Genomic DNA, 115,343 nt, shown 5'->3' on the forward strand with positions numbered 1-115,343 from the left:
TCCCAGACCATAAAGGGCGTAGGGATTATCCGGGGCGATCTCAAGGGCGCGGCGAAAATAAATTTCCCCCTTATCAAAATCGGCGACCCGCCAGCACAACTTACCGAGAATCGTAAGGATATGCAGTGAATTGCCGCCAAATCCCAGTATCTTTTCATAAAGCTGAATCGCTTCGTGGTCTTTACCAAGACGATGCTGTAAGTCTGCCAGACCCGACAGCGCGAAGCGATCGTCCGGCGCAAACTCGATAATACTGAGATACATTTGCTCAGCACGCTCAAATTGCAGTAACACCTTGGCACTATCGGCAATGCGTGACATCACATGCTTGTCGCGGGGACGCAGATGCAGATAGCGCTCCCACATGATGATGGCATCGCTATGCCGATTCAGTTTCTTATAAACATCGCCAAGACCGCGCAGGGCGAAGAGGTTTTTTTCATCGATGTGCAAAAGCTTTTGATAGCATTCTTCAGCAACCTCAAAGTTCTCCATTTCACGACTGGCATCACCCATCCCTGACAACAGATAAGGATTGTCCGGCTCAAGTTCGAGGCCTTCAGCAAACAACTGCCTGGCATCGTCATAACATCTTGCCCGCAATTTCTGTCGTGCTTTTTTAGACAGATCGATGATCGAAATCTGTGCCTGTGGATTTTCACTAGATTGATTTATAACCTGACTCACACTGACTCCTTACTTTGCATTTATCATAGAAATTCCAGAGAGACCGGAATTCAAAAAAACCGCTCACGCTTACTGTTGCCCATAGGTAGTGAACTTCTTCAAGACGGTTTTCATCTCTTCATGATTGACCAGAACCGGTTCACCAACCGATTTGGCTTGATAGTATATTCTGGCAACCAATTCAATTTCTTCTGCCACGTTAAAAGCCTGCTTGAGGTCAGTACCGACAGCGACCAGACCATGATTCGCCAACAGCACGGCATGATAATCAGCGATCCCGGTCACCACATTCTCAGCCAGTTCAGGACTGCCGAATGTAGCATAGTCGGCCAAGGGAACTTTCTGACCCGAGAAAGCCACAAGATAATGGACTGCTGGAATTTCCCAGTGCAGGCATGCCATCGTGGTTGCGTAAACAGAGTGAGTATGAACAACCGCGGCGACATCAGGTCTGGCCTTGTACAACGCCAGATGAAAGCCCAATTCGCTTGAAGGTTTCAGGCAGCCTTCAACTCGTTGACCGTCAAGATCAACGATAACAATATGCTTACTGCTGACGTCAGCGTAATCAATGCCACTCGGCCCGATTGCGACCAGGCCGGTCTCACGACAGAGGATACTGAGGTTGCCACCACTGCCTGTCGTTAATCCGGCTTGAACCATCTTCATGCCATAATCAACAATCTGTTGTCGTTGTTCTGCCAGCATCATAAATATTTTCCGCGTGCGGAGAGTCCAGTTTGCTGTGATAGTTAAAAGTCCTGATTGAAAAACATGTTTTTCCCAAGACTAGTTCAACTTTTATCTATAAATTTAATTTAAGGATTGTAACAGTTAACACTTTTCTCTGTCCAGCACAGGTTTTAGCTGCTAGCATTGTTACCAGAAAAAAACCAATCGACACAAAAGAAGACACCATAAAAAAAAGGAAAAAACAATGATCAACCAACAAAGAATTGCCGATGAATTCTTTCGCCTTGCCTCAATCGACAGTCCGTCCTACCAGGAGGCGGCCATAGCCGCCTATCTGCACCAGCGCTTTTCCCAACTTGGTGCTACTGTAGATTTTGACACTGCCGGGGCCACTATCGGTAGCAACAGTGGCAACATGATTGCCCGTTTTCCCGGTTCCCGTGAAGGGGAGCCTTTTGTTATCAGTGTCCATATGGATACCGTCAGCCCGGCGGAAAATGTCCAGCCGGTGTTGAAAGACGGGATTTTTACCAGTGCCGGCAATACCATTCTGGGTGCCGATGATAAAGCCGGAATCGCCGAACTGATCGAAGCCATCGAGGTCCTTAACGAACACAATATTCCCTACGGACCATTAGAGGTCGTTATCACCGTCTGTGAAGAACTGGGACTGTTGGGCGCAAAAGAGTTCGACTTTTCAACCCTCAAAGGCAAACGTGGAGTCGCCCTTGATACCACCGGCATTGACCGCATCATTACCCGTGCCCCCGCCGCCAACCGCATGAAAATTGACATTCACGGCCTCGAAGCTCACGCTGGTGTCTGCCCGGAACAAGGGCTATCTGCCATTACAATAGCCAGTAAAGCGATTGCGCGCATGACTCTGGGGCGCGTCGATGAACACACCACGGCCAACATCGGTACCATCAACGGCGGCATCGCTACCAATATTATCCCCGGTCAGGTCAGTTTGAGCGGCGAGGTGCGAAGCCACCAACCGGAGCGACTGCAACAGGTTACAGAGGCAATCATCCGTTGTTGCGAGGAAGAAGTTTACAACAGCTCCGTGGTGGTCGACGGCAAGACCCGGCTTGCATCCATGGCGATAGAAATCAGGGAAGATTTTCCCGCCATGCAGATAGCGGAAACTGCCTCCATCGTGCAACTGGTAGTGAATGCCGGCAAGACCTTGCAGCGCCCACAGCAGATTGCCGCCGCCGGCGGCGGGTCCGACGCTAATATCTTTAACAGTCACGGTATTGAAATGGTAATTCTTGGCACCGGCATGGCCAAGGTTCATACGCCACAGGAACAGGTGGCAGTTACTGATATGGAGAAGGTCAGCACCCTGCTGGTGGAAATTATCCAGAACGCCTGATTTTTTCACTCATACAGACAAAAGGAACCAACAATGGAGACAACCAGCGAGCAGGTTATCACCACAAGGTTTGACGCCGTTGCCCTGATAACCATCAACCGCCCCCAGGCCCTTAATGCGCTGGATCAGCTGACCCTGCAACAACTTGATGCTGCCGTCAGCGCGATTCAAGCCGACCCCCATATCAAGGTTGCCATTATCACGGGATCCGGCGCAAAGGCCTTTGTCGCCGGAGGAGATATCGGCGTCATGCAACCCCTTGATCCTTTAGGGGCCCGCCGAATTGCTGTCGATGTTCAGCAACTGTTTAATAAAATCGAACTTGGCAGCACGGTATTTATTGCTGCCATTAACGGTTATGCCTTAGGGGGCGGCTGTGAACTCGCCCTGGCTTGCGACATCCGGATTGCCTCCGACAATGCCCAGCTCGGGCAGCCGGAAATCAACCTTGGCATCATCCCCGGCTGGGGCGGCACCCAGCGCCTGCCGCGGCTGGTAGGCAGCAGTATGGCTAAACAGATGATGTTGACCGGTGAACGGATCAGCGCCGCTCAGGCAGCGCAGATCGGTCTGGTTAATGAAGTGGTCACGCCGACCGAGCTGATGACCAGGGCACAGGAATTAGCGGAAATCATCGCGGCGAAACCTAAAATGGCGCTGCAATTGATCAAGGAAGCGGTCAACAATGGTCTGGGAATGGATATGAATCGTGCCTTTGCTTACGAGGCTGACCTGTTCGGGTTGTGCTTTGCGACTGCTGACCAAAAAGAAGGGATGCGCGCATTTCTGGAAAAACGCCAACCGAAATGGCGCGATCAATGAAAGATCGTTATCTTTTCTGCTGTCGCTCTTGACACAGGAACATCGATCCGGGGCTGAGCAGGGCAGGAATTAATTACCAGCGCAGCGGTTCGCCACGCTGAATCAGGGCATCTTTAATCTGATCGACACAGTCGTAGGGGACCCTGATACCCCGCAGGCCATGACCGATCTGAATGGCTGAACCGGGCTCACCATGGAAATCTGAACCGCCGGTAACAACCAGGCCATGTTGTACCGCCAGACGGATCAGCCAGTCAGTGTCCTCCAGGCCGGAACCGTTATTGTAGGCTTCGATCCCATCAAGCCCCAGACTCACCAGCTCTGCTACCAGAGTTTCAAGCTGACGGCGATCACGGGTTACGTAGGGCGGGTGCGCCAGAACCACAATACCCCCGCAGGCGTGCACCAGATTAATCGCCTCATCTGCGGGAAAATAGTGTTTTGCCACATTGCAGGGGACCAGATAGCGGGTAAAAGCGTCCTCGTTACTGCTGGCATAATGATGTTGGCGTAGCACCTGAGCTATATGTGGCCGCCCGATACTGCCGCCCGCCAGCTTGCGCACTTCCTGGGCAGAGATTGGCGTCCGTCCTTCTTCAGCCAGTTTAAGATTTACGGCATCAATAATCTGTTCGTTGCGGCTGGCGCGAAATGACTGAAACTGCCCAAGTTCGGCAATCAGGCGCGGATCATGGTGATCGAAGCCATAACCAAGCAGGTGCATATCGGTATAGGTTTGCCACTGGCTTGACAACTCGACAGCCGGAATGACCTCAACACCCATGGAGGAAGCAGCCAAAGAGGCCTGATCAATACCGTCAATATTATCATGATCGGCCAGGGAAATAGCCACTAGGCCGGCCCGTGAGGCCTCCATGACGACATCTTCAGGGCGGAAAAACCCATCTGAACAGGTCGTATGGATATGCAGATCAACATAGTTACAATTCATGCTTCTATTATTCTTGTTTGTTTCATGTAACGCCAGTATTTTAATGAAAAAGACAGATAAACTATTCCGCCAGCGCCCTTGCCTCAGTATCCCGATCCGATGCTGGACAGCTTTAATCTTGTCTTGCTCAAATATTAGAACCCTCCAGGAGTGACGAACAGAGATCAACGGGAGCCCTTGACCAATTTACCACCAGCATGTACACATGGATTAGCCTGCTAAGGAGCAATGAGCCATATGCCCCCACGTTTGTCCATCGCCAATCTCAAAAGTTACTTCTTCACCCGCAATGGTCTGCTTAAGGCTGTTGACGGGGTTTCTTTTCATATTGAGCAAGGCGAAACCCTGGCGTTGGTTGGAGAATCCGGTTGTGGCAAATCCATGACCGCCCTCTCTATTTTACGCCTGCTCCCGGAACCAGGGCGTATCGTCGGTGGCGAAATCCATCTTGACGGGCGCGACCTGCTGCACTTGCCTGAAATAGAAATTCGCCGGATCCGTGGCAATGACATCTCGATGATTTTTCAGGAACCTATGACCTCCCTGAACCCGGTTCTGAAGATTGGTGATCAAATTGCTGAAGTGCTCCGCCTTCATCAAGGGCTCTCCCACCGCGAGGCTCTTGCTCAGGCAACTCATAGTCTTGTTCAAGTTGGTATTTCCGATCCACAACAGCGGTTACGTGACTACCCACACCAGCTTTCAGGGGGACAACGCCAACGGGTAATGATCGCCATGGCTCTGGCGTGTGATCCCAAGCTGCTGATTGCTGATGAGCCGACAACAGCTCTCGATGTCACAATTCAGGCTCAGATCATGGATCTGCTGCTGAAACTAAAACAAGAACGGCGCATGGCAACCCTGTTGATTACCCATGATCTGGGAATCGTCGCAAGCAACGCCGACCGGGTGGCGATCATGTATGCCGGCCAGATTATCGAAATGGGAAGCGTTGACAAGATATTTTCCAACCCGCTGCACCCCTACACCAGGGGATTATTGCAATGCGTACCGCGCATTGGAGAAAAAAGCAGCCTGGCCTCAATCACCGGTCAACTTCCTGATCTAACCAAAAACCATGAAGGGTGCCTGTTTGCCTCACGCTGTGACTGTCTGTGCGAGAGCGGACAGAAGCACCGCCCCACCCTTAAAGAAGTTGCAGAAAACCATCTGGTTCGCTGCTGGAGACATTCATAAGCATGGCACTCCTCGAGGTTAAAAACTTAAGAAAAAGCTTTAAGGTATCTGACCCAATTGGCCGCAATAGCGGAAAACTTGTCGCAGTCGATAATGTGTCTTTTACTATCCAGGCGGGCGAAACCCTGGGCCTGGTAGGCGAGTCCGGGTGTGGCAAATCTACCACAGGCAAATTGATTCTGCAGCTGCTCAAGCCCGATCAAGGGCAGATTTTTTATGCCGGCACTGAGTTGACCGGCCTCTCTGCGGCAGAAATGCGCCCCTGGCGGCGGCGCATGCAGATGATTTTTCAGGATCCCTTCTCGTCCCTCAATCCCCGTATGACGGTCGGCGCCATCTTAAGTGAGCCGCTGATTATCCACCGGCTGGTATCGACCCGCCAGATTCGCGACCGTGTCATCGACCTGCTGGAAAAAGTCGGATTGTCGGCATTACACGAGCAGCGCTACCCGCATGAATTTTCCGGTGGCCAGCGCCAGCGTATTGGAATCGCACGGGCCTTGGCAGTGGAACCGGAGCTGATCATCGCCGATGAACCGGTGTCCGCTCTTGATCTCTCGGTTCAGGCACAGATTCTCAACCTGCTGAAACAGCTTCGCGAAGAGCAACAACTAAGTTATTTATTTATTGCTCATGATCTGGCTGTGATCGAACACGTCAGTGACCGCATCGCTGTCATGTATCTGGGTAATATCGTTGAGCTTTGTGTAGCTGCGGAGCTTTATAAAAATCCCCGTCATCCCTACACCGAAGCACTGCTCAACGCCGTTCCAGTGCCCGATCCAAAACATTCCCGTCCCTTGGCCCTGCCCGGAGAAATTCCCTCACCGGTCAATCCCCCAAGCGGTTGTCATTTCCATCCACGTTGTCCCTATGCGGACAGCCGCTGCAGGCAACAGATGCCAGCGCTGGAGGCTCTTGCCGGTGACCATCATGTAGCCTGTTACCACAGTGATCAGGTCGGTCGTTATCTGGTCCGGTGATAAGCCTGCGCCCCGCCCCGCTACCCACAGATGTGAAATAACATTCGCAAATAAGCCGGAGTTAGGCTAAAATGCCTGCTAACCTGCCGATTAACCCAATCCCCTAGATACTCCATGGCTAGAATAAAAAAAAAATCAGATCTTAAACTCGGGTTACATACCCTGCAGGATATCAGTGCGCTGATTCTGCGATCCCACGATCTCCACGAAACCATCAACAATATTGTTCACCTGGTCGCCGACCGTGCCCATTCGGAAGTCTGCTCATTATACCTGCTGGACGAGGACCAGCACACGTTGGTACTGCGAGCGAGCCACGGTCTGACACCTGAGTCAATCGGCAAGGTAAAATTACAGATCGGTGAAGGGTTGACGGGCAAGGTTGCCGCAGAGCAACAGGTTCTGGCCATCATTAATCCCCAGAACCATCCCGATTATCGTTTCTTTCATGAAACCGGTGAGGAGCAATTCCACACCTTCGTCGGTATTCCGTTGCAGGATCGTAGTGCCTCCATCGGTGTTCTGGTTATCCAGACTCGTGATATTCATCACTTTTCTGATGATGAGCTGGCAACCTTAACCACCATCGCCTTTCAGGTCGCTTCAATTGTCGTAAATGCCAGACTGCTCGACACCCTGCATCGCTATGAAACCCCCGGGCCGCCACTACCCGCCTCCGCAGCAGCGCAAACTGGCAATACCGCACCGTCTCAAACCATTTCCCTTTATGGTAAAATGGCCTACCCGGGCATCATAACCGGCCCGGTGACGATCCTTGACCATGATTACGGCTTTGCTGATATTTTTGATGAATGCAACATCGATATTGATGCGGAATTGACACGACTGGATGATGCCTTACGTCAGACCCGTATTCAAACCCTTTATCTGGAGAAAAGGGTTGCCGCCCAACTTAGTCAGGAAGATGCCGCGATTTTTCACACCCATTTAATGATTCTTGAAGATCGCGGTCTCATTGAACGTCTGCATCACTTGATCGAAGAACGCCACAGTGCCCCTTATGCTTTAAAAAAAGTGATCAATGGCTATCTCGCGGCCTTTGCCCGGATGGAAGATCCCTATCTGCGTGAGCGTGCGGCGGACATGGAAGATGTCGGCAGACGCTTGCTCGCCAACCTGGTCGGCCGGGCACCAGAGGGACTGCAATTATCGCAACCCAGCATTCTGGTCGCCAAGCGTCTGCTCCCTTCGGATATGGCAATCCTTGACCATGAAAAAATCCAGGGAATCGTGCTGGAGTCCAACGAAGCAAATTCTCATTCAGTTATCATGGCCAAGGGACTCGGCATTCCAACAGTCATCGGGGTTGAAGGTGTTACCACCCACATCAGTCCCAATGACTTCCTGATCCTCGACGCCAATGCCGGCTGCCTCTACCCCAATCCATCGGCCAACATCATTTCTGAGTACCAGCGCCTGGAACAGGATCGGCTGCAGGAGAAAGAGCGTCTGCTGCTGTTACGTGATGTCACCGCTACCACCCGCGACGGCCAACAGGTATTCTTGCGCGCCAACATCGGGCTGATCAGCGACGTCGATGTCGCTATCAAGCACGGAGCCCAAGGGGTCGGTCTGTACCGTACCGAATTCCTCTACATGACCCACAGCGGCTTTCCTGACCGTCATCAGCAGTATCAGCTCTATAAAAAGGTTGTCGAAAAATTTGCCGGTATGCCGGTTACTATTCGTACTCTCGACATCGGTGGAGACAAAAGTCTCCCCTATTTTCGCCAGCCGCAGGAGAACAATCCCTTTATGGGGTGGCGCTCAATACGCATCAGCCTTGACTATCCTGATATCTTCCAGGTCCAGCTGGAAGCCATCCTCATGGCCGCAACCGCCGGCCCGTTACGACTGCTTTTCCCGATGATTTCCAACTTAAATGAGATTCGCAGCTGCAAAGAACTGGTGCGACTAGCGGCACAGCAGTTGGAAAAAGAAGGGATCCCCTGCCAACAACATATTCAGATCGGAGCGATGATCGAACTTCCAGCGGCAATCCATCTGGCGCCCCACCTGGCCAAGGAGGTCGATTTTTTTGCCCTCGGCACCAACGATCTGATTCAATACCTGCTGGCCGCTGATCGATCCAACCCACGCGTGCAGAACCACTATGATCCACTCCATCCGGCGGTGCTGCAGAGCATCGAGAGGTTGGTTGCCGTCACCCGTAGTGAGGGGACACAGCTGTGTGTGTGTGGCGAGATGGCAACCGACCCGGCTTGCCTGCTGGCCTTGATCGGTCTGGGTATCCGTGATTTTTCCTTGTCTGCACCCTATATTCCCCAGCTGAAAAACATCATCAACCAGCTCGACAGTAGCGCAGCTGAAGGCATCATCCACCAGGCACTGAAACTCGGTGACAGCTCTGACATTCGCCATCTGCTCGACTCGCATCTGGCATACTGAGCACCTTTTGTTTGTCTCTGATCAGCACAGGATTACCTGCCCTGCGGCTGCAATGACAGATTATTCGTTACGAATTTAAGCAAAAAAACAGCCGAACCCTCTCGTAAGATGGTCCGGCTGAAGCACACTAACTTTATTTAAAAAGCTCTATTCTATAACAGCGAGCAGATCTCCCTGCTCAATCGGATCTCCCTCATCAAAAACCAGCTGTTTAATGACTCCGGCGCGGCGCGTCTTCACATTGGTCTCCATTTTCATCGCCTCGGTAATCACCAGCACATCGCCTTCTTCAACCCTGTCCCCTTCCTTAACCATCAGCTTGAAAATTTTACCCGGCATCGGTGCACCGATCTCATGGCCATTGTCAGGATCAGCCTTGACGTTGCTCCGGGAATCGGTTTCTACCGAGTGATCAACAACGGTCGTCATCCGGGGTTCTCCATTGAGTTCAAAGTAGATATGACGGGTACCGTCCTCACGTACGCGCCCGATGGCACTGAGTTTCACGATCAAGGTCTTGCCGGGCTCAATCTCAATGGTGACCTCATCACCGATATCAAGACCGTAGAAAAATACCGGGGTCGGTAATACCGAAACATCACTGTGTTCCTGGCGAAAGCGATCATATTCCTCATAAACCCCGGGATAGAGAACGGCAGAGAGGACATCACGATCGGACACCTTATGCCCGAGCTTTTTCTCAAGTTCATCCTTTTTCAGGACAAAATCAGCAGGTTCAAGCAATTCCCCGGGACGGCAGGTCAACGGCTGTTCACCGCGCAGGATAATCTGTTGCAAGCGTTCAGGAAAACCACCATAGGGCTGGCCAATCATCCCCTTGAAGAAATCGACTACCCCCTTGGGAAAGGCCATCTCTTCACCACGCTCAAAAACATCTTCCGGAGTCAGATTGTTCTGCACCATGAACATGGCCATATCGCCGACAATTTTAGACGACGGCGTGACCTTGATCAGATCACCAAACATATCGTTGACAGTGCGATACATCCGTTTGCACTCTTCCCAGCGATGGCCCAGCCCTAAGCCTTCAACCTGCGGCTTGAAATTGGAATACTGACCGCCGGGAATTTCATGGTAGTAAACTTGTGCCGTTCCGCTGCGAAGTTCCGACTCGAAAGGGGCATAGTAGGTGCGGCAGGTTTCCCAGTAGTTGGCAAGTTCCTGCAATCCGTCATTGTCCATCTGCGGATCCCAGATGGTTCCCTCCAGAGCTGCCAGGAGAGCATTCATGTTAGGCTGCGCGGTCAAGCCGGAAACTGATGACAGAGCCACGTCAACAATATCACAACCGGCCTGAGTCGCCATCAACAGCATGGCCCCACCATTACTGGAGGTATCGTGGGTATGCAGATGAATCGGCAAACTGACCTCATTTTTAAGCGCTTTGACCAGTTTCTCTGCAGCAAAAGGCTTGATCAAGCCGGCCATGTCTTTGATGGCCAGAATATGGGCACCCATCTTCTCCAGTTCCTTGGCCATGGAAACATAATATTCCAGCGGATATTTATCGCGTTTGGGATCAAGAATATTGCCGGTATAGCAGATAGCTGCCTCACAAATGGTGCCGCTCTTGCGCACGGCATCCATCGCCACCTGCATCCCTTTGGTCCAGTTCAGTGAATCAAAGACACGGAACACATCGATGCCGCTCTGTGCTGCCTTGGCGACAAATTCCTGAACGACATTATCGGGATAATTAGTGTAACCCACTGCATTTGAACCGCGCAGCAGCATCTGAAAAAGAATATTCGGTACCTTGGCGCGCAAACGATCAAGGCGTTCCCACGGATCTTCGCGTAAAAAACGCATGGATACATCGTAGGTAGCGCCTCCCCACATCTCCAGGGAGAAGAGACCACCACCAAGGTGCGCAGTTGCTTCAGCAATCCGGTCAAGATCAAAAGTACGAAAGCGGGTGGCTACCAGAGACTGATGGGCATCACGCATGGTGGTATCGGTAATCAACAACTGTTTGTGATTGCGAGCCCACTGCGCCAAACCTTCCGGGCCTTTTTCGCGTAAAATATCCCGTGTGCCGCGGGGATGCTGCTGGCCGTAGGGAATTTCGGGGATATCCGGTTCACGTAAAGAAGAAAACTTAAGGGCTTTATGGGACGGAATACCGGGATATCCGTTGACGGTTATATCACCGATATAATTCAAAATTTTATTCGCGCGATCCTGCTTGACGCGTACTTCGAAAACTTCCGGATGTTTTTCAAGAAATGAGGTATCGCAATCGCCGGCTAAAAAAACCGGATGGGTAATTACTTTCTCCAAAAAGCCGATATTGGTTTTTACTCCCCGAATCCGGAATTCCTGTAGAGCACGGTGCATGGTGCGTGACGCATCAAGGAAGGTCAGCCCCCAGGTTGAAATTTTGACCAGCAGGGAATCGTAATCAGGGGTAATCACAGCGCCGGCATAACCGGCTGCAGCATCCAGTCGTACACCGAAACCGGCAGCGGTACGATAGGCTTTGATGGTGCCGAAATCGGGCGCGAAATTGTTGCCGGGATCTTCCGTAGTAATCCGTGACTGAATCGCAAAACCTCGCAGTTCAATATCCTTCTGGCTTTTGATACCGATTTCCGGATCACTGAGCTTATGTCCCTGGGCGACACGAATCTGCGCCTGCACCAGATTCCGCAGGGTTACCAGTTCGGTGACCGTATGTTCAACCTGAATCCGCGGATTAACTTCAATAAAGTAGAAGTTCTCCTCCTTGTCCATCAGAAATTCAACCGTACCGGCGTTGATGTAACCCACCGAGTTAGCTATTTTCAGGGCGTAAGAACAGAGTTCTTCACGTTTTTCTGGTGTCAGATAGAGAGATGGTGCTATTTCGATGACCTTTTGATGACGGCGCTGAATCGAGCAGTCCCGCTCATAAAAATGAACCAGGTTGCCATGCTTATCGCCCAGGATCTGAACCTCAACATGCTTGGGATTTTTTACATATTTCTCAAGAAAAATCGTCGCATCACCGAAAGAGGCTTTAGCTTCTGAAGCTGCGCTGCGCAACCCTTCAAGCAATTCTTTCTGATTTTGAGCGACGCGCATACCACGACCGCCACCGCCGGCACTGGCTTTGACAATAATCGGATAACCCGATGCTTTAGCGAAGATCAGAGCTTCTTCTTCAGTGCGGACCGGATCGGCTGTACCAGGGACAATGGGAACGCCGGCTTCAACAGCTACCTTGCGTCCAGAAACCTTGTCACCCAGACGGCGCTGAATGTCGGGGGTAGGCCCAATAAAAGCAATACCGGCACGTTCGCACGCTGCCGAAAATTCCGCATTCTCAGACAAAAAACCGTAACCTGGATGAATCGCATCAACATTTTTCTTGCGCGCCAGATCGATAATCTCATCGATTCCCAGGTAAGCATCAATAGCGCCCTTCCCTTTGCCGACCAGATAGGCTTCATCCGCCTTGTAGCGGTGTAGAGAAAGGCGATCCTGTTCGGAGTAAATGGCTACAGTAGAAATGCCCAGTTCGGTACAGGCGCGGAAAATCCGGATTGCAATTTCACCCCGGTTAGCTGCCATAATTTTTTTAAATTTCGTTATACTCATAACACTGGCCACTCCTTGAAAGAGATCGAATATCAAATCTGTGAATTTTTGAGATCACTAAATTTTTTTATTAAAAGTAAATTTATCACTATATTTCAGTAACTTGTGCAGGTTTCAAGATGCAAAGAGACAATAAAATACCGACTTTGTCAAGCTAGAATAGTGTTTTACTTTTATCAGAAAGGGTACCCAAATAAAGAACAGTGAACCGCCTTTATGGTCTTTCAAGTGAAAAATCAGCAGCATACAAACTAAATAATAATTACCCCATAAGGGATAATCGCTGCAAAAAACTGGATTTTAATTTTTATTATGTACAGATCTTATCACAGCGGAAGTTGCACAATGACGTGATGGGTGTGGAGCGGCAAGAGTACGGCCTCAGGTAAAACCAGCCCGAAGGTAAAAAGGGAAGAAGGTCAAGCAATCATCAGCTGTAAATTTCCAGTCGTGCCGGGCCGGAATCATGGACTCCCCTGGCATATGCCGACGCCCCCTGTTCAACAGATAACCCGGGCTGGGTGTTATTATCAGGATTCAGTTGTCTCTCTCTTTCTGCCGTCTGCTCCTGTGCTATTTCACTGCGTGCCTGGGCCGCCATTGCCTGAGCTTGTTGAGCAACTTTCATATCCTGAGCGCTGGGCTGCGCCGGCGCCAGAGCTGCTGCTCGTATCTGCCGGGCTTTTTGCTGTGTCGCTTGAGGATCACCCGGGATGGGTGAAATATCGATACTGACAGAGCCACCAACAGCGTAAGTGCGCCCGTCAGGTCCACGTTCATAATCGTAAGCAGGGGCACCAGCGTGAGCTCCCCCGGCTGCAGCATGGGCGGCCTCATGGGCGCGAACTTCGCGGTCGCGCATCTGCAACTCACGAATTTCCAATGCTTCACGGCTAAGGTCCAGTTCATCGGCAACAGAGGACGCCCGAATCTGTTCCTGTTCAGCTTTGGGGTTTTCTTCAGTTTTTTCAGACTTACGGTCTGCTTCAGCGGTATCGGCGACACCCTGGGGGGGACCGAAACGAGGGGTCATTGCGGCAAAACGAAAGGGGTTATGGACCCCGATGCTGATCAACGTGTCGAGCATCAATATCTCCATAAAAAGACCTACCCGGAGAATCTACCACAACACCACTATTAAATACAAATAATCTCCACCTCCAGCCCTTTAAGAAAAAAAGGCGACAGGGGACGCGTAGGAACATTGCAGGGCATCATCCGTGCGCCCCGGCAAATAAATCAGCACCGTATCTGTTCAGCACCGTCCTTGCCGCAGAACCTTCGACCCGGTGCTGAACAGATACTTCTTGTCAAACACAAAGAAGTCAGTAACCACTATTTTGCGGAATGTTTTTCCATACGCTTACGCTCGTTGGCATCCAGATAACGCTTGCGCAAACGGATCGATTTTGGAGTAATTTCAACCAGTTCATCATCATCGATATACTCAAGCGCCTGCTCCAGCGACATATTTTTGGGCGGCGTAATACGTACCGCATCATCACTCCCCGATGCCCGGACGTTGGTCAACTTCTTGCCTCTGCAGGCATTAACCACCAGATCATTTTCACGCGAGTGCTGACCAATGATCATCCCTTCGTAAACCTGCACCCCGGGACCAACAAACAGAATCCCCCGTTCCTGCAGGTTAAACAGTGAGTAAGCAACAGTTTCACCGGCTTCCATGGCAATCAGCACACCATTTTTTCGCCCCTCAATCGGGCCCTTGTAGGGAGCATAGCTGTGGAAACTGTGGTTCATCACGCCGGTACCGCGGGTATCCGTCATAAATTCGGTACGAAAACCGATTAATCCTCGTGCCGGGATCTGAAACTCAATCCGGTTGGTGCCTTCCATGGTCTGCATGGAAGTCATTTCTGCCTTGCGCCTGCCAAGCTTTTCGATCACCGTCCCCTGATACTCCTCAGGCACATCGATCGCCAGATATTCTATCGGTTCACACTTCTCGCCATCAACTTCACGGTAAATAACTTCCGGTTTGGAAACCGAAAGCTCAAACCCCTCACGACGCATGTTCTCAATCAGAATAGACAGATGCAGTTCCCCACGTCCAGACACCTTAAAGGTGTCGGTACTGGCAGTATCTTCAACCCGCAACGACACATTGGTCCGCAGTTCTTTCGTCAACCGCTCTCGAATGTTACGAGAAGTCACCCATTTGCCTTCACGACCGGCGAAGGGGGAGTTGTTAACGATAAAGTTCATCGACAACGTCGGCTCATCAATAGCGACATAGGGCAAGGCTTGCGGATTATCTTCATCCGCGAGGGTTTCACTGATCCCCATTTCCTCAAAACCGGCAACCGTGACTATATCCCCGGCACTGGCCTCACTGATTTCCACCTGCTGCAAACCCTGGTAACCAAGCAGTTTGGTAACGCGGCCATAGGTCACCTTGCCATCGCGGTCAATCCGCGCCACTGACTCACCGGCGTGAACGGTGCCGTTGGCGATTTTTCCGGTCGCGGTGCGGCCAATAAACTTATTATAATCGATGCTGCTGATCAGCATCTGGAAAGGGGCAGTCGGATCACCTGAAGGAGGATCCACGCGGTCACGAATCATGTCGAACAGAGGCTGCAGGTTCTTTGATTCCTCTTCCAGTACCGCCTTAGCAATCCCGAACTTAGCACTCGCATAAACAATGGGGAAATCAAGTTGCTGCTCGTTAGCGTTTAGTTCGCAGAACAGATCGAAGACCATATCGACCACCGCTTCCGGACGCGCTCCGGGGCGATCAATTTTGTTGATAACCACGATCGGCTTGATCCCCAGGTCCAGAGATTTCTTCAACACGAAGCGGGTTTGCGGCATCGGACCATCAAAAGCATCAACAAGCAACAATACCGAATCAACCATTTTCAGAATTCGCTCAACTTCACCGCCAAAATCGGCATGGCCCGGCGTATCAACAATGTTGATCTTCAGATCACCGCGCTGCACTGCCAGGTTTTTCGACAGAATAGTGATGCCGCGTTCTTTTTCCAGATCATTACTATCCATGACCCGCTCGGTAATGACCTGATGCTCACGGAACACCCCCGACTGTACCAGCATGGCATCCACCAGCGTGGTTTTTCCGTGGTCAACGTGAGCGATAATGGCAATGTTACGAATATTTTCAATCATTCTAAACCCCTTATAAATCATGATTTTCTGGCAAAAGGAGCGCGATTATGGCAGAAAAGGGTAAGCAATCCAAGATAAATCATTAACAAGTCTATCTAGCTGTTAATGCAGCTATTTTTATATAAACTTGACAGTCCCGGCGTGAATTCTTATGTTCTGAGTCAGCAAAAACCTTCAACCGAACCGGAAAAACCATGGCACCATCGAACATCATCCTTACCGGTTTTATGGGCACCGGCAAAAGCACTATCGGTCGGGCCCTGGCGGCGCGGCTTGACGCAACCTTTATCGATACCGACCTCGTGATAGAGCAGCGCACCAATTGCCGCATCACAGACATCTTTTCCCGTCAAGGAGAGGCGGCTTTCCGGCAGATGGAGGCTGAACTGGCACTGAATCTGGCTGATCGGCACGACCTGGTTATTGCCACTGGAGGGGGATTTTTTACCAATCCGGAAAACATCAGAGTATTACAGCAAAGCGGCCGAATCGTTTGTCTAACGGCTACACCGCTAGAAATTCTGGACCGCATCAAAAAACAGGGACAGATTCGTCCACTGTTACAACATTCCCACCCGTTGGAGCACATCAACCGGCTGTTACAAGAACGTGAACCAGTATATCGCCAGTTTTCACAAATCCCCACCAGCGGCCAGACTGTTCACCAGGTTGTTGATACAATCATCAACCTTCTGACTTCTGACTCCTGATTTTTATATTCTGCCTTTCTAACAACCACACCCGCAATTATGACAGACAACCTTGTCACTGCCTTGTGGCTCGATGGTTTCAGGGGCAAAACACACCCGGTTGACCCCGCGGCGGATGTCTTCAGCCAGATCAAGGTGTTGGCTGGCGCCAATCACATGGCCGAGACACATATTACCGACTCCATGGGCGGGGCAGCGTAATCGAACACTATTGAGCAAATCGCCGTAACCCTTGATATCCATGGTCATGCCTGCCTCATCAACCGCTTTGAAATCAAACCCCAGGGGCACCAACTCCGCGCTTAACTCGACCAAAAGAGCGTCAAGCTTTTCCTGGTTAATCATCTGCCGCCATTTGTCGGCACGATAGTGACGCTGATAAAAAACGACGCTTATTTCTTTAAAATTTGTCTGTGCCACGATCGTGATCCTGTCTCTTGGTAATTTTTCTCCGGACTAATCGAGGGGGAGATATTCAACCCGGATGATATCAAGCTCTTCGCGCCCGCCAGGTGTCTGAACTGTTACTTCATCTCCTTCGCGCGCACCCAAAAGCGCCTTGCCGACCGGAGAGAACCAGCTGATACGACCTCGGCTGGCATCCATTTCATCACCACCGACAAGACTCAAACAGCGCCGCTCACCATCGCCATTTTCTACGGTGACCGATGCTCCAAAAAGAACCCGATCGCCGGCATTTTTTGCCTGTTCCAACGGATCAACGATGATCGCGCTATCAAGCTGGCCAGTGATAAAACGGATGCGACGATCGATTTCCCGCAAACGTTTTTTGCCATAATGATAATCAGCGTTTTCCGAGCGATCACCATTGGATGCCGCCCACGCCACGGTTTCCACCATCTGTGGGCGCTCCTGATACAGCAGACACTTCAACTCACCACGGAGTCGTTCAGCACAACCGGGAGTCATATAGTTTTTACGTTGCTCGTTCATTTGCCTGGTTTCAATTCAATGCAGAGCCTAACACCACGCTGCCTGTGTCGATATATCATACTTGAGTAACAATTCAGTCCCTGCATTGATCAGGATCTCGGCTGTTATGCTACGCAGATATACATTTATCTCGGATCCAGGTCTTCCAGCATCGACTTGGCAAAATTCTTCGCCCTGCCACCAGGGGCCATCATACCATAGGCCATACTTTCCAGCAGCTCATCCTCACTGGCTCCATTCTCCTTCGCGACCGCGAAGTGCTTTTTGAGTCAGTCAGGGCATTGCACCGCAATAGCACAAGCTACTCGGATCAATTCACGGGTTTTGATGTCAAGAACTTCCGGATAGTCAAAATCAAAAAACTTCTTACGGATATCCATCCACGCCTCCTTTGATGCAAAAAAAACCAAGCTCCTCAATAATAGCAGAAGAGCTTGGGTTTCTATAGTGACACAAACCAGCGAAAATTGGGTTTGTTTACGCTAGGCTATTTGCTCTCTTCAACCATATACTCAACCGCAGCGCGGACATCATCATCACTTAAATTACGATTGCCACCACGTGCCGGCATACGACCTATCCCCTTGATGCTGTTTTCTACCAGTTCTTCTATATCTGCACTAAAGCGCGCATTTCCAATCTTGGGAGCCCCCATAATCCCGGAATCATGGCAACTGCGGCAGCTTTGTTGATAAATCGAACTGCCTTTATCAAAGGTTGCTGCAGCGGGTGTCAGTGCGGCTAAACGTTCGCTCCCCTGTTGAACCAATTTTTCAGCACCCGCTTCCAATTCTTGCGCCTTGGCGGCAACAGCATCCGATGCCTTGTCAACGTATTGTACCGCTTCATCTTTAATTTCCTGACCCTTCTCCATCACCTGATCGGCAGCCTTCTGAACAGTATCTGTTGCCCGCTCCATTGTACCCTCAGCAGGTTTGGATGCCGGTGAAGGTGACTGTGTTGTCTCGGTAGAATCATTGCTGCAGGCAACCATAAATAAAGCGACAAAAATCAGAACCAATACTTTTTTCATTTTATTTCTCCTTGTGATGAAAAACGCATAACAACCTCAGACGCCGGGTAACCATCCAGAACACATATGGAAAGTTACCAGTTACATACTACAGACCCAAGAACACTCTGTCCCTGGTACAGGGTTGAGGCTCCGGTGCTGAACACTTACCCACCAATATCCGTCTACCTCAATTTCCACCCAGACGGTCACCGAGGCCTTTCAGCAGATCACCGGCTTTTTCTTTGATCACTTTTTTATCTTCCTCAGGCACAGTGATCTGTAACCTTTCTTCGAGATCACCAGTTAAACTGTCAACCTGCTGGCGCGCCCGATCAATCACCCCTGTTTGCAGCGACTGCAAATCACTGAGTTCGCCTGAGAGCAGTCGTGCCAGAGCTGGTGATAACTGCCCCGAACTTTTTTGTGCGGTCGTCAGAATAACCTGAACCACCTTTTCTATCAGTTCCGGCATGGTCAACCCGCCCTGTTCATCACCAAGATTGCGCAGTTCAATCTTTGGCAAAACCAGATTCAGTGATGAATTCTGGCCAAAAGCTTCGAGATTGGCATTGACCTGAACATCCTCCAGAGAAAAGAGTGTAACAACAAACTTTTTGCCGCTCTCCTGGTTGGCTGATGCCGGGGCACCCGCCGCATTGCCACCTTCGGTGGCCAGACTGCGTGCTCTTTCCAGCAGCGGATTGACGTTGTTCCGGCCACCTTTTTGTTCAAGATTAACGCGTATACCACTGATCGCAACCCGTGGAATCGTCACCGTATCACTGAGCAGGGACTTCAGCGATACCGCTATATTGGCCTGACCAAGCTCAAGGAACTGTTGCGCTGAAAATCCCGGGGGATTGGCAATCGCCAGCTGACTCATGGTCGCTTCCCCCCCGGCCAGGGAGATATCAATATTACCGACCCGGGTTTGTACACCAAGGGCCGTCTCTCCCCCCTTCTCGATCCCTTTTTCCACCAGGGTATCGGCGTAAAATACAACCACCGCCCCGGCAGCCAGTGCCAACACCAGCACCAGTCCGATCAACTTAGCCAACATGTTCATAAATCACTCCCCAAAAAATCAACCGCCTGAAGCATACGAAGAACCTACCTGGACGTTCTAAAAGAAAGGAAAGCCTTAAACGCGCGAGAATGAACTTGGATTACAAAGATTTTTGGCATAACGAGCCACCGCATTGCAATTAAGGCAGGTATGACCTGGGTTTGCCATCAGAGCGTTGGCATCATCGTGGCGACCCTCACGGCGCAGTTGGCAAATATGCATCCAATGTGAACTGGGATCTTTACATTCGTGATCATCAACTCCCGTCATACAGGCTCCTTACAAAAATTAGTTCTGTTTTGATTATAGCACTAATCCGGATAAAACTGAGGAAAGGAAAAATTTTCAGGGATTATTTCTGAATTTATGACTAAAGTTTTCTTCTTCTTCGGGGCTGCCGATCAGAATCAGACCCATCCCCTCGGCCAATACGGTTTCCGGGGGCGGAGAGACAATCGGATCGGTTGATTCCGGCAACTCCAAAGCAACGATCGAACACCCGGTTTTCGGGCGAATCTGGGATTCGGTAATGCTCAAGCCTACCAGCGAGGAAGGCAGGGGCGCACGAAAGACATCAATCCCTTCCGTCAGGAAAATGGTCTCCTTGCCTTCAAGGACATTGTTAAGGATATTGGCACCGACCGATGCGTTGGAAATAACAAAATCGGCGCCGGCAGCATATAGCTGGTCAACATTTTCCTCCTGGTTAGAGCGGGCAACAATACGCATATGGGGACGCTGGCGGCGGCTGGCGAGGGTTAGAAAAATATTGGTGCTATCATCATTGGTCGTCACAATCAAACCTTTGGCATCTTCTATCCCCGATTCCAGTAACAGATGACGACTGGTCGCATCACCGATGACGGTAATATGATCCATGCATTCGAGGTTATTGGTACGATCGATGATCACAAAAGGGATGGAGCGCCGCTCCAGATACCTGGCGGCACTGCAGCCGATGCGTCCGTGACCGAGCACCATCACCAGATCAGTCTTGTCCTTTTCGTCGGTAATTTCTTCAAGGGCATGAAGTTGCTCACGGGTTCCGGCCAGCACCATCAGCGCCAGCGGGGAAAGAACACTGCCGGCTTGGGGAATGGTAAAGGTTCCCCGCTCCCATAAGCCGATGACCGCCAGTCCCGTCTGCTGGCGAATTTTTGCTTCGGCGAGGGTCTGGCCAACAAAGGGGGTCGATTTCACCGGCATTTCGGCTATCAGCAGCTTTCCAAAGGCATCAAGGATATGAGCCGTTGCCCCCAGGGTGGTAGCACGCGACGCGAGATAGCTCCCCAGTATTCGCTTGAGAGGAATTGCCCGGTTGGCGCCGGCCAGCCGCAACAACTCGGTGCGTTCCGGCTCATCAACCATGGTAGCAATTGGCGTATCACAAAGGGAACGAATCGTCAGACAGATGTTGGTATTTAGTGGATCGCTCAAGTTGGCAATCACATGGCGAGCCTTGTCAACCTGAATATTTTTTAAAAAAGTCACATTAGCCGGACGGCCAACCACCACATGCAGACCTTCTTCTTCGAGCTGGATTGCTTCATCCTGATTCGAGGTCACGATCACATAGGGGGTATGGTGAGAGATCAGTTTACGCGTCAAGGCGCGAGTAATACTGTCATAACCAAAAATGATCACATGATCCCTGTAATCAGCATGTAGGTGGGTTTTGGGGCGATACCGCAGACGCTGCTCTATCCAGGGCGCGAGAAACAGACTGACCATACCGAACGGCAGTAGAATCAGCATAAAAATCACCCCTGAAAGTGTCACCAGGGCAGAAAATATATGACCGGGATCGGTACTGAAAACATAGTCTCCATACCCCAGTGTGCTCATGGTAATAATGGTCCAATAGACCCCGGTAAAAAAGGAATAGTGGCGCCCCTCGAGATACTCCATCAACACCGTGAACAGCGCGGCGTAGATCATCACCATCAAAAACAGAAAAAAACAGTAAAGAACCAGTAGTTTAAGGTTTTTTCGCGCTTCACCACGCAGAAAAAAAGCGAACTCGTTAACAGGAAATTTCATAAAGATCCAATCCACGCAGGACTAAAGATTGTCACACATCATCTTCTACTTAAAAAAATGGACAAAGGAAACTTTTAGCGAAATTTCGCCGGGAAGGCAAGTTTCGGGAAATAACTTTGGAAATGCAAGAGGATCAAGCCAGGGCGCTGGACTCGATAGCTACAACTGATCACCAGCATCAAAAAAACAGAAGGCCTGGACTGCTTTATTGTCTTTCACTTTTTCAGTCAGCTGTGAAATTGTCAGGGGACGGCTGAAATAAAAACCCTGGGCCTCATCACATTGCTTAGAGATAAGAAACTCAAGTTCCTGCTTATTTTCTATTCCCTCGGCCAGGACCTTGATCCCCATGGTATGCGCCATCACGATAATCGCCTCAGTGATAGCTGAATCTTCCGGATGCGTACTTAAGCGCCGCACAAAGGTCTTATCAACCTTTAAGCGCTGAAGAGGGAAATGATGGAGATAGCTGAGAGAACTGTAGCCGGTACCAAAATCGTCGATCGCCAATGTCAACCCCATTTCCCGCAAGCTGCGGAGTGTTTTGGTGGCACTATCGATATTATCCATTAACGTACTTTCGGTTATCTCCAGCTCGAGCAGGTCAGAATCAAGACCGATGTCAGCAATCAGGTCACGAATGGAAGAAACCAGACCAACATCACGGAACTGTTTGGCCGACAGGTTAATCGCCAGACGCAATCGCACCCCACTGAGTAGCTGAAGCTCCCTGATTTGCCTGCAGGCGGTTAATAACACCCAGCGACCAATTGGCAAAATCAGTCCGGTCTCTTCTGCCAGAGGGATAAACTGTGCCGGAGACAGATTCCCCAAAACCGGATGATTCCAGCGCAGCAAGGCCTCAACACCAATGATCTGACCTCTATCCAGATCGATTTGCGGTTGATACGCCAGATAAAACTCCTCCTGATCAAGAGCTTTACGCAAATCATTAGCCAGGAGCAGCCGTTCCAATGCCTGGGCATTGGCATTCGAAGAGTAAAAACGGAAGTCATCGCGACCACTGTCCTTGGATTGATACATCGCGGCGTCGGCATTTTTAATCAGGGTATCTGCATCATCACCGTCGGCGGGATACATGGCAATCCCAATACTGGTGGTAACAAAAATCTCCTTGTTTCTCAGAACCAGGGGATCTTTTAACGCGGCATGAATTTTTTCAGCCAGTTTAACGGCATCATTCTGGCATGATATCATGTCGCTGAGCACAACGAACTCATCCCCCCCGAGTCGGCATACTGAATCACAATGGCGCAGGGCATTTTTCAATCGGTCGGCGACGATCTTCAACAGCTGATCGCCAACATCATGACCAAATGTATCATTCACCCGTTTAAAATGATCAAGGTCCAGAAAAAACAGGGCCAACTGTTTGTTGTTGCGTTGTGCTCGGGTCAACATCTGATTCAGTCGATCTTTAAGTAACAGCCGATTGGGCAGGTCAGTCAGGGCATCAAAATAAGCCATGTGAGCAATACGGGCCTCGTCTTTTTTACGTTGCGTGACATCCTCAAAAAGAGCAGAAAAATGGCCTGAGGAGGTCGGCGCAGCTGAAATCCTGATGGTCTTATTCAGCTCGCTGAATTCATATTCAAACTCGCTGGAAACCTGTTCACGAACGACTCGAACAAAAAATTCCAAACCAAGGGGTTCAGTATCAACCATGGGGAAGACGTCACCGCCAGAGCGACCGACGACCTGCTTTGCTGTCGCTGAAAAAATCTTTTCAAAGGCCGGATTAACATCGATAAATTCGTAATCACAGGGAACACGATCTGCTGAATAAATCATACGAAACTGCGCAACCCCTTCGCGCATTGTTGAATACAGGGTGCGATAACGCTCTTCGCTTTCCTTGCGGCGTTGTTGCTCACCTTTAAGAGCAGATATATCAACGAAACTTTCAAGCAGAAGAACCTGCCCTTCCAGTTCAATCTTTGTTACCGTCTTAATAATCGGCAGGGTCTTGCCATCCAGACAGACAAGGACTCGTTCCGACTTGTCGATGGTCTCACCAAGATCAGTGATCGGGCACTGACCCTCTTCGCGCGGACAGATAAATTTGTGGCAGATGTGCCCCTCTATATCGGAAAGTTTTCCTCCAACCATATCAGCCAGAGTCTGGTTGGCAAAAATGATCTGATGGGTTTCGGGGTCAATCAGGGTAATGGCAGCCGGGGTGCCGTTGAGGATGGCACGCAGGCGCAACTCTGCCTCCTTAAGAGCGGCCTCCTGACGTTTAAGCTCGGTAATATCCGTATAAATCAGAATGATGTAGGCAATCTGTCCGACATGATCATGAATCGGAGTAGCGACGACATGATAAAAGCGGTCATCAATAGCAAAATCACTTTCTTCAGCTACATCACCAATCTGCAGAACCCTGTCAAAAATACACTCTCCAGGCGACTGGCGACGATTGCAGACCAAATCCCTGAAATTCACACCAACAGGATCCTGAACAGAAGAAAAAAACAGTTCCCTTCCACGGTTGTTATATGCCCGCAGATGTAAAGCCGCATCGACAACCATGATACCGGCACCTGAGGCGTTAAAGATGGCTTGTATTTCCTCTTTAGCGAGGGACAGTTCGGCGTTGGTCTCCTTTAGATTACCAAGGACCTGATGGAAGGAATCGGTGACGATGCCAATCGGATCGATCGACAGCAGGGTATCATCATCAAGTTCTTCCGCCGCTAACGGCAAGGTACCGATAACTTCCAGCATGTTGTTGGTTTTAAGGCGGATATAACGGTAGAGATCCTGCTCACGTTGCAGCCATTGTTCTTTTTCGTTCGACAGTTCGGACAGTTGTTTTTTAACAACCTGAAATTGTTGCAGTAGATCAGAGAAAAGAAGATTTTCCTCACCTGATACAGCTGTTTCTGGCGAAATCTTCATAGATTGGCTTCTTTCAGGGCCCGGGTTCGGTAGACGGCAATACAATAGCTATTATCCGTATCGGTCACACGAAAATCGTACCCCATACTTTTTACCGCGTCACAAATGCGATTGGTTGAATCATGATTATCGACCATCAACTCGATTGTAAAATGATCTGTCCGCAAAGATTCACGATACTTGTTGAGCTCACGCAGGGCAACCAGCAGCGATGACGGGCAGACAAAACCGCGCACATCAACATGAACAGTTGAAGGGGTTTCGGAAGACATAGCTATCTCCTTTTTATTAGGCCCGAACTACAAACCGCGTCAACAAGTGAGTTCCAATCCATGCTCCCGGAAACAGGGCCCCAAAGAACAACAGACTCTGAAGCGACAGCAGGGGAACCCCACCAAGCAGATGCCAGACGTTACAAGCCGGACTCATACGCGACGCCATCCCCAGCAGGATGCCGCCAATCAGAGCAGAAGCCAGTTGAACTCCGGGCACCTTCCAGCGAACGGAAAACTTTTTTAACTGCATACTGGAGATAAATGCCCCCAGAATAATGCCACCAATCAATGGAAACTGAACTAGAGCCAGCCCATCCAGATAGGGACCGGGGCCGGCACTTAAAATGCTATCTGCCAGCGGTGAATAGTAATTAAACCCGCGGGTTTGCAAAAACTCCTGTGACGCGACCCAGACTGGAGCAAAGAATTGGGCAATAAAGGCCCCGGCCTTTGAATAACTGGTGGTAACCCCCAAAGGCATACCGACCACAGCAAAAGATACGACGGTAACAATGGCCAGCATCAAACCGGCAACCCAGGGTTGCAGATAGCCACGGACAAAAGAGGGGCGTACCAGCAGCCCCTGTCTGTACCAGCGAAAAATCGCTATAAACAACACCAGGGTCACGGTCACTAACATCAGAGTCTGATTCGCACCCAGCAGCTGTGGCAGGGTAGCGGCTTCGCTCAGCCGGGTTTTTTCAGACAGATATTTCCAGTAAGGATGCATCCCTACATAAACAACACTACCCAACATCATCCCCAGGATAGTAGCGAGGGCAGACAAGCTTCCGGCGCCAAATTTATAAAGTACGCCAACAACACAACCGCCGGCCAGCACCATCCCGACACCAAACAACATACCACCGATAATAGTCGTCAGTGCCGGCAAACCATAGAGGGAAGAGGGTAGTTGATAGAAAAGAGATCCGCTTAAGCGTGCAATCTCAATAAAAACCATATTTAACGTGATCAGCAGAACCAGACTGGGGAACAGGGGACTTTGACGAAATAAAAAAAAATCGCGAATGGCGCCGGCAAGGCAAAAATCAGCGCGATGCATAATGACACCACTAACTATACCCAAACTTAGAGAGACCAGAACGATGAGCGTCATGTTATCCAAGCAATACCCTCACAAGCATCGCTACAGTAGATTAACTTAATTAGTAAAATAAAATTATAACACACTTTACCGGACAATTCAGTGTTTGGCAAGCAAATTTGTCCTTACCAGACGAGCTATTGGAAGAAAAAAGTCACGGATTCTTTGATCCATATCAAGGTTTAAGCAATCAAATAAACCTAAAATTGAACTTAAATCAGACAAAAACTATCCATATCACCGTAAAAGGAGCATATCATGAACACTGTTGAACTCATCAAAAACATTGCCAAGAGCGAAGTCCTCACGACAACAGAACTGGTTGAATATTCTCAACAGAAAGTTGTCAGCCGCACCCTTGCACAAAATGACTACCTCACCCTCACCCTGTTTGCCTTTGCCGCCGGCGAAGGCATCAGCAGCCATGCTTCCATCGGGGATGCAATGATTCAGGTTCTTGACGGTGAAGCACAAATCACTATCGGCAGCGAAAAGTTTTATGTGAGGGACGGTCAGCTGATCATCATGCCGGCAAGTATTCCCCACGCCGTAGATGCCGTCAAACCTTTCAAGATGCTGCTTACAGTGGTTAAACCGCCGATCAGTGGACAATAGGGACAACATCCATCTCTGGACGATCAGCCATCTAAAAAGACACGGCGCATCGAATCCTGGTATAAAAAAAGGGAAACCAGCTATCCAGCGGGTTTCCCTTTTTATAAGTGGTGCCCGGGACGAGAATCGAACTCGTACAGGATTGCTCCCGAGGGATTTTAAGTCCCTTGCGTCTACCAGTTCCGCCACCCGGGCGCGTGACATATCTTAGTGATTACGCTGACACTGTCAACTGCAAAAGCATCATCCCCTACAGAAACAGGCTACGACTTCAAGAAATTCAGTGATGGCGCTTCGTTCAGCAGTCCATGCTTGAAGCAACGTTGAATGAATAACTCCAGTCCCCTGATATGTTCATTGTCAAGCACGTAACTGATAGTATTCCAATAACTAATAATCTGCTCAGGGTTCATCATTGTTTTTTGGGCAGCAGCCTCTGCGAACAACTGTGGTTGCTGAAGTACTGATTGACGTGACTTTATTAATTGTTCCCCCAGATGCGCCAAGGCTTCACCATGCCATTGAACCACTTCCTTGCGAACCATCCACAGGGCAAAAACAAAAGGTAGCCCCGTGTGCTGGTGCCACAGCTTGCCGAGATCGTAAACTCCTACCCCTTGCGGAACAGTCCCTACAAGCTGGAGCGCGCGATCGCCAATCAACAGGGCAGGCTTCCCCTTTCTGACCAGATCCTCTACCACACCAGTCGGAACTCTGGTCACAACGTCGCTCAATCCGTAATAATCGCGCAGCAGAATTTCCAGCAGATTGATGGAGGTGGCTGATTCTCCGGTCAGGGCGATTTCAACGCCGCTCAACTGGTCAGGAGAAAGTGGCGAAAACAACAGGACACTGGCAATGCTGCCGATTGAGGAGATGGAGTGTCCGGGAAGCAGCAGATAATCACGCCAGTTGCGGGCATATTCAAAAGAGGAAGAAGGGCTGGCGTCAATCTCTCCCTGCTGAAGCATGCGGTTCAGGGCGGAAGGAACCCCGGGCACCAGCTTGCCATTGAACCCCTGCTCTTTTAATCTTCCAAAAAAAGGAACACAGTTCAGGTAGCTGATATACCCAAGCGTCAGTGTTGAATCATTCCTCTCCATGATGGCATCCCCAAAAAAACAGGACAGGAGTTGTCTTCCTGCCCTGCTCTATTCTCTGTACTGAAGTTTCGGTTAAATCTTGGTACGTTCCAGAAAGTTCGTGTCAAAGTTGCCGTCAATAAAATCTTTATTGGCCATCATTTTTTTATGAAAGGGAATGGTGGTTTTAATCCCCTCAATAATATATTCGTCAAGGGCCATGGACATGCGCTTGATCGCCTCTTCACGATTCTCAGCATGAACAATCAGTTTACCGATCATCGAATCATAATGCGGCAGCACCGTGTATTGATCGTACATGGCGCTCTCAATCCTTACCCCCATTCCACCCGGGGTATGATAACCGGTAATTTTTCCGGGAAATGGAGTAAACTTTTCAGGGTCTTCAGCATTGATACGACATTCGATAGCGTGCCCGCGAATGACAATATCTTCTTGTTTATAACGTAAGGGAATGCCGGCCGCCGAGCGGATCTGCTCTTTGATAATATCAACGCCAGTGACCATTTCCGTCACCGGATGCTCAACCTGCACCCGGGTATTCATCTCCATAAAATAAAAACGTCCATCAGCATCGAGCAGGTACTCTACCGTACCGGCACTGGAATAACCGGCGGCCTTGGCGGCAGCCACCGCGCAGGATCCCATCTCATCACGCAATTCCGGGGTTAATACCGGGCAGGGAGCTTCCTCAATCAACTTTTGATGACGCCGCTGGATGGAACAATCGCGCTCGCCCAGATGAATGACGTTACCGTGCTTATCACCGAGCACCTGAATCTCGACATGGCGGGGATGCTCGCAGAATTTTTCGATATAGACATCAGCCTTACCGAAGCCGGCTTGTGCTTCGGATCGTGCAGTCGCCAGGGCATTCGCCAGAGATACCGGGGAATGGACGATTTTCATGCCGCGTCCACCGCCGCCGGCGGAAGCTTTGATAATCACCGGGTAGCCGATCTCTTCGGCAATCTGCTGTGCTTCTTTGGTGCTTTCAATGCTCTTATTGGTACCTGGCAAAATCGGCACCCCGGCTGCTGTTACGGTTTTGCGGGCACTGATTTTGTCCCCCATCAGGCGCATACTTTCAGCGGAAGGACCAATAAAGGTAATACCGCACTGTTCACAAATCTCGGCAAATTCAGCATTTTCCGACAAAAAACCGTAGCCCGGATGAATCGCATCGGCATCGGCAATCTCTGCCGCACTGATGATAGCTTTCATGTTGAGATAGCTCAACGCACTCGGTGTTGGTCCGATGCAGATACTTTCATCAGCCAGACTCACATGTAAGGCCTCGTGGTCAGCCACCGAATGAACCGCAACGGTTTTGATCCCCATTTCTTTACATGCGCGGATGATGCGCAGGGCAATTTCCCCGCGATTGGCAATCAATATTTTATGAAACATGTGTCATCACTCCTGCCTTCAGGTTGAGTCGCTGTCACTGTCTGAGAGCCCGGCAAAAAGATTAAAGGCGCTCGACCAGGAACAAAGTCTCTCCGTATTCCACAGGAGCCGCATCGTCCTTGACGATTTCAATGATCTTGCACTTGAACTCAACCTCAATTTCATTGAACATTTTCATTGCCTCAACCAGACACAACACCTGTCCGGCTTCAACAACATCGCCAACCTTACAGAACAATTCGGCTTCAGGTGAAGGCTTGCGATAAAAAGTGCCGACAATCGGTGAAGGGATTGCTTCATATTTACTGTTAACTTCCGCTTCAGAAACGGGTGGCGGTTCAGCGGCAACAGTTTGGATTGGAGCCGGGGCCGGTTGCGCAGCAGCGGGGGCAGCGGCGACGGGAGCCGAAGTGTAGACAATTTCTTTATCAGGACCGCGTTTGATATGAATCTTGCCGACATCGCTTTCCATATTGAATTCGGTAATATCGGTATCGGTGACCAGCTTGATAAGACTTTTCAGATCTTTCAGTTCCATTTTGTTCCTCCATCTTACGATAATAAATTCTTAGCCCGATATTTAGTATTTATCTAAGGTTGTTCAGTTAATACCTACTCCGGACAGTTGGTGAAACTGTTTGGGAATAGAGGTCAAGCACTCACACCCTGTTTGAGTAATAACAATTGTATCTTCAATGCGCACACCACCGACACCGGGAAGATAGATCCCCGGTTCAATGGTAACAACCATGCCGGCAGTCAAACTGGTCGTATTTTTAGTTGTCAGGGGTGGAAACTCATGCACATTCAGGCCTAAACCATGGCCTAAACCATGGCCGAAAAAGTCTCCATAGCCTTTACCGGTAATGAAATCCCGCGCCACAGCATCAAGATCACAAGCACGCATTCCCGGCTTCGCGGCGGCAATCGCGTAATCATGTGCTTCTAGCACAATATCAAAGATTTGTCGAAGGTTTCCATCGACCTCGCCCACGGCAACGGTCACGGTTTCATCAGAGTGATACCCCTGGCAACGGGTACCGAAATCGATGGTAACCAGTTCACCTGCGCTAATTTTTTTTTCACTGGCAACGCCGTGCGGCAATGCGCCACGAACGCCGGAAGCAACAATAAAATCAAAAGCGTTGATTTCTCCACCCAGTTTTTTTAACGCAAATTCAAGTTCCAGAGCAATATCCCGCTCTGTTACTCCGACGCGAATGAGGGGTAAAACCGTATCAAAGGCTTTTCGGTTCAAATCTGCAGCTTGTTTAAGGTAGGTCAACTCGGCTGAACTCTTGACGGCACGCAGGTTTTCCCAACGCTGAGTCAGGGGGATAAGGGATGTGGCAAGCGGGCACAAACGTTTTAATTCTTCAAACTGGGCAACGGTAACACTGCCGGCATCAAAACCAATCCGCCTGACCTGCGTTTCTGCGATCAGATCAGCAAGCCCCTGAAGTTTACTTTTATAGCAGCGGATATCATCAGCTTCAACCTGCTGACGCGCCTGTTCCTGATAGCGGGAGTCGGTCAAAAACAAGCTGGTATCAACTGAGCGGTACAATACCCCATCGCTACCGGAAAAACCACACAGATAGCGCAGATCAGCACGGCTGAATACCAGAACAGCATCAAGTTCTTCGGCGACCAACAATTGCCGGACAAAAGCATGTTTATCAGACACTGCAACTCCTGTGCTGCAGTTTGTTCAGCAAGGCTCGCAGCGCGAGGCTGTAACCAAAGGCCCCGAAACCACAGATCTGACCAACAGCGACAGCAGTGATAAAAGAGTGCTGCCGAAAGGACTCACGAGCATGAATATTGGATAAATGAACTTCCACGACCGGCAAACCGACAGCACTTAAAGCATCACGCAAAGCAATACTGGTGTGGGTATAACCACCAGGGTTAATCATGATGCCTGAACAACCCTGCAGTGCGGCAGCATGAACTTGATCAATAAGCACACCTTCGTGGTTTGATTGACAAACAACCAGCTCACACTGAAGTAATTTAGCTTCGGTGGTTAACTGGATCATGATCTCATCAAGGGTTTGTGTACCGTATATCTGGGGTTCGCGTTTACCCAGGAGATTCAGATTCGGACCATTAATGACAGCAATTTTCATGGATTATGACAATGCCTGCTTGAGCTCGAAGGATTCACGCAGCAATAAGTAGCGCCCTTTACCAAAATTGCCATTGCGTTCAATGACCAGAGCAACAAAATATTCCTCAGTGAGCGTCTGGATGATTACGTAGTATTGTTCAGTTTTTATAGAAACTTCACGCAGACTACCAACCTTGAGAATTTCGCTGGCATTGCGAATTTCCTTAACAACGTTTGAATACTCAATACCTACCAAGGTCAGATCAAGATCAGCATTCTCCACAACGTATTCTTCAATACCAATACCATCAAATCCCATAATCAAAGCCCCAAGGCTACCTGGGCATTGAGCTACTATGCGTTCGAGAATACCATCAAACATGTTCCCTCCTCAGGCGGATATTATTAAGCCATATGTTTAATTTATCGATGATTTCAGATGGGTCATCGGAGACGGAACTTTCTTCTAAAGCTGAATCACTAAGTAAATTTTGTACATGCTCTTTGTCTGCCTGAACATCGGACATTGTCTGATCAGCAGATAAACTGAACGTGTCTGTAGCTTCCAGGTTCTCCTCACCAATCAACTCTGGTTCGGTAAAAACCGCATCTGTCTCCAGTACTGATTCCTCGGCCAACGATTCTGTCACTGATTCACCTTCAGCTTCTGTCAGATCCTCTGAAGTTGTAAGTAGTGATGGTTCGTCCTCTTCGGTCGATGACGGAGACAGATCTTCGGTACGCCCTTCAATTTCTCGAATTTTTCGCCTGAGTTCAAGATTATCCGGATTGCGTGACAGCAACTGGTGATATAACCCCAGCGCCTTTTCCGTAAGCCCCTGCGCAAGATAAAGATCAGCCAGCGTGGTAGAAGCCAGAGCAGTCAAATTAATGGCTTTAGCAGACCCGCTTTCAACAACCGGAGGAACTGATGCGACCTCATCTTCGGTTTCTGGTTGTACGGTCAAACCAAGCAGCATTTTATTAATCACTGGATCGGCAGGGCTTAAACTGCGGGCATGTAATAACAACTCACGGGCGGAGGCATCATGATGAAGCAACAGCTTGACCCGAGCGTAACCAACCAGAGCAGCAAGACTATCGGGATCGAGGGCTAACGCCCGTTCGAAAGCTATGCAGGAAGCTTCGATATTCTCCAACTGACACTCGATCCGTGCCAACACGACATAAGCCGGTCCGAAATCAGGATGCACATCCAGGCCTTTAGTAACAATTTCCCGGGCATCATTAAACAGTCCCATCTTGCGATAGGTTTCAGCCAGAGACACAAAAATGGTAGAACGTGGGTCATTGAGCAATAACTCGGTATAGGCTGCAATTTTCCCTAAAAGCGCACTTTGCTGATGTTGTTCAGTCATGGTAATCCTTTAAGGTTTAAAATGGTTGACAACAATCCGGCAAGGTCAGCAACCGGCTCAAGAACAACGCTGCCGATCCCTTGATTAAGAACCATGGACAATGCCCCCTGCTTGACCTTTTTATCACGCAGCATCGCATCAACATAGGCTTCAAGAGAAAAGTCCGGAGGAACTACCGGTAAATTAACTGACCGCAACAAGTTCTCTAACCGCACCACATCATCTGTGCTGCACAGCCCTTTATTACACGCAATTTTAGCAGCGACAACCATTCCGACAGCGACCGCCTCACCATGTTTCCACTGACCGTAGCCGGCAAGGTTTTCAATGGCGTGGCCAAAGGTATGGCCGAAGTTCAAATGCGCACGAATTGAACTTTCGCGTTCGTCAATTTCTACAATATCAGCCTTTATTTGACAAGATTTCTTGATCGCGTAAATCAATGCGGCATGGTCACTCTGGCGCAACAACTCCTGATGATTTTCGAGCCAGGCAAAAAATTTCGTGTCTCGAATAACGCCATATTTAATCACTTCTGCCAGTCCTGCAGAAACTTCGCGCGGATCAAGGGTTTGCAAGGTTGTGACATCAATGACCACCAGTTGCGGCTGATAAAAAGCACCGATCAGGTTCTTGCCCTGGGGATGATTCACTGCCGTTTTACCACCTACTGAACTGTCAACCTGGGACAACAGGGTCGTCGGGACCTGAACCAAAGGAATGCCACGCAAAAAGGTTGCCGCCGCAAAACCGGCCATATCCCCAATAACGCCGCCACCTAGCGCCAACAGGCCACAACCGCGGTCAAAGCGTTGTGCAATCAACTGATCATAGATCAGTTGCAGGGTTGTCAGATTTTTATGATCTTCCCCATCCGGTACCAGTATGAGGTGTGGTTCAAAGCCTGCCTGTTGAAGTGATGACGTAACAGTCTCAGCATATAAACCAGCAACCACCGGATTTGAAACAATGGCAACCCGGTGAGGAAAGTGAATTTCCTGCAACCGAGCGCCCATACCGGACAAAAGTCCGCTACCGACATGGATAGGGTAACTGCGTGATCCGAGTGCAACCTGTAGAACATCCAAACGCATGCCGCCTTTTAACGCAAAAAAGGGCAGGTAGTGCCCGCCCTTTTTTACCTGAAATGTCTCAGCTGTTAATTATCACGAACGATGCGGGGGGTGATAAAAATCAGCAGTTCATCTTTAACCGTCTGGTCGCGTTTAGACTTGAAGAAATAACCAAGACCAGGTATGTGCATCAACCCGGGCACACCACTGTCGCTTGACTGAAAGCTTTCTACAAAAATCCCGCCAATAACAGTTGTTTCACCATCACGTATCAACACCTTGGTTTCAGCTTTTTTCGTATCGATACTTGGGGCGGTAGCACCAGCGGTCAATGAAGGGGAATCATTGGTAGCCAGAATTTCCAGGATGATAGAATTATCAGGGTTAATGACCGGCGTTACTTCAAGCTTTAACTCCGCGTTCACAAACTCTGTTCGCGGGCCATCAGCACCAGAAGTCTGATAAGGGATAGAGGTACCTTGGCTGATGGTTGCACTTTCGCCGTTGAGGGTTGTTACCCGAGGAGTTGAAATAACTTTACCCTTACCATCCGACTCTAAAGCAGAGAGTTGTAAGTCCAGAATACCCGAATCAATCAACTTACTTCCGAAACGAAAGGCCGTACCGATACCCGCAGTTGCGGACAAGCTACCAACATTGGCAACCGTGGCTGTCGGCACACGGAATTCTCCACCAATATTAGTCACCGTATTGAGGTAGTCACTGTCGGTCAATGAATATCCCCAATTAACACCAAGATCTCTTGAGTAGTTGGAGTTCACCTGAACAATCCGCGCTTCGATCATTACCTGGCGTTCCGGCGTGTCAAGGATCTCAATAAGTTCCTTGGCACGTACAATCCGCGCCGGCACATCACTGATAATGAGTAATTTGTTGCGGCTGTCAGCCGTCAGGGTCCCGCGATCACTTAATACATTATTGACCGGGCCTTCAACACTGCCTAAATCGGCATAACTCACGGTTACTACCTCGGTAACCAGGGGTTCGAGCTGCTCTTCAGAGCGTGCAGCTGTTAGCTCAGCTTCACGCATACTACGAATCCGCTCTTTCGGCATAACACGAACGACGTTGCCCTGTTGCAGCATCCCCAAGCCGGTCACATCGAGAATCAGATCAAGGGCTTGATCCCATGGAACATCAATCAGGCGCAAAGTCACGCTGCCACTCACTTCATCAGAAGCAATAATATTCAGGTCACTGATTTCGGCAATAAGTCGCAGGATATCTCGCACTTCAGCGTTATCAAATACCAGCGAGGTTTTCTCGCCGGTATAAACACCCGTCATCTGACGCTGTCCATCAACCGGCACAGTAAGTCCGGTAGTTGTTGACATCGCCGCGGACGATACTCCAGGCGTTGTTGACAATACTTCTCTATCATCTAATCGAGCATTAACGCCGACTGCGGTCTGACCAGAAACAACGTCTGAGGATTGGGCGTAAATACCATCGTTTACAATAAATTCGTAGCCACCTCTTACCTTTTGTAACTGATAGGTGACATCACCTTTAAGCAGAACAACAACACGCACTTCAGGGCGACCACCGGCGTTTACCAGATAGGGGGTCGCTGAATGAATAGCACTGGGGAAGGCAAAGGTATCAAATTCACGCCGCAGAGCACGGGGCAAGGTGGTGTCAGGCAAGGAAAACTGGACGCGATTACCATCGCGTACCGGATCGGTGGCTTGGGTCTGACCACTAACGGTCATCAGTAACCGCGAACGTCCATCAACACTGGTAAAATCAATGGCATCAACCTTGGCGCTACCCAGTGGAGCAGGTTCAGCCAACGCCGAGAAGGTTGTTGACTCAGCTGGTTGCCAGGTAACAACTGCACTCCGAGTGCCAGTGGCGACATTAAAGGTCGGAAACTGGTCGCCGGCAACGTCAAAAACAAAGCGTGTCCGATTTTCTAACAAACCGGTTCGTAAGGTGCTAAAACCATCGTTCAAGGAAATATCCGCTGCATGTACCCCGGGGGTAACACCGTAAAGGTCAACGACTAGCCGTTTAGGGGAATCCAGCGAAAAATACCGGATCTGCTCGACTTCCGCCGTCGCAGACAAGGTCACCTTCTGACCGGCAACACTGACTGTCGACAAGGATTCAGCTGCCACGGGCATGACCACAGCGAAGCTGAATAACAACATTAAGATACTGAGGAGCACATTGCTTCTTCTCATATTCATTCCCCTAAAAGTTCATCGGAGCAAAAACCAGCAGTCCGCCTGCAACGCACTACAATACGATATAGCGCTCTTCTTTAACGGTATTTCCGCTGACGCTATCAATACCGACTTCCTCAACTACAATACGATCAGGATGTTTTTCGACCCTCACACCTTGGTCATCTATACCAATAGCCCGGGTCTGGATTTCTTTGACTTTCCCCCCGTTGATACCAATGTAATCATCAATTTTTACGGTATAACTTTTACCATCGGGCGCAGCAACCATCGCTCGAGGATCTCCCCTGACAACCATGACCGCAATTAAACGCAACTGTCTAAGCTCATACCGCTCCAGAGGACCGCGCAATTCTTCGGGCCTTCTGGTCGTTTGAATAGCTGCCGGCGGTTCGTCTCGCCGAATCAGGGGGGTAAAAGGATCACGTCGCCCACCAGGATTGTAGGTAAACTCACCTGATGTTTCTGCTTCTGTAGTAACCTCAGCTGTCACTTGATCACCACTTGTTTGTGCCATAACCATGGATGACGGAATCATAACCAGGATTGTGACAACGATAAATATAAGTTTCATAACAGGGAACCTGTGAAAAATCATGTGAGCGTACCACCTTTCAACTAATTATTCGATCTCTCCCCAAGAAACCGGAAGGTTATGGCACTGCAATCAATATTCAGCGCGGTGCGCCCATCAACCTCTTTGGCTCCGCCCAATTTTAATCCTTTTATATTGACGATACGCTCCATTTTGCTCACTGCATCAAAAAACAATGCGGCCTGATGATATGATCCAGCCAGTCGCAATTCAACAGGGACATCAGCGTAAAAATCTCTTGACACTTCAGGCAGCGGACGAAAGCGAACAACATCAAGTCCTTTTTCCTGTGCAAGGGATGCAATCTTGGTCAACAGGGCTGGAATTTCTTTATCGAGAGGTAATTCTCCAAGGGCTTCTTCAAGTTGCACCAGAAGTTTATTGTAATCAGCACGATAAGCCTCAAGGTTGTTGGCTATCCGTTGATTACGCTGCAATATGGTCTGGGCTGATTCGCGTTGTTGTTCAAGTTGCAGCTGTTCCTCCCGCAAACCCTGATAAATCATAAAATAAAAGGCAGCAACAATAACGGCTGCCAGAACAAAAAGAATCAGAAACCGCTGATAGGCCGGAAGACCAAGAACTTTTTCAATTTTTGGATTCATCACACCCGTCCTGTCTTAATTGGTCGCTGGGGTCACAGCCCGACCCTTGAGGCTGAAACGCTGCATTCGTCGACTACCAACCGTGGTCTGTTCGGTAACCATCAATTCGACACCGCTGTAATGTCCTGAACTTTCCAGTTGTCGCATAAACAAAGCCACCGTCTGCTCAGTATCGGCAACGCCGGCCAGATCGATACTGCCATTTGTTTCAGTAAAACTGGTTAACCACAATTCTTCAGGCAGTGCATTACTTAAATCGTCAAGCAAACGTACCGGGCCGCTCTTGTCGCTTTTCAGCTGGGCAAGAACCTCAAGCTTTTGTTCGAGGTCGGCCTTTCTTTTTTCGTAATCACGTACTTCACCAATGCGCTTTTGTAACTCAGCATTGCGGCGATTGATATCAGCAATCTCTGTCTGCAGATTTTCATTGGTTTGCTGCTGTTGAATATAGACGGCACCACAAACCAAACTGACGAGCACAAGAGACAACACCAAAATGACAACTTGTGAGCGGAGCTTCTCCTTTTTTTGAGCAGCCCTTACCGGAAGAAGGTTGATCCTGATCATTTGTCACCCACCTTCCTCATTGCCAACCCGGTCGCCACCGAAAACATCGGACCAATGGCATTGAGATATTCTCGATCAAACTGTTTTTCATTGATGGCAATGTTACGGAAAGGATCGATACGTTCGACATCGATATCCAGACGCTGTGCCAGAACCTTCTGAACACGCTCGGAAGCAGCAACACCACCGGTCAGATATACCTTGCCGATGCGCTCTTCGCTGGAGGTTGCAGAAAAGAAATCAAGAGAACGCTGAACCTCCTGCACCAGATTTTCTGTCGCATCAACAAGGACTTGTTCAATGTCATCGGCGCTTAAATCACCAATATTCCGTTCACCGAGTTTGATCCGTTCTGCATCTTCACTGCTGACACCTAAACGCTTCTGTAATTCCTGGCTGAGCAGGTTGCCCCCCGTCTGAATGTCGCGGGTAAAAACGGAATTACTGCCGCGCATGATATTAACGCTTGTTGCACTGGCGCCGAGATCAATCAAAGCAACAACTTCCCCTTCAACAAACCCGTAATTATAATCAAACATGTTCTCTACAGCAAAACAATCAACATCCATCACCACCGGAGTCATGCCCGCCTCAGCAAACACGGCAGAGTGATCGTTGACAAAATCTTTTTTCGCCGCAACCAGAATAACACTCATTTGGGAGGGATCTTTCGAGTCGGGACCGATGATATGGAAATCGATATTAACTTCGGAGACATCAAAGGGAATATATTGCTCTGCTTCCCACTGGATCGATGCTTCGAGTTCGGATTCGGTCATCATGGGCAGATTAATCTTGCGGATGATAACTGAGTGACCGGAAACCGAGGTTGCCACTTGCCTGGTCTTGATTTTCATCGACCCAAGCATATTCTGGATCACGTCGACAATCGCCGGGGCATCCATAATGGCATTATCAATGATGGTTTCCGGCTCCAGCGGCATAATGCCGATGTTCTGGAGATGGTAGGTTCCACGCGCCTCACGCAGGCGCACCATCTTTACCGCACTTGTGCCGATATCAATACCGACAATATCTTTTTTCGATACGAACATGATTTATCCAGTCGAAAAGAGAATCCCCAAAAAACAGGCGCGCCACTTAAATAAACAAATTGACCTGATCAAATCTAGAGATCAGGAAATACTTTTGTTTTGTCAGAAAGTTTATAACCTAAAGCCAGAATAATTTTACGCATGGTTTCCATGCGGCAAGGACTGCCACGTTCAATCCGGGTAATCGTCAACGGAGACACATCCGCCTTGCGAGCCAGTTCGGCCTTGCTCATCAATAAGGATTCACGAACTTCCTTGACTCGATTCTGCTCCATGCTCTAACCCCATAACCCACTGAACTTTATTCATCACATCTACAAATTGAGCATAATTATAGGTCAGGGAAAGATATTGTCAAGAAGTTTTAGACTAAACCAATAAAAAAAATTAAAACTCAACCGCCGAGCAGTCCAAGGTACCAGCCAATCAGTCCTCGCCCCCAGAACAGATAAATGATAGCCGCCAATGCCAGAAACGGCCCGAAGGGGATCGCCAGCCTGGTATCACCTTTTTGTACCAGCATCAAGGGGACACCAACCAGAGTGCCGGCCAACGACGCCAGAAAAATAACCGGAAACACCGCCTGCCATCCAAGAAAAGCCCCAAACATGGCCAACAGCTTGATATCGCCGCCACCCATCCCTTCCCGTCCGGTCAGCTTTTCATAAATCCAGGCGACCGCCAGCAACGACCCGCCACCCAGCAGGATCCCGAAAACCGAATTGTACCAGGTCAGCCAGGGAATAAAAAACGAACCGGCAAAACCGACCGGGATACCTGGCAGGCTGATCACATCGGGGATGATCTGGTGATCCAGGTCAATAAAGGTAATCGCCACTAGAGCGGCAACAAATACCATATAGACAATGGTAGCGGCTGAAAAACCATAATAATAAAATGTCAGAACGAACAATAGCCCGGTCAAGGCTTCGACTGCCGGATAACGCGGGGAAATTCTCAGCCGGCATGCCGAACAGTGTCCCCGCAACAGCAGGTAGCTGACAATCGGAATATTCTCAAACCAGCGTATCGAATGGCCACAGGCCGGGCAGGAAGATGGCGGGGAGACGATCGACTGTCCTGCCGGTATCCGGTAGATACAGACATTGAGGAAAGAACCGACGATAGAACCAAAGGCAAAAGCAAAGAGCATCACAAGGCCAAACTCAGACATTACAACCACCAAAGCATCTCACACTAAAATATACAGAATAAGCACCGCTGTCCCTTACTCAATCACATCGGCAGGGTGTTATACCCCAAACCAGTTGCAAGTTTTAAGTGCGTCAGCCTTACCGCGCAAAGAGGTTTGAACATTAAGACGTACAAGTGCCGCAATTGATTCCAAGCTTAACAGTTGAAGATGTGACACTGGAATTTGCGGGAACAAATGATCCCGCAAAAAAATACTTTCCGGGATCTGCTTTTAAGAAGCAATTTTATTAATGTTCAGTATATTAAACCACAACCATGTCACCTAATCTCAATCCAGGACCTGAAGCCACTTCTGACATCAGTTACAGTGCTCGCTTCTGTTCTGATAATAGAGCCTGTTGACAATTGAGTAAAAACACTTACTTTTTTCGCGCCCGCCTTCGAACCAGAATGCAACGATGGGGTTGTAGCGAACCCAACTCCAAGATCAATATAAGATTTAGCGTATTCATTTCCGCTCCCATCTATATCGACACCCAGCACATTGACTCGTGGGGTCGCTGTCCCCGTTTTATAATTCAATGCATATAAGCGGCTAAAACCCTCACCAGTACAAAGATCGAGTCCAGGCTGATATGCGGTTGCAAATAAAACCCCACCCGCAAGAGCGGAAGAGTTAAGAACCCTTGTCGCCGGGGCGGTCCCCGCAACGCCTTCAATTGGTGGCAAATCCAGGTACCAGCCTTCGTAATTGGCAGCGATATCGCTCACCAGAGAGTTAAATGTTGTATTGGTTGCCACAGCGGTAGTCAGATCACCATCAGTTTCAACCTGAGCGGCACTGACATTTATCAAATCGGTACCTTTCGTGACTTCTACATCTTTTTCTTTTATGCCGTAAATAGATTGTGTCGCTGTAGTTGTCTGATCTCCACTGACAAAAAACCGTCCCGTTCCAAAGAATATCCACTTCTGTCCAGTATTGTCTATGGCCGGGGTCACTCCCGAAACAACCGGCTGAGAAACATTTATAAGTGTCTCTGGAGCTGCCCAATTGGTTGAATCATCATCTTCATCAATGTCAAGTCGCATCACACGGCCACTAGTTGCCGTCTGGCTGCCAATTACACCAAAATAAGCGGCATTTGCCTTATAATTTAGCTGCCAGTCAACAGCTACGGGATCACCAATAAAACTATTAGCTATTCCCGTGTCATCCGTGCGCACAATGCTCATACTAGCCAGATCGATTGTATAAAGTTTCGCTGTCTGGTTACTCTCTGCCGTAGCCAGGTTGGTGGGACCGGAACCGAAAATTAAATACCATTTATTGTTGGTGTCAATAGTGAGCGCGGCCGGATAGGAAGTACTAAAACTTCCATCTGGAACCTGTATTTCAGCCAGCAATTTAGGCGCTACTTCTGGGTTGGTAATGTCCATGAAGACATAAGCAGAGCGCAGCTCTCTGTTGTCCGCAGGCGTTAGGTCACCCGCCAGACCATCTGCTGCCGTATCGACCGTTATCTTGCCCCCACCAAAGCGCATGCCGACGACGAGAACTGTGCCCCAGCCGCCAGGATGATCATCATCGTCAGCAAAAATATTAGCATCAAAAACTTTGGGTTTACCGTCCACATAATAGACATGAGTGTAGTTTTTATCCTTGAGCCACTTCAGATGTGGTAGCAGGTTCATCGGCACGTAAGCCCATAGTTCGGAGCCTAATGGGTGCTCAACGACAGCCGTCCCATCGTAATTTTCCCCTGAAGTGAGAAAAGACCTGGTGGCGGAATCATAAAACCCACCATTAAAGGCATGCAACATTCCACCATTGCTGCCGACATACAATACCTGACGGCGTTTTGCATACTGCTTTCTGAAAACTCCGTAGGAGGCGTCTTTATACAGCAGATCAAAAGCTTCCTGAGGTGCACCAACCACCGTTGGGGTTGCATTGACAACATCAGCCAGACGCATAACTTCGGTTGCTCCATTCCCATTGTAATCAATCGTCCGATTACGAGAACTCGCATCTTCCTTGCCGCGGATATAATCGACTACAGCATCTGCATCTGCTTCGGTTGCCACGTTCAGAAAACCAAAATTGGCAGAAGAGATAGCGGTACTGTCAAAGTTAACAAATTCACCAACATCTAACTGATTATTATTATTGGAATCAATCCAAGTCTTGATAAATCGACCGCCAGTAGCTGTATCGTCAGCAGGACTTGCAAAAGCTCTTTGTGTCTCAGCAACTGCCGTGCTAAAAGACAGCTGTTTACGTGCGTTCCACAAGGTCCCCACATTTTCCAGCGAAGTTTCACTTGTCACATAATGAGCCGCCATTATTTCATCGCCAACGGCAAATGTCGTTGTTAACGGCGCTACATCAAATGTTACCCCTGTCGTATTGATGGCAAAAATCACGTTTGAGGTTGAACTGCGACCAACCCCGCCATTTGACAAATTATAAACCGTCCAGCCACTAAAAGCCCCTGACCCTACTGCACCACCAATTCCGTTGACGGTGAATTCTACTCCTCCGGTACCGGCATCGTAGGCTGTAACTGTTCCCTGCATGAAATAAGGAACGAACTCATCGTCTTGCGTGCTTTCATAGCGCCGAACTTTTGTCTTGTTTTCTACTTCATCGTAAAATTGCTGTATCACCTGGTCGGTAAAATAGCCCTCAAGAACGGCATCACCATCGTCCTCCCTGAGATAGCCGTAATCGTCCAGCCAGAGAGCCTGGACCGTGCCGATCCAGGAAACACTGTTATTTAAGCTGTCCTGTCGCAAAGGCTCATAATAGGCCTGATAAAGAGCACCCACTCCGCTGACGTTATTTGAAACAACCGCTGCCGCCGTACCGGAAGATGATCGTTGCAGAATAGCAAGGAAGATACGATTCAAAGAATTTTCTAGCTGTAGCGGGTTGGTAGCAAAAAAGTAATTGTCCGGAATCCCGTCAGAGCCATCTGCGCCAGTTGCATTATTAATAGAATCCCATTCAGAAACGAGATCCGGCAAATTATTTCCATTGCTGTCGACAAAGCCGCCCCATTTAGCGGCATATTTGAGAGGATCCTCCAAAACACCGGCCGACGAGCCGGTAACAGTATAAGTCACTGAAGTTTTTGCATCACCGACCTGACAATTACTGCAGCCTAGAACTCCTTGTGGATCAATATAGTCAAATCCTTCAATACCCGAATGGAAATGAGCGCCATCTTGACTTGTACCACTGATAATATAGCCAAAACCTTGCGGGTTCACAGTACTTTCAGCAATGGCATCCGTCGAAATAATTATCTGGCTACCAACAACTGAATACTCAATAATACCCCACATATCCTGATCATAATCCCCCCCCATCTCACTATCTTCCCAGTTGACGTAAAATTTACCGTAGGTTGGCGTTTGCGTGACAATTTTGAAATCAACCAGAGTTCCGCCACCGGAATTCCCGGAAACATTCAAACGATAAGCAGGAAGGATGGTCACAGTACTAGAACCAACTGACACTTCAATTTTCGGCACGTTGGTCGCCAAGGCTATACCATAAGTACTGACCATCAGGTCTCTGGAGTTTTCTCTAGCCGTCGGCACAGTCAAATCCGCCCGAATGCGGTTGGTATTAGCGTAATGGGCAGTGCCGGACATCAGATAGGTTCCCTGCTGCGTTGGAGCCTCAGGGCACAAGCCGGAAAAAGAACCAAATCCCGAGCCGATCGGCTTGGAGGTACAAAGCTCATTGGATGTTGTGCCATTACTGCCGACAAACCATGTCGCAGATACCGCGTCTATTCCCTCACCGATACCAACACGATCGGTTAAATCCTGCGCCGAATCGGTTGCACCTAAATTGCTTACCCCACCCATCTGGTTGCCATCATAACTGGAAACACTGGCATTGAAATTCAAGACATTTAAAGGAGCACAATAATTGACGCTGTTCAGCGGATCCGTCCAGCTTGCTATCGTCAAACCCAAGGTTGAATCGTTGGTTGTTCCTGAATAAGTAAAATCTGAGTCAGCCGCTGCCCCAGCCAGATACCGAAGCGATTCTAGGTAGATTTCGGACATCGGGTTTCCCCAACTGCTGCAATTCCCTTCGTTCGCCGGAGAACCCTGGGCTTCTGCCCCTCCCGAGTGGACTAATCCCGTTTGCTGAAAAGTACAATCATCACGATCTTGGTAAGTACCATTGTTGTAATCATAACCGTAGATTCGTAAGCGATCAAAATTGTGGACAATCCCGGTTGTCGCTGTATTAAATCTACCATCGGAGCTGATGACTTCATTGGCAAAGGAACTGATGTTTTTTCTTAACACCCCTCCAGATATGTTGTTGGTGTAAGTGCCTGTCATCAAACCAAAATCAATTTGCCCGCTATCACCATAGACCTGCAACAAACCAATAGGCTTATAAGTCGTGCCGTATTGTTTAATTTTTTCACTACCTGGCCATGAAGAGTCGGCAACTTTAATGCGGGCGATATATTCACCTTGTGCCAACCCCGTGCCAAGGCCGTGTGTAGTTTGAGAAGGATTACGATCATTCGCATTGATCCCCGAGATATAGGCCAGGTTACCATTCGTAGGGGCAGATTTTTCACCTGACCAGTAACCTTGCCAACGTTCATTGGCCATCCATAAAGCATAATTTCCCCGGGCAACACGAATTAACGGGGGGTTCGTGTTGGTGTCGGAATAGCGATTTGCTCCAGTTGTTGATCCTGTTGTCAAATTGGCAATGGTAATGCCAGTCCGGCTTAGATTTTCCAATTGCCAATCATTGTGAGAGCCTGAGCCGTTATAGCTCCCATCTGGAACATTAATTCGAATTGGTGAACCTGTAGCAGTCACAGTCCCGATCATCCATTGAGTATTATCACTGGTAGAATAGACTCTGACTTGATCTCCGTTGCTCACCGATAATAACGTTGTAAAGTCCTTATTACCGGAGCCGATAGTAACGGATGTCCCGCTTATCGCGATTGGTGGTGTTGTAACGATACCCGTAAACGGGGTCAACTGATCGATATCACTACCATTATAATATTTAGCAAAGGCATGGGCATCAGTTGGCAGATAATGGCGTTCCAACACCGTCAGGGTACTGGTATCGGTGGAACGCTTACCACCATAGAGGAGCTTACGGACAACATCCATGCGGGTCATCGTCGCCCAGTTCATGAAGTTTCCACTCCATTGACCTGAGCAGTAATGGTTGTTGGCTCCTGTGGCCATAGCTACGGGAACAAAACGATCATCTGCAGTCTCGTATGTGTAACACTTGGCACTATCGAAATAGCCGTAATATTCTATGCTATCGACATAAGTTTTTTCTGCTGTACCGTCACTATTGAGATCGGAATAGTCGTTATACGCCTTGTACGACAGTTGATGATCACGTGACGCATTAATCATCACCAGTGGAGTAACATCGTTGCCAGTCAGGTTGATTGGCACACTGGTGTAAGCGGCATTGGTATCAGCTGAAACCTCCGCAAACAATACTTCTGGCAACCCGATAATGAATACCAATCCCAGAAGTACTGTTCCGGCAAGTGAATTTTTTTTGTTCATTTTCATGATGACTCCCTGAAATACCCGAATCCAACTGTCAATAACGGCCTTCGAGCTCAAGACCAACAACATGTTGCCATTGTGCCGAAACGATAGACTCACTTTGCGACCGACCTAGGTGCTGTGAATAAATTGTGTAGAGAATCTGAGCTCCCCCCCCTGCAGCTCCCTTTCCCTTCCCTTCATAACCTGCCACCATCTGCAGACCAGAACCTTCTGTCGTACTAGTTACACCATCTACAATGATATTGGTGTGGGGGGCCGTATTAGTTGCATCATAACCTTCAGGGAAATAAGCAATGTCTCTTGCCGCATCAGACACATTTGTTTCATCACGACCGGCAGCATTATCCGATAAGGTGGTGTCTACAACCAAAATGGTGTTATTCGGATTGACTGGATCCTGTAAAAGACTATTCGCGTCTAGGGCTGTAAATCCCCCAGGGCTGCCCAGACTTTCCTCCACCAGACGAGCTGCAAGCTGTACACCACCATCTGACTGGTAGAAGGTTTCTTTATAAGCCCTGTCATTACCGGTTATCTGCAATTCAATAGTTGTCGTATTGGTCGCGGAAATACCAATGATCATCAGCACGACCAGCATTAACAAAGAGGTAATCAATACGAAGCCTTGCTCATTATTTAGCGTACTTTTTCTTTTTTTCATAATAGCCCTTGAATCTTGAATGGAGTCCTTTATTAAATTGGTTCCATCAATAAAATGTCCATTGACAAATTAGGTCCATTACCGGGAGGGGTAACGATAACCCTGATGGTTTTATTCCCTAGAATTGGATAGTCATCTGCAACATTCCAGAACACATCATTGACACCATTACCATCTCTATCCTCAGCACCATCAGCGAGGGCAAGATCGTCAAGGCCGGCAATTCCATCATTGGTGCCGGCACCATCTGTCAACACCACGTCATTGTATTCAAGAGACAGAAACCCTTCGAAATAATCCGCTGCAGTGTTGCTGGCCTCACTAACCTGTCGCCCCTTACTGTTTCCTTGAATAGATGAAAGTTGCATTGTTGCTGCACCAAGAATTCCTACGGCAAAAATAAAGAGTGCAATGAGAACTTCCAGCAGGGTGAATCCTGAATTACTATTTGTGCGTAGTGGACCGTTCATCTACATCCCCATATTTCGAAGGTTGACCATCGTGGTTTGAAAACGTCGACGAAAGCTGTCATTAAATGGGCCCCAAACTGCTCCCGATGGGGTCTGGTACGTATTGGAGTCGATATAATTTCTGTCCGGCTGCCTGGCACGGGCAAGGATTGAGATTTGTATTGAGCGAATAGCTGAAGGGTCAGCAGGGATAGTGGTTTGAGAGCCATCTTCAAGCTCATAGAAAAATTCAAGACCATCAATCTCTGGAACAAAAGGCTGATGACCGGCCGCTTCAAAATGACCAGAACCGGTTGGAGTTTCTGCCAATGTCACAACCACAGCAGAAGACACCCTACCCAAAGTCCAGCCTCCCATTGCCGCGGAATCATAGCGATCGTAGGCTATGTTTTCTCCATTATCTGCAGTGTCTCCATCATCATTAAAATCGACAGAAAACGAAATCGCATCGACTTGTGCGTTGAGGATATCAGCGTTACTACCGCCAACACCTCTAAAACCTGCCATTCTTAAATCCCGAATAAGAGTATCAAAGCCCGCACGAAGATTCTGCTGCACTTCAGCAACTTGCTCTTGGACCAGATAGCTATTTTGTTGAGTCTGGAATGCGGTATAAACTCCCGTCATTAGAACACCTGATACGGCGAGAGTGACAATCAGCTCCACAAGAGTGAAACCCTTACAGGAGAATAAACAGTGATATTTCATTGCCAGCTACCTCCACGCCACATCAAAATTCTGATGGCACCACTGGTCAAGCTGCCAACAGCATAGGTACTGGTATTAGATTGATGATCGAGATAAACGTAACCATTTGGAGGGGGGTGCATTCCTCGCGAGTCGAAAACAACGCGGTCATTGGTATAGCTCACATTATCAGCAGGGAAAACACCACCTGGAACAGCAGTAGTTGCGTTGCCATGTCCAAATTTAATGACATTCCCTAAACTGCTGAGGTCAATAGTGTCTAAAGTTCCAACACAAGCACCGACAGACCAATCATCACATAAACTATAACTGTTATTAGCCACATCAAAGATAACTGCTGTCTCTCTATTGAATTTGACTGCCATTGATCTGGCTTTTTGCATACTTGAGTAGACATCCCTCGCTGCAGCTTTGAGGCGATAGTTCGGAGCCCAGGTATTAATAGCCGGCAACGCAATCACGCTCATAATGCCGATAATACCCACTACAACGATCACTTCCAGCAAGGTAAAGCCTTTTGCATGTTTAAACGGAATTGCTTCGGGCATACTCGTACTTTGATTCATAAAAGTCCTCGACAATAGAAGAATCTGAGATAATCTCTATGCAAACACCAGTCCAACTCATTTCAAGATTAGACATCTCTATCATTTCAGGGTTTTTTGTTCAACTGATTAATTATTAGAGTGCTGATCGTGCAAGCTTTGCACAGCAAACATATGCAGAAAATACTTATTTTTACAAAACTCAACAGAGTTGGCAAAGAAGATCAGCATTCAAAACATCAACCACAGAGCATGCAGGGGGGGGCAGGCCCCCTGCGGTGCCAGTTCTCAGCATCCATTTATCCCCTCCCCGGTAGACATTAATCACCCTCGTGATTCGGGTCAGAAATATAAACCAATCTTGTTTCTTTCTCTCCAACCCTCAAACTCTTTTAAACATGTGTGACTGCGTTCATTGCCCTTTTCAATCATCACCGATGCCAAGTTTATCAAGGCGATAACGGATCTGGCGGAAACTGATGCCGAGCAGTTCAGCAGCTCTGGTACGCACGCCATCGGCCTGCTGCAGGGCGGCAAGAAGAATATGTCGTTCCTGCTCCTCAAGCCACTGCTCCATTTTGAAGCCTGCTGGTATGTCGTGCTGTTCGGCGGAGAAGGTTACCCTTTTTTTTTGCAGTTGCGGTGGCAGACAGTCGACAGTGAGCCGCTTCTGATCACCTAATACCAGACAACGCTCGACCAGATTTTCAAGCTCGCGCACGTTGCCGGGCCAGTCGTAGTTGAGCAACAGCTCCAGGGCCGGCTTATCGATCTGGAAGCTGTCGTCACTGGCGGTTTTCTGATGGTAAAAATTCTGGATGAGCAAGGGAATATCGCTGCGCCGCTCACGCAATGGCGGCAACTCAATGGTCACGACGTTGAGGCGATAATAGAGGTCTTCACGAAAGGTTCCTTGCGTGATATTGGCTGATAAATCCTGATTGGTCGCAGCGATCAGACGGATGTCGAGGGGAATATTGCTGGTACCTCCGACCCGCCGGAATTCGCGCTCCTGCAAAACCCGCAGCAGCTTGACCTGCATCCCCATGGGCAGTTCGCCAATTTCATCAAGAAACAAGGTGCCTAAATGAGCACTTTCGAACAACCCCTGTTTTTTCTTGTCGGCACCGGTAAAAGATCCGCGCTCATGGCCAAAGAGCTCACTTTCCAGCAGATTTTCGGGAATAGCTCCGCAATTAATAGCCACAAAGGGGTGATTTTTACGTTCGCTGCCCAGGTGCAATGCCTGGGCGACAAGTTCCTTACCGGTACCACTCTCTCCGGTAATCAACACATTGGCCCGACTCGGGGCAACGCGCTCAAGCAGAGTGATCAGCCGGTTCATCTCATCACTCTCACCAATCAGATTTTTAAAAGAAAAGCGCTCTTTGAGCTGACGTTTAAGCTGGCGATTTTCGTGTTGTAACTGCCGGCGCTCCAGGGCATTTTTGACCACCAGCCGGATTTCATCATTTTTGAAGGGCTTGGTGATGTAGTCGTAGGCACCGAGTTTCATTGCCTCTACCGCTTCTTCAGTGGAAGAGAAAGCCGTCATCATGATGATGGTCGTATCATTCTCCTGCTCACGTAAACGACGCAGCAGATCGATACCGGTCAAGCGCGGCATCTTGATGTCAGTGATGATCAGATCGATATTATTCTCAGAAATTTTAGCGAGGGCATCTTCACCATTTTCCGCCTGATCAATCTGATACCCCTCGCGGTGAAGTAATACGGTCAACATTTCACGCAAACTCTGTTCGTCATCAACAATCAGGATACGCGGACTATGATTGCTCATCTTCTTCCCCCGTTGATTGTGGAAAACTCATCATGAAACGCTCACCTCCTAACGTTGAACCTTCAGCGCGAATGGTACCACCGTGGGCTTCAATAATCGAGTAAACGGTCGACAGACCTAAGCCGGTACCCTTGTCTTTGGTCGAAAAAAACGGCTCAAATATCCGCTCCCTGATCTCCGGGGCAATGCCGGGGCCACTATCCTCTATTGTTAAGGTCCAGGGGGTCCCTTGACTAAAAGAAATCAGCAACGTCCCCCTCCCCTTCATTGCTTCTGCCGCATTAATTGACAGATCCCACAGCACCTGCCAGATCTGGTTACGATCAATAGGGACGAAACAGGGATGCTCCCCATTAATCTGCACATCGATCTCCTGAAAACGCTGATCACGCAAGAGCATCTTACGCAATTCAGTAACCATGGCAGCAACATCGATACTGGTTTTTTGCGGTTGATGGGGGCGGGCAAATGCAAGAAAATCGGTGAGTAAGTGGTTAAGTCGGTCCGCTTCCTTGACCATGATGGTCAGCAAGTGTTTATCTTCTGCACTTAAATGACAATTTTCACCAAGCAATTGTGCAGAGCCACTGATGGAAGCAAGAGGGTTACGAATTTCATGAGCCAGTCCGGCTGAAAGGCGTCCAATCGCTGCCAACCGATCAGAACGCTTGAGTTGCTCTTCGATCTGTTTGAACTGAGTCAGATCCTGAAATGTCACCAGAGTACCCAGAGCTTCTCCATGACTGCCACGAGCAAGGGCGGTGGTAAAACCAAAAGACAAACGTTCGCCGGATGGGTGGAGAAAAAAGCCTTCAGCGCGCGCCACCGGGAGTTGTTCGGGGATAAAATAATGGCTAAGTTCGGTGAAAAAATCAATTACCGGCGAATCATAGACCTGATTCAGGCTGAGCCCGGTAATCTCTTCCGCTGCGCGATTGAAGGAACGAATACGCCCCTGCGGGTTAATCAGCATGACACCACTGCTGATATGGGAGAGTACGGTCCGGTTCATGCGCTCGAGTTCAGCGTAATCGATACTTTTGCGTTGATACAGGGCCTCACTTCGGCGCCAGCGCTCAGACAAGGTACCACTTAAAAAAGCGGTCAGAAAAAAAGCAACAAGATGAACAAAGAGGGTATTTAAAAAAACAGCATCCGCGGTGGCGGTGGGAACCTGGAAAGGACCGAGCAACTGATAAAACTGCAGCAGTAAAATGCCGCCAAACAAAATGGAAGAACTGGCGGCGGCCAGGATCGTCATGCGCCGGGACAGAAGAAAACTGGCTGATATGATAACCAGCAGATAAAAGAAAGAAAAAATACTCTCAACCGCACCGGTGGTGAGAATCAGCGCTGACACCAGGAGCAGATCCCAGACAATCTGCGCCTGATTTAAAATCCAGATACTCTCCAGCCGTGGCAGGATCAGGGCGACAATAATGGCCTGGACATAGGATAAGCCAACGAGAAAAAACAGCGGTGTTACTGAGTAAGAAAGGTTACCATACAGGTAAAAGAAAGCCGCGCCACCCAACACCAGAGTAATCACCGCAGTTCGGCAGATCAGATACCAGACCAGACTGCGGTGTTCCGGTGGGGTCAGGCGCTGTTTGACAGACTCATTGCTGGGCATTAACCGTTAAATATTCCCGGCCATCTGGAAGATCGGCAGATACATGGCGATAACCAGACCACCAACAGTGGTTCCGAGGAACAGCATCAGCATCGGTTCCATCATCGCGGTCAGATTGTTGACGGCATCATCCACCTCATCATCATAGAAATCAGCGATTTTACCGAGCATGGTATCGAGGGCTCCGGCCTGCTCCCCTACTTCGATCATCTGACAGACCATGGGCGGAAAGACGCCTGATTCCTTGAGGGGTTCGGCAATGGTTTTCCCTTCACTGATACTGCTTCTCACCATTTTAATGGCATCTTCAACAGTGCGGTTTCCGGCGGTCTTGGCAACAATATCAAGGCCATCGAGGATCGGTACGCCACTGGAGATCATGGTCGACATGGTGCGGGCAAACTTGGCCACGGCGACCTTGCGAATCAGCATCCCGAACACCGGCAGCTTCAATGCCCAACGATCAAAAGCCCGGCGGCCCTTGTCGGTGGCGTAGATTTTTTTGATGACAAAGATTGCCAAAAAGAACAGCGCAATAATAATGACAATATAATTCTGGATCAGGTTACTTATGTTGATAACAATCTGGGTCGGTACCGGCAGCGCGCCACCAAAATCGGCAAAGATTTTTTCGAAGGCCGGAATAACAAAAATCAGGATAACAGCAATAACAACCACAGCGATACCGACAATAGTGGTTGGATAGGTCATGGCACTTTTGACCTTTTTCTTGAGCTTGAGTGCCTTCTCAATATAGACCGCAAGACGATTGAGGATCGTATCAAGGATGCCACCGACCTCGCCGGCAGCGACCAGATTGACGTAAAGGTCATTGAAGGCTTTCGGATGCTTGCCTAAGGCATCGGCAAAGGTTGAACCCGATTCAACATCCGACTTAACTTTCAGCAGCACATCCTTGAAGGTTTTATTGGGCTGCTGATTCGAAAGGATATCGAGACACTGAACCAGCGGCAAGCCGGCATCGATCATGGTGGCAAACTGGCGGGTAAAGACGACGATATCCTTGGTCGTTATTTTCGGCTGCAGAAAATTGATGTTGATATCGGCATTAATGCCGCCGGCTGCCTTGACCTTGGTGGTCTGGATTCCCTGACGCCGCAGACTGGCCGTTACTGCCCCTTCGTTGACAGCTTCCATGGTTCCTTTATGAGTTTTTCCGTCTTTCGACCGGCCTGTCCAGGTGAACTTCGGCATGGTCCTCCCCTTTCACATTTGGCTTTTGCGGGCTTTATCAGCGATCTGTTACTTCATCCGATCGGGACTGATGGTTCGCTTACGGCTTAACACCGCCTGCGGATTGGCAAATATCTGGCGCAGCTCATCCTGATCATGAGAACGCGTCAAAGCATCATCCTCGCTGATCTGGCGACTATGGGCCAACAGAAACAGTGACTGGTTCATGGTCTGCATGGCAAACTTGTCCTGACCGATCTGCATCTGGGAATAAATCTGATGAATCTTGTCCTCGCGAATCAGGTTACGAATCGCCGCATTGGGGACCATGACCTCCAGTGCCATGCAACGTCCCTTACCGTCTGCTTTGGGTAACAAGGCCTGGGACAAGACTCCTTCAAGCACAAATGAAAGCTGGGTACGCACCTGCGACTGCTGATTCGTGGGAAAGACATCAATAATCCGGTTCATGGTCTGCACACAGGAGTTGGTATGCAGGGTGGCAAAGCACAAGTGGCCGGTTTCAGCAATCGTTAGTGCCGCCTCAATGGTTTCGATATCGCGTAATTCCCCGAGCAGTACCACATCCGGATCCTGTCGCAGAATATATTTAAGGGCTTTTTTGAATGTGCTGGTGTCGGCACCAACTTCGCGCTGATTCACCAGGCATTTTTTATGCGAATGGATATACTCAATCGGATCCTCAATGGTGATGATATGTTCACTGCGTTCAGAGTTGATCGCATCAATGATAGCCGCCAGGGTCGTGGTTTTACCACTGCCGGTCGGTCCGGTCACCAGGATCAGCCCACGTGGTTTTTTCGACAGACTCTTGACTACCGGCGGCAGTCCGAGATCATCAAAACTCTTGATCTCGAAGGGAATAGCGCGAAAGGCACCTGCCACCGCCCCACGCTGCACAAAAATATTGCCACGGAAGCGCGATAGCCCCTTGACACCGAAGGACAGGTCAAGCTCGTTTTCATCTTCAAAGCGGCGTTTCTGGGCATCGGTCAAGACACTGTAACAGAGCTGCTTAGTGTCAGCTGCCGTCATTTTGGGTCCATCGAGGGTCTGCATTTTACCGTCGATGCGGATCTGAGGTGCGGTCCCGGTCGAGATATGCAGGTCAGATGCCCCCTGCTCAATCATGTTTTTAAGTAACTGGTGCATGTTCGCCATACAGGTAACCCTCGTGAGTAAACTACCCCGCCACAAGCAGCAGGGCATTGGAAGTCAAAATTCAATATTCTGAATTCTATATTCTGTCTTCCAGATTCGGCCCTTAATCATCCGCAATCGTCGTCCTTAACACCTCTTCCAACGTGGTCACCCCTTCCGCCATCTTGGTCAGTGCTGCCTGGCGCATGGTTTTAACCCCGAGACGCATCGATTCTTCTTTAATTTCAGCAGTATTGGCACCGGCCAGAATTGCTTCACGAAGCGGTTCAAACATCGGCATAACCTGATAAAAACCAACCCGCCCGCGATATCCGGTATCATTACACTCAGCACAACCACGCCCTTTGTAAACGGTGATCTTGCTTGCTTCATCCGCGGGCACACCTGCGGTGGTAAGGGCTTCGATGGGATGTTTGACCGGCTCTTTACAGGTTGCACAAACTCTGCGGCCTAGACGCTGCGCAGATATCAGATTGACTGCCGAAGCCACCAGGAATGGTTCAATCCCCATGTTCAGGAGTCGATTGACAGTACTAGGAGCATCGTTGGTGTGCAGGGTTGACAGCACCAGGTGACCGGTAAGGGCAGCCTTGACACCAATCTCAGCGGTTTCAAAGTCACGAATCTCACCGATCATGATGATATCCGGATCCTGTCGCAGAAAAGCCCGCAGGGCAGCGGCAAAGTTAAGACCGATTTCCTCGTGCATCTGGACCTGATTGATGCCGGCAAAGTTGAACTCAACCGGATCCTCTGCGGTCGAAATATTTTCACTGACCTTGTTCAGCTCTGACAGAGCTGAATAGAGGGAAACCGTCTTACCGCTACCGGTGGGACCGGTAACCAGCACCATGCCAAAAGGCTTGTGAATTTCATGTTTGAACCATTTCAGGGCCTGTTCTTCATAGCCGAGCTTGGTCATATCCAGCTGCAGATTACTTTTATCGAGCAGACGCAGAACGACTTTTTCACCAAACAGGGTCGGCAGGCAATTGACCCGGTAATCCATTTCCTGATTACGGGCCAGCTTGATTTTGATACGACCATCCTGGGGAAGGCGACGCTCGGCGATATCGAGGTTAGCCATGATTTTCAAGCGGGAAGTGATGGCGTTTTTCAGTTTGCGCGGCGGCTTCATCACCTCGTAAAGTACACCGTCGATCCGGTAGCGCACCCTGAACATATGCTCATATGGCTCAATATGGATATCAGAGGCCTTCTTTTTAATTGCATCAGTAAGAATCAGATTGACAAGCTTGACAACCGGTGCATCTTCACTGGCTTTTTCCAGCTCATTAATATTCTCGATTTCGTCATCACCGACCAGTTCCAGATCAATATCGTCAAATTCGCTTAAAGCATCGGCCATGGATGCTGATTGATCATAGTAGGTGTCGATTGCCTCTTTGACAGCAGCTTCGGCAGCAACAACAACCTCGACATTATAGCCGGTCATGAATTTGATATCGTCGATGGCAAAAATATTCGAAGGATCGGACATGGCGACAATCAGGGTCGCGCCGGCACGGTTGATCGGCAGCAATTGATATTTCTGAGCGACTGCTGCAGGGACCAGCTTTATAACCGCAGGATCAACGTCAAACTCTCTTAGATCGATGGAAGGAACACCGTAGTGTTTGGAAAGGAAGGTAGCAAGATCGTGTTCTTGAACATAGCCCAGCTTAATCAGTGCCGCACCAAGTCGTATCCCCTCGCTTTTCTGTGCAGAAATTGCTTTTGCCAGTTGATCATCAGAAATCATCTGGTTTCTGATCAGCAACTCACCCAGCCGGCTGACACTCATATGCCGTTATTCCTTTCCCATTTAATACAAATATTCAGACAATTGTTGACGCATAAAACCGTGAGGCAAGCGCTCCCCAGTCCAGATCAAAAAGGCATCTTCGCCCTGTGCGGCGAGCAGGCTCAAACCATCAACGCAGGTTAAGTCCCGACGGTGAGCTGTCCGAACCAAATCCGTACCGGTTTTGGAATATACCATATCAAATATTAATGCGCTACCTTTAATATTCTCCAATGGGAGAAAATCGAGAGATTCCCCATGCAGGCCGACAGAGGTTGTATTCACCAGTAAATCTGCCTCTGATACAGCCTGTAAAAATTCAGTCGAACAGTAAGTTACAGCCGCCAGATGGTGTTTCGAAGCATTTGTTCTAAAGTCCGTAATCAGGTCGACCGCACGTTGAAGAGTCCGATTTGCAATGGTTATCTGTAACACCTCTGCCGCCAGGAGTGCCTGCACAGCTGCCCGACAGGCGCCCCCGGCACCCAACAGCAGCACCTTTTTGCCCTGGGGAGAAAAACCAAGATCCTGACTCACGGATCGGATAAAACCACTACTGTCGGTATTGTAGCCGAGCAACCGACCGCCATCATTCACCACCGTATTAACCGCGCCAATTTGCCTCGCTATCGGATCAACATGATCCAAGAATGGGATAATCGCTTCTTTGTGCGGGACGGTGACATTGATCCCTCTAATATTGAGAGTTCTCAATGAGGCGGCGGCGGCGGCCAGGACATCTGTCGTTACGTGAAACGGAACATAGATGGCGTCTAAAGCACAATGAGCAAAAGCCGCATTATGCATCAGCGGTGACAGTGAATGGCCAACCGGATCACCAAAAATGCCGTAGACAGCTGAATTCCCGGTAACTTTCTGCATTATTCCGGAGCTCCATCGGGTCCCGCACTGGATGCCAGGTATTCGTAAAACTGAACAACCTGCACCCGCTGCAGGATTTGTCGTGCCTTTAATACGTCTGCCGCTATCGCCACTTTCAACTCACTCACATTGCCGAATGAGGCTTCATCCCGCAACCGCTCGATGAAATAGACTCTTAATTTTTCACCATAAATTTCGCCGCTATAGTCAAGCAGATGAACTTCGATGGTCAGGTCATGAGAACCAAAGGTCGGGCAGTAGCCGATATTGACGACCCCACCATATTCAAGATCGCCATGGCGCACCTTGACTACATACACACCGGGGGCAGGAATCAGTTCTTTCTCCGTACTTAAATTAGCCGTCGGAAAACCCAATTCGCGACCACGTTGAAAGCCACTGACCACCTCACCGAACAGATTATAATGGCGACCAAGTAAAGGCAGAGCTTCAGCGACCCGGCCGGCGCTGATCAATTGACGAATAAGGGTAGAGCTGTATGGAGCCCCAGCAACATTGACCGGTTGTAATATGTCGACAGCAACACCCTTTCCGGCACAATACTCCCTGAGGAATTCTGGTGTTCCACGACGTCCTTTGCCGAAGGCGTAATCATAACCGACAACAAGTTTCTGCGCCGCTAATCGGTTGAGCAACACGTTATCAACAAACTCTTCCGGAGATTGCCGGGCAAAGGATCGATCAAAGGGGATTTCAATCAGCCAATCAACATGAGAAGCCGCAATCAATCGGCGCCGCTCTTCTCTGGTATTAAGCAGTAACGGGGCTTTATCGGGAGCAAGGACCTTGAGAGGATGTGGGTAAAAAGTGCAGACAACCGACTGCAACCCCTCTGTTCGTGCAATTGTAACCAAATGTCGAAACAGGGCACGATGGCCTAGATGAACGCCATCAAAGTTACCCAGGGTAACCACACTCGGGGTAAAATCGTCAGGGATGTTGGTTAAGGAATCAATGGTAATCACAATACTTGCCACCTTTTAAAATCCAACAATAACAGTGTCTTGGATAGTACCGATTGTATGCTGCCAGAGACAAGGGCTAAATGGGATCAACGCAAAAAAAAGGGCGAACCGTCGCCGGTTCGCCCTTAAAAAACCTGAGATATTGAGATATTTACTCAGTTGAACTGGGAATCAACGACTTCAGGTACTCCCGATTGAGCTTAGCGATAAACTTGACACTGATTCCTTTTGGACAGGCCGCCTCACACTCATAGTGGTTGGTACAGTTGCCGAAACCCTCTGACAAAATGGTTTCAGTCATTGCCTTGACCCGGCGTTTCGCTTCCGGCTTACCCTGAGGGAGAACAGCAAGCTGGGCAACCTTGGCGCTGGCAAAGAGCATCGCCGAGCTGTTGGGGCAGGCGGCGACACAGGCGCCACAACCGATGCACTCAGCAGCATCCATCGCATAATCAGCCACTGGTTTACTGACCAGCAGCGCATTGCCATCAGCAACTCCCCCGGTATGACAGGAGGTGTAACCACCGGCCTGCATGATCACATCAAGAGAGGTACGGTCAACAATCAGATCCTTGTGGATCGGGAAAGCTCTGGCCCGCCAGGGCTCGATGAAGATTTCATCACCATCGTTGAACTCGCGCATATGCAACTGGCAAACCGTTGTCAGCTCCTGCTGCCCATGGGGACGGCCATTGATCACCTGTGAACACATGCCGCAGATACCTTCACGGCAGTCGTGGTCGAAAGCGATGGGATCTTTTCCTGTCTTGATCAGGTCATCATTAACCTCATCAAGCATTTCCAGAAAAGACTGATCAGGACTGATATTGTCAGCTTTGTAGGTCTCCAGTTTTCCGCTTTCTTCTGGCCCCTTCTGGCGCCATACATGCAATGTAAGTTTCATTATTTATAGCTCCTTACGGCAAGTTTGACGTTTTCGAATTTCAGGGGCTCCTTGTGCAGCTCGGGAGCCTTGCCGGTACCTTTAAATTCCCAGGCAGCCGAATAGCAGAAGTCTTCATCATTACGCATCGCTTCGCCATCATCGGTCTGATGCTCAACCCGGAAGTGCCCACCACAGGACTCTTCGCGGTGCAGCGCATCGGTAGCCATCATTTCAGAGAACTCAAGGAAGTCAGCCAAACGCCAGGCATTCTCGAGTTGCTGGTTAAGTTCCATGGCACCACCGGTGACATTGACGTTGTTCCAGAACTCTTCACGAATTTCCGGAATACGCTTGAGGGCATGTTTGAGGCTGGCATCGCTGCGCGCCATCCCAACATCCTCCCACATAACGTTGCCAAGCTCGCGGTGCAGCTCTCCAACTGTCTTTTTACCCTTGATCGACAGCATCTTGGAAATTTCCTGTTTAATGCTCTGCTGCGACTCTTTGAAGGCGTCATGATCGGTCTTGAACTGACCGGGGGTAATCGAGGCCAGATAAGGAGCGATAGTGTAAGGAATGACGAAGTAACCATCGGCCAGACCCTGCATCAGAGCAGAAGCTCCGAGGCGATTGGCACCATGCACCGAGAAGTTGGCCTCACCAAGAACGAAGAGCCCTGGAATATTGCTCATGCACTGGTAATCAACCCACAAACCGCCCATGGAGTAGTGCGGGGCAGGATAAATACGCATGGGGCGCTCATAACCATCTTCGGCGGTAATTTTATAGTACATATCGAACAGGTTGCCGTAACGCTCGGCGATGGTCGATTGACCCAGACGGTCGATGGAGGCCTGGAAATCAAGAAAGACACCACGCTTGCTCTCGCCAACGCCGCGGCCATCATCACAAGCTTCCTTAGCAGCACGGGAAGCGATATCTCGTGGGGCCAGGTTACCGTAGGAAGGATACTTGCGTTCGAGAAAGTAATCACGATCCGGTTCGGAAATTTCAGAGGGGTGCTTGCCACAATCTTCAGCTTTTTTGGGGACCCAGACGCGGCCGTCATTACGCAGGGATTCAGACATCAGGGTCAGCTTCGACTGTTTGTCGCCGTGTTGTGGAATACAGGTCGGGTGAATCTGGGTATAGCAGGGGTTAGCCATGTAGGCACCCTTTTTGGTCGCTCTCCACTTGGCGGTAACGCTACAACCCATGGCATTGGTCGACAGGTAAAAGACATTGACGTAGCCACCGGTCGCCAGGACAACGGCATCGCCCCAGTAGGATTCGATTTCACCGGTCACGAGATTGCGGCAGGTGATCCCTTTGGCAGCACCATCAACAACCACCAGGTCAAGCATTTCGCGGCGCGCAAACATTTTTACCGAACCATTTTTAATCTGCCGAGACAGGGCTGAATAAGCGCCGAGCAGCAACTGCTGTCCAGTCTGACCACGCGCATAAAAGGTCCGGGAAACCTGAGCACCACCGAAGGAGCGGTTGTCAAGGTATCCGGCATAATCACGCGCAAAGGGCACGCCCTGGGCGACACACTGATCAATAATATTGTTGGATACCTGCGCCAGACGCCAGACATCGGCTTCACGGGCGCGGAAGTCGCCACCCTTAACAGTATCGTAGAACAGACGATAAATGCTGTCACCGTCGTTCGGATAGTTTTTAGCCGCGTTGATCCCGCCCTGAGCGGCGATACTGTGAGCGCGGCGGGGGCTGTCCTGATAGCAGAAGGCTTCAACGTTGTAGCCAAGCTCACCTAAAGAAGCAGCTGCGGCGCCGCCGGCAAGACCGGTACCCACAACGAGAATCTTGAACTTGCGCTTGTTTGCGGGATTGACCAGCTTCATATCGAAGCGATGTTTGTCCCATGTAGTTTCAATCGGACCTGTAGGTGCTTTTCCGTCTAATATCACAATAAGCCCCCTTATTTCACAATGCGAGCGAGAATAAACAAAGGAATGGCGATATACGCCAGACCATACACGATAGCCAGTACTTTACCGATCGAGATCACCTTGTCCTGACTCGGACCGGTGTTCCAACCCAGAGTCTGGACCCAGCTTGAAATACCATGAGCCAGATGCAACAGCAGGGCGACCATCGCAACGATGTAAATCAGCGCAATGAAGACCTTCTGGAAGCTGAGCACGATCATGCTGTACACGTCGGGTCGGGAGGCGGCATCAAGGGGAAGATTAACCGCCGAAATCGACGGATTAGTGACCTGAAGGGTAAAATGAAGCAGGTGGTAGAGCAAAAATGCCAGGATAATCAGACCGGTGAAAATCATGGTCTTGGCAGAGAAACTCGTGACCAGGGTTTTTTCAATGGCATAAGGATCGGGGGTAGCAGCCTTATTCTCCATGTACAGTTGAATACCGAAGGTAATGTGGATAGCAAACAGAGCCACCATTCCCAAACGGAACAACCAGACCAGAGGACCGAGATCGTGCAGCGCCTTGGCGTAGGCATTAATGCTGTCGGGGCCTGCAAAAACCGACAGATTGCCGATCAGATGGACTGTAATGAACGCGATCAGCATCAGACCGGTCACAGCCATCAGAATCTTTCTTCCCACAGTGTTCGTTAACAGATTCATAGTTCATTTCCCTCGAGAGTGTGAATGATTGCCAATGAAGGGTACTTTCCCGAATTCAATCAGCGTTGTTCAGCTCCTGTGCCTACCGGTCAGGCCCGGCCCTTCTCTCCTCCTGAAAACAAGCCTTGTACCACTGCCCCGGCGATGCGCGCCAGGAATCAATCCTCCTGTCCATGTGACATCCTTTCGGTGTCGTTCATTCCATTGCAAAGCCCTTGAGCTGCATTACGGGCGATAGGTGCAAACAGTATACTGTATACTAAACATTGTTATAAATTTAAACAAAAAAAACCGTGGTTTGGTAAATTCTAATGGCAACTAATTTCCGGATCAACGACAAACCACGCCGGCAAAAAAGAATCCGGACACGAAAGCTGATGTTCAGTTCTTTTTCTGCAGCACAAGAATTTTTTCGAGCCCCTGGGTCAGGATCTCACACTTCTGCTGTGCTGCCGCCAGTTTCGCCCGATCCTTTTCAAGCACTTCCTCCGGAGCGTTCTCGATAAATTTTTTATTGCCCAACTTACGGGTAAAAAAATCAACATCCTTCTGAATCTTCTCGATTTCCTTTTTCAGGCGCGCGGATTCCTCTTCAAGGTCAATCAAGCCGCTGAGAGGAATGAGGACCTCGACATTACCAGCCACCTGGGTCGCTACATCCTCGGGGCGCTCGATAGCTACGCCGACAACTAATTCCTCCACCCGCGCCAGACTGCCGATGGCAGCCTCTCCAGCGCGAATCTGCTCCACGGTGGACGCATCTTTGCAATCGAGCAACACCCTGATCTTTTGTCCCGGCGGCAAATCCAATTCACCGCGCACATTACGAATGGCTGAAACAATCGCCATGATCATTTCCATCTGGGTAACCGCCTGGGCATCAATGGCGATACCGCTACCACGGGGGAAAGCTGTCATCATGATTGACTTATCAGGACGTTGCCCCGGCAGAGCCTGCCAGATTTCCTCGGTGACAAAGGGCAGAATCGGGTGCGCCAGCCGCAACAGACTTTCGAGAACGGTAAAAAGAACCATCTGGGTTCGATGACGTTCCGCAGGATCAGTACCGTTGAGAGGTTGCTTGCTCAGTTCGACGTACCAGTCACAAAACTCGTGCCAGGTAAAGGTATAGAGAATAGAAGCAGCTTCGTTAAATCTATAATCTGCCAGGGCCTGATTCATCTGCGTGGCGGTCTGATCAAAACGGTGCAGAATCCACTGCTCTGCCGGGGCTAGCTCCCCTGAAGAGAAATCGATGGTCGTCGGATCAAAGTCCTCCAGATTGAGCAACGCAAAACGGCTGGCATTCCATAATTTATTGACAAAATGCCGGTAACCGCTGATCCGATCGGTAGACAGACGGATATCACGCCCCATGGCAGCAAAGGCACACAAGGTAAAACGAAAGGCATCGGCCCCATATTCATCAATCACGATCAGGGGATCGATAACATTTCCCTTGCTCTTGCTCATTTTCTGTCCCTGGGCATCACGTACCAGGGCATGGATATACACTTCTTTGAAGGGAACCTCGTCCATGAAACGCAGCCCCATCATCATCATCCGCGCAACCCAGAAAAACAGGATATCAAAACCGGTAACCAGACAGCTGGTTGGGTAAAATTTGTTCAGGGCCGGGGTTTTGTCCGGCCAACCCATGGTTGAAAAGGGCCACAATGCAGATGAAAACCAGGTGTCAAGGACATCGGTTTCCTGCTCAATAGCGGTGCTGCCGCAATGCTCGCAGGAACTGAGATCCTCACGGGACACACTGATCTGGTCGCAGTGGGAGCAGAACCAGGCAGGGATACGGTGGCCCCACCAGATCTGACGACTGATACACCAGTCCTGGATGTTGTACATCCACTCAAAATAGGTTTTTTCCCACTGCCGGGGGATAATCGCTGTTTGCCCGCTTTCGACTGCGGCAATGGCCTGTTCGGCCAAGGGTTTGACGGCGACATACCACTGCTTGCTCATGTAGGGCTCGATCACGGCATGGCAGCGATAACATTCCCCCACCGCATGGGTATAATCCTCAACCTTGGCGAGCAAACCCAGTGCGTCAAGATCAGCAACAACCTGCTTGCGCGCCTGGGCGGACGTCATTCCCTGATAAATGCCTCCATTTTCATTGATGCACCCCGACTCATCGAGCACATTAATAAATTCCAGGTCGTGGCGCTTGCCCACGGCAAAATCGTTGAAATCATGGGCCGGGGTCATCTTGACAGCCCCACTGCCAAACTCCTTATCAACATACTCGTCAGCGATGATGGGAATTTCACGATTGACCAACGGCAGCATCACGGTTTTGCCGATCAGGTCACGATAACGCTCATCATCGGCGGCAACGGCAACTGCTGAATCGCCCAGCATGGTTTCCGGACGCGTGGTTGCTACGACCAGATGGCAATCGCTGCCGACAACCGGATAGCGCAAGTGCCAAAGGTGCCCCTTTTTGTCATCATGTTCTACTTCCAGATCAGACAGGGCAGTATGACAGCGTGGGCACCAGTTGATCAGGCGGTTATCCCGGTAAATCAGGCCATCCTGGTAAAGACGCACAAAAACTTCACGTACCGCCCTAGATAAACCCTCGTCCATGGTGAAACGTTCACGCTGCCAATCGCAGGACGCGCCAAGGCGCTTGAGCTGGTTGATAATCTGGCCACCGGAAGTCTGTCGCCATTGCCACACCCGCTCGATAAAGGCTTCACGGCCGAGTTCGTGACGATCCAGCCCTTCGGCATGCAATTGCTTCTCCACCACGTTCTGAGTCGCAATACCGGCATGATCGGTACCGGGCATCCACAGCACTTCATAGCCACACATCCGCTTCCAGCGGCACAGAATATCCTGCAGGCTGTTATTCAGGGCGTGCCCCATATGCAGGACACCGGTGACATTGGGTGGTGGAATAACAATGGAATAACCCGGTCGCGTTGAATCATCGTGGGCGCAGAAATCGCCGCGCTGCTCCCAGATATCAAACCATTTTTGTTCTATCTGTGCCGGATCGTAAGCCTTGGGCAATGATATGCTCATTGTATCTAGGTCCTTTTTACTGCAATCAAGGTAATATGATTTATATGGAGGAGGGGTGCTTCCGACGGGGACAATAAAGCGGGGAGGCAAAAGATGTCAAGATCTCCTTTGCCTCCCCGCCGGTGTTTTACTGGTTTTCCTGTTTGCCTGAATAAAGATCCTTATCTCAGGATTCTCCACGCTTGATTTTTTCAATTTCGGCACTGATCATCGTTTCTGCCAGATCTGGAACAACCTCCCAGACGGTCTTTTCCAGCATTTCGCGCGCAAGTCGCTCGATCAGCGGGCCGGCTACTTTTTCGACAATCCGGGCGACCTCTTCTTCGGACAACTGTTGAAGCTGCCCTTCGACCATCTCGGCAGATGACAGCGTATCAGTGCCAGCCGGTGGAGGCTCAAAGGTTTCCGACTCAAACTGTCCAGTCTCCGCTGCGATTTCCTCGGATTCTGGATTCTCTTCAGATTCTACCTCAACCAAATCTGACTCTTCAAACTCGGCCTCGTAATCGACGGTTGAGTCGGCAACTGGTTCAACATCGTCCTCAGTGACCGCCATACTCTCGTCCACATCAGCGAAAGGATTCTCATCATTCGTGTCAACTGATAGACCTGTCACTTCTTCTTCATCAGCGACCTGGTTCTGTGGCGCAACGGAAAGATTGTCATACCCCTGGATTGAAGCTTCATATACTGACGTTTCAAGGGGTGCGGCAACCACGGCATCATCTTCCTCAAGCACGTCACCTTCGGTCAGATCAAGGATCTCATCATCGTTTGTGTCATCATCTGAAGCAAAAGCAAAAGCCTCTTCGTCAGCAGAAACTTCATCAGCCACTTCTTCCTCGGCCGCCGTCAGGTCAATAAAGTTTGCGGAATCCTCGATCAGTTCTTCCTCCTGATCAAGCTCCTCCTCCATCAATTCCAGCTCGTCGTCTTCAGTCGTTGCGCTATCAATACTATTGTCAGCTTCCAGAGTATTTTCAGACTCAAATGCGAAGCCCTCGGCGAGCTCATCCTTTTCAACACCTTCGCCGAAGGCTGATTCTTCCACTTCGGCATCTTCTTCGTTGGCAGGTTGATCGGTGACAAATTCGAATTCTTCTTTCGATTCATCATTTAGCGGCTCAAAATCAGGCATACCAGAATCTTCTGATGGTGTAGCTGATGATGGCGTTGAGACATAGGGGGCAAGCTGCTCGGGAGTCAACCCCTGGGCCGGCTCATATAAATCACTCTCGTCAGAGGAATGGTCTGCCGATTCTTCTTCATCCTCATCACTTGCAGCAAGCAGCTCCTGCGGCTTGAGATCTTCCTCCTCAAACGACACTTCGTCCCACAATTCACCATCAGTATCTTCTCTCGTGTCAGCGGTCTCGGCAACCTCATCAGCAAGATCAGCGCCGGGTTCTTCCAGGTCGACGGAGACGTCCTCTTCAGTTGCGAAGGAGGTATCAGCGTCCGCAACAACTGCCGGTGCTGCAGAGTCCTCTAGCTCCGAAGATTCATCTGCAACGTCACTATCCGTGGCATCAGCAAGACGTAAGGGGGGCATCTCAAAAAGAGCCGTTACTTTGTCAATCAGCGCCTGGGATTCAAATGGTTTGGTCAGCCAACCGTCAGCACAGACCTCTACCGCTCTGGCTTCATCAAACTCTTCGAAAGCACCGGGAAGCAGCAACACGGATGTGGTCCCCAGGTCGGGATGACTTTTGATCTCCCGACAAAGGTCAAAGCCGTTTTTTCCAGGCATCGCGATATCGGCAATCACCAGGTCGGGCTTGTGGACCAATGCCATTTCAAAGGCCTTGTCACCATCGCTGACAGTTAGCAGTTCATAATCTTCGGTCGCGAAAATAATTCCGACAACTTTTTGTATGGTAATACTGTCATCGGCCAGCAGCAGCTTCTTCTTCATTGAGCCTCCTTGCACCTGACAGCGTCAGGCAAATCGAACCGTTCCCCCGGGTTATTTCCATGGCCAACACGTCCACATCCAGAATGTTAAAAGTTCGCTCTTGATAATAGAAAGTACCAACCAGACAGGGCGCTTCCCTTTCGCGCGGAACCACCAGGGTTCCTTTATGGGCCGCAATAATACGACTGTTGGGTTGGGTTACAAAGGCTAAAGATCCGTATTCAGAATCAACCAGTACGAAACACTCAGTTTCGGATGAGCCAACGCTCCTGTCGCCCGTTTGACCAAAAAACACGATGGGAACCAAGGTCGACTCATGAACCAGCACATGATCCACTACCGCCGGCAATAACGGCAACGGATAAATTGGATTGCCCTGAATAATTCTGCGAATCTGAGCCAAAGGCACAGCATAATCATGTTTACCGGTTTGGAAAAGACCAAATGCTGTCATACGCGTGCTCGGCTTATGCCATAAAAACGTTCCGGCTCAAATACCATAAGCGGCGCGTCTTCTAACAGCAGAACCTGGATATCAGCATAGCCTGGAACAGTCCGCAGCAACGCCGGAACATGTGCCCTGCTGAGCAGAGCATTCGGTACCAGCCCTTCCACCTGATCAACCAGAATCGCCCAGTTTCCTTCCGAGCCCCGCAGCACCAGAGCACCACGTTGTGAAAGGCCGATATCTGACACCAACCCGAGCGAGAGGGTCGGATCAATCACCGGAATGGCTGTGTGCCGAAACTCCAGTGCGGCGACAATGCCCTGGCGCAGATCACTGCGCTGCACATCTAGACTCCCCGGCAACTGCTCCAGCACTTCAACAACATGATCCAGATCAAGCACAAAGCGAACACCTGCCAGAACAAATATCAGCATCTTTCCATCAGCTTTTGTCATGACCCCTCAAAGATGGCGTCGCAAAAGCACACCAACCGCTGCGTTGCTGGAATCGACTCACGGCTCTAACGTACGCAAGTACGCCTCAATGTTCGACAATCGCGCGCCTTGATTTTGGCGTTTATCAATTCGCCAATCTCAAAATAGCTTTTTTGCGAAAGCCTTCTCAACAGGTCCAAACTTGCTGATTTTCCATATAAACTGCAGCGACGCTAGCATAAAGATTAGAAAGTGTCAAGCTACTAACCGATGGCTCGTCACATAACCCGCCAAGGCTGTGGTAAAAACAGTTGTCGATGCAATGACAGGGCAAAACGATCAGTCATCCCCGCAACAAAATCAGCAACCGAAACGGCAAGACTGTCGCCCGGGCACTGATGACCACCACAAGCGAGAAAAACATCCCGGTTATCCATAAAATGCCCAAAGAGTTGGCGCAACAGGGCTGCGGCCTTGTCGAATTCGGCCTGCACACAAGGAGCCTGATAGACATGTTCAAACAACCAGCTGCGCAGGGCACAGATAGCCTGATCCATGTCCGGTGACAATTGAATGAGGCGATCAGACGGAACAGACTGTTGAATCAGATCGGTCACCATGTGGTTAATTCGCAGCGAATGTCGCTCACCAACAACAGCAACGATATCTCTCGGAACGTCCTCGTTACTGATAATCCCGCCCCGGATAGCATCATCCAGATCGTGACTGACATAGGCAATAATATCCGCAAGACGCACAATCTGACCTTCCAGGGTTTGAGCCCGCTGCGTTACTGCTGCCATGAGGGAACCGCCCTGCCCTTTCGAATGGTGAAGGATTCCGTCCCGCACTTCAAAAGTCAGATTCAATCCGGCACCCTCGTTTTCGAGGACGTCAACAACCCGCAGGCTTTGTTTGACATGATGAAAGCCCCCCGGCACCAGTTCATGAAGCACCCGCTCGCCGGCATGGCCAAAAGGCGTATGGCCAAGATCGTGAGCCAGGGCGATTGCCTCAGTAAGATCCTCGTTCAACTCCAGAGCACGCGCCACTGTCCGCGCTACTTGTGCCACTTCCAGAGTATGGGTCATGCGCGTACGATAATGGTCCCCTTGCGGAGACAGAAAAACCTGGGTTTTGTACTTTAATCGACGAAAGGCCTTACTGTGAAGGATACGATCACGATCATGCTGAAAAGCCGTGCGTATAGAACATACTTTGCCTTTGCGCAAACGACCTTTACTATTGACACTTAAACAGGCACCGTGAGCTAAATGTTCCATCTCGTTTTTTTCTTGTTTTTCTCGTATGTTCATGTGCACCTTGATCTGATTATTTTCCAAAGTCACTGGCATAATTACGGTGACTTCAGTTTCAGTTAGTTATAAAAAAAATAATGAACTAAAAATTGACAGATGATAGATTATTTGAATAGAAATAACTATTTCCTCTTGATTTTTTAGTGCAGGATGTTCTAGTTAACAACAACGGCTATTTTAATTCCATAAAATCAAAAAAAGAATAGCTCTTTACACCTAAAAACTAAAAAGGAGGCCAGAAAAAGAATGTCCACTATCATGAAAATGGCGGCTGATATTATTGCGGCGCACGCATCAACAACACCAATGACCAAGGAAGAGCTCATCGCCGAGCTAAGTGATGTCCATGCCGCCCTGGTGGCGCTGGAAAAAGGGGAAAATGTTACGCCGGAACCTGGCGATGACTCAGCCCCGATAGTCAGTCGCAAGAAAGCCTTTGGTAAAGAGGCTATTTACTGCATGATCTGTGGCAAGGGATTTAAAACTCTTTCACGCCACCTGAAAACGGCTCATGGTATGACTGCTGGAGAATATCGAAAAGCCTATGACATCCCTCGTACGCAATCACTGGCAGCTAAGAATTATTCCGAAAGCCGGCGACAAATGGCGGTTGAACGAGGTCTTGCCGACAATCTGGCCAAGGCACGAGCCAGTCGCAGCAAAAAGTAATCTAGTAACGCATAACAACCCAGGGGGATAGGTCATCAGCTATCTCCCCGGGTTGGCCTCTGTCATCACCCTACTCAAGACGAAACATCACATTGGCAAGGGCAGATCCTTGCTCATCCTCAATGACCACAGACCACTGGCCGATCCACTGCGGTAGAAACCGCTTTGAAGAAAAGGTGCGCCAGTCTGCTGACTGTACCGGCAGGGTAACTCGAGCCATTTCCTGATCTTCATAAAACCACACGTGGGTGATCTGCCTCTCGCTGGCGGCTCCGACAATCCGGGTGAAACAGTACAGCTTTCCGTAATCAGCAGGATAAACCTCCAGGCTGTCCACAGGCATGCGGTTTTCGATGGCGCTGGTAATGGAAACATCGACAACCTGAAGGTCCGATGCCTGAACAGAAAACGCCACAGTGCAGCAAATCACAAATAAAAATAGTTTATTAAACATAATTTAAGTCCCTCAGATGTCAATAATGGTCAATTGGATACCAGGTCAATTCCTGATACTGGCCAGAAAACTTTTGCCTGCCCGACATTCTAGTCCAAAATTCTCAGCAAGGGTAGCGCCGAGATCTGCAAAACTTTCACGTACTCCCAGATTGGTCGTTTCACTCAAATCCGGTGCATATACCAGCAAGGGGACATATTCACGCGTATGGTCAGTTCCGGGTGTTGTCGGGTCGCAGCCATGATCAGCGGTGATGATCAGCAGATCATCTCTTTTAAGACGTGGCAACAGTTGCGCCAACCAGCGATCAGCCTCTACCAGGGCGGCTGCAAAACCTTCGACATCGAGTCGATGTCCGTAAACCATATCAAAATCGACGAGGTTTGCCATGATCAGGCCAGCAGAAATTTGATCCAAGGCAGCAAGAATTTCCGCCATTCCCATCCTGTTGTCGGTTGTTGGAACACTCTGTTTCAAACCCCTTCCGGCAAAAAGATCACCGATTTTACCGATACCGCAAGTTGGGATCCCTTTTTTGTGCAACAGATCCAGCAAGGTGTCGGCCGGGGGCAAGCAGGAAAAATCGTGACGGCCACTGGTCCGATAAAAGGTATCTGAACTCTCACCGCGAAATGGACGGGCGATCACCCGACAGATACCATAGGGGCGCAGGGCTTCAAAGGTGGCGCGGCACAGTTCATAAAGACGGGTCGGGGGAAGAATATCTTCGTGGGCGGCAATCTGAAAAACCGAATCAGTACTGGTATAAATAATGGGACGCTTGCTGCGCAGATGTTCTTCACCAAGATCACGCAGAATATCGGTACCACTGGCCGCCGTATTGCCAAGGGGCTTGACCCCGGCGATATTGGCAAAAAGATCGACGATCTCAATTGGAAAACCAGCAGGATAAGTTGCAAATGGATGCTGCTGTATAACCCCGGTCAGTTCCCAATGGCCCGTAACCGAATCCTTGCCGGCGCTTTGCTCCGCCATCTTCCCCCAGCTTGCCAGCGGCCGCCGGGTCGGGGTTACTCCGGCAAGTGGTACAATACGGCCAAGCCCAAGGCGTTCTAACTGCGGCAAGTGAATACCGCCGACCGCGGCGGCAACATGCTGCAGGGTGGCTGCGTTTTCATCACCATAAGCGGCAGCATCCGGAAGCGCGCCAACGCCAACTCCATCAAAAACAATCAGCAGGACCCGCTTGTACATAATCCTCCCGATGAATCGTCAACTGCGGTCATCTCTTTTATAATCTTCACCCCTGAACTGGTGCCGATGCGCGTTGCTCCTGCCGCCATCATCTCATAGCAGCTTTTCAGGGAGCGAATGCCTCCGGCGGCCTTGACACCTATCCGCGCCTGCGCCGTTCGCGCCAGCAGCCGGACGTCTTCAGCGAGAGCACCGGATGAACCGAAACCGGTCGAGGTTTTGACAAAAGCTGCCCCAGCCTTAATGATACTCAACGTGGCCGCAATTTTCTGAGCGCTGTCAAGATAACAGCATTCAATGATCACTTTGACGCTCGCCGCCTGGGCCGCCATCACCACCTGGGCAACCTCTTCTTCAAGGCGATCAAAACGTTTTTCCAGCAGATGATTCAGGGCAATCACCATGTCAATTTCTTCAGCACCAGCCGCTACCAAATCGGCAGTTTCCTGTACTTTCTGACGTAGACCGCTGTACCCACAGGGAAAACCGACAACACTGCCGACCTTCACTGTCGAGCCGTAAAGGCGCTGCACCGCCAGAGAAACGTGCAAGGGAGGAACACAAACGGAGGCAAAACCACACTCTACAGCTTCTTCACACAGGTTGATAATCTGCCTTGAGGTAGCTGTAGGAGCGAGCAGCGTATGATCAATCATAGCAGCCAGGTTGGCCGCTGAAGGGCGGTCAGGTACGGTAAGCGGCATTGATTTTAACGTAGTCATAATTGAGATCAGAGGTGTAGTAGCTGGCTTCCCCTGCTCCCATATTCAGATCGATAGTGACAACGAAAGTTTCTTTTTTGAGCACAATACTGGCTTGAGCCTCACTGTCAGGGTCGATTGCGACCCCGGAAGCTACAATTGGAATGTTATCAAAACTGATATTAATACGACCCTGATCAAGCTCAATCCCGGAGTAGCCCACCGCTGCGATAATCCGCCCCCAGTTGGCATCTTCACCGAAAAAGGCAGTTTTTACCAGGGAGGAGGTGGCCACCGAACGGGCGGCCGTGCGTGCATCATCGGCATTTTTAGCCCCGACGACCCTGATCTGAACCATTTTTGTTGCCCCCTCACCATCACTGACAATCATTTTTGCCAGGTCCAGCAGTACCCTGTTCAGATGACCGGCAAAAATTGTCGCAGCTTCAGTTCCGGGACGAATCAGCTCACCGCCGGCGGCGCCATTGGCAAGTACCAGCACCGTATCGTTGGTCGAGGTGTCACCATCAACGGTAATTGAATTAAAACTCTCAGCTACCGCACAATGCAGCAATTCCTGCAGAAAGTCACTGTCGATACGGGCATCCGTTAACACAAAGCACAGCATGGTCGCCATATCTGGATGGATCATCCCGGCGCCTTTGGCAATGCCAAGAATGCCATAGGGATTGTCATCCTGCTCTTTGGCGCTGGCAATTTTTGTAAAGGCATCGGTCGTCATCATTGCCCGGGCAACCGCTTCGGCCTGACCCGGGTGTAAATCAGCAACGAGCATGGGGATAGAGCGTTCGAACGGGGCCACTGGTAACGGCACACCGATAACGCCGGTGGAAGAGACAGCAACCAGATCTTTTTCAATGCCCAGGGCTGCGGCCGTTATCGTTACCGTTTGCTCGGCACGCTGGATTCCCTCTGAACCGGTGCAGGCATTTGCGTTGCCACTGTTCACCAGAATCGCCTGGCAACGTCCGGCAGCAATGCGCGGGCGCGTCACCTCTAACGGGGCGGCAATGACCTGATTGCGGGTAAAAACGCCAGCGCAGTTGGCGGCGCAATCAGAAACGATCAGTGCCATGTCCAGCTTGTTGGATTTTTTGATGCCGCTGCCGACAGCAGAAAAACGATAACCATTCGGCATCACATGTTCCGTCATGAATCCCCCTTGAGAATATTGTAGGTCTGTTCCGTTGGCAGCAGCATACCGAAACTGGTGCCTTCGTCGCTGACTTCTTCAAGAAACACATCGCCGAGCATCCGGTCAATAACAACTTTGGTCAACGCCAACCCGATGCCGACACCATGGGGTTTTTCCGTGTCTATGTTGCCCAGTTGAGTGTAGGAACTGAAGATGCTGTCAAGTGCTGTAATCGGTACTTTGCGACCGTCGTTGTAAATCTGCACGTAGACATATTCAAGGCCTTCGTGCTGACACGGGCAAGCCCGCACCCGCAGAAGTCCGCCGGGACGATTAAACTTAACGGCATTATCAATCATGGCATGAAAAGCCATACCGAACTTCTCCTGATCGGCATAGATATCAGGCATCTCCTCATCAATATCGATTTCAATCTCCAGTCCCAGAGCGGTCATGCGGCTACTGAAATACTGAAAGGCATCGGCAATGGGCCAGGGAACCCCGAAAGCTTTCCAACGCCAGATTTCCCGCTCCGATTCAATGGAAAACAGCCGCAACATCCCGGTGACCAGACGATCGAGGCGCTGTCCTTCTTCGCGCACCTGCTTGAGATTTTCCTGTAGTTCAGCGTCACTGAGTTTCTCATAAAAAGACAGAGAAAGGTCGACATAACCCATAATGGAGGTGAGCGGGGTTTTCAATTCGTGGGAAAGGTTACAGACCAAACGGGTACGGGCACGATTTAATCTGACCAGATCTTCATTGATACGTTCAAGATCCGCAGTTTGTCGACGGAGATGGTGTACCAGGTCAAAGTTTTCCATAGCCAGAGCAACTTGACTGGCAATCGTCACGAGCAGACTCTGATCATCCAGATCGAAAGGCGCACCGGAGACCTTATTGTTGACGTTGATAACCCCAACGAGGGCATCACGAATAAAGATCGGCACGGAAAGCAGCGACTGATTTTTGTATTTATGACCGGCATCCAGGCTGGTAAAGCGGCGATCCTTTTCAATGTTGGTAATCAGCACCGGTTCTTTGGTTGCCACAACATGTCCCGAGATCCCTTCGCCCGAGGCAACCCGCACCCGATTAGCGACATCAGCATCGAGCCCGCGGGCCGAGGCGATATGAAGCATTCCATCTTCTTCAAGGAGCATCAAAGAAGCCAGTTCAACGCCGGCAGACTGAACGATTGAGTCAAGAATCTGGTCGAACAGCTGCTGCAGATCGCCACCGCTGCTTGCGGTTTCGCCAACTTTCTTCAGCAGGACCAGATCGGCCATCCGCCGCTGGGCTTCGCGCCGGGCCTCATCCTGATGGAGGTGATGATAGTAGGAGCTGATCCCCTGTCTGGCACTCGCCAGAACTTCATCGGGGGAAAAAGGCTGGGTCAGGTAATCAAGGGCGCGTTCTCGAAGTACCTCGCGCAAGGTCTTGAAGTCCTGTGCTGCAGAAAACATCACCACCTGGATCGCCGAACTATGCTGACGGGTGATGCGCAACACGTCCATCCCGCTGATATCCGGCAGGGTCAGATCGCAGAAGACCATGCTGACATGATGTTGATCAAGAAAACCGGCTATCCCTGTACCGCGGTCAAGACACAGCAACGGGCAGCCGATTTCTGCCAGGATTTGCTGAAGGTACTGAACCGTTTGGGACGCGGCACTGACGAGTAGAATGGCCGGTAGTTCAGTCGTATTTTTTCGCCCCTTATCTGCCATTTTTCACCAAAGCATCCCTCAGGAAAAGAACTCACTTACCACAACATTTTTTGTATTTTTGGCCACTTCCACAGGGACAGGGATCATTACGTCCGACTTTTTCTTCATCCCGGGTGATCGGTGTTTTCCCCTGCTCTTCAGTGTCCGAACGGTTCATGATGATTTTACGACGGCGCTGTTGTGCCTCAAGTTGTTCGACATCCTGCGGGCGTGCCAGCTGAATACGGTAAATTTTCTGGATAACCTCCTGACGTATCCGCCCCATCATATCCATAAACAGGGCATAAGCTTCACGCTTGTACTCCTGCTTGGGATTTTTCTGGCCATAACCACGCAGCCCAATCCCCTGTTTAAGATGATCGATCGACAGCAGGTGATCCTTCCACTGGGAATCAAGAGCTTGCAACAACAGTACCCTCATCAACTGCTGCATGACCTCAGGGGTGAATTCTTCGGTCTTTTCGTCAAGACGCCGATGCGCCAGATCTTTCAGCTGTTTTTCCAGGGCATCACGCGTTGCCTTGGTACGATCAACTGCTTCAAGCGCCGGCATGAAATAGAACTGGTTGAAGAAATCCTCGATCAGGCGATCCCAATCCCACTCAGCGGCAGGAGTTTTGTCGGGACAAAAAGAAGCAATCATATCCTCGATGGTTTCATCGACAATACTCACATAGGTGTCCTTGAGCTGCTCACCGGCCAACACCTCGCGCCGCTGGGTATAAACCACCTCACGCTGCTTGTTCATGACATCGTCATATTCAATCAGGTGCTTGCGGATGTCGAAGTTGTGAGCTTCGACCTTGCGTTGAGCATTCTCAATCGCTTTACTGATCATGCCATGTTCGATCGGCTCACCTTCAGGAATCTTGAGCTTGTCCATGACAAAGGCAACGCGCTGAGAACCGAAAATCCGCAGCAGATCATCTTCAAGACTCAGATAAAAACGGCTTTGACCGGGGTCACCCTGACGGCCTGAACGCCCACGCAGCTGATTATCGATACGCCGTGATTCGTGCCGTTCGGTACCAAGGATATACAAGCCGCCGGCAGCGAGGACCTCCTCGCGTTCGGCGCGGCAGCGCTGAACATAACCCGGCAGCAACTCTTCAAAGCGCGCCTGCGGATCTTCAGCCGTGGCAGCTTCACTGCGCGCCAGCATCTCCGGATTTCCGCCAAGAACGATATCGGTTCCACGACCGGCCATATTGGTAGCAATGGTTACCGCACCCTTACGACCGGCCTGGGCAACGATAAAGGCTTCACGCTCGTGCTTCTTGGCATTGAGGACATGGTGGGGCACACCACGTTTTTTGAGATGCTCGGAAAGCAGTTCCGACTTCTCGATGGAAATGGTACCCACCAGCACCGGCTGACCCCGCTGGTGACAATCGGCAATATCTTCCACCGTCGCCAGGAATTTCTCTTTGACGGTTTTATAGATCACATCGGATTTGTCGATCCGTTGCATCGGCCGATTGGTCGGGATCACTACCACTTCCAGCCTGTAGATTTCCTGAAATTCAGAGGCCTCAGTATCAGCGGTACCTGTCATCCCCGCCAGTTTGTTGTACATACGGAAATAGTTCTGGAAGGTGATCGTCGCCAGGGTCTGATTTTCATTGGCAATCTTTACCCCTTCTTTAGCCTCAACGGCTTGGTGCAGACCATCACTCCAACGTCGACCCGGCATCAAACGCCCGGTAAATTCATCGACGATATGGACCTCGCCTTCGTTGACAACATAATCAACATCACGCTCAAACAAAGCATGGGCCTTGAGGGCCTGATTGACGTGATGGACCAGTTCAATATTGCCGGGCTCGTAGAGATTTTCGACATTCAGCAGCTGTTCAACCTTGGCAACACCCTGCTCGGTCAGAGATGCGGATTTAGCCTTTTCATCGACGGTAAAATCACCGGTATGACGCTTGACCGTCTGACCGATTTTGCCGTCGCGCTCCTCAATGACCTCTCCTTTTTCAAGACGTGGAATAATCCGGTTGACGTTGTAGTACAGCTCACTGGAGTCTTCACTTGGACCGGAGATAATTAAAGGGGTTCTGGCTTCATCAATGAGGATCGAATCGACCTCGTCGACTATGGCATAGTGCAATTCCCGCTGAACATAATCCTCAAGCTCAAACTTCATATTGTCGCGCAGATAGTCAAAGCCAAATTCGTTATTGGTGCCATAGGTGATATCAGCGCCATATGCGGCCTTGCGCTGGGCATCAGTAAGACCATGCACAATACAATCGACACTCAAACCCAGAAAACGATAGATGGTCCCCATCCACTGCGCATCACGGCGCGCCAGATAGTCGTTGACGGTAACAACATGTACCCCTTTGGCCGGCAGGGCATTCAGATAGATCGGCAGGGTGGCCATCAGGGTCTTCCCCTCACCGGTTTTCATCTCAGCAATCTTGCCATCATTGAGAACCATGCCACCGATCAACTGGACATCAAAATGACGCAGACCAAGAACCCGTTTGCTGGCCTCCCGTACCACTGCGAAGGCCTCAGGCAACAACTGGGCCAACTCCTCACCTTTGGTCAGGCGCTGGCGAAATTCAGCTGTTTTATTCTGAAGTTGTGCATCGCTGAGTTGTTCGAATTCAGGTTCCAGAGCATTAATTTTTTCGACCTGTGGCCGCAGTTTTTTCAGATTACGTTCATTTTTGCTGCCAAACATTTTAACGAGAAGATGACGAATCATGTGAGGTAGGTACTCCAATAAACATCAACAAAAAATGATGCGAAAAAAATGTGAATCATAAAAGGGAATATAAAGGCACGCCACCGTAGCTGAACGGCGGCATAGTAACACATGGCGAGAAAGGCTCACAAGCACTAATGAGCATAATGAAGGAGGCGATAGTTACTACAAAAACGATAAAATAATTAGAGATCTACAGAAAAGTCCGGGGGTTGATGGGAACACCGTTGAGATGCACCTCATAATGCAGGTGGGGGCCGGTTGAGACACCGGTGTTGCCAACCTGGGCAATGCGTTCCCCACGTTTAACCCGCTGGCCTACTTTGACCAGGTTCCTTGAGTTGTGGGCATAGAGGGTCTGATAGCCATAACCGTGGTCGATAACCACCGTGTTGCCGTAAGTCGATGAATATTCAACCCGCGCAACAATACCGTCTGCCGGAGCAACTACGGGGGTACCGGTATTGGCAGCGATATCAAGCCCTTCATGCATCACTGTGCGTCCGGTGAAGGGGGACTTACGCTTACCGAAATAGGAAGAGAGCCAACCGCGGGTCGGCCACCCCTTGGGTGTCGAACGACTGATGGATATCTGATCGTTAAGCAGGTTGCGGACATCCTGTTGTGCCTGGCGGCGCAACTCGATGTCTATCTGAAGAGCATTGATCTGTTGTTGAATTTCACTCAGCGAAGTATTTCCCTCATCCGGCTGTCCACCCATCGCCACGGGGAGCAAACGACCATTATCTCCGAGGTTGGCCAACTGCCTAATCCGTGCTTCAGACATTGCCAGGGAGGCGAGATCCTGCTGCAAACGTTCGACATCAAGGACCAGGCGCTGCAAATTCTGGCGCTGATCACTGGCTTCAATGCGTAACCGCTGTAACTCTTGAAACTCAATCCGGTGGGACCCATAGTTCCAGGCAAAAAACGAAAAAAGCACTCCACCCAGAAGCAGAGAACAAAGCGTCAACCCCAGAAAGGCTTTTCTGATTCGTAAAGACCTCACCCTGCTCCCCGAGGCGGAAACAAGGATCAACTTTAAATATCTGGATTTCGACATCCTCTTCCCTGCTATCTGTGGTTGTAGTGCCTGTTCGATCTCGAACGAATATTACAATTAACTAATATCATAAAAGCATCAGGCATTCAAGATATTTATTGCAAAGGCAAATTCATCGCAATCTGGGAACTTAACACAGTTAATGCAATCTCCCCAGACTTTTTGTGGCAATTGAGATTTATCGATCTCGGCAAACCCCAGTTTTTGAAAAAATTCAGGCTGATAAGTCAATGCAAAAACCCTCTTTATGCCAAGATCTCTGGCTTCTTGAAGGCACCTCTCAACAATTTTTCTACCGATCCCCTTGCCATGTTGTCCCGGAACCACCGCCAGCGAACGAACCTCGGCCAGATCTTCCCAACAGATGGCCAGGGCACCGACACCAAGGATCTTTCCATCCTCCTCGTAAATATAGAAATCACGAATGCTATCGTAGATTGCTGCCAGTGAGCGCCCAAGCAGTTGTCCTTCTTTAGCGTAGGTCAGCAATAACTGATGGATAATGCGCGCATCAGGAATACGAGCAGGACGGATCATCTTCAACTCCTTAGAAAAATCAGCTGGCGAGAGGACACCGTGACAGGCTGATCAGCTCGCGGGCATGAATTTGCGCCTGCTCACCGATATGGGAACCGCCAAGCATGCGGGCAATTTCCCGCTCACGTTCGGTATCATTAAGGCTTTCGACCAGAGCTGTCGTGCGGTCACCCGACGTGGTTTTACTGACCCGGTAGTGGTGATCGGCAAAAGCGGCGACCTGGGGCAGATGAGTTACGCACAAAACCTGTAAATCTCGGCCGGTACGCCGGATTTTTTCCCCAACAGCAGTGGCGGCCGCGCCACCAATACCAGCGTCGACCTCGTCGAAAATCAGGCTGATCAGGTCAGCACCCACCGGAGCACAGCGCCGCAACGCCAGCATAATCCGTGACAGTTCACCACCGGAGGCAATTTTCGATAACGGCTGAGCTTGCTCACCGGGATTGGCCGCCAGATAGAATTCTCCGCGCTCACCACCATCAGCTCCCGGTTGCGACAGCGCGCTCAAACGCAATTCGAAGCGCGCGAGGGGCATCGCCAGATCTGCTAGCTGGGCTTCAACCGCTGCGGCCAGTTTGTTTGCGGCCTGCTGACGCTGATGACTCAGGGCATTGGCAGCGACATCAAGTGCCCGTTTTTTCTCCTCACACTGGCGCTGCAGATCCTCGCGCCGTGATTCCCCGGCACTTAAGTCATTTAATTCCTGCTCGGTGCGCTGCTTAAAAGCGATCAATTCCGCCAGCGATGGAGCGTACTTACGCTTGAGCCGCGCAAGCAGGGCCAGGCGTTCTTCTACCTGTTCCTGGCGATGCGGTTCAAATTCCAGTTTTTCTCCATAGTCGCGCAGCTGCAGGGCTACATCCTCGAGGTTATAGAGACTTTCGCGCAAGCGTTCAGACAATCCCCCCAGTGACGGGTCAATTGCGCGTAGATCGTCAAGCTGATCAGCCACCGCGCCCACCTGTTCACAGGCGGACCGCTCGTTACCGTAAAGCGAGGCGTAGCCGCCGCTACTGGCCAGGGTCAACTTCTCGGCATGCTGCAACAACCGTCGTTCCTGTTCCAGCTCATCATCCTCTCCCTCTTGCAATCCGCTATCGACAAGTTCCTGCTGGACAAAAGACAGGTAGTCAATTCGCTGCCGGCGCTCGCGCAGGGCGGACTCAAAACGGGCCAGATCGCCTTCGAGACTGCTATAGTCTTTATAGATCAAACGATAGGCCGACAGCTCAGCCGCCAACCCGGCGAACTCATCGAGCAGTGCCAGGTGCATCTCGGGTCGTTGCAGGGTTTGATGTTCATGCTGACCGTAGATGTTCACCAGATCCCCTATCAGTTCGCGCAGTTGCCCTACCGGTACCAGTGCGCCATTGACAAAGGCACGATTCTTCCCTGACCGTGAGAGAATGCGGCGCACCACCAGTTCATCGTCCATCGGCAGTTCAGCGGCACTCAAACGGCGGCGCAGCGGCGCCTGCGGCGGCAGAGCGAACACTGCTTCTACCGAAGCACTCTCGGCATCGGTGCGGATGACCTCACCGCGCGCACGACCACCCAGCAACAGGTTCACCGCATCAATAATGATTGACTTGCCGGCCCCGGTTTCACCGGTCAGCACGGTAAAGCCCTGCTCAAAGGTGACATGCAGGTGATCAATAATAGCAAAATTTTTGATGATCAGATCTGTCATCATCTTTGCAAACGGTCTCCGCAGTGAAGGTTCTGCTAGCGCTCGCCCCAGCTAAGCTTGGTGCGCAGGATCTGGAAGTACTCCCGATAGGGACTGATCACCAGGCGCGCCCGGGTCTCAGAACGGCGCACCTCAACCCGATCTCCAGGCAGCAACTTATGCCCAACCTGGCCATCTGCGGTAAAAAATACCACATCATCCTGAAACTTGACTTCAATTTCGACAATCGAACGGCTCCAGATAATGATCGGGCGATTGGTCAACATGTGCGGACAGATGGGCGTGATCAACAAGCTGTTGATCTCCGGATATATAATTGGCCCGCCGGCCGCCAGGCTGTATCCGGTTGAACCGGTGGGCGTTGAAATAATCAGCCCGTCCGCCTTATAGGTACTTAAATGACGACCATCAACATAAGTCTCCATATCGATGATGCGCGCCAGGGCACCTTTATTGATGACCGCGTCATTGAGCACGGTATATTTACCGACGACCCTGCCGTCGCGATGAATCAGCGCATCGATCATCATCCGCTCGGATATTTTGTAGTCACCGGCAATTAACTTATCGAGCATATCAGGTAATTCTTCCCGGGTGATTTCCGTCAGAAAACCAAGCTGCCCGAGATTCACACCAACAATCGGAATTTGACGGTCACCAACCTGTCTGGCAACCGATATCAGGGTACCATCGCCACCCAGCACCAGAATTAAGTCAACCAGAGAGGGAATCTCATCACCGGCGCAACCTGTCAGCTGTCCAATCTGCTCTGCCAGGCCATCTTCAATCAAAACATCGATTCCAGCACAAGCAAAACGCTGGGCAGCAAACATCGCAATCTGCTCGACTTCGGGGTGGCTTTTCTTGGCATAAATACCAACTTTTTTCAGCTTCACAACATCGACTCCCGAACCTTTGGAGTTACTGTAACCTTCTGAGTTTCCAGTCATTCTTAAAGCCTCAACAAGCCTGCACAACTACCATGAATTCCGGCATCAAGTCTATCCCCTTTCCATGACCCTGCAAAGCCGTGGCGGTTGTTGTGAACAAGCGTACAGCATGCTAGAGTGAGGGCCGAAACCATACCGACAATCACGAAAGACACTATGGATCTGTTTGAGCACAGCACCGCAAAGGATCGTCTCGCTCCCCTGGCGGAACGGATGCGGCCCCAAAATCTCGAAGACTTTGTTGGTCAGGAGCACTTGCTCGGCCCAGGCAAGCTGCTGCGTCAGCTGATTGAATCTGATCAACTGACTTCGGCCATTTTCTGGGGACCACCGGGCACCGGCAAAACCACCCTCGGCCACCTGATTGCCAGGCGCACCGCCAGCCGTTTTGTTTTTTTCTCGGCAGTGATGGGAAATTTGAAAGAAGTCAGAGAGATCCTTACCGAGGCGCGCCGGCAACGCGCGTATCAAAGCCGCAAAACCCTGCTCTTTGTCGACGAGATCCACCGCTTCAACAAGGCACAGCAGGATGCTTTCTTGCCCGCGGTAGAAACCGGGGACATTATCCTCATCGGGGCGACAACCGAAAACCCCAGTTTTGAAATCAACTCAGCCCTGCTCTCCCGCTCGCGCGTCTTTGTTCTCGAGGCGCTGCCTCCTGCCGCGATTAAAGTCCTGGTTTCCAGAGCCTTGACCAGCCCCGACGGATTATCCGACTACCATCTCGATATTACCGCGCAGGCCCTCGATCTTTTAGCCGAAAAGGCCGGTGGCGATGCGCGCATCGCCCTTGGAGCGATCGAAAATGCGGCCTTGTCTGGTGTAACCAAGGTGATTGACCTGACATGTATTGTCGAAGCGCTGCAAACCCGTGCTCTGGCTTATGACAAAAGTGGGGAAGAACATTACAATGTCATCTCCGCTTTTATCAAAAGTCTGCGCGGCTCTGACCCGGATGGCGCCATCTACTGGCTGGCACGCATGCTTGACGCCGGCGAAGATCCGCTGTTTATCATCAGACGGATGGTAGTTTTCGCCTCGGAAGATATCGGCAACGCTGACCCGCGCGCCTTACAGCTGGCCATGGCGACCCAGCAGGCAGTCCACTTTATCGGTATGCCTGAGGCACGCATCTGCCTGGCCCAGGCGGTCACCTATCTGGCCGGGGCTCCCAAAAGCAACGCCAGTTACATCGCGATCGGCAAAGCCCTGGCGGAGGTACGCAAGTCAGGTGCCCTGCCGGTACCGAAACACTTGCGTAATGCACCAACCTCATTAATGAAGTCCCTCGACTATGGCAAAGACTACCAGTATGCCCATGATCATGCCGGTGCCGTGAACAATCAACAACACCTTCCCGACGACCTGGCAGACCAGCAGTACTATCAGCCAACCGACCGCGGCTATGAAAAGTTGATCGGCGAACGCCTGGAGTATCTGAGGCAACTGCGGAATACTAAAACCTGATGCTTTCGCAAACAGCATCTTAATTGGATGGCTATGCAAAAAGCGCCAAATGCAAGGCGCGCCATTGTTGAACAATGAGGCGTACTTATGTACGTCGAAGCAGTGAAACGATGGCGGCAACGCAGCAGTTGGTGAGATTTTGCGACGCCATCAAAACATAAAACGCCGCATACTCACATTCATCAACAACCCCACCCCGATCATCATGGTAACCATACTGGTGCCACCATAGGAAAACAGCGGCAGGGGCACCCCAACCACCGGCAGCAGGCCGATCACCATGGCAAGGTTCACCACAATATGCCAGAAGAACATGGCGGTAACGCCGATGGCCAAAAACAACCCAAACTGATCACTGGCGCGCCGAGCGATATAAAGGCCCCAGGCGATCAGAAAAAGGTATAGAAGCAACAACAACAGGCACCCCATAAATCCCCACTCTTCTGCAAACACCGAAAAAGCAAAATCAGTGTGGCGTTCAGGCAGAAAAGATAACTGTGACTGGGACCCCTCGAGAAACCCCTTGCCAAAAAAACCGCCACTGCCAACGGCAATTTTGGACTGGATAATGTGATAGCCGCTACCTAGAGGATCGGCCTCCGGATTGAGAAAAGTCCTGACCCGGGCACGCTGGTATTCATGCAGCCCGAACCACCCCAGGATCCCGGTTGCCAGGGCTAGAATTGCCAGCCAGAAAGCTGTTGTGCGCTGCAACCCGGCAAAAACGAGCATGGTTAACGCGATCAGGACAACCATCACGGTTGTGCCAAGATCGGGCTGTTTAAGAATCAGCAAGGTTGGTACCAGCAACCAAAAAGCCGGGCGCCACAAATCTTTGACAGCAAAACCCTGAGGCACAGCCAGCTTTGACAACAGGCGGGCAAACAGCAGAATGATCGCCACCTTGATCACTTCACTCGGCTGAACATTAATAAAACCAAGGTTAATCCAGCGGGTAGCCCCCATGGTTGCGCGACCGTGAAAGGCGACGACAACCAGCAACCCGATTCCGACAATATAGGCATGAACTGCAAGGTACTGCAGATGACGATAGTCGAACAGGCAGACCAGCACGGCGATAAACAGGCCACTACCCAGCCATATTGCCTGTTTCAGATAAATGGGGGTTCCACCAGGCGTCCAGCTGGTTGTAGCGCTGTAAAGATTCACAATCCCGACGCCGGCAAGCAGCAGCACTGTCAACAGCAAAACCCAGTCAAAATGATAGATAAGACGGCGATCGAACATGATAATAGTCCCTATTCACCCTTGTTTTGAAAATAGCGGCTGATGATCTCACGCGCGATGGGGGCGGCAACGCCGCCTCCCGACTGACCATGTTCAACCACGACCGCTACAGCAATCTCAGGATTTTCAGCAGGAGCATAGGCGACAAACAACCCATGGGAGCGTCGGCGATATGGAATATGTTCGTCACCGGTGAGCAGTTCTTCTTCTTCGTCGCTTAGGCGCCGCACCACCTGCGATGTACCGGTCTTGCCGGCGACCATGACCTCCTCAAGCTGGGCAGGGCGGCCGGTACCGCGCGGTTCGTTGACAACAGCAATCATCCCCTCCTTTACCGTTTGTAAATGGGCAGGAGAATAATCGAGTTGACGAATCAGTTCCGGCTCAAAAAGATGGGTACTGTGATTGTTCCAGTTATCGATCCGCTTCACAATTTGTGGTTTGAGAACTTTTCCACCATTTGCCAGCGCCGCCGTCATGACCGCGAGTTGCAAGGGGGTTGTCAGCACATAACCTTGGCCAATGGCAGCAATAACCGTTTCTCCAGCATACCATGATTCGTTAATCTGCAGGCGTTTCCATTCCCGTGATGGGATGGTACCGGCGCGCTCTCCAGGCAACGAAAATCCCAGGATTGAGCCAAGGCCAAACTCTTTGGCTGCTACTGCCAATTTATCAATACCAAGCTCGAGCCCAACCTGGTAAAACCAGACGTCGCAACTTTCTCTTAACGCCTTTTTCAGATCGGTTACACCATGCCCTGCACGCTTCCAGCAGCGAAAACGTGAATCCCCGACAACCAGATCACCATCGCACTGAATAACCCGGTCCGATCTGGCGATACCCTCACGCAACGCGGCCAGAGCAACAATCATTTTGAAGGTCGATGCCGGCGGGTAAAGGCCGGTGATCGCCTTGTTCTGTAGAGGGTTACGACGATTGGCCAGCAAATCACGCCACTCATCAGGGTTGATGCCCCGGGCAAACATGGCCGGGTTGTAGGTTGGCAAACTGACCATGGCCAGCACTTCACCATCATGAACATCAAGAACAACCGCCGCACCGGCACGCTCGCCAAAAGCCGCCACTGCCGCTTTCTGTAATTCCAGGTCTACCGTCAGATGGATCTTTTCCCCGGGTCGGGAGGCCTCAGCCTGCAGCATCCGCAATAATCGTCCCTGCACATCAACCTCAATCAGCTGCTGACCCTTGTTGCCCCGCAGGTTGTCATCATAGGCACGTTCCAGGCCTACTTTACCGACCAGATCTCCGCCCCGGGATTCTCCTGTACGCGTGGCCCTGAGTTCCTCCTCGGTGATTTCGCCCAGGTAGCCAATCACATGGGCAACAGCATCAGGCTCAGGATAGTCCCGCACTGGTCGCACTTCAATCAGCACACCCGGCAGATCGACGCTGTTTTCCTGCACCCGTTCGATCAGTTCACGATCGACATCCACCATCAAGGGTACCGGACGATACGCCGGCAGGCGCCGTCCTTCCTGCCAGCGCATTTCCAGTTGCCCGACACTGACATCGAGCAGACGAGACAGACGGTCAAACAACTCATCACGCTGAACAATATCCTGCCGCATCACGGAAATTTGAAAAGCCGGACGGTTATCAACCAGCAGCACGCCATGACGATCATAGACCGGGCCGCGCGGTGCTTCAGTGATCAGCATTCGGGTACGGTTGCGAACTGAGCGATCAAACAAATCTTCGTAACTGATGACCTGCAGATACCAGAGACGTAGCAGCAACAACAAAAACACCAGCACAACGGCCAGCGTGTAGAGATAAAAACGCCGTCTGACAATGGGAAGATCAATCCATTTCACCTTGAGATTCACGACAAATCTCCGCGGAAAATCCTCGTATGTTCTGAACTGCCTGAACCTTCCAGAAACTGGCGCGGAAAAATAATGATCAATATGAAAAACACAAAAAGGGTGCTTAAAGCCTGATGTGGCAAGGTGGTAATCAGCAGATAAAAAATGGTGGCGAGATCGCTGTAGGTTGTCATAATAAAAGCAACCAGCAGACCATGAACAAAGATGCCCCCTATCAGTATCAGCACCAGCAAAGCCGGACTTTCGACATTAAGTTTTTCAGCCACCAGGCGAATCAGGATAAACACCACCAGACAGGCAGCGATATGTAGTCCGATGGTCGTCCCGCTCAAACTGTCGAGGAACGCACCCAACAACATGACAGTCAGCACGGCCGGCACCGGCCTTTCGCGGACCGCAAGCAGCAGAACCAGAATCAGAATCAGATTGGGGCGCCAGCGCGCGTCAAGAAACAAAGGGAAAAAGGTGCTCTGCAGCAACAAAAAAACGCAGGCTGCCACCAGATAGAGCAGGCAGCGCTTCATCGATCATCTCCTAAAATGACGAGCACCTCTTCCAGGCGGCTGAAATCTGCCGCGGGAAAGGCCTCAATCCGCTGAAACAAGTCAAAATGATCCACCGACACGGAGATCACGCGAGCCAGGGGCAACCCCTTGGGAAAAACACCGCCCATGCCGGAGGTTACCAGCAGGTCACCAGCTTGAACCGTGGCGTCATGCTCCATATACTCAACACTCAGCCGTTCGCCATGACCACGCAAAATCCCGCGTGAGCGGGTATCCTGTATCAATGCCGCAACAGCTGATGAGGGATCGGTAATCAGCAAAACCCGCGAACTGTGGGAAGAGGTTTTTATCACCCGGCCAACGACTCCGTCGGCAGCCACTACCGCAAAGCCCTGACGCAATCCCGACCGGGTCCCTTTGTCAATCACGATGGTACGTGCCCACGGAGTGACATCCTCACCGATTACCTGGGCAGGAAGGGCTGCGCGATCAAGGTCGTCAACAAAGGCCAACAGTTTGCGCAGGCGCTGGTTCTGCAGGGTGACTTCATCGATCTGGTTGAGGCGGGCGCGCAATGCCTGATTTTCCGCTGTCAATTCCAGATTACGCTGTCGCGTGTCGATCAGCCACAGATAGTTGCGCCAGAGGCCGGCAACGCCACCCACTGCTCCGTCAATTCCCAACTGAAAAGGTGCAGCAACGGACAACACGGCCCGCTCAAAAAAGGTTGTAACTGATTTCTGGCGAATATTGTACGAATAGAGAATAAGTGTTGCGAGCAATAAGATTATCGCCAACAGATAAAAACGGTAGCGATTAAACAGATCACGCATCAGATGCCCGTCGAGGAGAAAGCTGTAACAGACGTCAAACAAACAGGGAGGATCAAAGGATCCTCCCTGCCACGGCAAAGGTTACACACTGTGCAACACAGCTTCAGGAAGAAACTGAAACCTGTCGCAGCAGATCGAGCTGGTCAAGAACGGCGCCGGAGCCAAGCACAACACATGAAAGGGGATCTTCGGCGATCAGCACCGGAAGTCCGGTTTCTTCGCGCAACAACAGATCAAGATTTTTCAGATAAGCGCCGCCACCGGCCAGAACGATCCCCTTATCGACGATATCCGCTGCCAGTTCCGGTGGGGTCCGTTCGAGGGAAATCCGCACCGCTTCAATGATCGTGCTGACCGGTTCCGACATGGCTTCACGGATCTCATCCGAATTGACTTCGAGGGTCTTGGGAATACCGCTGACCAGATCCCGGCCCTTGACTTCCATGGTCTGGGTATCATCACCGGTGGAATAAACGTTACCAATACCGATTTTGACCTGCTCCGCCGTGCGTTCGCCAATCAGCAGATTGTACTTACGCTTGATGTACTGAACAATCGCCTCGTCGAGCTTATCGCCGCCGACACGAACACTTTGCGCATGAACAATACCGGCCAGGGAGATTACCGCGACCTCTGTGGTGCCGCCACCAATATCAACGATCAGATTACCTGATGCCTCGGTGATCGGCAGACCGGCGCCTATCGCAGCAGCCATCGGCTCTTCGATAAGATACACCTCACGGGCTCCCGCAGACTCTGCCGATTCACGTACGGCACGCTTTTCTACCTGAGTAATGCCGGAAGGAACGCAGATAACAATGCGCGGACGCACCAGGTTCTTGCGATTGTGAACCTTGCGGATAAAATAGCGCAGCATCTCTTCAGCATAGTCAAAATCAGCAATAACCCCATCCTTCATCGGCCGGATGGCAACAATGCTGCCGGGCGTGCGCCCGAGCATTTCTTTAGCATCTGTACCGACGGCCAGCACTCGCCGCTGCCCGGCAGCGCCGGTCTGAACCGCAACAACAGAGGGCTCACTGACAACAATCCCCTTGCCTCGCATGAAAACCAGCGTATTGGCTGTACCCAGGTCAATAGCCAGATCGTTCGAAAACAAACCTAAAAATGAGTCAAATATGTTAATCATTTATTGTCCTGTAAGCGCCGTCGGCGTAGGAGGGATTAGCTACTGAAACTCTTTGAAAAACCTCATCACTCTAGCAAAAGAGATTTTATTAGGCAAGGGTTATGAGAGCAAAAATTTCATTGCATTCAGGTAATTTTCTGTTCTATTGTTCGGGTTTATTTTTTAGATAAACCTCAGAAATTTCACTGAAGGAGCTACATAAATAATGCTTGATATTGTCCGGTCCAAACAGAAATCCTTTCTGATCAAGATTGCCTTTGTCGTTATTATTTTGAGTTTTGTTATCGGCTACACCATGCTGACAGCGCCTACCGATCAGCGCTCTGATCGCAATCGTGACATAGCCGCCAGGGTGAATGGCGACACCATCAGCTTTGCCGCCTACCAAAGCGTCTACAGCAACCTTTACACTCTCTACCAGAGTATTTATCAGGGGGCCTTTGATGCCAATCTGGAACGTGAGTTGAATCTGCCACGCCAGGCGATGCAGCAGCTGATCGAAGAACAGCTGCTGGTGCAGATGGCCGGAGACCTCAATCTGCACGTCACCAATCAGGAGCTGGTCAACAGTATCGCAACCTACGATGCATTTCAGGTCAATGGCCAGTTCAACCGCGATCGCTATGTGGAAGTTCTCAGCTACCAGCGTATTTCGCCAGAACAATTCGAGGCGTCGCAACGCCGCGAGCTGCTGACCCAAAAGGTACGCAACCATCTTCAGCAGCAGGTTACCATCACTCAGGATGAGGTTATTGATTTCTTTCACCGTGAGAATGACACAATCAATCTGGACTATGTGTGGTTAACAGCAGCCCTGGTGGCATCGAAGGTCGAGATAAGCGACACGGCTCTTGAGGAATTTTTCAATGCCAACAAAGAAACCTTTCGCATCCCTGAACGCGTTTCCCTGCGCTATCTGCTGTTTGATCCGGCTCGCTACGAATCCGAACTGGGCACCTTCAGCGAGGATGACATGGACCGTTATTACCGCCGCAACCTTGAACTCTTTGAGGTGGAGGAACAGGTTGAAGCTGCACATATTTTGTTGCAACTTGCTCAGGACAGTGATTCCGATACGATCAACAAGCGCCGTGAACTGGCCCAAAATATCCGTCAGCAGCTGCGTGAAGGCGCTGACTTTGCGCAACTTGCGAAACTTCACTCCGACGACACGGCCAGCGCTGCTGACGGCGGAGATCTTGGCTATTTCGGTCGCGGTATGATGGTCAGCGAGTTTGAAACTGCGGCCTTTGCCCTGCGCCCAGGGCAGATCAGCGATGTGATCCAGACCCCTTTCGGTTTCCACATTATTAAAGTAACCGACTATATTGCCCCCGGCTTTAAATCTCTGGTTGATGTAACCGATACGATCAAGACGGGACTGGTTATCGAGGAGTCACGTCAGATTGCCTACGAAAAAGCCATGGATGCCTTTAACAAGAACCGGCGTACCGGCGACCTGGAAACAGCAGCCAAAGAGAATAATCTGGGTATCAAGGAAACCGGATTTTTTGCCGGCGATGATCCCATTAACGGGCTCGGCCGGGTCGAAGAGATTTCTGCTGCGGCATTTGCACTGCAGCCCGGTGAACTGGCGCGGCCCATCATGACCACCAATGGGGTTGTCCTTGTCACCTTGAAAGATCAGCAACCCAGTCGCCTGCCGGAATTGGCCGAAGTGAAGAGCGCTGTTGAAAATGCCTACCGTGAAGAGCAGGCCCAGGCCCTGGCTTTTGAGTTGGCCGAGAAGCTCCTTGATCTTGCGGGCAAACAACAGGACCTTGCCGCAGCAGCTGATCAGCTCGACTTACGGATCGACAACACCGGTGATTTCAGCCGCAGCTCCGGCTATTTTATTCCCCAGATCGGTTCTTCTCAGGAACTCGCTGATGCCGCTTCTGCACTGACTGAGACTAATCCGGTTCTCGACAAAATCTTCACCTTCAACGACCGCTATCTGGTGGCAGCCCTCAAAACTGCCAAGCGCGCTGATGTTGCTGCCCTTAACGATGTCGACATCGCTCAGCTGCGCGAACGCTTATTGCTTGAGAAAAAAGAACAAGCCGTCTCTGACACACTGGATGAACTGTATCAACAGGCCCAGATAGAGATCATAGCTCCCGAACTTATAACGGCCTTCCAGAACTAAGAGGTTTTCACCATGACTAAAGTCATCACCGCAACCAACTGTCCGAAATTAAAACTGATCAACCGCGGCAAGGTGCGCGACATTTATGATCTTGGCGAACACCTGTTGATCGTTGCTACTGATCGCATTTCAGCCTTTGATGTCATCATGGATGAAGGAATTCCACAAAAAGGCTATGTCCTCACTGCAATTTCGCGGTTCTGGTTTGATCAGATGACCGACCTGATCCCCAACCACCTGATTTCTACCAATATCGACGAATTTCCCGCGATTACCCACCAGTACCGTGATCAACTTGAAGGTCGCAGCATGCTTGCCTGCAAGGCCCAGCCCCTTCCAATCGAATGTATTGTTCGCGGTTATCTTTCAGGCAGCGGCTGGAAAGAATACAAAAAGTCCGGATCGGTTTGCAGCATCCCCCTGCCGGCCGGCCTGAAAGAAAGCGACAAGTTACCGCAAACCCTGTTTACCCCTTCAACCAAGGCTGAACTTGGTGAGCATGATGAGAACATCTCCTTTGACCAGGCCGCTGAACTGTGCGGTCGCGAGATGGCAGAAAAGGTCCGCGATATCAGTATTGCCATTTACGAACGGGCACGCACTGTGGCCGACAAAAAAGGCATCATTATTGCCGACACAAAATTTGAGTTTGGAGTACACCAAGGTGAACTGATCTGGATCGATGAGGCCTTGACCCCGGATTCCTCGCGCTTCTGGCCCAAAGACCTGTATACTCCGGGTAGCGCCCAGCCAAGCTTTGACAAGCAGTTCCTGCGCGATTATCTCGAAACTCTCGACTGGGGCAAACAGGCGCCGCCGCCCAAGCTGCCCCAGGAGATCGTCGCTAAAACCGGCGAAAAGTATCTGGAAGCCTTAAAGCGCCTGACCGGTTAAATATAACATTGTTTTTTTAACCCGGCCGCAGCCCATGTTAACCGGGCTGCGGCCGGGTTTTTTTATCCCCGACCTGAAATTTTACACTAACAACGTTTGCCATCTGTGATCATTTGTCTTATATTTCACGACAAATAGTATGGTATAAACTGACCAGCACACGAAAACCTTTTTTCCTGGGGGTTTATTTCCAGTTTCTTTTAAACCAGCAAGGTTTTGCACTCAACAGCGTCTACATCACCTCGAACCACATCAACCACTCTTGATCTGGGCGTGCTTAGCTATCTATGAAACCAAGTTTTAAATATTGGATTTTTCTGGTTGCCATCTACTTTGCTGTGATCAGTATCATGGCCGCCAGCCTGATTGGTTCCTGGGCCAGCATCAATGAATCACAACAACTGGCTCTGCAGGAAATGCTGCCCAAACTGATCCCCTTCCCGTTGCTCGGCACCATTACCATCCTTTTCATTATCGGAGCACTGATCAACCTGCTGTTTAATGATTACATCATGCCCATTCTGAAAATGGCAGAGAGTTCACGCATCATCACGACAGTCAATCCCGAGCACCGTATTGAGCTCAAAGCAGCCTCCAAAGAAATTGAATATCTTGCTAAAATCATCAACCAGTCAGCAGATGCCTATACTTCCCTGCAAAAAAATGTTGGTGCCCGGATCGCCTCAGCCCAGGCAGCTATTAACGAAGAGCGTACACGCCTTGCCGCGCTCATGTCGGAACTGCCCCATGGCGTTATCGTCTGCAACAGTGACGGACAGGTTCTGCTTTACAACCAGCAGGCGCAGGAGTTGATCAATAACAACGACTCCGGCAACAACCAGAACGCGCAGGGGCTCCTCGGTTTAGGACGATCCATCTTCGGAATTCTTGAACGTGATCAGATTGCCCACGGCCTTGAGATGCTCAATCGCTGCCATGCGACCGGACACTCCAAGCTGATCAACAATTCGATGATGACCCTGCGCAACGGTGCCTGTCTGCGCGTCAATATGGCGCCGTTTTTTCTTGAGCAGGAAGAAAAACACCTTATCTCCGGTTTTGTTCTGACCCTCGAGGACATGACCCGCCAGATAGAAGCCGACAGTCGTCGCGACGTGCTGATTCAATCGCTGATTGATGAGCAGCAAAAAGACCTTGAAGAAATTCGCAACTCGATCACCGCCATCCTCGCCAAACCTCAGCACGACCCCGAGCAACTGCGAGAATACCGAAGAATCATTGACCGGTCCTCAAGCGCACTTCAGGAAAAGGTGATCGAAGCGCGTGCCAACTATGCCCTGCACCTCCATGCATTGAGTAAAACCGAGAATGTGCTGGCTGAAAACCTGCTTGAGGTCATCAGTCACAATATTTCCGAACGCTTCGACCTGCAGATCATCAACCTCGCTCCCCAGGGCATATGGCTTGAAATTGACAGTTATTCCATGGTCCAGGCTTTCTCCCATTTAGCCGGCCAGCTCAGCAAACATTCGAGCGTAAAGGATGTTCTTCTGACCTTGACGATCAATGAAAAACAGCAGATCGAGATCGTCATCAGCTGGCCGGGGCAACATGCTGACCCGAGCCTCTTGACGAACTGGCAGCAGACACCCCTGATAGCCGATACAAACGGAAAATTACTGAGTTTTACCGATACCATTGAAAAAGCCTCGGGCACCATCGAAACCCTGCTTGACGATGAGGAACAAGCCTGTGGCATCCTGATTACCCTGCCACCGGTCGACCAGGAATGTCGCCTGGCAGTACAGAGTGAAATCGAGCATCGACCAATTTCCTATGAGTTTGACCTGTTTAATCGTGGCGAGGAATGGGAGGAACTGGGGCAGACCCCTTTGCGGAAACTAACCTATGTGGTTTTCGATACGGAAACCACCGGGCTCAATCCGACCCAGGGCGACGAAATCATTCAACTTGGTGCTATCCGTATTGTTAATGGCAATATTCTCTACCGTGAAATCATCGATCAGCTGATCGATCCACAGCGCATGGTGCCGGTGGAATCAGTCGCCATTCACGGCATCCAGCCCCACCTGCTCAAAGGGCAGCCAACCATCGACAAAGTGTTGCCACATTTTCAGAAGTTTACTGAAAACTCTGTCCTGGTTGCCCACAACGCTGCATTCGACATGCGCTTTTTGCAGATTCAGGAAGAACGCAGCGGTATCACCTTGACCAATCCGGTGCTGGACACCCTGCTCCTCTCGTCCATCGTCCACCCCAACCAGGACAACCATTCCCTGGATGATCTGGCCAAACGCTTCAACGTCACCATCGTCGGCCGTCACACCGCCCTGGGAGATTCCATCGTTACTGCTGAGGTGTTGCTCAAACTGATCCCGCTGTTAGAAGCCCACGAAATCTATACCCTGGCTGACGCCATCGCCGCATCGGCACAATCACAATATGCCAAGGTAGCGTATTAAGGCTGATCCTGAGATGTAGCGGGAATAAAGGTCTAGAAAAACCGGAAAGGATTACGCAACAACCCGCGCAACCGCTGAACCAGGCCGTGGATACGTCCCAGCTGCAGTGCCACCTGCGGTACTCGCCCAAGACCGAACAGCGCCACAAAGATGCCCCCCAACAGTACCAGCTCCCACATCCCCAAACCCAGGATCATCAGGCCTCCAGTTGCAGCGAACCGGCTCGTTGGTCGATCACTTCACCAATGTGCCAGGCCATGACTCCACGCTGCCTCAGGCGTTCAAGACACCCATCCAGCTTCGCCGGGGCGAGGGCCAAGAGCAACCCTCCGGAGGTCTGGGGATCACACAACAGATCGATCAACAACGGATCAACCGGGCGCGGCTGGTTGCAGCGCGGCAGATAAAATTTCTGATTGCGGTGCGAACCCACAGGTACCAGCCCGATTTCCGCCATCTCAAGGGCATGAGGGTAGTGCGGCAGACGCGAGGTGAAGAGCCGAAAGCCGACTCGGCTGGCTTCGGCCATTTCTGCGGCATGACCGACGAGGCCGAAACCGGTGATATCTGTCGAGGCGGAGACACCAATTTCCATCATCACTTCAGAAGCATCTTTATTGAGTGCCACCATGCCATCAATCGCGGCACCGAGGTCGACCTCATTCAGCACCTCTCCTTTTAAGGCCGTTGTCAACAAACCCGTGCCTAAGGGTTTGGTTAGCAGCAGCTGGTCCCCGACTCCGGCTCCGCAGGTGGTCACCATGCGCGCCGGATCAACCGTACCGGTGACACTTAAACCGTATTTGGGCTCATCATCTTCAATGGAATGACCACCGGCCACCACCGCCCCGGCCGTATGAACGCGCTCGGCCCCACCACACAGGATCTGAACGAGAATGCTCTGATCCAGACATCCAATCGGAAAGCAGACGACATTCATTGCCGTTAAAGGTCTGGCTCCCATGGCGTAAAGATCGGAAAGGGAGTTGGCGGCGGCAATCTGGCCGTAACGGTAGGGATCATCGACTACCGGGGTAAAAAAATCGACCGACTGCACCAGTGCCAGCGACTCACTGAGTCGATAGATTGCCGCGTCGGCAAACGGAATTTCCTGCGACAGCAATGCAGGATCTTCACTCTGGGGGAGCTGACTCAGTACCTGGGTCAGGGTCTCAGGACCTATTTTGGCCGCTCAGCCGGAACTGCGCGACAAGGAGGTCAGTCGAATACTCATCTGTCTGCTCTATTCCTTTTAAATGAACTACCCCGCTGCTAGCGACGGGGTATCAGAATACATGAATACAGGATACAGAAGAAAGCTCGCTGATTCTAAAGATTTCCTTCTATATTCTATATTCTGGCTCCTGGATAATTATAATTGCCAGGCCACCCGGTGATCATCAACCCGACGGGTTAACTTCAGACTATCAAACAACTCCAGCAAGGCCTGGGTCAGTTTACGCCCACTGCCGAGCTGGTCACGAAACTCTGCCAGCGTCAGGGTTGACTGCTGTTTGAAGTGATTTATCATTAATTTTTCCGCCTGGCGATAATATTCCGTGTGCAGGGAACTCTCCTGATTCAGGCGTACCAGCATTCCCTCCAGATACAGATAGGAAAAATAAACATCTGCATCGATATCCTCAAAACCTAACTGCAACAGGACTTCCTGATTGTTTTTAACGTCAAAGCCCGCTGAACGAAAATGAGCTTCAATGCGCGCGATAATCTGTTGCTGCTCAGGTTGCAACCGCGGCTGCCAGCCGGGAGTGGCAATCAGCTCACGGCACGGCTCCAGCAAGCCCTCATCGAACGCCCATTGCAGCAGCACCTCAAAGCCCTTGGGTGCCAGCTTGTCGGAAATCCGGGACTGCAGGGTTGCACGTGGCATACCGTGGCGCAAAGGATGTTGTGCCTGATAATGGCTGACGATTTCCGGCAGTTGCTGCTTCCAGCTGCGCAGGCGTTCACTGCTCACCCACTGTTCAGCAAGCAGGTCAACCCGCCCCTGATCGCGCAATTTCTCCAACCCGGCCAGCAGTTGATCGCGACCGGTGCCGGTCTGTTTTTCCAGTTCCTTCAGACGTGCCAGGTGCAGTTCATCGAGTTTCTGTAGCCAGAAACCCAGATCACCGGATAACAGTTCCTGTAGACGTTGGGTGACCCCTGGCCGAAAACGTTTGTGTTTCTGCGGCTCAGCGTCAATAACGACACCTCCGCCAATGGTGTGCATGGGTGAATAGGAGCGAACAATAAAGCGGTCACCACGATGCGCCAGAACCGGCTGATCGAGGGTCAGCTGCACCAGAGCCTGTTCGTCACCCTCCATCTTCTCGCGATCCAGCAGCACCACCCGGGCAACACTACGACCGGTACCCAGATGAAAGTGCACCTGATCACGAAATTTCAATGGCCACGGGACATTGGGCAACAGCTGTAGCTGGACATCGATGCGCTGAGTCGCACGAAACAATCCAGGAGTCCCCAGCACTGACCCGCGTGGCACCTGTTCGCGATTGATGCCTGCCAGGTTCAGGGCAACTCGCTGACCGGCAAACACCTTGGAAACCTGCTGATCATGCACCTGTGCTTCGCGTACCCGTGCGGCGACACCGACCGGCAGAATTTCAAGACTGTCTCCGGTTGTAATGGTACCGCTATTCAGGGTTCCGGTAACCACGGTGCCGAAACCACTGATACTGAAACAACGATCAACCGGCAAGCGCACAGCGCCGCTGTTATCGCGCGGTTCAACCCGGCGCAGTTGCTGGCGGATGGTTTCCAGCAAATCGTCCAACCCTTCTCCGGCCAGGGCCGAAACACGACAACAGGGAGCTTTTGCCAAAAAGGTTCCAGCCACCTGTTCACGAATCTCTTCTTCAACAATATCGAGCCAGTCAGGTTCCACCAGGTCACACTTGGAGATCACCAGAATACCATTCTGCAACCTGAGCAATTCCATGATCTGCAGGTGTTCACGGGTCTGTTGCATCACCCCTTCGTTCGCATCAACAACCAGCAGAACCAGATCAATTCCAGCGATACCACTGAGCATCTGGGGGATGAATTTCTCATGTCCGGGAACGTCGACAACGCCGGCCATCTGACCATGACCGAGATCGAGGCGGGCAAAACCGAGTTCGATGGAGATTCCCCGTTTTTTTTCTTCGCTCAGGCGATCGGTCTCAACCCCGGTCAGGGCTCGAATCAGCGCCGTCTTACCATGATCAACGTGGCCGGCAGTACCGATGATGTAATGTCCCTGGTGGTTCAGCACGTTTCTTTACCCGTTAATGCCGCCGCCAGTAATTGCGCCACCAGCGAATCTTCCGGGGCAAAGACCGCCCGCAGATTAACCAGCAGAGCATCATCACGAATCCGGGCAATCAGCGCCGGCGTATAGTCGCGCAAACGCGCTGCCAGGTCCGCAACACTGGCATGGTGAGGCCTGACGGCAACCGCCCAGTCGGCCAGCTCCGTCAGGGGCATCGCTCCACCACCGACGCGCGCAACATCTTCAACCAGCTTAACTTCTGCCGCCACCTGCTCTTCCAGCAAACGCTGACACAGAGCTTCACAACGGCTTTTTTGTTGTAGGCGCTCAGCAGCAAACATGGATAACACAGGAACCTCGCTAAGAGCCTGACGCGGCTGCAGATAAAGCCGTAACGTCGCTTCAAGGGCTGCCAGGGTTAACTTATCAATACGTAAGGCACGCGCCAGTGGATGTTTGGCAATCTTGCGGATGAGATCCTTGCGGCCAACGATAAGACCTGCCTGCGGACCACCCAGCAACTTGTCGCCGCTGAAGGTCACAACATCCACCCCGGAACGCACAACGTCATCAACCGTAGGCTCAACTGCCAGCCCATAAGAACTTAAATCGGTGAGCAGGCCGCTACCAAGATCTTCCATAACGATCAGCTGATGCTCACGCCCAAGCTCTACCAGTTCCGCCGATGTTACCTCACCACTAAAACCGACAATCCGGTAATTACTGGTATGAACCTTGAGCAGAATAGCCGTCTGATCAGTGATCGCCTGAATATAATCTCGTCGATGGGTACGGTTGGTACTGCCGACCTCGCGCAACATGACCCCACCGGCTTCCATCACCTCGGGAATGCGGAAGGCGCCACCAATTTCCACCAGCTCACCACGGGAGACTACCGCTTCCCGACCGCGTGCAAGAGCCGTTAATGCCAGCAACACCGCACCGGCGTTATTGTTCACCACCAAAGCAGCTTCGGCACCTGTCAAGCGACACAGCAGATTCTCAACATGACTGTAACGCTCACCGCGCTTGCCGTTGGACATGTCCATCTCGAGGGTAGAGTAGCCGCCGGCGACATCATGAATCGCCCGCAAGGCCTGGGGTGCCAAAGGTGCCCGCCCGAGGTTGGTATGCAACAGGGTACCGGTTGCATTAATGACTTTACGCAAAGAGGGCTTGAGCAGATCGCGGCAATAAGCTGCCGCTGCATTGGCAATGGCAGCAGGCTCCAGCTCTGTAGCGGCAATGGCTGATGCCCCGCCGCTAAGTAACTGACGACGCAAATAATCAATGTGCTGCTGCACGGCTTCCGTGAGGATATCAGCGGACAATTGTTCCGCCAGCGCTTGCAACACCGCCTCACGCAACACCCGATCAACCGCCGGGAGATGTCGTAACAGATTTTGTCGTTCGCTCATGCGTTCACCCTTGTAATAAACCCATCGGTGCCTGCTTGTGTGCCGCAGTGACTAACAGACAGCTATTCACTTTTTTTGCGTGCGGAGTCTAACACGACACTAATCAGATGACTAGACCAGTTGTACCTGTTGTCAGCGCAAATCGGTTTTTTCCTGTTGACAGTTCAACTCGGGGTTTGTTATAACTCGCTCACTTCAAATGGGGCTGTAGCTCAGTTGGGAGAGCGTTTGACTGGCAGTCAAAAGGTCCGCGGTTCGATCCCGCGTAGCTCCACCATAAACAAGTAAAAAGGGTCAGCTTTCGTGCTGACCTTTTTTTTTATTTCCACCTCACTTGATTGTGTCGGCCATGAAAACAACCAGCTTTTCTCTGCCATCCTTCGATCCTCTGGCACTTTATCAGCGCAGCATTCCATCTGGGCCCGGCTTGCTCGAATCCCTTAACCCCATGACCAAAACCGGGCGTTATTCCATTGTCCCCTTGCGCTGGCAAGAGCTCTATACCCTTATCAATAATCAACTGCACTGGCAGCATCCCGATGGAAGCCGTAGCAGCTCAAACCAACCGCTGCCCACCCTGGCGCGGATACTGGCCGAACGCCGCTGTTCATACTCTGCGGAAACCCCCTTCCCCGGTGGTTTTTTCGGTTTTTTCAGCTATGACCTGGCAAGACAGATTGAAGACCTGCCCTATCAGGCGACCCGTGATCTGCCCCTGGCCGATCTGTATCTTAACTGGGTTGATGTTACCGCCGCTTACGACCATCGCCAGCAGGTGATGACCCTGGCCACCCTGGATGACAGCGCCGACCTGCAATACTGGCAGGAGCAGGTGATGCTTTCCCAGGCAAGTCCACCAGTTGAAGCGCCTGTGTATCTGCGCCAGGAGCCAAGGTCGATTCTTTCCGAGCGGGAGTTTGTTGCCACGGTTAAACGTGCCAAGGAGTACATCGCCGCTGGGGATATCTACCAGGTCAACCTCTCCTGCCGCTTTGATGCCAACATGGACGGACCCGCCAGCGAGCTCTACCGTCGCCTCCGGCAGATCAACCCGGCGCCCTTTGCCTGTCTCTTAAAGTTTGGCGATGTGGAGATCATTTCCAGTTCTCCGGAACGCCTGGTGTCGCTGCGCGATGGAATCGCCCAGACTCGACCCATCGCCGGCACCCGCCCGCGCGGCTTCACGGCTCCCGAAGACCATCAACTGGGCAAGGAGCTTTTGGGTCACCCTAAAGAACGGGCAGAGCACATCATGCTGCTCGACCTGGAACGCAACGATCTGGGCAAGGTCTGTCAGAGTGGTACGGTGGTGGTAGATGAACTGATGGTGCTCGAGCGTTATTCCCATGTCACCCACATTGTCTCCAATGTCAGAGGCACCCTGCGGCCCGACTGCACTCCGATTGACCTGGTGACAGCAACCTTTCCCGGCGGCACCATCACCGGTGTCCCGAAAAAACGCTGCATGGAGATCATTGATGAACTCGAACCGGTGGGGCGTGGCAGCTATACCGGCAGCGCAGGCTACATCAGCGCCTGCGGCAGCATGGATCTGAATATCCTGATCCGCGGCTTTCAGCGTGTCGGTTCTCATCTGAGCTATCAGACCGGCGCCGGTATTGTTGCCGACTCGGTACCCGAACTGGAATGGCAGGAATGCCTGCACAAAGGCAAAGCCCTGTCTGCCCTGCTCCACAGCCTGAAGGAGTGATTTATGCTGGTCTGCCTTAACGGACAGTTTCTCCCTCATGAAAAAGCCCAGGTGGCCGTCACCGACGGGGCCTTTCTTTATGGCGACAGTCTCTTTGAGACCATCAAGGCACACCATCAGCAGATACTGCGGTTCGATCAGCACCTTAAAAGAATGGAACAAGCTGCGCAGCTGCTGGAATTCACTTTTCCGCGGGATCAGATCAAGTCCGCCGGTAACGAACTGGCAAAACGTTTGACGACCCCGGCCAGCCGCATCCGCCTGACCTTGAGTCGCGGTTCCTACCAGGGGCTTGTGCACCCTGCGCCTGATCAGAGCTGGTTTCTACTTACGGCAACACCCTATGAAGAAATGAATGAGCATCGTCGCGAACAAGGGGTCACCTGTTGTCTGGCTCCCAATCAACGCGTTAACCCTTTTTCTCATCTGCCCCAATGCAAACACGGTAATTACGCTGACTGTCTCTACGCCCGCAATGTTGCTCACAAGCGGCAGGCAGATGAAGCCCTCTTTGTTGACCCCAGCGGCAACCTGCTTGAAGGAGCTTCCAGCAACATTTTTGCCGTCATCGACAACCAGCTGGTCACCCCTTCCTTGGGCAACCTGGTGCTGAACGGCATGATGCGCAGACAGGTGATCGAAACAGCAGGCGAACTTGGTATCCCCTGCGTTGAGCACCCCCTGCCCCTGGCTGAAGCCATCAATAGTTGCGAAGTCTTTATCTGCAACTCCCTGATCGACGTCGTTCCAGTCAACAGCATTGATGGTAACAGGATCAACCGTGGAGAATTATGGAAAGACGTCTACAAACGCATTTCCATGCGCTTAGACCCTTGACAAACAGATCCTGCTCACTATAATCGTCGGACCATGCCGAAGTGGTGGAATTGGTAGACACGTCGGTCTCAAACACCGATGGCGCAAGCCGTGCCGGTTCGATTCCGGCCTTCGGTACCACATTGATAAAAAAGCCTCCGACGCGTCGGGGGCTTTTTTATCTATTTCTTTGCGAAAAACAATCCGACCAATGAAAACCATCACCTGCAAGCACTGTTCGGTCAAGCATCATCGTGACAACCTAAAAAGGTTGTGTGGTAATTGCTTTGCCTGTACCGGTTGTGAAATCTACCAGTGCCCTGCCTGCGGCAAAAGAATTGTTATCACCCCGCTACGTCAACCGGACAGCTGATGCTTCGGAGGCATGCGATCCTCCGGCACGAGACATCAAGTGTAAGTCACAATGAGCCCTTTAGCAATGGCATAGGCTTTTCCCTTTTCGCTCAGATAAAATCGACGGTTGAAGCGTGACCGTTGTTTTACCTTTACCAATCCTTTTTTATTCAAAGAAAGCAGCACCTTAATCAGCAACATCCGCTCCATGTGAAGTTTCTTGTGCAGTTTTTTGAGGGTGATACCAGCGGCACCAGCGTGGGCAAGGACGACCAGAACAATGTAATCCACACCTTCCAGGCGTGAAGATTCCGCTAGAGATGTTTCCAGGTTATAGACGTATTCAGACGACCCCTGGGCAGGGGGACGTTTCAGTGAAGCAAGGTAGTCCATATAACCGGTTATTCTTTTCAGTAGAAATGGAGCTACCCCGATCAGAACAAAAAGGGCAAGAAAAAGACGGGCCAGCCATTGGACTTCATTGATCTCGTTGCTACCGATTTCCAATCGATCACCTCCCCCATTCCGCCGGATTGACAACAAAGGGAATTTCATCCCAGAGCTTCTGACCCTTGAGCCTTGGGTCAAGGAGAATGATCAGGCTGCTTTGTCAATCACCAAACCTTCACAGTGGCGGCACCTGATAAAGCCACGGCACCCGAGTGCTGGTATGGCGTTAAAGCCCTAACAACTCTGATTGTATCAGTTTTTGATGACTGCGCCAGCGGATCCGGGTTCAGCCAGTCGGCCCGATGATCAAGCTACTGGAAATATCTGGCTCTTTTAAGTTATGTTCTTAACTCAATTAAAAACGATCCAGCGCCTATCATCCACATCTTTTGGGAGGCATCATGAAGGTTCACATCGGTTTAATTTTTCTTGTTGTGATAACGATTGTCACCCTGTCAGGGTGCGGGTACAACACCATTCAACAGAACGAAGAGGCGGTTTTTGCGGCCTGGGGAGATGTTGAAGCAACCTATCAGCGCCGGGCAGATTTGATTCCTAATCTGGTAGTGACGGTCAAGGCCTACGCCTCCCACGAACAGGAAACTTTTACCACCGTCACCAACGCCCGTGCCCGGGTCGGACAGATACAACTCAATGCCGCTGATCTGGATGATCCCGCCGCAATAGCCGGGTATCAGCAGGCTCAGAGTGAGCTGTCGGGGGCGCTGTCGCGACTGCTGCTGGTAGCCGAGAATTACCCGGAGCTCAAAGCCGGCGAGAACTTTCGTGACCTGCAGAATCAACTCGAAGGGACTGAAAACCGTATTAATGTCGCGCGGCAGCGCTATAATGCCGCAGTTCAGACCTTCAATACGTCGATTCGCACCTTTCCACGCAACCTGACCAACAAACTGCTTCTCAAACTGGATCGCAAGGAACCCTTCAGTGCTGATCCGGCAGCAGCAACTGCACCCCAGGTTAGTTTCTGATGCGACTGATCCTGCTGGTACTCACAGGGTGGCTGATAGTCGCCGGCAGCTGGGCCTTTGATCCAGGAGAACCAAGCGGCTACGTCAATGATCGGGCCAACCTGCTGTCTTCCGGGGTGCGTTCACAGCTGGAGCAGCAACTGCGTAAGTTCGATCAACAGGAATCCACCCAGATTGCCGTTCTGATTGTCCCCAGCCTCGAAGGTGACACCATTGAGCAGGCCGCAGTGCGTATTTTTGAACAGTGGGGGGTCGGCACAAGAGAAGCGGACAATGGGGCTTTGCTCCTGATTGCCGTTGCTGATCGCAAACTCAGGATTGAGGTTGGCTACGGGCTGGAAGGTCGTCTCACAGATCTGACAGCCGGTCGCATTATCCGGGATCAGATCAGTCCCCATTTTCGTAACAACGACTTTGATCAGGGGGTCACCAGCGGCATTTACTCGATCATGGCTGCTGTTACCGGTGAATATCAGGCGACCGAACAACCACAACAGGATTCCATTGTTCCGCTGATCCTGTTTGTGATCATGTTTTTCCTGATCCCCTACCTCAGTCGTCGCAGTCGCCGTTACTCGGGTCGGCATGATTTACCTATCAGTTACCGCTCATCCTCGCGCAGACGACCTGGTGGTTTTGGCGGGGGCGGCTTCAGCAGTGGCGGCGGATTCGGTGGCTTTGGCGGTGGCGGCAGTGGTGGCGGTGGAGCATCAGGCGGATGGTGAATCGTCCCCCTCACAAATCTAGTGACATGAGAAAGCGAATCAACATGAAAAAGGCTTCCGATTTTTTCAGCCCTGAACAACAGGCGCAGATTGTTGCGGCCGTAACCGCTGCCGAAACGACAACCCGTTGCGAAATTGTGCCGATGGTGGTCAGCTCTTCCGATGATTACCCGCAGGTGGATCTTCTGGCCGGCGGTGGCCTGGCACTGATCGTCACTCTGGCAACTGATTATCTGTTGGGAATTCATTCGACCTGGTTAATCCTCCTGCTGTTGGTGATCAGCACCCTGATCCTCTCGCAGATCGTCCGCCGCCTGCCCTGGCTCAAGCGCAAGCTCATTCATCCCCGTGAACTTGATGCCGCCGTGCACAACAAGGCACTCACCAGCTTTATGAGCGAAGGGCTGCACCAGACCCCGGAGAACATCGGGGTCCTGATTCTGATTTCATTATTTGAACATCGGGTGGAAATTGTTGCAGACAGTGGAATCGGCGACAAGATTGCTTCCGCCACCTGGAAAGAACTGGTGGATTTGCTTACCAAAGGGATAAAACAAGGACAGGCCGGGGAAACCCTGTGTCGGGTCATTAATGAAACGGCAACGATCCTGGCTGAGCACTTTCCCCCGGGAACAAGCGATACCAATCACCTGCCCAACCTGATTTTAAACGAACGCGATCAAAACAATTGATCCAGGGCTACTGCTGTCAGCACCCGGCATCCCCCAATTTTTTCCGCCGAAGCGATTGCGCGTTGGATTTAAAACTGTTTCACGTAACGGCTTGAACCGGGACGGGAGTTATTGAATGGCGACCTTGTATATCAATCTTTTCTTAAAAGTCTTTCTGATCTTTACCCCTTTTTTCGTCATTTCCGCCTTTTTGTCCCTGACCAAGGATGATTCCCTGGCAGAACGCCGCAGAATTGCCGTCAAAATCGCCCTGGCCGTTGCCATCAGCTGCTTTGTCCTGTTTTTCTTCGGCACCTATATTTTTGCCCTCTTCGGGATCACCCTCGACGCTTTCCGCATCGGTGCCGGGGCGGTGCTGTTTCTCTCAGCGGTTGCCATGATCCAGGGCAAGGCCACGGTATCACCACAAAACTCAAGGGAAGATGTTGCTGTCGTTCCCCTGGCTATACCGATCACCGTCGGCCCCGGAACCATCGGGGTCATGCTGGTTTTTGGAGCTGATCTTGTTACTCTGGCCGAAAAGATTGTCGCCGGACTGGCCCTGTTGAGCGCGGTTGTGGTGCTGGGAGGGTTACTGTTGATTGCCGGGCGCCTGGAAAAGGTCCTCGGCCAACAGGGCTTGACCATCCTGACCAAGCTGACCGGACTCTTTGTCTCCGCAATTGCTGCCCAGATCTTTTTTACCGGGCTGAAGAGTTTTTTGAGCTGAGGCGGGGTTACCCCACCCTACCGCCCCGGCTGACAAGCAGCACCTGGCTTATCAGGGTGCCAGTTGTTCCATCACCCAGTTGTGCTGCCGATCTCGCCGGTAGCGCCACCGGTCATGGAGACGGTTTTCCCCTTCGCGCCAGAATTCGACCGACTCAGGAACAACCCGATACCCGCCCCAGTTTGCAGGGCGCGGCACTTCCTTCCCCTCAAACTGCTGCACTACCGTCTCAAACCTCTCAATCAGTTCCGCCCGACCGCTGATCACCCGGCTTTGGGGCGAAGCATGGGCTTCCAGCTGGTGACCGCGGGGGCGGCCGGCAAAATAACGGTCCGACGCGTCAGCAGCCAACCGCTCCACAGCGCCGACAATACGCACCTGGCGTGACAATTCCGCCCAGTAAAACAGCAGCGCGGCAAAAATACTCTCTTTAAGGTGCTGCCCCTTGGGGCTGTCATAGTTGGTAAAAAAAACAAAACCATCGTCCTCAATCCCCCTGAGCAGAACGATGCGTGACGAGGGGATAATGTCCGAACTCACGGTAGAAAGTGTCATCGCGTAGGGTTGAGCACTACCGATCTGCTGCGCATCCTGAAGCCACTGCCTGAACTGCCTGACCGGATCAGGGTCGAGACGGTCAAAAGACTGCGATACCACGTGTTCATCACTCATCGCAGGGTCCTCCTTCTTGATGGGTTATGATTTTCCCCTGTCAACTTCACCATGTCTCCAAACGCAGGGTATGGGTAATCTTATTCTGCCAGTCGGCTGAGACCCCGGCCATTTCGGCATATTGCGGCCAGCGCGAAACCACCCTGCGCACGTCCTCAAGGATCGCCTCGGCCCGACCGCGCTTCATCGACACGGTCTCAGCGCAGGCACGGAAATCATCCAGCGTGAAGCCATCGCGCTTGCCGTTCAGTGTCATCTGGTGCTGCGAGGTCCACTTGCCCCGCGGCTGATAACTGTAGGTCACGTCATATGCCGGAGCGAGGGACCAGCGCCCCGCCTTGTCCATCAGAAAAGCAATATTCTTGACATGATCATCCTGGTTGCGCGCGACAATATTGAAAGCCATCCGCCGGAACTGCTCCTCAATGGTGCCCATCGACAGCCCAAGCTGACGAATGGCGAGCAGTGCCTGTTCGTAGGCGTAGACTCCGGCCAGGTTATAATCAAAGTGCGCCAGGGCGCCGAGGGACTGCATGTGCAGCTTGCCGCCATCGTCCTGCCGATCAAAGCGCCTGGTCATGAAATGCCGCCTGCCGTTTTCCTCCAACAGTCGACACGGGCTCATCGTGATGCCGGCCGCCGTGGCCATCTGATAATAGGCATATTCAATGGCGCCGTAGCCCCTGGGGTCTTCCATTTCCTTGTCTTTGTTACCGGAGACGCCGTCGAATTTTAGCAGCCAGTGTTCAAAACCCGGGTCAGCCTTGATCTGCCCGGAACGCACCTCACTGGTCTCGGGGTTCCAGGCGATGACCGCCTTGGCCCGTGCGCCCCCGGCCGAGGTGCCGACCCGCAGGATGTCCCGCAGCGCCTCCTCCCGGCTCCCGTCTTCACCGAAAGAGGTCTGCAGGTTATTGCGATGGGTGAGAATCTCGGATGCGAGTTCAACCAGCTTGTCGATCTCGACCGGCCTGGACTGCCGCGCCTTGTGAGGTCCCAGGACCGGTGCATATTCCAGCGCACCCATGCCGCGCATCCCGGTATAGCACAGCCGCTCCACGGCATTAAATGACTCTGGGCTTCTCCCTTGGGTGGCCAGCCAGGCATTGATCAGGACATTGCCGAAGCGGTCGGGCAGTGAATCAGCAAGCAAACCGGGAAGACCGTGAAAGGTTTCCGGTGACAGCGCCGGAAATGAGTAGACACGCCGTGCCAACGGCATGGTCAGAGGCGCGACATCGATGCCACTTTGGACAAATGCCGGCTCGTATTCGAAGGAGGCGACATTGGCGCCCTCCGCCACAGCAACCGCACCGATGGTACGCCCCCAGAGCCGAACCTCGGCAACCGTGCTCATGGCTCATCCCCCCAGGTCCACTCGTCCCCCGACTCCCTGGTGCGTTTTTTCGACGTGGCCCGTTGTCGCTCTTTTCCCCGTAGCTTCAGCAGGTCCATGGGCCGTGGTCCGGCTGCCGGAAGCGCCACATCGAGTGTTTCAAGCAGATCCATCACCCGCAGGACGCGAATCAGGTTGGTTGTCTGGACCGACTCTCCGGCCTCGAGCCGCTCCACGGTGCGCTTGGAGATACCGGCTTGCCCGGCCAGATCAGCCTGAGTCAACTCCAGTTCCACGCGGCGCCGGCCCAGCCGCTGACCGATATCTGCCAGAATCGCCTTGTCACTCAGATGAGGACCTATGCTCATTTCGTCTCCTTTGGCGAATTATTGGCATAATCATATATTATTTCGCCAAATTTTACGAGTTAATTTAGAAATAAAGTGCCCTCAAATATCACCCTTTCTAACCAGCAGCGATCTTCTTTATATCTTTTGCCGGATGTGGCAGCCGTCAAAGGTTCCTTCATCCTGACATGATTAAAAACGGGCAGAATGGTTTTTGTGTCCCAGCCATTTAGGCAGGTCATCATCAACATCGATCGCCCGCTGGCCATAGAAAATATGGCAGGTGGGTTTGAAGCTTTTCGGTATCAGGGCATGCTCTCCGAAATCAAACAGCGTGGGAAAAGCAAGCCACATCCGGCGCCCTTCATCAGCTATCGGTGTCCCGCACCGGCTGCAGCTGACCTTGCAGGGCAGCACGCGCTCATTAATATCCTCGTCACTTTGATAAAAGCGTAACAGTTCGGTTCCAGCCGTGAACCGCACATGGTGCTTGTGAAAGATAGCAGCCCATTGCATCGGCGCGCCATGCAGGGTTTGACAGGCTTTGCAGTGACAGAGCTTGGCATCCACGGGTTCAGCGCTCACTTCGTAGCGAACCCTGCCGCAAAAGCACGCTGCCCGGAACATTGGAATAAATGCCGTATCATCAACGCCAGCGTATGCGGGGCCGAACGGGTTGTTGTCTGAATGCGTCATCAATCCCTCCAGGGCAAGATCACAGGTGTTATTCCCTGATCACCGCCGTTCCCTGTCCCTCTTAGAGGCTGGTAAAGCTGAACTTCTGTCCGCCAATAGTCACTTCGTACATTAATCCCCCCTTGGTGATAGTAAATGTGGCCATGCCTTTATGGTAGCTTCCACCCACTGTTGTCGCATTATTTTTCCCCCCGCTGGCGGTCGCGGAACTCCCCGCAGTATTGGCAGAGGCACCTGCGGATGCAGTCAGGACGGTGGCCTGTGCTTCTGCACCAAATTCGAAGTTCCCATTGATAAACTCATTGAGAGCCCGCTTGTCCTGGAAAAATACGACTTGACTGAAACCAGTACCACCAAGTTGAAAACCGAGGGTTGCCTGAGTCATTGCCGTATTGCCAATGTGCTTGCCTTGCTCGTAGACCCGGCCTTTTCCATAAGCCCCACCAACGATAAAACCGGCTTTACCGATCGTTGGAAACAGGGCATAACCATAGGCGCTACTGAACATATCTGAGAGACCAGCGTCCTCGAACATCTTTTCGGTGTCTAAGTATTCATCAGCATACGCACTTGAGCAGAACAGAACCACCATCAGTCCGATTGTCAACGCCTTTAGTACTGGTTTCATACAAGGTCTCCTTTTTCAATGTCTTCAATGTGATTTCGAGCATATCCGGTCAGGGGTCGGCATCAAGCACGCCGTAACCGATCCACCGTGAATCAGGTCCTGTGTCCCCCGAAACCTGCAGCTCCTTGTCCCTTGCTCTGCGGCGGGACTTTCAAAGCCAAGTATGTTGCTGTTGGTCGCAAGAAATCAAGATACTATGGAAAAATGGGCAGCCTAAAGGGCACTGGACAAGTTGCAGATGATCGTAGATGATATCCTCCGCAATAAGCTGGAGGCTATTTAAGGGGACGACATTGGAACAGATCATACAATTGATGTTAGCTGCCGGCAAAACCACCGTTGATCTGGCGCTTTATGTGCTGCTGCCGGTACTGGTGCTGATGATGGCTCTGATGAAGCTGCTTGAAGCACGGGGAATCGTCGCCTGGGTGTCAAAACTCCTGGCTCCGGCGCTCAATCGCTTCGGCATCCCCGGCATGGGGGTCTTTGCCGCCCTGCAGCTGTTGTTTGTCGGCTTCGCGGCACCGATTGCCACGTTGCGATTGATGGAAAACAACGGTACCTCGCGGCGGGGAATCGCTGCCACCCTGGCCATGGTACTGGCCATGTCGCAGGCCAACGTGGTCTTTCCGATGGCGGCCGTCGGACTGAAAATTGGTGGCGTCATGGCAACATCGATCTTCGGCGGGCTGCTGGCCGCCGGTACCACCTATTATCTGTTTACCCGCTCCCTCGAAGCAGACGGCCCGTGTGCCCCCATGGAGATCAAAAGGGACACAAAAACCAGTACCATCAACCTGCTGATTACTGGTGGTCAGGACGCGATCGAGCTGGTTCTGAAATCCATCCCGATTATCCTCATCGCGATTTTTGTCGTTAATCTGATCAAGTTTTTCGGCATCATCACGATTGTTGAAGCCCTGACCACGCCGCTGTTTCACCTGTTCGGACTGTCATCATCGGCAGTCCTGCCGATTGTCACCAAATTCATGGCCGGCGGGACAGCCATGCTTGGGGTATCGCTGCAACTGATGCAGGAAGGAACCTTGAGTATCGACGAGATCAACCGCCTGGCCGGCTTTATCATTAACCCGCTGGATCTGGTCGGCGTCGCCCTGTTCGCCTCCGCCGGAACAAAAACCGCCTCGGTGATCAGACCGGCCATTGCCGGAGCTCTGTGCGGGGTGATCGGCCGGGCCATGCTGCATCTGCTGTTCTTCTGATTATTTGCAAATAACGGACCTTATTCCCCTACGATTATAACCGATTCGGGTGGTTTTCGTCTTCAGCCCATTTTACCGGGTTGTCGATCATATATTGTCGGATGGCGTTCAATTCCGATTCGTCGCGGATAACTCGTTCGTAATAATTACGCTGCCATAGCGGCTGGCCGGGGGTGTTGCGTTGTTGATTGATGTGTTTGGTTGATTGATATTTATAATAACCAACGACCTGCCCCAACGTCACCCCCCCGTAGGGGCGGGGTTTCCCCGCCCTGGGTTTTTGTTTTATTTACGTTTCGCGACAAAACAGGGCGGGGTGACCCCGCCCCTACAACGAACAATACGCCTCTAATCGGGTGATTTCCCAATAAGGTCGACGTCCTTGACCCTTCCAGCGCGAATCGACTTTGATTTCAAACAGCCTCGAACCAAAATCGCCCAGGCTGATGCGATCATCGTAACCCCTGGCATAATCACCATCATCACTTTGTGCTGTTGCCCTCACAACCAGCTGTGGACAAGCATGGTCACCGGAAACCCGCCCGGAAATAATCACATGACCATGCTTCTGTCCGGCGCTGGTGTTGGAAAAGTTGTATTGCGGCGGTCTGTTGTTACTGCCAGTCTGTGCCGACTGACTGACCAGCTGTTGCGCCTGCTGCCTGGTCTGGACCTGTTGCTGATCGACCCGGTGCTGGATATCTGCGGATACAGATACTGAACCGAGTTCTGGTAGTTGTTGAACAACCGCTCCCCGCCCCAAAGGCTGATCGGAATAAACCGTTCTCCCCTGCTCGTCGACCCAGCGGTAGACGCTGCTGCCGGAAGATGATGGTGATGATTGGCTGGGGACAGATTGCCGGGTTTGCGGTTGAGGTGTTTCCGCCTGCGACCGGGGTAGCGATCGCTGAACCGCAGGTTTGCTGGCCATCGGTGCCGGAACCTGAAGCATCTGCTGAACATGTGACTCTGGTGGGAAGTAGCGCTGTTCGATCATCGGCCAGAACAGGGCCCCGGCAAAAACAAATGGAAAGCTGAAACACATCAGACGGATGAATAAATTCATAGTGGTGGTCCCCCTCCGTAGGGCACGGAGCTCCGTGCCCTGGTTCATCGCTGTCAATCAGACGCCATCAGAACCTGCCAACAGCTTCTGATAAATGTGCAAATCCGTCTCGGAAAAGCAGCAGAAATAAATCTCCTGCAGCGATGATGGGTCAGTCAACAAACCCTGCACCGTTGTTACGGCGATCTGTGCCGCTTGCTCGACGGGAAAGCGATACACTCCGGTGCTGATGCAGGGAAAAGCGATCGACTGGAGCTGGTGATCTTTCGCCAGTTCTATAGAGCGCCGGTAACAGGACGCCAGGGCCTCAGGTTCCCCCTTGTCGCCCCCATGCCAGACCGGTCCAACGGTGTGGATAATGTAGCGGGCGGGCAGCTGATAGCCGCTGGTGATTTTGGCATCTCCCGTCTTGCACCCTCCCAGCGCCCGGCATGCTTCCAGCAATTCCGGCCCAGCGGCACGATGGATCGCACCATCCACCCCACCACCCCCCAAAAGGGTTGAGTTTGCCGCGTTAACAATGGCATCAACCTTCAGTCTGGTAATGTCGTCCTGAATGGCGTGAATCATAGGACCTCCTTTTCAGTCGTGCTGGATGTCACTGCGGCGTTCAGATGCTATTGCTGAAAAAAGCGTTAATCAACAGACTCAAAAAGCACCAGTTTGAGAGCGTGCCCTGGGCTCTCCTTCACTTCTTTTTAACCAATTGCTCCAGATAATTTCTTGTCGCACGGGTATTGTCGGCAATGTCTTTACCAAGCTTCAATGCTCCGCCAATAGCTAAATATGCTGCAACTGGAAGCGAACTGAAAATTGCAATAATCAGAGTCAATACTAACTTTTCCGGGCCCTTGATCTGAAGAAACGCATCGATAAAATATGAGAGGTATTTTATCTGAATGACCCATGCTATCGCCGTCAGACCGGCAAAAGTGAAGAAAAACCAGGAGAGATATGTGATGCCAACATAAGACTGACGATCCCTTTGACCTTCAAAATCGTAAAAACCCTCATCATAACTGCTTTCAACCTTTGTTAACGTATCCGCCAGGCGATTGTTCAGATCTTGTTCTTGTCGGCGGTACTTTTCTGCTTGCCGGAATTTTTCGTATATCAGGCCGCACTTTGAGCAGGCCGTCGTAGGTTGTTGATGTTGATGTCCGCATTTTGGGCAAACAGTCATAAAGTCCCTCCGGATGATGTTAATTTTGTTACTGCTACGGTATTTACAACCGCCATCTGCGCCGATGCCCGGCCAGATTTTCCCGTGCAGGTTGATGAAATTTATTCGCAGGCAGAATCATACCTCTACCGGAAAGGATCGTCAGTAAACCGGGAAAGTTGGGATCGGTGCCGAGGGATCGGGAGGTGATCACGGAGTAGTTGTCCGACACGCCCAGCATCCCCTCGTCGAATCCCCAGTGGCAGGTGCGACACAGGGCCATTCCATTGCGGATATCGTCATTCCGGCTTTCGCTCCAGGGGATGATATGAGCTGCCTCAACCACCGTATGCCCGTCCGGTGTGACTATTCGGATACCGCACAGCGCACAACGATGATCATAGATCTTGACCACAAAGCGGCGGAAGCCTTGGTCGCGTGCGGCCGGTTGGTAGTTATCGGCCTCAGAGATCTCTTTCACCAGAGACTGGTGGGATTTTTCCTCCAGCAGTCGGCTGTAGTCGAACGCTTCGCGATTGATCAGCGACTGCTCACGCAACAGCTTTGCTGCCTCCGGGGAAAAACAGGAATCAAATAACCCTTCTCGCAGGGCTTCTCTCCCCTCACCACTTTGCATGATCAGGAACAATTCGTCGTCAATTTTAGCGCCCAGTGCATACTTGCGTAGATAACTGACGGAAGAAGTATTGTTGATGATCGCCGGAGTGATGGCTTTGTCTGGCTGCGGCACCAGTTGCCAAAAAGGTTCGCGGTCGAGACGGGAGAAGGGGAAGGCGATGCTGCTGGTTTGACCAAGAGGGCCAATGCGTCGCCAGTAGAGGTTGAAGAGCTCGTTCAACTCGACCAGGTCGCCGGTGACGTCGATGAACGGGGAGGTGATGACACCGCGATGCACAAGATCTAGTACTGCCAGCAGAAGGATTGGTTTGTGTGGGGCCTTGCGTTTGGTGGCCTCGGTCCAGGTTGCACCGGGGGCGCGGTTGAGAGAGGTGAAGTTTTTTTTGTGGTTGGTCAAGTGTGTCATTGTCCCTCGGTAGATAGCAAACTTCAGATTTAGACAGGCAAAGGCGATTCAGACATCCAACTACTGAAACACCTCTTCCCTGTGCCTACGCATAAACTCACTCTCCGGCAGAAATTTGTCCGGCATCTGCATCGACTTACCCTCGTACATGAGGAAGTTGCGCTCCAACGCCTCGTTCGGCAGGTAATCCTTTAACCGTGGTCCAATCATCAACCGGAAATCCTCATCAAAGGTAATCAACCCACGATCAAACGCTGCATCCTGGGTCTGAGCTAGGCATAGTCCGTTGCGCGGGTTGAGCCGTTGTTCCGGGTGGTTGCCCCAAGGCAAAATATGACTGGCGACAAGCAATTCCGGGACAGGATTGCCGGTAACGCAGCAGCGCGCATTATAAGAGGCCAGTACACTCTGCCGGAAAAATCGCTGGCCGATACGTGCCTTGGTAGTTAGCATCTTTTCTGTCGGACCGGTCGGAACCCTGATAGGCATATTGAATTCATGCGCCGGTTTTTTCTTTAGCGGGGTCACGGCGACATCGGCATATTGCGTTTCATCCCCCAACAACTGCTGCAATCGCTCTTCGCTCGTTACGCCAAGTTCTTCCCAGTTGGTATGAAACGCCGCCCAGATGTCACGATCTCCTTTACTGGTGCTGGTCAACCCTCTAACACCCCGTGCTTGTAGATTCGAATCTAGCGAGGCCAGATTGCAGAGTTTCATCGATAAACTGCTGGGGGTACGACCGAGCTTGCCAGCAACAGCAATAATCAATGGATTGCCGTGGCGAAGTTGGCCGAATGGCAGCTTGCAATAGAGATTCATTGCAATCAGCAGTTCGTCGTATGTCCACCGCTTTCCAGATGCCACTAGCCGTTACCCTTTCCGCATAGAATTATCGGGGGAAAAAATTAGATTAGATTCCATTCCCAACAAACAAAAAAACCGCCCCAGCCAAACGGCCACAGGCGGTTGTTCTATTCACATTTCTCTCCAAACTTACCCGATCCAGACATCCCACCCTCCCGCTAACGTCGTTTAATGTGCAACAGACTAAACTGACGGGACGCAAAAATCAAATATTTGTCCTTTGTCCTTTGTCCTTTGTCCTTTGTCCTTTGTCCTTTGTCATTGTCATTTGTCCATGGTCCATGGTCCCTGGTTCTAAAATTGTAGGTGCCTATCCTGGATATTGGCAGCACAGGGGTTTTTAAACCAAGAAGAAACAACCGGCGGTTCGCGTACCGCCGAGCGCTTGCCAAAAGTATGGCGGCGGGTGGAGCCGCGACCCCGCGCCCTTTATGTGGACGCTGCTTTGGTACCAGCAGTACACACCCTGAAAATCCTGCATGCTTTAAGCGCCTTCAGCCTTTACAGACAGTTTCGTAACAATACGATGTATAAATCAATGATTTGAAGACACGAAACAAGTGGACAGAATTGACTGTGGTTTATTAAGTGTGTTATTAACTTGTGTTAATTTTATTATTTATTGAATTGTGAAAATCATATTAGCCCAACCGTGCAGGGTTACCCATGAACACACCTGAAAAGATCGAACTGCACAGGAAAAAGCTTCTGATCAGTAGTTTTGCATCAATCGGTTCCGTTTTTTTGGCGGTGTTCGGCTGCATTTCCCTTTTCAATCAACGCCATACACTCGGTGCGCTGTTGCTAACCGTGAGCGGCTTGTCGGTTTTTCTGACCTATATCAATCAGCGCTATCGTATTGACAAGGCGGTCAGCATAATCATGGCCGTAATCATAGTTCCCTTAGCCCTTTACCTGGTTTTGGGTGGTGGGGCGACTGGGACAGGGGTCTATTGGTCCTACTGTCTAACGATGTTGATGGTTCTCTTGGTCGGCCCATCCCTTAGTCTTTTGTTCATGTCTATCTATCTGGCTATTTTAGCCTGGGGACTGTTCGGACACTACAACTTGATTTATCCCTATGGTGACGCCAATAGCATCAGAGTTGTCGCCTCGACAGTAGCGCTGTATATTCTTATTGCAACGAGTGAATGGATTCGCATCAGATCCTATGACAACATTTCCAGCACCTCAGAAAGCCTCCGTCACCAAGCACAGACAGATCCGCTGACCGGCGCTATTAACCGTAACGGTTTCAGCAAGATCCTTGCACAGTGGCAAAGTCAAGGCAAACCCGCAGTCCTCGCCCTGATCGACCTTGATCATTTTAAGAACATCAATGACCAGTTCGGCCATCATGTTGGCGACCGAGTTTTGATCGAATTTACTCAAATAGTGCAAAAAAACATTAAAGGGAAAGACGTTCTGGTTCGTTGGGGAGGGGAGGAGTTTCTTCTTCTCCTCCCGGAAACCACCTTTGAAGATGCTTATAGGTTGATGGAAATCTTACGTTTTGCAACACGTAACATCCCAATAAATCGTGATCAGCAGCAGATAATCCTTACATTTAGCGCTGGACTGGCTGAGTTCCAGGGTGCAAGCGATTTTGACGAGCAAGTTAAATTAGCAGATCAACAACTCTACACAGCTAAACATACAGGTCGCAATCGAACCCTTAGTGCCTGAGTTCAAGAGAAACAACACCCCTCTCAGTATTCATGGAAACAAAAGATCTGATC

The 115,343-nt window shown here is 50.9% G+C and carries 101 protein-coding genes and 3 tRNA genes (1 of these 104 only partly in view); 22 read left to right on the top strand and 82 right to left on the bottom strand.

The genetic code is table 11. The annotated features are described in order from the left end of the window. On the bottom strand, positions 1–687 hold the 5' portion of the coding sequence (locus tag AC1931_RS03970) for a tetratricopeptide repeat protein (RefSeq protein ID WP_483875926.1). 429 nt of this gene lie to the left of the window's left edge; only the first 687 of its 1,116 coding nucleotides appear in the window; the start codon lies at positions 685–687; its stop codon lies beyond the left edge, outside the window. 69 nt (positions 688–756) lie between these two features. Beyond that, on the bottom strand, positions 757–1,398 hold the full coding sequence (locus AC1931_RS03975; protein WP_483875927.1) for an L-fuculose-phosphate aldolase: 642 nt from the start codon (positions 1,396–1,398) through the stop codon (positions 757–759). Between the two features lie 226 nt (positions 1,399–1,624). Here AC1931_RS03975 and AC1931_RS03980 point away from each other — a divergent pair, with 226 nt between their 5' ends. Both AC1931_RS03980 and AC1931_RS03985 read left to right on the top strand, forming a co-directional pair. Continuing rightward, complete coding sequence (locus AC1931_RS03980; RefSeq protein WP_483875928.1) at positions 1,625–2,758, top strand: M20/M25/M40 family metallo-hydrolase; 1,134 nt, start codon at positions 1,625–1,627, stop codon at positions 2,756–2,758. A gap of 33 nt (positions 2,759–2,791) precedes the next feature. Beyond that, positions 2,792–3,580, top strand: coding sequence for an enoyl-CoA hydratase/isomerase family protein (locus AC1931_RS03985; RefSeq protein ID WP_483875929.1), 789 nt, complete (start codon positions 2,792–2,794; stop codon positions 3,578–3,580). Between the two features lie 73 nt (positions 3,581–3,653). Here AC1931_RS03985 and AC1931_RS03990 read toward each other — a convergent pair whose 3' ends face one another. After that, entirely contained in the window at positions 3,654–4,532 is an 879-nt protein-coding gene (locus AC1931_RS03990) for a PHP domain-containing protein (RefSeq protein WP_483875930.1), read from the bottom strand. Positions 4,533–4,769: 237 nt separating this feature from the next. On the opposite strand from AC1931_RS03990, the gene AC1931_RS03995 reads away from it, so the two are divergent. The 3 genes from AC1931_RS03995 to ptsP all read left to right on the top strand — a co-directional run bounded on the left by AC1931_RS03995 (position 4,770) and on the right by ptsP (position 9,142). Beyond that, the gene (locus AC1931_RS03995) at positions 4,770–5,729 is read left to right on the top strand and encodes an ABC transporter ATP-binding protein (RefSeq protein ID WP_483875931.1); all 960 of its coding nucleotides are present in this window, start codon (positions 4,770–4,772) and stop codon (positions 5,727–5,729) included. Positions 5,730–5,731: 2 nt separating this feature from the next. Beyond that, a complete protein-coding gene (locus AC1931_RS04000) occupies positions 5,732–6,712 on the top strand; it encodes an ABC transporter ATP-binding protein (protein WP_483875932.1) in 981 nt (326 codons plus the stop codon). A gap of 114 nt (positions 6,713–6,826) precedes the next feature. Next, on the top strand, positions 6,827–9,142 hold the full coding sequence (gene ptsP, locus AC1931_RS04005) for a phosphoenolpyruvate--protein phosphotransferase (RefSeq protein WP_483875933.1): 2,316 nt from the start codon (positions 6,827–6,829) through the stop codon (positions 9,140–9,142). A 147-nt stretch (positions 9,143–9,289) separates the two neighbouring features. On the opposite strand, the gene AC1931_RS04010 is transcribed toward ptsP, so the two are convergent. The 3 genes from AC1931_RS04010 to typA all read right to left on the bottom strand — a co-directional run bounded on the left by AC1931_RS04010 (position 9,290) and on the right by typA (position 15,892). Beyond that, complete coding sequence (locus AC1931_RS04010; RefSeq protein ID WP_483875934.1) at positions 9,290–12,742, bottom strand: pyruvate carboxylase; 3,453 nt, start codon at positions 12,740–12,742, stop codon at positions 9,290–9,292. 430 nt (positions 12,743–13,172) lie between these two features. Beyond that, complete coding sequence (locus AC1931_RS04015) at positions 13,173–13,829, bottom strand: putative metalloprotease CJM1_0395 family protein (RefSeq protein ID WP_483875935.1); 657 nt, start codon at positions 13,827–13,829, stop codon at positions 13,173–13,175. Positions 13,830–14,077: 248 nt separating this feature from the next. Continuing rightward, positions 14,078–15,892, bottom strand: a complete 1,815-nt coding sequence (gene typA, locus AC1931_RS04020; protein WP_483875936.1) for a translational GTPase TypA — start codon at positions 15,890–15,892, stop codon at positions 14,078–14,080. A gap of 194 nt (positions 15,893–16,086) precedes the next feature. On the opposite strand from typA, the gene AC1931_RS04025 reads away from it, so the two are divergent. Then, the gene (locus AC1931_RS04025) at positions 16,087–16,602 is read left to right on the top strand and encodes a shikimate kinase (RefSeq protein WP_483875937.1); all 516 of its coding nucleotides are present in this window, start codon (positions 16,087–16,089) and stop codon (positions 16,600–16,602) included. 18 nt (positions 16,603–16,620) lie between these two features. Here the strand turns inward: AC1931_RS04025 and AC1931_RS04030 are convergent, their stop codons facing one another. The 9 genes from AC1931_RS04030 to AC1931_RS04070 all read right to left on the bottom strand — a co-directional run bounded on the left by AC1931_RS04030 (position 16,621) and on the right by AC1931_RS04070 (position 25,991). After that, positions 16,621–17,022 (bottom strand): hypothetical protein, encoded by a 402-nt coding sequence (locus tag AC1931_RS04030; protein WP_483875938.1) that lies wholly within the window; start codon positions 17,020–17,022, stop codon positions 16,621–16,623. A gap of 36 nt (positions 17,023–17,058) precedes the next feature. Further along, a complete protein-coding gene (gene greB, locus AC1931_RS04035; protein WP_483875939.1) occupies positions 17,059–17,556 on the bottom strand; it encodes a transcription elongation factor GreB in 498 nt (165 codons plus the stop codon). Between the two features lie 125 nt (positions 17,557–17,681). Further along, positions 17,682–17,936, bottom strand: coding sequence for a GSU3128 family (seleno)protein (locus AC1931_RS04040; protein ID WP_483875940.1), 255 nt, complete (start codon positions 17,934–17,936; stop codon positions 17,682–17,684). Positions 17,937–18,043: 107 nt separating this feature from the next. After that, positions 18,044–18,589 (bottom strand): c-type cytochrome, encoded by a 546-nt coding sequence (locus AC1931_RS04045; RefSeq protein WP_483875941.1) that lies wholly within the window; start codon positions 18,587–18,589, stop codon positions 18,044–18,046. Positions 18,590–18,758: 169 nt separating this feature from the next. Further along, a complete protein-coding gene (locus tag AC1931_RS04050; protein WP_483875942.1) occupies positions 18,759–19,637 on the bottom strand; it encodes a DUF748 domain-containing protein in 879 nt (292 codons plus the stop codon). Between the two features lie 345 nt (positions 19,638–19,982). Beyond that, complete coding sequence (locus AC1931_RS04055; RefSeq protein ID WP_483875943.1) at positions 19,983–21,677, bottom strand: potassium channel family protein; 1,695 nt, start codon at positions 21,675–21,677, stop codon at positions 19,983–19,985. Between the two features lie 159 nt (positions 21,678–21,836). After that, on the bottom strand, positions 21,837–24,599 hold the full coding sequence (locus tag AC1931_RS04060) for a sensor domain-containing protein (protein ID WP_483875944.1): 2,763 nt from the start codon (positions 24,597–24,599) through the stop codon (positions 21,837–21,839). Next, the gene (locus tag AC1931_RS04065; protein WP_483875945.1) at positions 24,596–24,871 is read right to left on the bottom strand and encodes a sulfurtransferase TusA family protein; all 276 of its coding nucleotides are present in this window, start codon (positions 24,869–24,871) and stop codon (positions 24,596–24,598) included. The genes AC1931_RS04060 and AC1931_RS04065 overlap by 4 nt, the downstream gene beginning before the upstream one ends. 16 nt (positions 24,872–24,887) lie before the next feature. Then, positions 24,888–25,991 carry a YeeE/YedE family protein gene (locus AC1931_RS04070; protein ID WP_483875946.1) on the bottom strand — a complete coding sequence of 368 codons (1,104 nt, stop codon included), beginning with the start codon at positions 25,989–25,991 and terminating at the stop codon, positions 24,888–24,890. Positions 25,992–26,237: 246 nt separating this feature from the next. Between AC1931_RS04070 and AC1931_RS04075 the strand changes: the two genes are divergently transcribed. Continuing rightward, positions 26,238–26,594 carry a cupin domain-containing protein gene (locus AC1931_RS04075; RefSeq protein WP_483875947.1) on the top strand — a complete coding sequence of 119 codons (357 nt, stop codon included), beginning with the start codon at positions 26,238–26,240 and terminating at the stop codon, positions 26,592–26,594. Positions 26,595–26,702: 108 nt separating this feature from the next. Here AC1931_RS04075 and AC1931_RS04080 read toward each other — a convergent pair. The 36 genes from AC1931_RS04080 to AC1931_RS04255 all read right to left on the bottom strand — a co-directional run bounded on the left by AC1931_RS04080 (position 26,703) and on the right by AC1931_RS04255 (position 67,990). Next, positions 26,703–26,789, bottom strand: a tRNA-Leu gene (locus tag AC1931_RS04080). 68 nt (positions 26,790–26,857) lie between these two features. Continuing rightward, the gene (locus tag AC1931_RS04085) at positions 26,858–27,697 is read right to left on the bottom strand and encodes a menaquinone biosynthetic enzyme MqnA/MqnD family protein (protein ID WP_483875948.1); all 840 of its coding nucleotides are present in this window, start codon (positions 27,695–27,697) and stop codon (positions 26,858–26,860) included. A 72-nt stretch (positions 27,698–27,769) separates the two neighbouring features. Beyond that, positions 27,770–29,107 (bottom strand): acetyl-CoA carboxylase biotin carboxylase subunit, encoded by a 1,338-nt coding sequence (gene accC / locus AC1931_RS04090; protein WP_483875949.1) that lies wholly within the window; start codon positions 29,105–29,107, stop codon positions 27,770–27,772. Positions 29,108–29,168: 61 nt separating this feature from the next. After that, positions 29,169–29,645, bottom strand: a complete 477-nt coding sequence (accB, locus tag AC1931_RS04095; protein ID WP_483875950.1) for an acetyl-CoA carboxylase biotin carboxyl carrier protein — start codon at positions 29,643–29,645, stop codon at positions 29,169–29,171. Positions 29,646–29,708: 63 nt separating this feature from the next. Further along, the gene (locus AC1931_RS04100; RefSeq protein WP_483875951.1) at positions 29,709–30,794 is read right to left on the bottom strand and encodes a M24 family metallopeptidase; all 1,086 of its coding nucleotides are present in this window, start codon (positions 30,792–30,794) and stop codon (positions 29,709–29,711) included. After that, on the bottom strand, positions 30,787–31,239 hold the full coding sequence (gene aroQ / locus AC1931_RS04105; protein WP_483875952.1) for a type II 3-dehydroquinate dehydratase: 453 nt from the start codon (positions 31,237–31,239) through the stop codon (positions 30,787–30,789). The genes AC1931_RS04100 and aroQ overlap by 8 nt, the downstream gene beginning before the upstream one ends. Positions 31,240–31,242: 3 nt before the next feature. Beyond that, a complete protein-coding gene (locus tag AC1931_RS04110) occupies positions 31,243–31,602 on the bottom strand; it encodes a roadblock/LC7 domain-containing protein (protein WP_483875953.1) in 360 nt (119 codons plus the stop codon). After that, the gene (locus AC1931_RS04115; RefSeq protein WP_483875954.1) at positions 31,595–32,599 is read right to left on the bottom strand and encodes a tetratricopeptide repeat protein; all 1,005 of its coding nucleotides are present in this window, start codon (positions 32,597–32,599) and stop codon (positions 31,595–31,597) included. The genes AC1931_RS04110 and AC1931_RS04115 overlap by 8 nt, the downstream gene beginning before the upstream one ends. Next, positions 32,596–33,693 carry a 3-dehydroquinate synthase gene (gene aroB, locus AC1931_RS04120; protein WP_483875955.1) on the bottom strand — a complete coding sequence of 366 codons (1,098 nt, stop codon included), beginning with the start codon at positions 33,691–33,693 and terminating at the stop codon, positions 32,596–32,598. The genes AC1931_RS04115 and aroB overlap by 4 nt, the downstream gene beginning before the upstream one ends. 65 nt (positions 33,694–33,758) lie before the next feature. Next, a complete protein-coding gene (locus AC1931_RS04125; RefSeq protein WP_483875956.1) occupies positions 33,759–35,879 on the bottom strand; it encodes a type IV pilus secretin PilQ in 2,121 nt (706 codons plus the stop codon). Between the two features lie 55 nt (positions 35,880–35,934). Continuing rightward, positions 35,935–36,456, bottom strand: coding sequence for a pilus assembly protein PilP (locus tag AC1931_RS04130; protein ID WP_483875957.1), 522 nt, complete (start codon positions 36,454–36,456; stop codon positions 35,935–35,937). 44 nt (positions 36,457–36,500) lie between these two features. Continuing rightward, the gene (locus AC1931_RS04135) at positions 36,501–37,082 is read right to left on the bottom strand and encodes a type IV pilus inner membrane component PilO (protein WP_483875958.1); all 582 of its coding nucleotides are present in this window, start codon (positions 37,080–37,082) and stop codon (positions 36,501–36,503) included. A 15-nt stretch (positions 37,083–37,097) separates the two neighbouring features. Continuing rightward, positions 37,098–37,649: a PilN domain-containing protein gene (locus AC1931_RS04140; protein WP_483875959.1), complete on the bottom strand. Its 552-nt coding sequence runs from the start codon at positions 37,647–37,649 to the stop codon at positions 37,098–37,100. Further along, positions 37,646–38,704, bottom strand: coding sequence for a type IV pilus biogenesis protein PilM (gene pilM / locus AC1931_RS04145; protein WP_483875960.1), 1,059 nt, complete (start codon positions 38,702–38,704; stop codon positions 37,646–37,648). The genes AC1931_RS04140 and pilM overlap by 4 nt, the downstream gene beginning before the upstream one ends. 74 nt (positions 38,705–38,778) lie before the next feature. Then, positions 38,779–38,979, bottom strand: coding sequence for a helix-turn-helix transcriptional regulator (locus tag AC1931_RS04150; RefSeq protein WP_483875961.1), 201 nt, complete (start codon positions 38,977–38,979; stop codon positions 38,779–38,781). A 119-nt stretch (positions 38,980–39,098) separates the two neighbouring features. Then, positions 39,099–39,878 (bottom strand): prepilin peptidase, encoded by a 780-nt coding sequence (locus AC1931_RS04155; RefSeq protein ID WP_483875962.1) that lies wholly within the window; start codon positions 39,876–39,878, stop codon positions 39,099–39,101. Positions 39,879–40,177: 299 nt separating this feature from the next. Then, positions 40,178–45,457, bottom strand: coding sequence for a pilus assembly protein (locus AC1931_RS04160; protein ID WP_483875963.1), 5,280 nt, complete (start codon positions 45,455–45,457; stop codon positions 40,178–40,180). A 31-nt stretch (positions 45,458–45,488) separates the two neighbouring features. Then, a complete protein-coding gene (locus AC1931_RS04165; protein ID WP_483875964.1) occupies positions 45,489–46,118 on the bottom strand; it encodes a pilus assembly PilX family protein in 630 nt (209 codons plus the stop codon). Between the two features lie 32 nt (positions 46,119–46,150). After that, a complete protein-coding gene (locus AC1931_RS04170) occupies positions 46,151–46,588 on the bottom strand; it encodes a prepilin-type N-terminal cleavage/methylation domain-containing protein (protein WP_483875965.1) in 438 nt (145 codons plus the stop codon). Continuing rightward, positions 46,589–47,296: a prepilin-type N-terminal cleavage/methylation domain-containing protein gene (locus AC1931_RS04175; protein WP_483875966.1), complete on the bottom strand. Its 708-nt coding sequence runs from the start codon at positions 47,294–47,296 to the stop codon at positions 46,589–46,591. It abuts the gene before it with no gap. Then, positions 47,293–47,862, bottom strand: a complete 570-nt coding sequence (locus AC1931_RS04180) for a GspH/FimT family pseudopilin (protein WP_483875967.1) — start codon at positions 47,860–47,862, stop codon at positions 47,293–47,295. Before AC1931_RS04180 ends, AC1931_RS04175 begins: the two co-directional genes overlap by 4 nt. 403 nt (positions 47,863–48,265) lie before the next feature. Continuing rightward, positions 48,266–49,642: a sigma-54-dependent transcriptional regulator gene (locus AC1931_RS04185; protein ID WP_483875968.1), complete on the bottom strand. Its 1,377-nt coding sequence runs from the start codon at positions 49,640–49,642 to the stop codon at positions 48,266–48,268. Continuing rightward, a complete protein-coding gene (locus AC1931_RS04190; RefSeq protein WP_483875969.1) occupies positions 49,629–51,275 on the bottom strand; it encodes a two-component system sensor histidine kinase NtrB in 1,647 nt (548 codons plus the stop codon). The genes AC1931_RS04185 and AC1931_RS04190 overlap by 14 nt, the downstream gene beginning before the upstream one ends. Positions 51,276–51,281: 6 nt before the next feature. Beyond that, on the bottom strand, positions 51,282–52,490 hold the full coding sequence (locus AC1931_RS04195) for a type II secretion system F family protein (protein WP_483875970.1): 1,209 nt from the start codon (positions 52,488–52,490) through the stop codon (positions 51,282–51,284). 48 nt (positions 52,491–52,538) lie between these two features. Further along, on the bottom strand, positions 52,539–53,651 hold the full coding sequence (locus AC1931_RS04200) for a type IV pilus twitching motility protein PilT (RefSeq protein WP_483875971.1): 1,113 nt from the start codon (positions 53,649–53,651) through the stop codon (positions 52,539–52,541). A 103-nt stretch (positions 53,652–53,754) separates the two neighbouring features. Next, a complete protein-coding gene (gene pilB, locus AC1931_RS04205; RefSeq protein WP_483875972.1) occupies positions 53,755–55,455 on the bottom strand; it encodes a type IV-A pilus assembly ATPase PilB in 1,701 nt (566 codons plus the stop codon). Positions 55,456–55,476: 21 nt separating this feature from the next. Next, positions 55,477–56,337, bottom strand: coding sequence for a shikimate dehydrogenase (gene aroE, locus AC1931_RS04210; RefSeq protein ID WP_483875973.1), 861 nt, complete (start codon positions 56,335–56,337; stop codon positions 55,477–55,479). Beyond that, positions 56,337–57,323 (bottom strand): bifunctional riboflavin kinase/FAD synthetase, encoded by a 987-nt coding sequence (locus tag AC1931_RS04215; RefSeq protein WP_483875974.1) that lies wholly within the window; start codon positions 57,321–57,323, stop codon positions 56,337–56,339. The genes aroE and AC1931_RS04215 overlap by 1 nt, the downstream gene beginning before the upstream one ends. Before the next feature lie 151 nt (positions 57,324–57,474). Next, complete coding sequence (locus AC1931_RS04220; protein WP_483875975.1) at positions 57,475–58,227, bottom strand: succinate dehydrogenase/fumarate reductase iron-sulfur subunit; 753 nt, start codon at positions 58,225–58,227, stop codon at positions 57,475–57,477. After that, the gene (locus AC1931_RS04225; RefSeq protein ID WP_483875976.1) at positions 58,227–60,143 is read right to left on the bottom strand and encodes a fumarate reductase/succinate dehydrogenase flavoprotein subunit; all 1,917 of its coding nucleotides are present in this window, start codon (positions 60,141–60,143) and stop codon (positions 58,227–58,229) included. Before AC1931_RS04225 ends, AC1931_RS04220 begins: the two co-directional genes overlap by 1 nt. 11 nt (positions 60,144–60,154) lie before the next feature. Then, entirely contained in the window at positions 60,155–60,829 is a 675-nt protein-coding gene (locus AC1931_RS04230) for a succinate dehydrogenase cytochrome b subunit (RefSeq protein ID WP_483875977.1), read from the bottom strand. Between the two features lie 381 nt (positions 60,830–61,210). Next, positions 61,211–63,877 (bottom strand): valine--tRNA ligase, encoded by a 2,667-nt coding sequence (locus tag AC1931_RS04235; protein ID WP_483875978.1) that lies wholly within the window; start codon positions 63,875–63,877, stop codon positions 61,211–61,213. A 166-nt stretch (positions 63,878–64,043) separates the two neighbouring features. After that, positions 64,044–65,792: a response regulator gene (locus AC1931_RS04240; protein ID WP_483875979.1), complete on the bottom strand. Its 1,749-nt coding sequence runs from the start codon at positions 65,790–65,792 to the stop codon at positions 64,044–64,046. Further along, positions 65,764–66,246 carry a chemotaxis protein CheW gene (locus AC1931_RS04245; RefSeq protein ID WP_483875980.1) on the bottom strand — a complete coding sequence of 161 codons (483 nt, stop codon included), beginning with the start codon at positions 66,244–66,246 and terminating at the stop codon, positions 65,764–65,766. Before AC1931_RS04245 ends, AC1931_RS04240 begins: the two co-directional genes overlap by 29 nt. Next, positions 66,243–66,695: a chemotaxis protein CheW gene (locus tag AC1931_RS04250; RefSeq protein WP_483875981.1), complete on the bottom strand. Its 453-nt coding sequence runs from the start codon at positions 66,693–66,695 to the stop codon at positions 66,243–66,245. Before AC1931_RS04250 ends, AC1931_RS04245 begins: the two co-directional genes overlap by 4 nt. A 257-nt stretch (positions 66,696–66,952) precedes the next feature. Next, the gene (locus AC1931_RS04255) at positions 66,953–67,990 is read right to left on the bottom strand and encodes a deoxyguanosinetriphosphate triphosphohydrolase (RefSeq protein ID WP_483875982.1); all 1,038 of its coding nucleotides are present in this window, start codon (positions 67,988–67,990) and stop codon (positions 66,953–66,955) included. Between the two features lie 249 nt (positions 67,991–68,239). On the opposite strand from AC1931_RS04255, the gene AC1931_RS04260 reads away from it, so the two are divergent. After that, entirely contained in the window at positions 68,240–68,662 is a 423-nt protein-coding gene (locus tag AC1931_RS04260; protein WP_483875983.1) for a Ros/MucR family transcriptional regulator, read from the top strand. Between the two features lie 70 nt (positions 68,663–68,732). Here AC1931_RS04260 and AC1931_RS04265 read toward each other — a convergent pair whose 3' ends face one another. The 10 genes from AC1931_RS04265 to AC1931_RS04310 all read right to left on the bottom strand — a co-directional run bounded on the left by AC1931_RS04265 (position 68,733) and on the right by AC1931_RS04310 (position 80,823). Then, positions 68,733–69,116, bottom strand: a complete 384-nt coding sequence (locus tag AC1931_RS04265; protein ID WP_483875984.1) for a DUF2914 domain-containing protein — start codon at positions 69,114–69,116, stop codon at positions 68,733–68,735. Between the two features lie 45 nt (positions 69,117–69,161). Next, positions 69,162–70,331, bottom strand: a complete 1,170-nt coding sequence (locus AC1931_RS04270) for a phosphopentomutase (RefSeq protein ID WP_483875985.1) — start codon at positions 70,329–70,331, stop codon at positions 69,162–69,164. Beyond that, positions 70,310–71,035, bottom strand: a complete 726-nt coding sequence (deoC, locus tag AC1931_RS04275; RefSeq protein WP_483875986.1) for a deoxyribose-phosphate aldolase — start codon at positions 71,033–71,035, stop codon at positions 70,310–70,312. The genes AC1931_RS04270 and deoC overlap by 22 nt, the downstream gene beginning before the upstream one ends. Then, on the bottom strand, positions 71,016–72,194 hold the full coding sequence (gene argJ, locus AC1931_RS04280) for a bifunctional glutamate N-acetyltransferase/amino-acid acetyltransferase ArgJ (RefSeq protein WP_483876165.1): 1,179 nt from the start codon (positions 72,192–72,194) through the stop codon (positions 71,016–71,018). The genes deoC and argJ overlap by 20 nt, the downstream gene beginning before the upstream one ends. An 8-nt stretch (positions 72,195–72,202) precedes the next feature. After that, positions 72,203–73,918 (bottom strand): GAF domain-containing protein, encoded by a 1,716-nt coding sequence (locus tag AC1931_RS04285; RefSeq protein ID WP_483875987.1) that lies wholly within the window; start codon positions 73,916–73,918, stop codon positions 72,203–72,205. Between the two features lie 31 nt (positions 73,919–73,949). Next, the gene (gene secA / locus AC1931_RS04290; RefSeq protein WP_483875988.1) at positions 73,950–76,640 is read right to left on the bottom strand and encodes a preprotein translocase subunit SecA; all 2,691 of its coding nucleotides are present in this window, start codon (positions 76,638–76,640) and stop codon (positions 73,950–73,952) included. 193 nt (positions 76,641–76,833) lie between these two features. Beyond that, positions 76,834–77,703, bottom strand: coding sequence for a M23 family metallopeptidase (locus AC1931_RS04295; RefSeq protein WP_483875989.1), 870 nt, complete (start codon positions 77,701–77,703; stop codon positions 76,834–76,836). A gap of 78 nt (positions 77,704–77,781) precedes the next feature. Further along, on the bottom strand, positions 77,782–78,240 hold the full coding sequence (locus AC1931_RS04300; protein WP_483875990.1) for an N-acetyltransferase: 459 nt from the start codon (positions 78,238–78,240) through the stop codon (positions 77,782–77,784). 19 nt (positions 78,241–78,259) lie between these two features. After that, complete coding sequence (gene recN, locus AC1931_RS04305; protein WP_483875991.1) at positions 78,260–79,936, bottom strand: DNA repair protein RecN; 1,677 nt, start codon at positions 79,934–79,936, stop codon at positions 78,260–78,262. 32 nt (positions 79,937–79,968) lie between these two features. Continuing rightward, on the bottom strand, positions 79,969–80,823 hold the full coding sequence (locus tag AC1931_RS04310) for an NAD(+)/NADH kinase (RefSeq protein ID WP_483876166.1): 855 nt from the start codon (positions 80,821–80,823) through the stop codon (positions 79,969–79,971). 216 nt (positions 80,824–81,039) lie between these two features. On the opposite strand from AC1931_RS04310, the gene AC1931_RS04315 reads away from it, so the two are divergent. Further along, complete coding sequence (locus AC1931_RS04315) at positions 81,040–82,350, top strand: replication-associated recombination protein A (RefSeq protein WP_483875992.1); 1,311 nt, start codon at positions 81,040–81,042, stop codon at positions 82,348–82,350. Positions 82,351–82,500: 150 nt separating this feature from the next. On the opposite strand, the gene rodA is transcribed toward AC1931_RS04315, so the two are convergent. The 5 genes from rodA to AC1931_RS04340 all read right to left on the bottom strand — a co-directional run bounded on the left by rodA (position 82,501) and on the right by AC1931_RS04340 (position 87,937). Beyond that, complete coding sequence (gene rodA, locus AC1931_RS04320) at positions 82,501–83,598, bottom strand: rod shape-determining protein RodA (RefSeq protein ID WP_483875993.1); 1,098 nt, start codon at positions 83,596–83,598, stop codon at positions 82,501–82,503. Positions 83,599–83,609: 11 nt separating this feature from the next. Further along, entirely contained in the window at positions 83,610–85,448 is a 1,839-nt protein-coding gene (gene mrdA, locus AC1931_RS04325; protein WP_483875994.1) for a penicillin-binding protein 2, read from the bottom strand. Further along, positions 85,445–85,972 (bottom strand): rod shape-determining protein MreD, encoded by a 528-nt coding sequence (gene mreD / locus AC1931_RS04330; protein ID WP_483875995.1) that lies wholly within the window; start codon positions 85,970–85,972, stop codon positions 85,445–85,447. The genes mrdA and mreD overlap by 4 nt, the downstream gene beginning before the upstream one ends. Then, a complete protein-coding gene (gene mreC, locus AC1931_RS04335) occupies positions 85,969–86,787 on the bottom strand; it encodes a rod shape-determining protein MreC (RefSeq protein ID WP_483875996.1) in 819 nt (272 codons plus the stop codon). The genes mreD and mreC overlap by 4 nt, the downstream gene beginning before the upstream one ends. 103 nt (positions 86,788–86,890) lie before the next feature. Beyond that, positions 86,891–87,937, bottom strand: a complete 1,047-nt coding sequence (locus AC1931_RS04340) for a rod shape-determining protein (protein WP_483875997.1) — start codon at positions 87,935–87,937, stop codon at positions 86,891–86,893. A gap of 205 nt (positions 87,938–88,142) precedes the next feature. On the opposite strand from AC1931_RS04340, the gene AC1931_RS04345 reads away from it, so the two are divergent. The 3 genes from AC1931_RS04345 (at position 88,143) to AC1931_RS04355 (ending at position 93,424) form a co-directional block, all read left to right on the top strand. Then, complete coding sequence (locus AC1931_RS04345; protein ID WP_483875998.1) at positions 88,143–90,086, top strand: SurA N-terminal domain-containing protein; 1,944 nt, start codon at positions 88,143–88,145, stop codon at positions 90,084–90,086. A 12-nt stretch (positions 90,087–90,098) separates the two neighbouring features. Further along, entirely contained in the window at positions 90,099–90,980 is an 882-nt protein-coding gene (locus AC1931_RS04350) for a phosphoribosylaminoimidazolesuccinocarboxamide synthase (RefSeq protein ID WP_483875999.1), read from the top strand. Positions 90,981–91,267: 287 nt separating this feature from the next. Next, the gene (locus tag AC1931_RS04355) at positions 91,268–93,424 is read left to right on the top strand and encodes a 3'-5' exonuclease (protein ID WP_483876000.1); all 2,157 of its coding nucleotides are present in this window, start codon (positions 91,268–91,270) and stop codon (positions 93,422–93,424) included. A 32-nt stretch (positions 93,425–93,456) separates the two neighbouring features. Here AC1931_RS04355 and AC1931_RS04360 read toward each other — a convergent pair whose 3' ends face one another. From AC1931_RS04360 to selA, 4 genes are all read right to left on the bottom strand, one after another. Next, complete coding sequence (locus tag AC1931_RS04360) at positions 93,457–93,621, bottom strand: twin-arginine translocase TatA/TatE family subunit (RefSeq protein WP_483876001.1); 165 nt, start codon at positions 93,619–93,621, stop codon at positions 93,457–93,459. Then, positions 93,621–94,658: a selenide, water dikinase SelD gene (gene selD, locus AC1931_RS04365; protein ID WP_483876002.1), complete on the bottom strand. Its 1,038-nt coding sequence runs from the start codon at positions 94,656–94,658 to the stop codon at positions 93,621–93,623. The genes AC1931_RS04360 and selD overlap by 1 nt, the downstream gene beginning before the upstream one ends. A gap of 138 nt (positions 94,659–94,796) precedes the next feature. Next, the gene (selB, locus tag AC1931_RS04370) at positions 94,797–96,701 is read right to left on the bottom strand and encodes a selenocysteine-specific translation elongation factor (RefSeq protein WP_483876003.1); all 1,905 of its coding nucleotides are present in this window, start codon (positions 96,699–96,701) and stop codon (positions 94,797–94,799) included. Next, positions 96,695–98,116: an L-seryl-tRNA(Sec) selenium transferase gene (gene selA / locus AC1931_RS04375; RefSeq protein ID WP_483876004.1), complete on the bottom strand. Its 1,422-nt coding sequence runs from the start codon at positions 98,114–98,116 to the stop codon at positions 96,695–96,697. The genes selB and selA overlap by 7 nt, the downstream gene beginning before the upstream one ends. Positions 98,117–98,317: 201 nt before the next feature. On the opposite strand from selA, the gene AC1931_RS04380 reads away from it, so the two are divergent. The 4 genes from AC1931_RS04380 to AC1931_RS04395 all read left to right on the top strand — a co-directional run bounded on the left by AC1931_RS04380 (position 98,318) and on the right by AC1931_RS04395 (position 100,784). Then, positions 98,318–98,393: transfer RNA gene (locus AC1931_RS04380), tRNA-Ala, on the top strand. Positions 98,394–98,465: 72 nt separating this feature from the next. Then, complete coding sequence (locus AC1931_RS04385) at positions 98,466–99,827, top strand: anthranilate synthase component I family protein (RefSeq protein WP_483876005.1); 1,362 nt, start codon at positions 98,466–98,468, stop codon at positions 99,825–99,827. A gap of 3 nt (positions 99,828–99,830) precedes the next feature. Further along, a complete protein-coding gene (locus AC1931_RS04390; protein WP_483876006.1) occupies positions 99,831–100,664 on the top strand; it encodes an aminotransferase class IV in 834 nt (277 codons plus the stop codon). A 35-nt stretch (positions 100,665–100,699) separates the two neighbouring features. Further along, positions 100,700–100,784, top strand: a tRNA-Leu gene (locus AC1931_RS04395). A 267-nt stretch (positions 100,785–101,051) separates the two neighbouring features. Here AC1931_RS04395 and AC1931_RS04400 read toward each other — a convergent pair. Further along, positions 101,052–101,552 (bottom strand): hypothetical protein, encoded by a 501-nt coding sequence (locus AC1931_RS04400; RefSeq protein WP_483876007.1) that lies wholly within the window; start codon positions 101,550–101,552, stop codon positions 101,052–101,054. Positions 101,553–101,848: 296 nt separating this feature from the next. On the opposite strand from AC1931_RS04400, the gene AC1931_RS04405 reads away from it, so the two are divergent. The 4 genes from AC1931_RS04405 (at position 101,849) to AC1931_RS04420 (ending at position 104,562) form a co-directional block, all read left to right on the top strand. Further along, positions 101,849–102,436: a LemA family protein gene (locus tag AC1931_RS04405; RefSeq protein ID WP_483876008.1), complete on the top strand. Its 588-nt coding sequence runs from the start codon at positions 101,849–101,851 to the stop codon at positions 102,434–102,436. Continuing rightward, entirely contained in the window at positions 102,436–103,161 is a 726-nt protein-coding gene (locus AC1931_RS04410) for a TPM domain-containing protein (protein ID WP_483876009.1), read from the top strand. The genes AC1931_RS04405 and AC1931_RS04410 overlap by 1 nt, the downstream gene beginning before the upstream one ends. A 44-nt stretch (positions 103,162–103,205) precedes the next feature. After that, positions 103,206–103,853 (top strand): TPM domain-containing protein, encoded by a 648-nt coding sequence (locus tag AC1931_RS04415; RefSeq protein WP_483876010.1) that lies wholly within the window; start codon positions 103,206–103,208, stop codon positions 103,851–103,853. A gap of 115 nt (positions 103,854–103,968) precedes the next feature. Then, positions 103,969–104,562 carry a MarC family protein gene (locus AC1931_RS04420; protein ID WP_483876011.1) on the top strand — a complete coding sequence of 198 codons (594 nt, stop codon included), beginning with the start codon at positions 103,969–103,971 and terminating at the stop codon, positions 104,560–104,562. Positions 104,563–104,613: 51 nt separating this feature from the next. Here the strand turns inward: AC1931_RS04420 and pdxH are convergent, their stop codons facing one another. The 5 genes from pdxH to AC1931_RS04445 all read right to left on the bottom strand — a co-directional run bounded on the left by pdxH (position 104,614) and on the right by AC1931_RS04445 (position 108,241). Next, a complete protein-coding gene (gene pdxH / locus AC1931_RS04425; protein ID WP_483876012.1) occupies positions 104,614–105,234 on the bottom strand; it encodes a pyridoxamine 5'-phosphate oxidase in 621 nt (206 codons plus the stop codon). 46 nt (positions 105,235–105,280) lie between these two features. Continuing rightward, the gene (locus tag AC1931_RS04430) at positions 105,281–106,591 is read right to left on the bottom strand and encodes a type II toxin-antitoxin system HipA family toxin (RefSeq protein WP_483876013.1); all 1,311 of its coding nucleotides are present in this window, start codon (positions 106,589–106,591) and stop codon (positions 105,281–105,283) included. Further along, the gene (locus AC1931_RS04435; RefSeq protein WP_483876014.1) at positions 106,588–106,938 is read right to left on the bottom strand and encodes a helix-turn-helix domain-containing protein; all 351 of its coding nucleotides are present in this window, start codon (positions 106,936–106,938) and stop codon (positions 106,588–106,590) included. The genes AC1931_RS04430 and AC1931_RS04435 overlap by 4 nt, the downstream gene beginning before the upstream one ends. Positions 106,939–107,109: 171 nt before the next feature. Beyond that, on the bottom strand, positions 107,110–107,613 hold the full coding sequence (locus AC1931_RS04440; RefSeq protein ID WP_483876015.1) for a GFA family protein: 504 nt from the start codon (positions 107,611–107,613) through the stop codon (positions 107,110–107,112). A 61-nt stretch (positions 107,614–107,674) separates the two neighbouring features. Then, positions 107,675–108,241, bottom strand: a complete 567-nt coding sequence (locus AC1931_RS04445) for a lipid-binding SYLF domain-containing protein (protein WP_483876016.1) — start codon at positions 108,239–108,241, stop codon at positions 107,675–107,677. 293 nt (positions 108,242–108,534) lie between these two features. Here AC1931_RS04445 and AC1931_RS04450 point away from each other — a divergent pair, with 293 nt between their 5' ends. Next, positions 108,535–109,464, top strand: a complete 930-nt coding sequence (locus AC1931_RS04450) for a nucleoside recognition domain-containing protein (RefSeq protein WP_483876017.1) — start codon at positions 108,535–108,537, stop codon at positions 109,462–109,464. A gap of 34 nt (positions 109,465–109,498) precedes the next feature. Here AC1931_RS04450 and AC1931_RS04455 read toward each other — a convergent pair whose 3' ends face one another. The 6 genes from AC1931_RS04455 to AC1931_RS04480 all read right to left on the bottom strand — a co-directional run bounded on the left by AC1931_RS04455 (position 109,499) and on the right by AC1931_RS04480 (position 113,604). Next, positions 109,499–109,702 carry a transposase gene (locus AC1931_RS04455; protein WP_483876018.1) on the bottom strand — a complete coding sequence of 68 codons (204 nt, stop codon included), beginning with the start codon at positions 109,700–109,702 and terminating at the stop codon, positions 109,499–109,501. Positions 109,703–109,792: 90 nt separating this feature from the next. Further along, complete coding sequence (locus tag AC1931_RS04460; RefSeq protein WP_483876019.1) at positions 109,793–110,530, bottom strand: DUF4124 domain-containing protein; 738 nt, start codon at positions 110,528–110,530, stop codon at positions 109,793–109,795. A gap of 57 nt (positions 110,531–110,587) precedes the next feature. Then, positions 110,588–111,100, bottom strand: a complete 513-nt coding sequence (locus tag AC1931_RS04465) for an O-acetyl-ADP-ribose deacetylase (RefSeq protein ID WP_483876020.1) — start codon at positions 111,098–111,100, stop codon at positions 110,588–110,590. Positions 111,101–111,218: 118 nt separating this feature from the next. Beyond that, the gene (locus AC1931_RS04470) at positions 111,219–111,713 is read right to left on the bottom strand and encodes a hypothetical protein (RefSeq protein WP_483876021.1); all 495 of its coding nucleotides are present in this window, start codon (positions 111,711–111,713) and stop codon (positions 111,219–111,221) included. Positions 111,714–111,756: 43 nt separating this feature from the next. Continuing rightward, a complete protein-coding gene (locus AC1931_RS04475) occupies positions 111,757–112,737 on the bottom strand; it encodes an HNH endonuclease (protein WP_483876022.1) in 981 nt (326 codons plus the stop codon). 60 nt (positions 112,738–112,797) lie between these two features. After that, positions 112,798–113,604 (bottom strand): HNH endonuclease, encoded by an 807-nt coding sequence (locus AC1931_RS04480; protein ID WP_483876023.1) that lies wholly within the window; start codon positions 113,602–113,604, stop codon positions 112,798–112,800. A 666-nt stretch (positions 113,605–114,270) separates the two neighbouring features. Here AC1931_RS04480 and AC1931_RS04485 point away from each other — a divergent pair. Further along, complete coding sequence (locus AC1931_RS04485; RefSeq protein WP_483876024.1) at positions 114,271–115,290, top strand: GGDEF domain-containing protein; 1,020 nt, start codon at positions 114,271–114,273, stop codon at positions 115,288–115,290. Positions 115,291–115,343 lie beyond the last annotated feature (53 nt).

Source organism: Pelovirga sp. C15f (genome assembly GCF_057178085.1).

Excerpts from the sequence above, each read along its gene's own strand:
- AC1931_RS04010 (WP_483875934.1), bottom strand. The coding sequence starts at position 12,742 with ATGAGTATAACGAAATTTAAAAAAATTATGGCAGCTAACCGGGGTGAA.
- AC1931_RS04300 (WP_483875990.1), bottom strand. The coding sequence starts at position 78,240 with ATGATCCGTCCTGCTCGTATTCCTGATGCGCGCATTATCCATCAGTTA.
- AC1931_RS04460 (WP_483876019.1), bottom strand. The coding sequence starts at position 110,530 with ATGAATTTATTCATCCGTCTGATGTGTTTCAGCTTTCCATTTGTTTTT.
- secA (WP_483875988.1), bottom strand. The coding sequence starts at position 76,640 with ATGATTCGTCATCTTCTCGTTAAAATGTTTGGCAGCAAAAATGAACGT.
- AC1931_RS04025 (WP_483875937.1), top strand. The coding sequence starts at position 16,087 with ATGGCACCATCGAACATCATCCTTACCGGTTTTATGGGCACCGGCAAA.
- AC1931_RS04400 (WP_483876007.1), bottom strand. The coding sequence starts at position 101,552 with ATGAAATTCCCTTTGTTGTCAATCCGGCGGAATGGGGGAGGTGATCGA.
- AC1931_RS04345 (WP_483875998.1), top strand. The coding sequence starts at position 88,143 with ATGCTTGATATTGTCCGGTCCAAACAGAAATCCTTTCTGATCAAGATT.
- ptsP (WP_483875933.1), top strand. The coding sequence starts at position 6,827 with ATGGCTAGAATAAAAAAAAAATCAGATCTTAAACTCGGGTTACATACC.
- AC1931_RS03990 (WP_483875930.1), bottom strand. The coding sequence starts at position 4,532 with ATGAATTGTAACTATGTTGATCTGCATATCCATACGACCTGTTCAGAT.
- pilM (WP_483875960.1), bottom strand. The coding sequence starts at position 38,704 with ATGTTCGTATCGAAAAAAGATATTGTCGGTATTGATATCGGCACAAGT.
- AC1931_RS04255 (WP_483875982.1), bottom strand. The coding sequence starts at position 67,990 with ATGAACATACGAGAAAAACAAGAAAAAAACGAGATGGAACATTTAGCT.
- AC1931_RS04355 (WP_483876000.1), top strand. The coding sequence starts at position 91,268 with ATGAAACCAAGTTTTAAATATTGGATTTTTCTGGTTGCCATCTACTTT.
- selA (WP_483876004.1), bottom strand. The coding sequence starts at position 98,116 with ATGAGCGAACGACAAAATCTGTTACGACATCTCCCGGCGGTTGATCGG.
- AC1931_RS04220 (WP_483875975.1), bottom strand. The coding sequence starts at position 58,227 with ATGAAACTTACATTGCATGTATGGCGCCAGAAGGGGCCAGAAGAAAGC.
- aroQ (WP_483875952.1), bottom strand. The coding sequence starts at position 31,239 with ATGAAAATTGCTGTCATTAATGGTCCGAATCTGAATCTCCTGGGTAAA.
- AC1931_RS03995 (WP_483875931.1), top strand. The coding sequence starts at position 4,770 with ATGCCCCCACGTTTGTCCATCGCCAATCTCAAAAGTTACTTCTTCACC.
- AC1931_RS04180 (WP_483875967.1), bottom strand. The coding sequence starts at position 47,862 with ATGAATCAAAGTACGAGTATGCCCGAAGCAATTCCGTTTAAACATGCA.
- recN (WP_483875991.1), bottom strand. The coding sequence starts at position 79,936 with ATGATGACAGATCTGATCATCAAAAATTTTGCTATTATTGATCACCTG.
- AC1931_RS04055 (WP_483875943.1), bottom strand. The coding sequence starts at position 21,677 with ATGAAATTTCCTGTTAACGAGTTCGCTTTTTTTCTGCGTGGTGAAGCG.
- AC1931_RS04015 (WP_483875935.1), bottom strand. The coding sequence starts at position 13,829 with ATGCTCGACACGTTGATCAGCATCGGGGTCCATAACCCCTTTCGTTTT.
- AC1931_RS04240 (WP_483875979.1), bottom strand. The coding sequence starts at position 65,792 with ATGAAGAAGAAGCTGCTGCTGGCCGATGACAGTATTACCATACAAAAA.
- AC1931_RS04045 (WP_483875941.1), bottom strand. The coding sequence starts at position 18,589 with ATGAAAAAAGTATTGGTTCTGATTTTTGTCGCTTTATTTATGGTTGCC.
- AC1931_RS04270 (WP_483875985.1), bottom strand. The coding sequence starts at position 70,331 with ATGTACAAGCGGGTCCTGCTGATTGTTTTTGATGGAGTTGGCGTTGGC.
- AC1931_RS04190 (WP_483875969.1), bottom strand. The coding sequence starts at position 51,275 with ATGCCCAGCAATGAGTCTGTCAAACAGCGCCTGACCCCACCGGAACAC.
- typA (WP_483875936.1), bottom strand. The coding sequence starts at position 15,892 with ATGATTGAAAATATTCGTAACATTGCCATTATCGCTCACGTTGACCAC.
- AC1931_RS04155 (WP_483875962.1), bottom strand. The coding sequence starts at position 39,878 with ATGTCTGAGTTTGGCCTTGTGATGCTCTTTGCTTTTGCCTTTGGTTCT.
- AC1931_RS04260 (WP_483875983.1), top strand. The coding sequence starts at position 68,240 with ATGTCCACTATCATGAAAATGGCGGCTGATATTATTGCGGCGCACGCA.
- AC1931_RS04065 (WP_483875945.1), bottom strand. The coding sequence starts at position 24,871 with ATGTCTTCCGAAACCCCTTCAACTGTTCATGTTGATGTGCGCGGTTTT.
- AC1931_RS04465 (WP_483876020.1), bottom strand. The coding sequence starts at position 111,100 with ATGATTCACGCCATTCAGGACGACATTACCAGACTGAAGGTTGATGCC.
- AC1931_RS04440 (WP_483876015.1), bottom strand. The coding sequence starts at position 107,613 with ATGACGCATTCAGACAACAACCCGTTCGGCCCCGCATACGCTGGCGTT.
- AC1931_RS04295 (WP_483875989.1), bottom strand. The coding sequence starts at position 77,703 with ATGTCGAAATCCAGATATTTAAAGTTGATCCTTGTTTCCGCCTCGGGG.
- aroB (WP_483875955.1), bottom strand. The coding sequence starts at position 33,693 with ATGCGTTTGGATGTTCTACAGGTTGCACTCGGATCACGCAGTTACCCT.
- AC1931_RS04405 (WP_483876008.1), top strand. The coding sequence starts at position 101,849 with ATGAAGGTTCACATCGGTTTAATTTTTCTTGTTGTGATAACGATTGTC.
- AC1931_RS04435 (WP_483876014.1), bottom strand. The coding sequence starts at position 106,938 with ATGAGCATAGGTCCTCATCTGAGTGACAAGGCGATTCTGGCAGATATC.
- mreD (WP_483875995.1), bottom strand. The coding sequence starts at position 85,972 with ATGAAGCGCTGCCTGCTCTATCTGGTGGCAGCCTGCGTTTTTTTGTTG.
- deoC (WP_483875986.1), bottom strand. The coding sequence starts at position 71,035 with ATGCCGCTTACCGTACCTGACCGCCCTTCAGCGGCCAACCTGGCTGCT.
- AC1931_RS03985 (WP_483875929.1), top strand. The coding sequence starts at position 2,792 with ATGGAGACAACCAGCGAGCAGGTTATCACCACAAGGTTTGACGCCGTT.
- AC1931_RS04410 (WP_483876009.1), top strand. The coding sequence starts at position 102,436 with ATGCGACTGATCCTGCTGGTACTCACAGGGTGGCTGATAGTCGCCGGC.
- AC1931_RS04250 (WP_483875981.1), bottom strand. The coding sequence starts at position 66,695 with ATGACAAAAGCTGATGGAAAGATGCTGATATTTGTTCTGGCAGGTGTT.
- AC1931_RS04085 (WP_483875948.1), bottom strand. The coding sequence starts at position 27,697 with ATGGAGAGGAATGATTCAACACTGACGCTTGGGTATATCAGCTACCTG.
- AC1931_RS04475 (WP_483876022.1), bottom strand. The coding sequence starts at position 112,737 with ATGACACACTTGACCAACCACAAAAAAAACTTCACCTCTCTCAACCGC.
- AC1931_RS04140 (WP_483875959.1), bottom strand. The coding sequence starts at position 37,649 with ATGATCAGGATCAACCTTCTTCCGGTAAGGGCTGCTCAAAAAAAGGAG.
- AC1931_RS04060 (WP_483875944.1), bottom strand. The coding sequence starts at position 24,599 with ATGAAGATTTCGCCAGAAACAGCTGTATCAGGTGAGGAAAATCTTCTT.
- AC1931_RS04115 (WP_483875954.1), bottom strand. The coding sequence starts at position 32,599 with ATGACTGAACAACATCAGCAAAGTGCGCTTTTAGGGAAAATTGCAGCC.
- pilB (WP_483875972.1), bottom strand. The coding sequence starts at position 55,455 with ATGAGTGTCAGCCGGCTGGGTGAGTTGCTGATCAGAAACCAGATGATT.
- AC1931_RS04050 (WP_483875942.1), bottom strand. The coding sequence starts at position 19,637 with ATGAACATGTTGGCTAAGTTGATCGGACTGGTGCTGGTGTTGGCACTG.
- AC1931_RS04385 (WP_483876005.1), top strand. The coding sequence starts at position 98,466 with ATGAAAACAACCAGCTTTTCTCTGCCATCCTTCGATCCTCTGGCACTT.
- AC1931_RS04315 (WP_483875992.1), top strand. The coding sequence starts at position 81,040 with ATGGATCTGTTTGAGCACAGCACCGCAAAGGATCGTCTCGCTCCCCTG.
- AC1931_RS04285 (WP_483875987.1), bottom strand. The coding sequence starts at position 73,918 with ATGGCAGATAAGGGGCGAAAAAATACGACTGAACTACCGGCCATTCTA.
- AC1931_RS04110 (WP_483875953.1), bottom strand. The coding sequence starts at position 31,602 with ATGTTTGATGGTATTCTCGAACGCATAGTAGCTCAATGCCCAGGTAGC.
- AC1931_RS04390 (WP_483876006.1), top strand. The coding sequence starts at position 99,831 with ATGCTGGTCTGCCTTAACGGACAGTTTCTCCCTCATGAAAAAGCCCAG.
- AC1931_RS04265 (WP_483875984.1), bottom strand. The coding sequence starts at position 69,116 with ATGTTTAATAAACTATTTTTATTTGTGATTTGCTGCACTGTGGCGTTT.
- AC1931_RS04070 (WP_483875946.1), bottom strand. The coding sequence starts at position 25,991 with ATGACGCTCATCGTTCTGGTCTCTCTAAGTTTGGGTATAGTTAGTGGT.
- AC1931_RS04185 (WP_483875968.1), bottom strand. The coding sequence starts at position 49,642 with ATGAGCAATCATAGTCCGCGTATCCTGATTGTTGATGACGAACAGAGT.
- AC1931_RS04170 (WP_483875965.1), bottom strand. The coding sequence starts at position 46,588 with ATGAACGGTCCACTACGCACAAATAGTAATTCAGGATTCACCCTGCTG.
- AC1931_RS04415 (WP_483876010.1), top strand. The coding sequence starts at position 103,206 with ATGAAAAAGGCTTCCGATTTTTTCAGCCCTGAACAACAGGCGCAGATT.
- AC1931_RS04230 (WP_483875977.1), bottom strand. The coding sequence starts at position 60,829 with ATGAATCTGTTAACGAACACTGTGGGAAGAAAGATTCTGATGGCTGTG.
- AC1931_RS04075 (WP_483875947.1), top strand. The coding sequence starts at position 26,238 with ATGAACACTGTTGAACTCATCAAAAACATTGCCAAGAGCGAAGTCCTC.
- AC1931_RS04350 (WP_483875999.1), top strand. The coding sequence starts at position 90,099 with ATGACTAAAGTCATCACCGCAACCAACTGTCCGAAATTAAAACTGATC.
- AC1931_RS04195 (WP_483875970.1), bottom strand. The coding sequence starts at position 52,490 with ATGCCGAAGTTCACCTGGACAGGCCGGTCGAAAGACGGAAAAACTCAT.
- AC1931_RS04160 (WP_483875963.1), bottom strand. The coding sequence starts at position 45,457 with ATGAAAATGAACAAAAAAAATTCACTTGCCGGAACAGTACTTCTGGGA.
- rodA (WP_483875993.1), bottom strand. The coding sequence starts at position 83,598 with ATGTTCGATCGCCGTCTTATCTATCATTTTGACTGGGTTTTGCTGTTG.
- AC1931_RS04430 (WP_483876013.1), bottom strand. The coding sequence starts at position 106,591 with ATGAGCACGGTTGCCGAGGTTCGGCTCTGGGGGCGTACCATCGGTGCG.
- AC1931_RS04125 (WP_483875956.1), bottom strand. The coding sequence starts at position 35,879 with ATGAGAAGAAGCAATGTGCTCCTCAGTATCTTAATGTTGTTATTCAGC.
- AC1931_RS04470 (WP_483876021.1), bottom strand. The coding sequence starts at position 111,713 with ATGACTGTTTGCCCAAAATGCGGACATCAACATCAACAACCTACGACG.
- AC1931_RS04200 (WP_483875971.1), bottom strand. The coding sequence starts at position 53,651 with ATGGCGAACATGCACCAGTTACTTAAAAACATGATTGAGCAGGGGGCA.
- AC1931_RS04360 (WP_483876001.1), bottom strand. The coding sequence starts at position 93,621 with ATGATCCTGGGTTTGGGGATGTGGGAGCTGGTACTGTTGGGGGGCATC.
- AC1931_RS04130 (WP_483875957.1), bottom strand. The coding sequence starts at position 36,456 with ATGAAACTTATATTTATCGTTGTCACAATCCTGGTTATGATTCCGTCA.
- AC1931_RS04420 (WP_483876011.1), top strand. The coding sequence starts at position 103,969 with ATGGCGACCTTGTATATCAATCTTTTCTTAAAAGTCTTTCTGATCTTT.
- AC1931_RS04135 (WP_483875958.1), bottom strand. The coding sequence starts at position 37,082 with ATGAATCCAAAAATTGAAAAAGTTCTTGGTCTTCCGGCCTATCAGCGG.
- accB (WP_483875950.1), bottom strand. The coding sequence starts at position 29,645 with ATGGAACTGAAAGATCTGAAAAGTCTTATCAAGCTGGTCACCGATACC.
- mreC (WP_483875996.1), bottom strand. The coding sequence starts at position 86,787 with ATGCGTGATCTGTTTAATCGCTACCGTTTTTATCTGTTGGCGATAATC.
- AC1931_RS03975 (WP_483875927.1), bottom strand. The coding sequence starts at position 1,398 with ATGATGCTGGCAGAACAACGACAACAGATTGTTGATTATGGCATGAAG.
- AC1931_RS04175 (WP_483875966.1), bottom strand. The coding sequence starts at position 47,296 with ATGAAATATCACTGTTTATTCTCCTGTAAGGGTTTCACTCTTGTGGAG.
- AC1931_RS04485 (WP_483876024.1), top strand. The coding sequence starts at position 114,271 with ATGAACACACCTGAAAAGATCGAACTGCACAGGAAAAAGCTTCTGATC.
- AC1931_RS04235 (WP_483875978.1), bottom strand. The coding sequence starts at position 63,877 with ATGAGCATATCATTGCCCAAGGCTTACGATCCGGCACAGATAGAACAA.
- AC1931_RS04165 (WP_483875964.1), bottom strand. The coding sequence starts at position 46,118 with ATGAAAAAAAGAAAAAGTACGCTAAATAATGAGCAAGGCTTCGTATTG.
- AC1931_RS04150 (WP_483875961.1), bottom strand. The coding sequence starts at position 38,979 with ATGGAGCAGAATCGAGTCAAGGAAGTTCGTGAATCCTTATTGATGAGC.
- AC1931_RS03980 (WP_483875928.1), top strand. The coding sequence starts at position 1,625 with ATGATCAACCAACAAAGAATTGCCGATGAATTCTTTCGCCTTGCCTCA.
- accC (WP_483875949.1), bottom strand. The coding sequence starts at position 29,107 with ATGTTTCATAAAATATTGATTGCCAATCGCGGGGAAATTGCCCTGCGC.
- greB (WP_483875939.1), bottom strand. The coding sequence starts at position 17,556 with ATGAACGAGCAACGTAAAAACTATATGACTCCCGGTTGTGCTGAACGA.
- AC1931_RS04245 (WP_483875980.1), bottom strand. The coding sequence starts at position 66,246 with ATGACAGCATTTGGTCTTTTCCAAACCGGTAAACATGATTATGCTGTG.
- pdxH (WP_483876012.1), bottom strand. The coding sequence starts at position 105,234 with ATGAGTGATGAACACGTGGTATCGCAGTCTTTTGACCGTCTCGACCCT.
- AC1931_RS04340 (WP_483875997.1), bottom strand. The coding sequence starts at position 87,937 with ATGATTAACATATTTGACTCATTTTTAGGTTTGTTTTCGAACGATCTG.
- AC1931_RS04000 (WP_483875932.1), top strand. The coding sequence starts at position 5,732 with ATGGCACTCCTCGAGGTTAAAAACTTAAGAAAAAGCTTTAAGGTATCT.
- AC1931_RS04445 (WP_483876016.1), bottom strand. The coding sequence starts at position 108,241 with ATGAAACCAGTACTAAAGGCGTTGACAATCGGACTGATGGTGGTTCTG.
- aroE (WP_483875973.1), bottom strand. The coding sequence starts at position 56,337 with ATGCAGAAAGTTACCGGGAATTCAGCTGTCTACGGCATTTTTGGTGAT.